This is a genomic window from uncultured Pedobacter sp. (assembly GCF_913776295.1).
Lineage (GTDB): Bacteria > Bacteroidota > Bacteroidia > Sphingobacteriales > Sphingobacteriaceae > Pedobacter.
Map to the genome: position 1 here is coordinate 1 of NZ_CAJYOJ010000087.1, position 115,343 is coordinate 115,343.

Genomic DNA, 115,343 nt, shown 5'->3' on the forward strand with positions numbered 1-115,343 from the left:
AAAATTTGTTAGGCCGGATTTAAGCGAAACGGAGATACGGTGCTACGGCCTAGCTACGCGGAAATGCATAGGTTCCGCAAGTCGCTCATTAATAAATAATTGCAAAATAACGTCAATGGTAGCGCAGTGAAAAATCTTCAAAAAATAAAAAAGCCGAACGCTCCTTAAGGATCCTTCATTTTATTCAGGATGACAATTATTAATATAATTTTTCGACTTTTTAAAATATATTTGAGTAAACCAAATATCATGAAATTTCATTGTACCCTTTTATTACTCTTTATACTAAGCACTTCAGCATTTGCCCAAAAAAGCCTTTTTAACGGCAAAGACTTAAATGGCTGGCACGTAGACGTGCCCGCGATGGACAGCAACCCCAACGCCATTAATCCATTTATCGTGCGCAATGGTATGTTAGTTAGTTTAGGCACACCTGGTGGACATTTGATAACTGATAAAACGTATAAAAACTATCAGTTAACCGTACAATACCGCTTTGCTGGCAAACCAGGTAACTGCGGCGTTTTGGTACATGCTTCAACTCCGCGTGTGCTGTATGGAATGTTCCCTAAATCGATGGAAATCCAGATGCAACACAAAGATGCGGGCGATTTTTGGTGTATTGAGGAAGACATTACCGTACCTGATATGGTAAGCAGACGTGGACCAAAAGAAAACTGGGGTGTAAATGGCGATAAACTGCGCCGCATAAAAAACTTAACAGACGACAGTGAAAAACCTGTTGGCGAGTGGAATACCATGATAATCCAATGTCTGAATGATGAAATAAAGGTTTGGGTTAATGGCACTTTGGTTAATTATGGCACAAATTGTACCGCAAGTAGTGGACAAATCGCTTTACAGGCAGAAGGTAGTGAAGTAGAGTTTAAACAATTGGATTTGAAACCAATCAAAGAGTTGTCTGAATAGCCAATCGTTAGTTGGGCCATTGAACAAATTTATTTTTACTAAACTGTCAATCATATTGATTTTTTAGACATCCTAATTCCTGAGGATCAGATTGGCATCATAAAAATTGAACATAAATCACATTTTTCAGGTGTAAAAAAGAAGTCAAGTTTTTATAGCAGATTAGCTATTAAACTTGACTTCTTTTTAATGTGTAAAGTTCCTGATTGGGGAATTTAGAGATTTAAATACCTAATAGTAATCTGGCCGGATCTTCTAATAGTTGTTTCACCCGAACCAGGAAACCAACTGACTCACGTCCGTCGATAATTCGGTGATCGTAAGATAAAGCAACATACATCATAGGGCGGATCACTACCTCGCCTTTTTCTGCTACCGGACGCTCAACGATATTGTGCATCCCTAAAATAGCCGATTGTGGTGCATTGATAATCGGCGTCGACATCATTGAACCAAACACACCACCATTGGTGATGGTAAATGTTCCACCAGTCATTTCTTCAATGGTTAATTTGCTATCGCGTGCTTTTAAAGCCAGTTCTAACACCGACTTTTCAATCTGAGCTAAAGTCATGCTTTCGGCATTACGGATTACCGGAACCACTAACCCTTTTGGTGCAGAAACAGCGATAGAAATATCAGCAAAATCATTGTACACCAATTCTTCACCTTCAATACGACCATTCACTGCAGGAAAATCTTTTAAAGCTTCAGTAACAGCTTTGGTGAAAAAGCTCATAAAACCTAAACCTACGCCAAATTTCTCTTTAAACTGGTCTTTATATTTTCCGCGTAAATCCATAATGGGCTTCATGTTAACCTCGTTGAAAGTGGTTAACATGGCAGTTTCATTTTTAACGGCAACCAAACGTTTTGCAACTGTTCTACGCAGTGGAGACATTTTCTCACGACGCTCACCACGGCTACCTGCAGAAGCAGCAGCTGCAACCGGCGCACTGGCTTTTGGCGCTTCAGCTTTTTTACCCGCTTCCGCCTTTACCGCATCATCTTTGGTAATGCGTCCGTCAATACCCGTACCTTTTACAGCAGAAGCATCAATACCTTTTTCGGCAAGGATTTTACCTGCAGCAGGTGAAGGCGTACCTGTAGCATAACTCTCGCCTGATTTTTCAGCAACTGGAGCCGCAGTTTTTTCTTCAGCAACAACTGCCTTTTCTTCAACTTTCGGAGCTTCAGCTTTGGCGGGGGCTGCACCCCCATCTTCAATTTTACAAACTACTGCACCGATGGCTAAAGTATCACCTTCGGCTGCTATGGTTTTTAAAGTTCCAGCTTGTTCTGCGGTTAATTCGAATGTTGCTTTATCCGACTCCAATTCGGCTATCACTTCATCCATTTCAACAACATCACCATCGTTTTTTATCCAACGTGATAAAACAACTTCTGTTATCGACTCACCAACCGGTGGAACTTTTATCTCTAAACTCATATTTTTAAAATTGGTAATTTTTGTTCTTATATGTTTAAGATTCAAAGGTTACAGTAGTCCGGACTCTTAACCGGTATCTTTTACTCTCGAATCTTTAATTAAATTAATCCGCTTCAGCTAATTTCTTGTTGGCCTTTTTAGCTTTATCTTTAACTTCTTCTTCCTTGATCGAAACTTCTAAAGCGTTAGCTAAAATATAGGCTTGTTGATTGGCATGTTGTTTAGCAAAACCTGTCGCAGTGCTGCTACTTTCTTTTCTCGATATCACATCAATGCCTTTCAAGCCTGTTTTGTATAATTTACGGAAAAGGTATGGCCATGCACCCATGTTTTCTGGTTCTTCCTGTACCCAGAAAATTTCATTCGCATTTTTATATTTTGCCTTAATGCCTTCCATCTGATCAACAGGTGTTGGGTATAATTGTTCAACACGAACGATAGCAACATGTTTTACCTGATCTGCCTGCTGTTTTTCTAATAGTTCGTAGTAAATTTTACCACTACAGAAAACGATGCGAGTTACCTCTTCTACTTTGACATTTACATCATCAATTACTTCTTTAAATCCACCTTCGGTAAACTCTTCTAATGTAGAAACACAAGCTGGGTGACGTAATAAACTTTTTGGCGTAAATACCACCAAAGGTTTACGGAAATCGCGTTTAAACTGGCGACGTAAAACATGGAAGAAGTTTGCAGGAGTAGTACAATTAGTGACCTGCATGTTGTAATCGGCACAAAGCTCCATAAAACGCTCAATACGTGCTGATGAGTGCTCAGGTCCCTGTCCTTCGTAACCGTGAGGCAATAACATTACCAAACCGTTTTCACGCTGCCATTTAGTTTCAGCACTTGCAATATATTGATCGACAACAATTTGTGCGCCATTAAAGAAATCACCAAACTGTGCTTCCCAGATGGTTAATGCATTCGGATTGGCCATGGCATATCCATATTCGAAACCTAACACACCGTACTCTGACAAGTGCGAATTGTAAATATCAAATGAGGCCTGTTGATCTGAAATATTGGCCAATGGTACATATTCTTCCTCACTATCTTCAAGCGTTAATACCGCATGACGGTGAGAGAAAGTACCGCGCTCCACATCCTGACCACTTAAACGAACGCGCTTACCCTCTGATAACAAAGTACCATAAGCCAGTTGCTCGCCCATTGCCCAATCGAAAACAAGCGTTTCATTAACCATTTTGGTGCGCTCGGCAAATAATTTCTCGATTTTTTTGAAGAACTTTTTATTTGATGGTAAAGTGGTAATGCGTTTGCCAATTTCCAGTAATGTACTTTTTTTAACTGCGGTTACCGGCGAGGCTTCAAAATCTTTAGGTGTCGCCATCCGCAAATCTGCCCATGCGCCACCGAATTTAACTTCGCTGTTGCTGGCTACATATTCTTTAGCTTCATTTAAGCGTTCCTGCAAAATACCGCGGAAATCTTTTTCCATCTCTTTTGCTAAACCGGCTTCCAGCTTGCCTTCCTTGGTCAACTGATCGATATATATTTCCCTTGGGTTAGGGTGTTTTTCGATTGTTTTGTATAATAATGGCTGTGTGAATTTAGGCTCATCAGATTCATTGTGACCAAAACGGCGATAGCAAAGAATGTCAATAAAAACATCATTTTTATATTTCTGACGGTATTCCATCGCCAGATTAATGGCATAAACCAAAGCTTCAGGATCATCACCATTTACGTGGAAAACCGGTGATAAAGTTACTTTAGCAATATCAGTACAGTAAGTACTGGTACGGGCATCTTTATAGTTGGTAGTGAAACCGATCTGATTATTAATTACCAGGTGAATGGTACCCCCTGTTTTGTAACCTTCAAGGCCTGCCATCTGAATAACTTCATAAACAATCCCCTGTCCGGCAACTGATGCATCACCGTGAATCAAAATCGGTGCTAAGCGGCTGTTATCGCCACCATATTTAAAATCAATTTTGGAGCGGCTCATGCCTTCTACTACGCCATCAACCGTTTCTAAATGTGATGGGTTAGGACATAAACTTAAGTGAACGCTTTTGCCCGAACCTGTAGCAACATCTGTAGAATAACCTAAGTGGTATTTTACATCACCACCATATGGGGTATCAGGACTGTAACTCTTACCTTCAAACTCAGCAAAAATATCTTTGTATGTTTTTTGCATGATGTTGGCCAGCACGTTTAAACGACCGCGGTGTGCCATACCAATGACAAATTCTTCGATTCCCAGTTCCGCTCCTTTTTCGATTACCGAATCTAAAGCAGGGATCAAAGCTTCTGCACCTTCTAATGAAAAACGTTTTTGCCCCAGGAATTTTGTTCCCAGGAAATTTTCAAAACTTACTGCTTCGTTTAATTTCCGGAGAATACGTTTTTTCTCGTCGATAGAGAAGTTAGGGGTATTACGTACGCTTTCCATTTTTTGCTGAATCCAGTTCAACACTTCTGGCGTACGTAAAAATTTAAATTCGGCCCCGATAGAACCGGCGTAGGTTTGTTTTAAAAAGGCTACAATATCTTTCAATTTTGCCGCACCAATGCCAATCTCTACACCAGAATTAAAAACAGTTTCCAGATCGGCATCCGATAACCCAAAATTGGCCAGCTCCAATGTCGGTAAATGTTTACGTCTTTCGCGAACGGGATTGGTGTGCGTAAATAAATGCCCGCGGCTACGGTAGCCATCAATCAGGTTTAAAACATTAACTTCTTTTAAAAAATGTTCGGGTGTTTCTGCTGTTGCTGCAGGCGCTTCAGATCCCCTTCCAAAATCAAAACCTTCGAAAAATTTCTGCCACCCAAACTCAACAGACGCCGGATCTTGTTGATAGGATTGATATAAAGACTCTATATATTCGGCGTTTGCGCCATTGAGATAAGATAATTTATCCATTATTAACTGTTTACTATAAGCATTACAAAATTAGAATTTTACCTTATATAAATGGCAAAAATCTCGATTAAATTAAATGAGCGGGCTTTAAATTTATGATTGGTTAAATGAGTTGGCCTTGTAAACAAAAAATGAGCAAAACCTGTTAAAATTTGATTACCCGAATGCACTCATTCAACCCGCAGTATTTTTAAAATTCAATCTTCACAACTATGATGCCCAAGTTATGGCATAATTGCCTTTCGGGTCAAGATTTTTGATATTTTTATCCAGATCGAAAACACTTTTTGATTTTTGATCATTACCTACACCGGCTACATTGGCCCAATTGCCCCAATTACTGGCAGGATTGTAATCAATCAGTTTTTCTTCAAAATAGGCTGCTCCCAAAACCCAGCTTACCTCTAAATTATTGATTAGATAAAGGGCCGCCGTTTGTCGGGCAATATTCGAAATGAAACCGGTTTGGTTCAACTCCGTCATCACCGCATCAACTACCGCAAAACCAGTTTGCGCATGGCGCCATTTATTAAAGTTCTCCTGCTCATTCGCTACATCAACCAGGCCCTGGCTGCCAAATCCATCCGGACTAAAAAACGTATTACCGTATTTTTTGAACATGAAACGGAAATAATCTCTCCACAGCAGGCCTAATAAGATATGATTGAACATGGCTTTTGTATTGGGCACACTTTCCATCTTTTTAATTTCCCAGTACACTTTACGTGGAGATAAACTGCCCATGGCCAACCAGGCAGAAAGTTTGGAAGCAAGAATTAAATTTTTGGTGGTTGCAGCTTGTTGCATAGCCATAATCACCTTTTGAAGATGAACCAAACCTTCTGCTTCTCCACCGGTGAATTCAAAATCTGCACGCTGGTCTTTTTGCTGGGGAAAAAGATTAAGAGCTTCTAACGAAGGTAAGGTTCCCCAGTCAATTACTTCTGCTACGTTGATCCGGTCTGGCGCTGCAAAACAAGGCTTGATCATCGAATCGCGTTCAATTTTCTTTTTAAACTGATTAAAAGCATCGGGAATATCCTTAATGGGAAATGGCAGATCTTCCTTATTGTATAAAGTATGACCAATAAAATGTTTCAGGTTGACACGTAATTTCCAAAGTGCATTTTCCACCAGTGTTGAGATATGCGTTTCCTCACGCGCCACTTCCCGGTGATGATAAACTTCGGTAATTTCATATTCCTGAACAAGCTGAGGAATAATATCTTCAGGCTTACCCTCAGCAATCAGCAAATTACCGCCAATCTGTTTTAAAGCGTTTCGTAAGCCTGAAACACTTTCTAAAATAAACTGCGCTCTGATATTGCCTGTTTTTAAAGTGCCATATCTGGTTTCGCCAAAAGAACGGCGATCCAGAATGTATACAGGCAAAATCGCATCAGATTTAGCAATCGCTTCCACCAGCATTTCGTTATCATGCAAGCGAAGATCATTTCTAAACCAGACTAAAATTTTTTTGGACATCTTTTATCGAAAAGGGTATAAGAACGCTTTACAAATTTATCTTATTTTTCTTCTTCATCCAACCGCTAAGTAATTCTTTACAAATAGGAAACAAAAGAATTAGAACCGGATTAATGCATTTTTAAGATCTCTCCAACAAACCCTTTTGCTTCTTCGGTGTTTAAAAAAGATGGCAAAAAAGATTCTGATTACCGGTGCTACAGGACTTGTGGGTACTGAACTGAAAAAGCACTTGCTGAACAAGGGTTATGAGGTGAATACACTTTCGAGAAAGAAAGATAACGATACAAATAATTTTGTATGGGATGTTTATAAGGGCACGATTGAGGCTGACTGTTTAAATGGTGTGGATGCCATCATCCATTTAGCGGGCGAGCCAGTTGCTGATCAAAAATGGACGGACGAACGCAAAATGCAGATTATTGACAGCCGCGTAAAGTCGACCGAACTGCTCTTTAAAACAATCAGATCGAAGCCCGGACTTCAGCTAAAATCGTTCATATCGGCTTCCGCAGTTGGTTTTTATGGCGATTGCGGCGATGAGATTTTAACAGAGGAAAGTCCAAAAGGTTATGGTTTTTTAGCAGATTGCTGTAAACTTTGGGAAGATGCGGTGGATGAGGGCAAAAAACTAAGCCTTCGGATTGTAAAGCTCCGTACCGGGATTGTGTTGAGCAATGATGGAGGTGCATTGCCGCAACTGGATAAACCGGTAAAACTGTTTGTCGGAGCCGGCTTAGGAACGGGAAAACAATGGACGCCCTGGATACACATCGACGATATGGTTGGCATGTATACTGAAGCCATCGAAAACCTGAAAATGGAGGGCAGCTATAATGCCTGCGCACCATTTCCGGTAACCAATACAACCTTAACCAAAGCCATTGCCAAACAACTCCACCGCCCATTCTGGCCCATTAAAGTACCTATAAAGGCATTGGAACTATTATTGGGTGAACGTGTAGATGCCGTTTTAATGAGCAATAATACCTCGGCACAAAAGATTTTGGATGCAGGTTTTAAATTTAAATTTACACATTTGGATGATGCCTTGAACGCATTGTACAATTAGGTTAGTTGACTATGACTGTTCAAATTGATTAATTGTTAACTGTAAACCGCCAATTGAAAACTATAATATTGGTTAATCCGTTAATACGCTAAACGCCCATCTCTAAACGCTTAAACATCCAGATTCTAATAATAGCCTATAATAAATGACTCCAATATCCATTTTTTGGTTCCGCCGCGATTTACGTTTAGCAGATAATGCTGCCTTATATCACGCCCTGAAAAGCGACTATCCGGTTTTGCCACTTTTTATTTTTGATCAAAATATACTGAAAAAACTATCAAAAGATGATGCACGCGTAACCTTCATCTATCAAACTATTGAATCATTGAAAAAAGAACTTCAGCAGCAAAGATCGGATTTGCTGGTAAAATATGGCACACCTGAGAAAGTTTGGCCCGAAATTTTAAAGGAGTACCAGGTTAAAGAAGTGTACACTAATCATGATTATGAACCCTATGCCCGCGAGCGTGATGATAATATGGCAGAGTTTTTAACCAGCGAAGAAATTGTGTTTAAAACCTATAAAGACCAGGTTATTTTTGAAAAAGATGAAATCTTAAAAGCAGACAAAACACCTTATACCGTTTTTACCCCTTTTTATAAACAGTGGCATGCCAAACTGAACGATTTTTATGTGAAGCCTTATCCAACCAAAAAGTATTTTAAAAACCTGCTAAAAACCAGGCATCTGCATAGCCCGGGTTTAAAAGAAATGGGCTTTGAAAAGAGCAAGCTGGATTTTCCGAAAATAAATTACAAAAACAAGCTTGATGATTATGCAAAAGAACGCGATTTCCCTGCGCTTGATGGCACCACACATATTGGTTTGCATTTGCGTTTTGGAACCTTGAGCATCCGCAAAGCTGTTAGAGACGCATTAGACGCAAAATCGAATGTCTGGCTTTCGGAACTGGCCTGGCGGGAATTTTACATGACGATACTTTGGCATTTCCCTTACGCTGCTTTCGATTCGTTTAAAAAACAATACGATAAAATTAAATGGCACAACAATGAAAAAGAGTTTAAGGCCTGGCGTGAGGGCAATACCGGCTATCCGATTGTTGATGCAGGCATGCGCCAGCTGAACCAAACTGGCTGGATGCACAATCGCGTACGAATGATTGTGGGCAGTTTTTTGAGCAAACATTTACTGATTGACTGGCGCTGGGGAGAAGCCTACTTTGCCGAGAAATTATTGGATTACGAAATGGCGAGTAATGTTGGCGGCTGGCAATGGGCCGCAGGATCTGGAAACGACGCCGCACCTTATTTCAGGGTTTTCAACCCTGAACTGCAGACCAAAAGATTTGACCCCAAACTGGAATATATTAAAAAATGGGTACCAGAATTTGGTACAAAAAAGTATGCCCAACCAATAGTTGAGCATACTTTTGCAAGGGAAAGGGTTTTAAAAGTTTTTAAAGAGGCTTTATCTAATTCGTAACCTTTACAATTTCAATATCAAAGTCTAAAGGCATTCCATTAGCCAAGTCAGAAGGTAATATGAGGCGAAGCTTACCGCCAGCGGTTACTTTTCCTGGTATGATTAACTGCCAACCTTTAAATAAATTACTTAAAACATCCGTTATTTGAGCGGGTTGGGGTACGATAACACCATCTAAAGTTCTTAACGTATAATTTGCAACTATTGTAGAATTTAAATTAATAGCATCAGTTCCCGTACCGGGTGTAATAATTGAGTACCGTGCCCTTGACGGATCCTTAGTTACTGTTAAATTATTATTGGCGATTAACTTATTAATTTCTAATTCGTCAATTTCATGTCTCTTGGATTCAACATATAAACCTAAATCAACAATAATATTCTCATTTGAAGCAATGTTAAGAGCACTCAGCCCATTTTTACCAAAAGCCATATACGAAGGTATAATCAACGTGGCTTTCCCTCCTCTATTTAATTTCGATAGTACTTCTCTGACTGGAGTTAAAAGAAATTGTTGTTGATTAAAAGTAAACCTATCTGTATAGCCTAAATAATTACCTGGTATCATTAAATCTTTAGATTGAAAAAAAACTTGCCCAGATAATGTTTTAAATGTGTAAGAATAATAGACCGAATCTTGATTTGCAACGGCACTGCCCGTACCCTGTGCTGTAATTTTATAATAATATCCCTTTGTTTGATCCTTAGTGAAGCTAAGATTATTCTGCTTCAAATATGTTTGAATAGCTGCATCATCTATACTTTGAATAGACTCATACTCTTTTTTACACGAGCTGAAAATGATAGTAGCCAGTAAAATTCCGAATAGGCCAAGTTTAGTAAATTTGTTCATTTATTGTTGTACGTCTGTAAGTGTTATCGTAAAATCGAGTACTGAATTAGCAGGAACTGAACCTGATGCACGAGTTCCATAAGCATAATATGATGGAATAATTAACCGGATCTTTCCGCCCTTTTGTATTTTTTGAATCCCAAATTGCCATCCTAAAATAACATTTCCGAGTTTAAAGGTGGCTGGGTTTCCTTTGGTACTGTCGAAAATAGTACCGTTTAACAATCTCCCTTCATAATCTGCAGAGATCACTGTAGAAGTTAAATAACTTACGCTTCCTGATCCTGGAGCGATAATCTGATAGAAAATACCGCTCGCATCTTTTGTTCCCGAAATATTATTTGCTTTCACAAAAGCAGCTATAGCGGTCGTATCTGCTTTAAATTGTGGAGTAGGGTCGTAGGTATCATCAATCGGCACATTTTTCTTACAGGCTGCTAAGCACCCTGCCAGGCAGATCACTAGTAAAAAATATTTAAACTTAACCATTATCCGCAAAAATAAGCTTTTAATGTGGTTGCAACAATTTTTAACCTATTTTAACAATTTTAAAGCGTTTAGAGAACCAGCCTTAATGTGAAAATATATAAAACAGTTTTATACTTTAGGCTTTATGCCTATTGGACGTTTAAAAGCTGAATATTAAAATCCAACACAGAATTTCCAGGAATGGAACCTACAGAACTACTACCATAACCTAAAGCCGGTGGCACAATTAGCCTGATTTCGCCGCCTTTCTGGATTTTAGGAATACCGATGCGCCAGCCTTGAATCAGTTCTGCAAGGTTAAAGGTTTGTTCTTTGCCACCTCCATTATCAAATACATTTCCATTTAACAACCTTCCTTCATATTTGATGGTAATTTTGGTATTGCTTGGATAAGTAAATGAACCCGATCCAGGTTTAATGATCTGGTAATATAAACCTGAGTTATCCCGAACGGCATTGATATTATTTTTTTTAATAAAATCTGTGATCTGTTTTTCGGGGTCCTCGTCTTTTTTACAAGATGAAATAACAGCTACACTTAAAAAAAGTATGGTAAGGAATCTAAATTTAATCATGCGCGAAAATATGATTTTAATAGCATAAAGCTATTTTTATGTTTTTGTTTTCTTTTAAGCTTCATTTTTACGAAAGAGACATTCTAATAGAGAGATCGTCATTGCGAGGAGGCTTCTTTAGCCGACGAAGCCTGCCGGCAACAGGCTGGCAATCTTTAAGAAAGGATCATTAATTAGCATGATAGATTGCTTCGTCGTACTTCCTCGCAATGACGATTTTTTTGGAGTCTGTGAAAATGTTGGGATAGGTATTTGCACCCAAACAGAATAGATGTTTCTTGCCAAAGCATATTATGGATCGCTGCAAAATAATAAAAGGTTTAGCGTTTGAGTTAATGCACCCAAACCCTAAACCTTAAGCCCTATACCCTAAACCTGCCTTAAAAAATATATTTATTTGCTTCGATCAATTGTTGTGCAACTCTTTGACGGGCGTCTTTCACATTAAACGGTTCTACTTTTGTAAAGCGGCGTAAGCCTACCTGCATCATACGCAGTTCATCACCCTCTGCAAAAGCCCAAAGTGCTTCTTTACCTGCTTTAGCTATACCGTCTACAGCTTCTACCATGTAAATCCGCAATAAATCCAGCTGGCCTGCACATGCTTCTTCACCACGTGTATGCACTAATTTCTCTGTCCTCAGTAAAGCCGACTCAAGCACATAAACATAACTGGCCATATCAGCAATGTTCATTAAAATTTCCTGTTCTTTGCTCAAGGTCATCATTAATTTTTGAACCGCAGCACCAGCCACCATTAATGTTGCTTTTTTCAGATTGGAAAGTACTTTTTTCTCTGCCGCAAATAGGGTAGTATCCTCTTCACCAAAATCAGGTATACTCATCAGCTCGGCGGCAACTGCTGTAGCAGGGGTCATTAAATCCAGCTCACCTTTCATGGCACGTTTCAGCATCATATCAACCGTTAACAATCGGTTAATTTCGTTTGTACCTTCAAAAATCCGGTTGATACGAGCATCGCGGTAGGCCCTGTCCATAGGCGCATCGGCACTAAAACCCATACCACCATAAATCTGCACACCTTCGTCTACCGTGTAATCTAAGGCTTCAGAGCCCCACACTTTTAATATGGCACATTCCACCGCAAATTGCTCTACAGACTTTAACCTGGCTTTGCCAGATTCCATTCCACCAGCCACCAATTGATCGTAAGTATCATCAATATTTTGTCCTGCACGATAGTTTGCGGCATCAACTGCATAAAGCTTCGATGCAATTTCTGCAATTTTAAAACGGATAGCGCCGTATTTCGAAATCGGACGACCAAACTGGATCCGCTCGTTCGAATAATTGATGGCTGTATTTAAAGTTGCCTTTGATGCTCCTATCGCCGCTGCTGATAATTTGATGCGGCCAATGTTTAAAATATTTACTGCGATTTTAAAACCGTTTTCACGTTCGCTTAACATATTCTCAACAGGCACCGGGCAATCGTTAAAGAAAACCTGACGTGTTGATGAACCCTTGATACCCATTTTGTGCTCTTCGGGATTCATCGTAATGCCCCCAAAACCTTTCTCCACAATAAACGCAGTTAAGTTCTTATCATCATCAATTTTTGCAAAAACGATAAAAATATCGGCAAAACCACCATTGGTTATCCACATTTTCTGACCATTGATGATATAGTGCTTCCCGTCATCACTCAATTTAGCTTTGGTTTTTCCGGAGTTTGCATCAGAACCCGAGTTTGGTTCGGTTAAGCAATAAGCAGCTTTCCATTCGCCTGAACCGAGTTTAGGAATGTACTTCGCTTTTTGCTCTTCGTTACCATAATATAAAATCGGTAATGTCCCGATTCCGGTATGAGCAGAAAGTGCAACGGCAAACGAGTGGCCTGCACCTACCACATCTGCAACCAACATGGACGTATTGAAATTTTTGCCAAAACCGCCATATTCTTCCGGTACGGAAACACCTAGAATGCCCAGTTCGCCAGCCTTAGTTAACAGTGTCGGCATCAGTTCGGGATCTTCCTGCTTATCGATTTTTTCTAAATTAGGATAAACCTCGGCCGCCAGAAAATCGCGACAAGTTTGTGCAATCATCTGCTGCTCTTCGTCAAATTCTTCAGGGATAAATACTTCCTGATAAGTGGTATCCTTGATTAAAAATTCACCACCCTTAATTGTCTTTTTTTCAGTTGTTTCCATTGTTATGAGATTTGAGAAATGAGATTTGAGATTTGAGACCTGCCCAAATTCAAACTCAAATCATTTTGTATGAGTTTTGAGACATTAGATGTGAGATTTGAGTTTTTGATAGAATCGCATTATCTCAAATCTCATATCTAGCTTCTCACGTCTATAAAAGTTCAAAAATCCCTGCAGCACCTTGCCCTGTTCCTACGCACATGGTTACCATTCCGTATTTTTTGTTCTGTCTTTTCAGTTCGTTCATGATCTGTACGGTCAGTTTTGCCCCGGTACAACCCAGTGGATGGCCCAAAGCAATTGCACCACCATTTACATTAATCACATCAGGATTTAAATCCAATGTTCTGATTACCGCCAACGATTGCGATGCAAAGGCTTCATTCAGTTCGATCAAATCGATATCTTCTTTTTTCAAGCCGGCTTGTTTTAATGCTTTTGGGATCGCCTCAATCGGACCAATGCCCATAATACGTGGTGGAACGCCTGCAATGCCGTAACTGACCAACCTGGCAATCGGTTCGGCATTTAATTCTTTCATTTTCTTTTCAGACACCACCAACACAAATGCAGCTCCGTCTGATGTTTGCGATGAATTACCTGCCGTTACACTTCCAACTGCATCGAATACAGGTTTCAGTTTCGCCAACTTTTCCAGCGTGGTATCTGCCCGTGGTCCTTCATCGGTATCAACCACATAAGAACGCGTTTTCTTTTTCAGGTTATCATCCAGATAGTTTTCATTTACCGTTATCGGCAGGATTCCATCTTTCAGATGACCGTTTTTTATGGCATGAATTGCTTTTTCATGAGATTTTAAAGAAAAGGCATCCTGATCTTCACGGCTCACATTATATTCTTTGGCTACGGCTTCAGCCGTTAAGCCCATGCCCCAATACCAATCCGGATTGTTTTTTGCCACCTCTGCATTCGGCACCAGTTTCCAGCCACCAAAAGGCATGCCGCTCATTACCTCTACACCACCAGCGATGATACAATCGGCCATACCTGCTTTGATTTTGGCAACTGCAGTAGCAATGGTATCTAAACCTGATGCACAATACCGGTTTACCGTAACACCCGGTACCTTATCAGTATCCAGGCCCATTAGCGAAATCATACGGCCAATATTTAGCCCTTGTTCAGCCTCCGGGGTAGCATTACCCACCATTACATCATCAATTTGTTCTTTATCTAAATTTGGAACTGATGCTACCAAAGCCCTGATTACTTCTGCGGCTAAATCATCAGCTCTTGTAAAACGGAATACGCCACGGGGTGCTTTACCCACTGCTGTACGATATCCGGCTATAATATATGCTTCCATTCTTTTAGATTTGAGACTTGAGATATTAGATTTGAGACCTGCCCAAACCAATAACCCAAATCGATTATTATTTTTTGTGATACTAGATGTGAGACATTAGATTTGAGACAGGTATCTTCTAAAATCTAGTGTCTCAGATCTCATGTCTTTTTATTAATTTTCTTCTCCAGCATTTGCTGAAAACCGTAAGTCATTTTTTGTAATTCGTCTATTTGGGCAATTGCAGGATCTAAAATTTCAGATTCAAGGATTGCAAGTTTATTAGCAATTACCAATTGAGTTCGCAATTCGTAAGAAGAACCGTTGGCTATGCCTAAAAAATTATTAAATTCTTTGACTGAATTTCTTCCGGCACCTTCGGCAATGTTAGATGGAATTGAGATAGCCGCCCTTCGAGATTGACTGATTAAACCAAAGCGCTCATCAGTTGGAAAAGTCGATGTAGCTTTGTAAACATCAACTGCTAAATCAATAGCCTTATTCCAAATTTTTAACTCTTTTAAATTATTCATGTTCTATAATCTTAATTGCAAATTGCTGTGAACGGTTGCAACCTGTCTCAAATCTAACCTCTCCTATCTCACATCTAATTCCTCAACGGTTTACCTTTTGTAATGATGCTCTGAATCCGCTCTAACGACTTCCGCTCACCTGCAAGGGATAAAAACGCTTCTCTTTCCAGATCCAATAAGTATTGTTCGGTTACCTCTGTTGGCGCAGATAAATCGCCCCCACACATGACGTAGCCTAATTTTTCAGAGATTTTTTTATCATGTTCGGAAATGAAATGCCCGGCATACATACTATTTGCACCGGCATAAACAATTCCCAATCCTTGCTTTCCTAAAACTTTAATATCGTTTCGTTGTACCGGCTTTGTATAGCCAGCATCAGCTAGTTCAATCGCCTTCGCTTTTGCATCGGCCAGTAAACGGTTGCGGTTCATGGAGATCGAGAATTTATCTTTTTGGAGATAGCCCAGTTCATAAGCTTCATAACCGGAGGTAGAAACTTTGGCCATCCCAATCGTTAAGAAACGATCTTTTAGTGCATTCTGCACAATCTGATCATCTTTAAACTCATCCGAAGCACGTAAAGCAAACTCTTTGGTACCACCGCCACCAGGAATTACCCCTACTCCAAACTCAACCAGCCCCATATAGGTTTCCGCAGAAAGCTGAACATGATCGGCATGTAAACTGAATTCGCAACCACCACCCAAGGTTAAATTATGTGGGGCTACCACAACCGGAATTGATGAATAACGGATGCGCATAGACGTATTCTGGAACATTTTGATCGCCATGTTTAATTCGTCCCATTCCTGCTCTACCGCCATCATAAAAATCATCCCTACGTTTGCACCAGCTGAGAAATTTGCTCCGTCATTACCGATAACCAAACCACGGTAATCCTTTTCTGCGAGATCAATAGCCTTGTTAATTCCCGAAATCACGTCACCGCCGATGGTATTCATTTTGGTATGGAATTCTACATTCAGAATGCCATCGCCCAGATCAATAATGGAGACACCTGAGTTTTTCCAAATGGTTTTATTTTCGCGAAGGTTATCCAGGATGATAAACTCATCTGTTCCAGGTAAAGCTTTATAACTTTTGGAAGGGATGTCGTAATATTTCTTAATACCATTCTCCACCTTGTAGAACGAAGTATGTCCGGCATCCAGCATCTCCTGTACCCAGACCGCAGCTTTATGGCCATATTGCTCCATTCCGTCCAGACCTTCTTTTACGCCAACGGCATCCCACAATTCGAAAGGACCAAGTTCCCAGCCAAAACCTGCCCGCATTGCATCATCAATACGGTACAGTTCATCAGAAATTTCTGGAATCCTGTCTGATACATATTCAAATAAACCAAATGAAGAATGTCGGAACAATTCGCCTGCCTTATCTTTTCCTTTGGCAAAAATCTTCATTCGCTCACGAAGGTTTTCTACCGGCTTGGTCATTTCCAAAGTCGTTGACTTAACCTTTTGCTGGGGCTTATATTCTAATGTTTTTAAGTCAAGTGCAAGAATTTCAGTTTTGCCATCAGCAGTTTTGGTCTTTTTATAGAAGCCCTGTTTGGTTTTATCCCCAAGCCACTTATTTTCTTCCATTTTTTGCACGTATGCCGGAAGTTTGAACAAATCGTGTGCTTTATCATCAGGGCAGTTATCGTAAAGTCCTTTAGCCACCTTGATCATGGTATCCAGACCTACCACGTCAGACGTACGGAAGGTAGCTGATTTAGGTCTGCCCAATGCCGGCCCTGTAAATTTATCAACCTCTTCTACCGTTAAATCGAGTTTTTCGACTAAATGCAGGAGCGCCATAATCGAATAAACGCCTACCCTGTTGGCAATAAATGCCGGGGTATCTTTACACAAGACGGTTGTTTTCCCTAAAAATTTATCACCATACTGCATCAGGAAATCAACTATTTCTGGCTGTGTATATGGCGTAGGGATAATTTCCAGTAATTTTAAATAACGTGGTGGATTGAAGAAGTGTGTACCACAGAAATGCGATTTAAAATCTTCACTTCTTCCTTCAGCCATTAAATGGATAGGAATACCAGAAGTATTGGAGGTGATTAAAGTGCCTGGTTTGCGGAATTGCGCTACCTGCTCGAAGACTTTTTTCTTGATATCAAGATTTTCAACTACAACTTCAATCACCCAATCATAACCGGCAATTTTCGGCATATCATCATCGAAGTTCCCGGTTTTGATCTTATTTAATGCTTTTTTAGTGTAAATTGGCGATGGATTTGTTTTTACCGCCGTTTGCAGAGCTGTATTTACAATCCGGTTTTTTACAGCCGGGTTATCTAATGCTAATCCTTTCGACTGTTCCTCAGGGCTGAGCTCTTTTGGGGCGATATCCAATAACAATACCTCAACTCCTATATTGGCGAAATGGCATGCAATACGCGAACCCATAATACCCGAACCTAAAACAGCAACTTTATTAATGCTTCGTTTCATTACTATTTGCTTTTCGTTAGCCTGATAGAAACATGTTATGAATTTACCAGACAGGTTTGATTACTATATTTATTAATCTACAGTATAGGCTACTGTAATATCATTTAATTTGATCAGCAGGTTAATGAAAGTCTCTTTTTCCTTTTTTGAGAAATGTTCATCGAGATATTCATTAAATTTTCGGACAACTCCCTTTGCCAACTGTTTTTTCTCTTTACCAAAATCAGTCAGAAAAACCTTTACCGAGCGTTTATCACCTACTGATGTTTCCCGGAAAATAAGGTTAGCCTCTTCCATGTTATTTAACATGCGCGATAAACTGGTAGCCTTAACCCCAAGCAAGCCAGCTAAATTTGAAACCGCAGTCCCCTCCACATCATCTATATTAATAAGCATGTAACCAATGGCCTGGGTAATCCCAAAACCGGATGCCATTTGGTTGTACTTATTAAACATATTTTGCCAGGCAAACTTAACATGGTAATCTATGGTTTGTTGTTGTTTCATTTTCACTAATTTATTATGCTTGCATAACAAAGCTAATGAATGTATTTTGTTAATGCAATAGAAAAATTCAAAATATTTGTCAAATTTTTCTTATCATAGCCATACACCAAATGAAAACGCAGAATATGTTTAAAAGAAAACAAATACTATTGTTTAGTTTTTTTATTTTATGGGCAGCCATTGGCCAAAGCCAGGTTGCCTATTTCGGAAAATCCCTTTTCAACAGCCAGAAAGCAAAGGTTTTCCGAAACACCACCACCTTGTTTACCTTACAGTATACTGATTATGCCGAGCTGGAAAAATTTGATCAGGCCATCAAAAAAAACTGGACGATTACACCCTATAAAATTATTAAACCTGAGGAGTTGGCACGTTATGATACGCTTGCCAATTATTCTATTTTTTATTTTGATGCCTACACTGAGAAGTCAGACAGCACCAGCAATACAAATATTATTTATGCATTGAAGTTGCTTAGCCAGTCTAAAAAACCTAAGGTTAAAGAAGAAAGCTTATTAGCGGCAGTAACGCTTTTTGCTGATCCGAACACCAATCTTCTGGTTGAAACGCGAGATCAGCAGTATGGCACCAAAAGACGTATAAAAAACAATATTTTATCTTATTTTTATAATAAAGCCAGTTTCTTTAATTGGTCGCCAGGCTTTTTAACGGGTTATTTAAAACAAATTAATGACGGATTGCTCGCCAATGAAAACTGTAATATAGATTACCAATTTTACAATAAAGTGCGCTTACCGGAGCTGCAAAAGGAAACACTTTATGTACCTGAATACATTAAGGAAGTTTTTTCTTCGAGATTAACACTGTTACCCCCTTCAGGTACTATTGCCGAGCCTTATAACTACAAACTCGAATTCGTATCGTATCAAACGCTGGATAGCTTAATTCTGGATAAAACCGCTGCTGTAAAATATGTAGTTTACACGCAACGGTCTAACGATAAAATAATAAGCGTGTATGATAGCAAGGATGATAAAATTATTTATCAACGCTTTTACCCGCAATCGCCAAATTTTGAGATGAATGATTTGAGTGAGATTAAAAAGGTGATTGTATTACTTAAATAAAAAAATCGTCATCTCGACCGAAACGCAGTGGAGCGCCTGCCCGTACAGGCGGGGAGGGATCTACCTCAAAATAGATTTCTCGACTTCGTTGCACTCCGCTCGAAATGACGATAATTCGAAACACGAAGCAAACTTAAAGTGCACGCAATATAGCGATCGTTGTAAGATTGCTTCATCGGATGAAAAAGCCTTCTTCGCAATGACGAATCTTGGCGTATTATCATTTCTAGAAATGAGTTTCGCTTTAAATAAAAATTTCTCGAAAACCTACAAAACCAAAAAGTCCCGATTTTCATCGGGACTTCTTATTAATATGATTAAAACAGACTAATAAAGTGTGAACTCTACACGACGGTTTTGTTGACGACCGGCTGCTGTTTTATTAGAAGCAATTGGTTGACCCATACCGTAACCTGTAGCTTCGATACGTGATGCATTGGCACCTTGTGATACCAGATAAGCTTTAACAGATTCTGCTCTTTCTTTTGATAAACGTAAGTTTAACTCTTTTGAACCTGTATTATCGGTGTGACCAGCTAATTTTAAGCTAAAGTTTTTCTGGATCAATAACGCTGCAACTCTGTTTAATGAAGCATAAGATTTAGAACGGATGGTGGCTTTACCTAAATCGAACTCTAAATTTTTGATCGCTTCGTTAACAACTTTACGATCTTCTTCTGTTACGATTACCTTTTCTACAACCTTTTCCGGTGTTTTTAACGGACAACCAGCACCGTCAACAACTGTACCTGCTGGAGTATCAGGGCATTTATCTAATTTATCTGCAACACCATCACCATCTGTATCTTTTAACACATCATTCAATTCTGAACGTAATTTTGCGTTATCAGCTTTTTGGGCATTTAATTCAGATCTCAAACCTTCTGCGGTTTGTTTTGCTTTCAGGGCTTCATCATAGGTTAAGGCTACCGGGTTGTGGAAAGCCAATTGTTTTCCGCTACCCAAAGCGAACTCTAAACCAGCGTAAGCATAGTTGTATTTATCATTTCCATTTCTGTAATAACCGTCTAAGTTATCGCCATCAACAAAATTGATTGTCCAACCTAAATCAAAATTAACCGCGTCAGAAATTTTAAATTTCGCACCTAACCCCACCGGGATGATCAATTCGTGGATGTTATCGCCACCACCAAATACTGAAGTCCCTGCTGCAGTAGTAATGGTTGGTTTGTAAGCTGCAATACCCGCTCCGGCCGATGCGTAAAGCTGTAAAGTATTTTCTTTTTTAAACATGTCGATATTGAACATGTTCACTACAGCATTTAAACTTCCTGAATAAGATAAGTCTGTATCGAAAGATCTTACCGGAGAGTTGTTTACCGCACCGCTTTCATAAGGCTCGGTATTATCACCTTTTAATTTACCGCGAACTCCGTCTAAACGAAGAGAGAAATAAGGTGTAAACTGTTTTTTGATGTAAAGGCCATAACCTAAACTCGATTTGTTATTACTGAAATCATTTTTTCCGCCTAATGGTGACAGTGGCGTAAGTACACCAGCGTTTACACCAATAGACCATGTTCTTAACATTGTAGTTGAAGTTGCCGGACTTTCCTGAGCTGAAGCAACCGACCCGATTAATAAACCAGCAAGTGCAACTGGTAGGGCTTTAGATAATTGTAGTTTCATAATTTTCTGTTTAACGTTGAATAGCGTTTCTCAACCTTTACAATAGCCATACCAAAAATACACACACGTAAAAATACTTATCAACTTTTCAACAGCATATCCAAACATTTCTATTTACAGCCTCTAATCTACTTATGCTTAGCATATTATATTATCACCCCACTATTTAATATCACCGGCAAACTTCCAGCGGGTGCTAAAATTTTCGGGTAATTGCTGCCGGGTTAATAAGGCCCTTACCATTTCTACAGGCATATTATTTTCATGGAGGATGCTGTTATGAAAGTCGATATTGGTCATTTTACCACTTTGTACCAGTTCTTTGTGTAATGCCCTAAACTGTAATCCACCTAACATGTACCCAATTTGATACAATGGCCCGTACCCACCGGTAAACGATCTGCGTACTTCTGCCGCTGCATTAGCGGGCTCAAAACCTACACGATCTACCAAAAAATCGATACACTGCTGAGGCGTCCATTTACCCAAGTGATAATTCATCGAAAAAATGATACGCGCACAACGGTGCATGCGCCAGAATAGCATTCCTATTTTATCTTCAGGAGATTTTGCAAAATTCTTGTCCCACAGTAACATCTCCCAGTACAGCGACCAGCCTTCTGTCCAGAAAGGCGTACCAAATACTCTGCGGTATGGTTTGTAACGGCTTTGCATAAAATATTGAAGGTTGTGTCCGGGAATAAGCTCGTGAAAAACTACCGCTCTGGAAAAATGCCGGTTGTTGCCACGAAGGGTCATCATTTTAGCTTCTTCACTCATATCTGCCGTTGGATAAGCAATCAGTACCGATTCGCCGCCCAAAAAAAACGGTGCATACAACTGTTCGCTTGGACTTAACATACGCATGCGCCAGCCTTCTTTGGCCAGGGCAGGAATAGCGATGAGTTTATTTTTCTCTACAAAATCTATGGCTTCATTAGCCAGTTGATAAACCAGCTCAGGCTGTTTCCCCAATTCAGGATAATCGGTTTTAACCTTTTCCAATGCTTTTTTCCAATCGTTACCAAATCCCATTTCCTGCGAGGCCTTAAGCATTTCCACGTCGCACCAGGCAAATTCCCGCATGGCAATTGCCTCAATCTGTTCAGGCGTATAAGCAATCATTTCATCTTTCAAATTACTCAGCAAGGCTGTTCTTCCGATCGGATGACCAATAATGCCACTTCCATCGTCTTTGATTTTGGAAGGTTTAGCTATTCTACCCAGCACATCAGCATAATCCTTCATCGCATCAACTACATCTGGATAAACTGCTTTGGTAGCTTCGGTAAACCGAGGGTCGTAACCATCATAAAATTTATAGGCTTCCATAAATACAGCCTGGTATTGATTAACCGTTTGCTGCGCCCACGATGCCTGTAACGATGTAACTGGTAAATCTTTGTTTTCTACTGCTTTTGCGGTTTTCTGAATGGCCGCTTTTAATTGTTCGAAATGTTGCCGGGTAACTTTACCATCCTGTTGTGTACCAATTCTTCGTTTTGCTTCAAAATCTAATAATGTTTTGGCAAAAGGCAAAGTAAAAATGTTGCTTTTAAATTCGGAATAACTTTGCTGCAAGCTGGCCGAATCAGCTCGGATATCACGTTTTAGTAAAATATAATCTACTCTTTCGTTTACAGTTAGCTTGTTAAAAGGCAATGATTTTAGTTGTTTACGCCATTCAGCATAAAAGCGTTCCATTCGCTTAAAGTATTCTTCTGATTGCTTCAGCGTATATTTACGGTTTAGCATCGTCCCATCTGAGTGATATTGATTAATCAGCGGACCTAGCAGGCTGGCCTCATTGGTTTGAGCCTGCAATTGTAGGGCGACTGTTAGAAGGAAAAACAGAAAAAATAGTTTACGCATGGCGATATGGGATATTTTGAATAGACCCACGCAATATAACTAAACCGCTACGCAATTGCCGCAGGGTATCTATGTAACATGTTAAGGATAGTAGATAAAAGGCAATTCGGGCCAATCATGTTCCTGTAATCCAGATACCTACCAGCCAACAGCTTTATCATCCCCTCTGGGGTCGGCTCCACCCTGATAATTGCCCCATTTTGTTCTTAAAATAGCATCAACCCTGCCAATTGGACCTCGTTGCAAGATTTTATAACCTTTTGCTTTTAATTTCTCGGTTGATAAACTATCCATGGCATCTTTTTCTACATATACCTCATCTGGCAACCATTGGTGATGAAACTTTTTAGCTGCAACGGCCGACTGCATAGACATATCAAAATCGATCACATTGATGATGGTTTGGAATACAGAGGTAATGATGGTTGAGCCACCAGGTGTACCTACCACCATAAATAATTTCCCATCTTTTTCTACAATGCTTGGGGTCATGGAGCTTAGCATTCTTTTATTAGGTGCTATGGCATTGGCTTCTCCACCAACTAAGCCATACATATTGGGTGCTCCGGGTTTAACAGAAAAGTCGTCCATTTCATTGTTCAATAAAAAACCTGCTCCTTTTACGGCCACTAACGACCCATAAGAACCATTTAAAGTGGTGGTGATGGAAACGGCATTTCCATCGCGATCTACGATAGAGAAGTGTGTGGTTTCTTCGTGTTCTGCTCCTTTTAATTCGCCAGCTAAAACCGCACTGCTTGGGGTTGCAGCTGCCCAGTTAAAGTTTGCCATCCGGTTTTTATTGTAGGCCGCATTTAATAATTGTTGTTGAGGAACGTTATAAAAATCAGGATCGCCCAGGTGCGTTGCGCGATCGGCATACACCCTTCTCTCAGCTTCGACGATTACCTGCACAGTTGAATCGGTATTATGTCCCCATTTTTTTAAGGGATAAGGCTCTACAGATTGAAGCAACTGGATGAGGGCAATACCTCCGCTTGAAGGAGGTGGCATGGTAATAATTTTGTAGTCCCTGTATTTACCGGTTATAGGTTTGCGCCAGATGGCATGGTAATTTTTTAAATCTTCTTTGGTAATCAGCCCTTTCCCGCGTTGCATTTCGGCCACAAGCGAATCGGCCACGGCTCCTTCGTAAAAGCCCGACCTGCCTTTCTCCTGAATAAGCTTTAAAGTATTGGCCAGTTCCTTTTGCACCAACACATCATTTTCCTGCCAGGTACTTTCTAAATTAACGAAAGCCGTCCCGTTTGGATTAAATGCCATAAACTTCCGGTGCAAAGCATTCAGTTCGCCAGCCTGCCGTTTGGTAATTTTAAAACCAAGCTTTGCCAGGTCTATTGCAGGCTGTAATACCTGCGCCCAGGAAAGCTTTCCATATTTTTGATGTGCCTCTACCATACCATCTACTGATCCGGGTACACCCACAGCTAAATGGCCATAAAGGCTTTTATCAACAACTGGATGACCAGCAGTATCCAGGTACATATCTCTACTGGCTGCCGAAGCTGCTTTTTCTCTAAAATCCAAGGCATTTATCTCGCCGTTTGCACCCCGGTATACCATAAAACCGCCGCCACCGATATTTCCTGCATTAGGATAAACCACAGCCAGCGCAAACTGAACCGCCACGGCAGCATCAACCGCATTCCCACCTTTTTTTAAAATATCAATACCTACCTGCGATGCTTCCGGATGGGCCGAAACCACCATACCGTTTTTATATTCGCCACTGTTGTTTTTACCCAATTGCCCGGTTACACAACCAGCCAATAACAGCACAACACATAAGTATATTAACGATTTTTTAAAATTATTGAGGGGCTTTATAGTTTTCCGCATCTTTATATATTTTTTCGATTACTTCATTATTTTTTTCTGTAATCACTTTTCTTTTCAGACTTAATTTTGGGGTAAGTTCACCACCATCTATACTCCATTCTTTAGGCAAGAGTGCAAATCTTTTTACCTGTTCCCATTTACCAAAACCCACATTAGCAGCTTCGATAACCTCATTATACTTACTGAGTACCTGCTCGTTTTTAATGATCTCTTCGTTTGAGTTAAAAATAATGCCCTTTCTGCCCGCCCAGGTTTTCAAGGTTTCGAAATTTGGTACGATCAGGGCGGAAGGGAATTTTCTATTTTCGCCCAACACCATAATCTGTTCAATAAAAATAGATTCTTTATATTTATTCTCCAACATTTGCGGGGCAACATATTTTCCGCCCGCTGTTTTAAACATTTCTTTTTTACGGTCGGTGATTCTTAGAAAACGGCCATCAACCAATTCACCGATATCTCCGGTATGAAACCACCCTTCCTGATCTACTGCTTCCTGTGTAAGATCTGGCCGGTTATAATAACCTTTCATCACCTGATGTCCGCGGGTTAATACTTCACCATCAGGCGCAATTTTGACTTCCACACCTTTAATTACTTCCCCAACGGTACCGAACATGGTTCCTCCAAAATGGTTGACCGTAATTACTGGTGAAGTTTCAGTTAGTCCGTAGCCTTCAAAAACAGGCATACCAGCTGCCCAGAAAATTCTTGCCAATCGTGGATTTAGCGCTGCTCCGCCAGATACGATCACCACAATCTCTCCTCCCAAAGCCTCTTTCCATTTTTTGAAAACCAGTTTACGGGCAATCCCCAGTTTGAAGTTGTACCAGGCACCTGCATTGGTAGTATATTTCTCAGCCAAAGCTACCGACCAGAAGAAAATTCCTTTTTTAACCCCGGTTAGTGCTTTCCCTTTCTCCATGATCTTATCGTACACTTTTTCAAGCAGCCTTGGAACTGTGGAAAATGCGTTAGGTTTTACATGCTGAATATCGGCTACAATAGTTTCCATACTTTCGGCATAATAAATTCCCGTATAATTAAACAGGTACAGATAAATGATCATCCGCTCGAAAATGTGCGATAAGGGCAAAAAACTTAAACTTTTTTTTACACCTTCGGGCATCACTACAGCGGAGTTTACAAAATTTGCGACTAAATTATTGTGCGTTAACATTACGCCTTTAGGCGTGCCTGTTGTTCCAGAGGTATAAATTAAGGTTAAAACATCCTCAGGCGCTACTTTCGACCGATATTCTTCCAGATCAATATCGGTGCTTGCTTTACCGAGTTCAATTAAGGTATCCCAGTTTTCGGTTGCTGTAATTTCATTAAAGCTATAAATTTTAATAGCCGGATTTATAGCATCGGCGCATGGCTTAACTTTTTTATACAACTCTTCGTCGGCTACAAAAATGATGGTTACTTCTGCGTCTTTTAAGATAAATTGGATATCGTGCTCTGCTAATGTTGGATACAAGGGAATCTGGTAAGCCCCGATCTGGTTGGCAGCAAAATCGGCAATATTCCATTCAGGCCGGTTGTGCGACATCACGGCGACTCTACCGCCTTTACCAATACCTTGTCTAATTAATCCACGGCTTAGGCTATCTACCGCGTTACAAAAATCTACTGTACTATAATTTATCCATTTTCCGTTGACTTTTCCACTGATAAATTCCTGCTTAGGATTTTTGAGGCTGTATTTTAAAAGATCAAAAACCCGTTTAATTTCTGCCGCCATATGAATTATATATTATTTGGTTAAGTTAAAAAATCAAACATAAAGATTGCCACCTGTTATGCTTTTTAAATGAAAAGAATACCTTAAATTAAGTAAAATCCGGTATTTAATTTCCCTTAAAAATATTTTAATAAACTTAGTGATTACAAAATTACTATGCAAGCATTGTTTTTTATCTGATGAAAATTTTTACCAAAGAAATATAAACGGCATTAAAGTTGCTAGGCTGATAACAATTAGAAAAACATTATAAATATTAATTATGAAAAAATTATTTACCATTCTATGTTGTACAGCAATGTTCGCTCTTGCGACAACATCTTTAAAAGCACAAAGCTACAAAAATGCACTTGGTGGCCGTTTTGGTAACTACAATGGTGTTTCGTTCAAGACAGGCCTTAACAAAAATGCCATGTTAGAGTTAATAGGAAACTTTAGAAGTAATAGAGGTGTAAGCTGGGTACAATTAACCGGTCTTTATGAGGTTTATAACCCAATTGGTGGAGCTCCAGGATTAAACTGGTATTATGGAGGCGGTGCCAGTATAGGTTCTGTAAAGGTTAAGGGATTTGATGGTGATGTTTACTTAGGTGCAAACGGTGTTCTTGGATTAGATTATAAATTTAAAGGTGCTCCAATCAACCTATCTTTAGATTGGATTCCGACTTTAAGAATTACTCCTGATACTGATTTTTATGGTGGTGATATTGGTTTAGGTGTTAGGTTTACTTTCTAAGTAAAGCGTTTTGCGCTAAGCGCATGGCGTTAGGCGTTTATATAGCAAAGCATTTAACGTAAAAATCCCGTAAGAAATTCATCTTACGGGATTTTTTTTGCCTGAACCAATAGACTCAAGACTGAGGACTTAAGACTCCCGACTTAAACGCCCGTCCATTTTTTCAGCACTGCTTTTTGAGCAGGTGTGGCATTTTCGTTAATAGTTGCTTTTAAGCGTACATTTGGATTTTCTTTCAGGGTAAGAGAAATTTCTTTCTCCAATCCATCACGTCTAACCTTCAGTTTCAGCACATCACCGATATTCTTTTTAGCTACCAATGGGATTACCTCTAAAGAAATCATCGGGCTTTTTAACCTAACGGTTGCTAATGCCTCACTTAGCGTGGTATCATCTAAGGTAAGCACTACATCGTTTACATTTAATCCGCTAATCCAGGCTGCAGAATTTCTTGTCGTTGAAGTAATCATCAAACCATCATTGGTCAATTGTCCGGTAGCACCGGTTACCGGTTTACCAGGAGTTGCATTCTCTGCAGAAACATCTACACCTGCATATCCGAAATACTTCTCATATTCTACATCATCAACCCCGTTTACATATTTTGCCCAGAAATTGGTAAAACTGATTCCGGATATTTTTTCCACCATAGCTTTAAACTCGGCATCGGTATAACCGCGTTTTAAAGTTTTACATTGCAGGTACATGGCTTTCATTACATCATCAAGGCTTTTGGCACCTTTGGTAGCATTAATAATTTCGAGATCCATTAGCACACCAATCACTTCGCCCTTATTGTAATAGGAGATGGAATTATTTTTTGAGTTTTCATTTGGGCGGTAGCCGATAATCCAGGCGTCGTAGCTAGACGAAGCTGCCGACTGGTATTTGGCACCCGGAGTATTTAAAACCGTACCTACGCCACCTGCTAAATCTTTCAGAAATTCGTCCACATCAGTAAAACCGGCGCGGTGCAGATATTTATTTTCATAATAAGAGGTAAAACCTTCGGCCACCCAGAGGTTGGTGGTGTAATTTTCGTTATCGTAATCGAATGGGCCTAATGCAATAGGGCGCAAACGTTTCACATTCCACAAATGATGATACTCATGTGCAACCAAACTTAGAAAGCCTTTATAACCTTCGGCTGTGTTATAAGCATTTCTTGTAGCACCCAAAGTAGTGGAATTTAAGTGTTCCAGACCACCGCCTCCTCTTAAAAAATTATGAACAATAAAAAGGTAATATTTATTAGGGTTTTCGCCATAAACGGCAGTTTCTTTCTCTACAATTTTGGCCATATCAACTTTTAGCTTCTCTTTATCGTAATTACCGCCACCATACATGGCCACTTCATGGCGAACACCTGCTGCTGTAAATTCAAAGGTATCCTGATTGCCCACTTCAATAGGGCTATCATAAAGAATATCAAAATCGTTGGCCATGTAGGTAAACTGCTCACCTGCAACAGGTGTTAAGCCGGTAGAAACCTTACTCCAGGTATTAAAAGGAATAATTTTTACTGTACTCGGCGATTTGATCATGCCATCAGGGTGCATAAAAATCCCTGTTGGCGATAAGAAAGCATGAGATTCATCGATAAATGGTGTCCGCACCGAAATTTCAAATGCATAAACACGGTAGTTAATCTGGATTTTAGCGGCCTTCGCCGAGAAAATTCTCCAGGTATTCTTCCTTACCTTTTCAACTTTTACAGCCTTACCTGCTGCAGTGGCGTTAAATTCTTCCACACTTTTTTCAAACTCGCGAACTAAATAAGAACCTGGAGTCCAGACAGGCATTTTTACATCTACATAATCTTTGGTCAATCCAGAAATATTCATCTGTACCTCTGCATAATGCGCTTGCGGTTCTTTAAAAGATACCTCAAAGCCTATTTTTACCTGCGCCTTCGCTGCCATAATACATGTTAGTAGTAAAACTAAACTTAAAATTGATTTTTTATTAAACATATTCACTTGTTTTGCTGCAAATTTAAATTTATTGGTGAGGTTTTAATATAGAATAGCTAAATGTAGTGTAAAATAGTTGCTTTTGTTCAACTTGCGTCTGGTGTTTGGCAATTTGTGAAAAACTCCGGGCGCTTCGGCACCACATGGCATCAGGCATTAATTGCCTGATTTCTGAAGGATAACGATTTAGGATGAACGATTATTTTGCACTCAAATCCTGGACTTTCCGACTACAGACTTCGGACTGAGATGGTAACATCCTTAATACAACAAAATTAGGACTAAACTATTTGAATATTTTTACGCTCTAATGCTAAAACATTAACCTCATTTTAATGTTGGAATACGCACTACACAAATCATAACAATGAAGAAAAGGTATATTATCTATGCTGTTTTAGCTATAGGCCTGGCTTATCTGGTATATTACAGAATTAATGCAAATAAAAAACTGGAGGGGAAAGGGGGTGCATCTGCCGGAGCTGGCAAAGGCAATGGTAAAGGCGGCACATCAGCTCCGTTGGTAGTGGATGGAATTATAGTAAAACCGGTATCTTTTGACAATGACCTGGAAATAACCGGTGCTATTGATGCAAACGAATCGGTAGTACTTAAAAGTGAAGTATCAGGCCTGGTTACCGGAATTTATTTTCAGGAAGGCACTATGGTATCAAAAGGAAGTGTGCTGGTAAAAGTAAACGATAGAGACATACAAGCGCAATTGCAGGATGCGCTTACCAAACAAAAACTATCCGGCACCAATGAGAACCGGGCAAAACAATTGCTGGCAAAAGGAGCAATCAGTCAGGAAGAATATGATACTGCCCTGGCCGATTTAAAATCATTGCAGGCACAGGCACAATTAGTTAGGGCACAACTGGCCAAAACCATAATCCGCGCACCTTTTACAGGGCGTATAGGCTTACGCAACATTTCTACCGGTACTTATTTAACCCCCACTATGGTAATTGCCAACCTGGTGAGTACCAATCCGGTTAAAGTTACTTTCTCTGTTCCGGAGAAATATGCAGGACAGATTAAAGTGAATTCAGAAATCGTATTTACAACCGATGGCTCTTCAAAAGAAAACAAAGGAAAAGTTTATGCGATAGAACCGGGAATTAATGCCGCTACGAGAACCTTACAAATCAGGGCATTGGCGCCAAATGCTGATAATGCCTTGTTACCAGGCTCCTTTGCTAAAATTAAACTGGCCTTAAACACCCTTCAAAATGCTATCCTGATTCCTAACGAGGCCGTTGTACCGGTTTTGAAAGGTAAGATCGTGTATATCCAGAAAGATGGCAAGGCACAGGAAGTTAAAGTAGAAGCAGGTACGCGTACGGATGAAAACATTGTGATTACATCAGGATTAAAAGCTGGCGACACGGTATTAACCACCGGATCAATGGCTTTAAAGAAAGATGCGCCGGTTAAAGTTCATTTGGTTAAAGAATAATTATGAGTATCTCTACTACGAGTATTAAACGGCCGGTGCTGGCTATTGTAATGAACCTGTTAATTGTTCTTTTTGGGATTATAGGTTATACTTTTTTGGGCGTCAGGGAGTATCCGTCTATTGATCCTACCGTAGTTTCGGTCAGAACGTCTTATCCGGGGGCCAACGCTGATATTATCGAATCGCAAATTACCGAACCTTTAGAAAAATCGATCAATTCTATTGACGGGATCAGAAACATCTCCTCATCCAGTAACCAGGGGGCAAGTAATATTACCATAGAGTTTAACCTTGATAAAAACATTGAAGAGGCCGCAAATGATGTACGTGATAAAGTATCGCAAGCGGCCAGAACTTTACCGAAGGATATCGACGGTTTACCCGTAGTGAGTAAAGCTGATGCGAACTCCGATCCGATTTTATCGATGACGATTCAGAGCGATAAACGAAACACCCTTGAATTAAGTGATTTTGCTGAAAACGTAATTGCAGACCGGATTCAAACCATCCCCGGGGTTAGCAGTGTTCAAATCCAGGGGCAAAGGAAATATGCCATGCGCATCTGGATGGATCCAAATAAGCTCAGTGCTTACGGTTTAACCTCGCAGGATATCGTTACGGCCTTAGATAATGAAAACGTAGAACTCCCATCCGGAAAAATTACCGGGGCTACTACTGAACTAACCGTTAAAACCTTAGGAAAACTTACCAACGAAAGTCAGTTTAACAACTTAATCTTAAAAGCTGATAGTAACCAGGTAGTTAAACTCAAAGATGTAGGTTTTGCAGTTTTAGGACCGGAAAACGAAGAGACTATTCTGCGCGAATCAGGCAAACCCATGGTGGCCATCGCCATTATTCCCCAGCCGGGCGCTAATTACCTCAACATCAGTAAAGAATTTTATAAACGGTTTGATAAATTAAAAGCCGATATTCCCCAGGATATTAAATTAAAAGTGGCATTGGATAATACCCTTTTCATTAAACGTTCTGTAACAGAGGTGGCCGAAACGATTGGCCTATCGCTGGTATTGGTAATTCTAATCATCTACCTCTTTTTTAGGGATTGGGCCATCGCCTTCAGGCCATTGATCGATATCCCGGTATCTTTGATTTTCACCTTCTTTATCATGTATGCCTTTGGCTTTTCCATAAACGTGTTGAGTTTACTGGCCATTGTACTGGCTACGGGTTTGGTGGTGGATGATGGTATTGTGGTTACCGAAAATATCTTTAAAAAGGTGGAAGAAGGGATGTCGCCCTTTGAGGCAGCCATTAAAGGGTCTAATGAAATCTTTTTCGCGGTAATTTCGATTTCCATTACCCTTGCAGCTGTGTTCTTACCTGTAATTTTTTTACAGGGCTTCGTTGGTCGCTTATTTAGAGAGTTCGGTGTCGTAATTGGTGCTGCAGTATTGGTATCAGCCTTTGTATCACTTACCCTAACACCCATGTTAAATGCCTACCTGATGAAAAAGGGTGGCCATAAACCATCCCGATTTTACAACTGGACCGAACCTTACTTTGTAAAATTAAATGATGCTTACGGATCTAACCTGAATAAATTTTTGGCCAAAAGATGGCTTTCGGTCCCGATTATCTTAGTTTGTATGGGCCTTATTTTTCTTTTCTGGAAGATATTACCAAAAGAAACCGCTCCTTATGATGACAGAAGTGCCATCAACATCAACGTATCTACCCCGGAGGGTGCTTCATTTGCCTACACGGATAAGTTTATCATGAAGCTAAATCAGCTGGTGATTGATTCTGTTCCGGAAAAAAACGTGAACATTACCATTACTTCACCAAGTTTTGGCGGCTCAGGTGCGGTAAACTCCGGTTTTGTGCGGATGGGATTAACCGATCCGGAAACCCGTGAGCGTTCGCAAAAAGAAATTGCCGATATGCTTACCCGCATAACTAAGAAATACACAGAGGGTAAAACCATTGTGAACCAGCAACCCACCATTTCTGTGGGGCGCCGTGGCGGATTACCCATCAGTTACATCATCCAGGCTCAAAATTTTGAAAAACTACGCGAGAAAATTCCATTATTTATGGATGCTGTTGCGAAAGATCCAACATTTACGGTCTCGGATGTAAACCTGAAATTTAATAAGCCAGAAATTAACCTGACAATCGATCGGGATAAAGCCAAAAATTTAGGTGTTTCTATATCCGCTATTGCCCAAACCCTGAATTTGGGTTTAAGCGGACAAAGGTTCTCATACTTTTTTATGAATGGAAAACAATATCAGGTAATTGGTCAGTTTGACCGTGGCGACAGAAAAGATCCGTTAGATTTAAGTTCCGTTTATGTACGTAACGATAAAGGGCAATTGGTGCAGCTTGATAACCTGGTAACCGCTAAAGAAGAAAGCAGTCCGCCACAATTATACCGCAACAACCGCTTTATTGCCGCTACCGTTTCGGCGGGTTTAGCACCGGGCAAAAGTATTGGCGAAGGTATTGACGCCATGGATGCCATTTCAAAAAAGGTATTGGACGAGACTTTTTCTACAGACTTAAGTGGAGAATCGCGCGATTTTAAGGAAAGTTCTTCTAACACCTTTTTCGCGTTCGGTTTAGCCCTGCTCCTGGTTTATTTAATTCTTTCAGCGCAGTTCGAGAGCTTTAAAGATCCGGTTATCATTATTTTAACCGTCCCAATGGCCGTTGCAGGTGCATTTTTGTCACTCTGGTTATGCGGGCAAAGCTGGAATATCTTCAGCCAGATCGGTACCATTATGCTGATAGGCCTGGTAACCAAAAACGGAATCTTAATTGTTGAGTTTGCCAACCAGCTTAAGGAAAAAGGCATTCCCATTCCAGAGGCGATCAGGGAAGCTGCGGTTTCGCGGTTACGTCCGATATTAATGACCAGTTTGGCCATTGCCATTGGCGCGCTGCCTATTGCGCTTGCACTGGGTGCTGCGGCAAAAAGCAGAATGAGTATGGGAACCGTAATTGTAGGCGGAACCTTGTTCTCACTGGTACTCACTTTATTTGTAATACCAGCTATTTATTCCTATTGGGCCAAACCTTACCAACCGAATCAAGAATTAAAAGAAGCCCGTCGTTTTGAACAGGAAGCTTTACATACAGAAGAATAAGATGAGCAAGAAATTAAAAATATCTATCCTGCTGATAAGCTTATCGCTTTCGGGTTTTGCACAAGAAAAATTAAGCCTGAAAGAAGCCATTGCCATTGCTTTAGCCCATAATTACGACATCAAAATCAGTAAAAACCAAATCGATATCGCAAAAAACAATGCCAATATTGGCAATGCGGGCATGTTACCTAGCGTAACCGGAAATTATACCAATGGCGGAAGTATCCAAAATACCCGGCAAAGCCCTGTAACAGGTCCGGACCGGGTAATTACCGGGGCAAAGAGTACCAATAACAGTTATGGTGCAGAATTAAACTGGACTGTTTTTGATGGCTTTCGCATGTTTGCTAATTATGATCGTTTAAAGGAATTGCAAAAACAAGGCGAATTAAATTCCCGCTTAACCATTTTAACCACTGTATCAGATGTGATTACTGCTTATTATGATATTGTAAGACAGCAACAATTGGTTAGGGCTGCTGATAGCGCCATGGACGTTTCGGTATTGCGTACCAGTATTGCCAAAACAAAATTACAGCTTGGGCGTGGCTCTAAACTGGATGTATTAACTGCACAGGTTGATTACAATACGGATACGTCAAATTACCTGCAAACTAAAAATGCGCTACAGATCGCAAAGGTTCGTTTAAACCAATTACTGGTGCGGGATATTGGAACCACTTTTTCTGTTGCAGACAGCATTGATGTGGATAAAGGCATCTTGTTTAGCAAGATGTCCGAGATGGCCGAAAAGCAGAACCCTGATGTACAGAATGCCTTTATCAATCAACGCATTGCTTCCTTAAATTTAAAATCCATCCGTGGGGCACGTTATCCCGCAGTTAGCCTGAACTCGGGTTACAGCAGGGCAAACAGTACCAGCCCAACAGGCTTTAACCAAAAATTTGCGGCCAATGGATTTACCTATGGCGTTACCGCGAGCATCAATTTATTTAATGGCTTTTTACAGCGCCAGCAAGAGCGCAATGCCAAAATAGAGATTGATAATTCGATCCTTAATCTGAACAAAACCAAGTTGGATGTGAATGCGCAGCTACTTACTGCCTACGAAAATTATAGTACCTATTTAGATCTGATTAAATTAGAGCAGCGAAATGTAGATATTGCAAAGGAGAATCTAGATATCACCTTGGCAAAATACCGTTTGGGCAGCATAGCTCCGTTAGAACTGAGAGAGGCACAGCGTAATGCCATTGATGCACAGAACCGTTTCATCGAAATGCAATATCAGGCCAAAATAGCGGAAAACACTTTAAAAACAATTAGCGGGAGTATTGATTTAGTTAACTAACCAATGGCCCGTAAGTTATCAGGTAGATGAAGCATAGAGTAAACCATTTGTTATTGCCGGAAAAGCTAATTTTTTAAATTAAAATCGTATAAATCCCCGGTTAATTGTTGAACTGTACAAGCAATTGGCGAAAAGCACTGCTCAAATAGGTGCCGCGTATTAAAACACTACCAATAAGCTTTAAAAGAGGTAACGAAATTATTTCAATATAAAATGCTGTAATTAATTTTTATATTTAGTGCCATGATACTTGTTGCAGATAGTGGCTCATCAAAAACCGATTGGATGGGTTATCATAATGGCGAAACCATTAAATTTAGTACCCCCGGAATAAATCCTTATTTCTTAAGTGAACAGGAAATCACCAAGTTGATTTCTAAAAATGAACCCTTATTACAATATGCCAATGAGGTAAAAGAGATCTACTTTTTTGGAGCTGGCTGTTCCTCTCCAGACAAACATGAAGTTGTTTCAAATGGTTTATCAGCTGTTTTTGGCCATGCTTTTATTTCCGTAGATCACGATCTTTTAGGCTCTGTATATGCTACTTGTGGAAACACTGAAGGTTTAAACTGCATTTTGGGTACGGGATCTAATATCTGTTACTTTGATGGTAAAAAAATCCATGATGGCCACCATGGCCTGGGCTATGTTTTAGGCGATGAAGGTTCCGGAACTTTCTTTGGTAAAAAAGTGCTTTTAAGCTATCTGTATGGTAAAATGCCATCATCGTTAGCAGCAGAATTTAAGAAATCCTTCCCTGCAGAAAAAGAGGAGATTATCACCAATGTTTATCAGAAACCTTTTCCCAACATCTACCTGGCAAGCTTTAGCCGGTTCATGGCCAGCCATAAAGACCACCCTTTTATCCAGGAAATATTAAGAAAAGGCTTTCAGGAATTTGTAGATACAAACGTTAAAGACTACCCCAAACACCAGAACGTACCGTGCCATTTTGTAGGCTCCATCGCCTATTATTATCAGGATGCACTTATTTCGGTATTGCGTGAAAACAACATCGAGCCCGGCAAAATTTTACAAAAGCCCATAGATGAATTGTTTAATTTCATTTTACACAAAGAAGGCATTGTACAGCAGGCCAGCTAAATCAAAACATACTTTACCTTATAATTTGTTAAAATATGCTTAAGATTGTAAACATATCCGCGCAAACTTTTGTTATACCCTTAACAGCATATAATTGCACACACATATGAAGAGAATATTGGTAGTAGATGATGATATTGAGGTTTTAGAAACCATACAATTAATCCTTGAAATTGGAGGTTTTAAAGTTTCGGCACTAAATGACGGTGAGGAAATCTTTAACAGAATCGAAAAGTTTAATCCTGATTTAATCTTACTTGACATTTCTCTCGGGCATATCGATGGTCGGGTATTGTGTGAACAGTTAAAATCTATTGAAAGTACTTCCAAAATTCCTATTCTGCTTATTTCTGGCTTGTACGATCAAAAAGATTTTACGACCCTAAATTATGGTCAGGATGATTTCCTGTCGAAGCCGTTCCAAATGGATGTATTGCTTAAAAAGATTACTAAAATCCTTTCACTGGAAGAGGATAAACCAAGCTTTCTTTTAAATTAAATTCAATCTCCTATTAAAATATTTAGCCAAGAAACCATAGTTTTCTTGGCTTCTTTGTTTTGAAAAACTCATCTCTCAAACGAATCTGTCTAATCAATGATACCAAGCAATGAATGGTTAAAAACCTGGAACGAGAAACGCGCATTATTAAACTGCCCCAACAACCTGAACGATTATTTTGAAGAAACAGTTGTTGCCGGCAAAAAAATCGATCACCTCGAACTGGGAGGTGTTTCCATCCCTACAGGAGAAATTTTGGTTAGGGACCCATTGGTCTATATTCAACGAGATGCTGAACCTTATCTGATTAAAGTGCCTACAGGCGAATTCCCGGTAACTGCTGCTGTGATTGTGCCTGAAGATGAAGATTGCGCACGTTATGCTGCCGTTAAAGTGCAGTTTACCGCTTATGATGCCGTACGCTTTGAAGAGGCATTAATTGGAATGGAAGATCTTATTAATTTTAATGAAGGAGAATTTTTCGGTTTCAATGTAGATGCAGGCTTAGCTTGCGTACTGGATAGAGAAACTTTAAAACATTTTTGTGCATTCCAGGAAACATTTCACAAAGAGAATCCGGGCAAAAATTTATATGATGATTATTTTGCTAAACTTTTTGCTGATAATTATGTCGAAAACCCCGATTATCAACGTAAAGAAGGCGATTGGATTAACTGGAAAATACCGGGAACTGATTACCACATTCCATTTTTTCAAAGTGGTTTTGGCGATGGTGTGTACCCTGTTTATTATGGTTTTGATGTAGAAGGCCAGGTATGTTCACTGATTATCCAATTTATTGATATTGAACTCGCCTATGGTGAAGAAGAATTATGATCACTGTGTAGTCTGTTATACACAAGCGACAGAATCATGCATACCTTTTACATCTTTTCTCTTCATTCTACATCGCTCCATCCCCCTTTCTGCCTGCATCTGTCATTTTGGCAAACAATTTCTTTTGGAACAACCCTTGATGTGCAGGATGTAGATTAAACAATTTATTTACATATGAGCATACAGGAAAAAGGAAATATTTCTATCCATACTGAAAATATTTTCCCGATAATTAAGAAATTTTTATACTCTGATAACGAAATTTTTCTTCGTGAGTTGGTTTCTAACGCAGTTGATGCCGTTCAGAAAATTAAAAGACTAGCTTCATTAGGCCAGTTTAATGGCGAAGTTGGCGCACCGTTGGTACAGGTTGCGGTTGATAAGGATGCAAAAACCATTACCATTAGCGATAACGGTTTGGGAATGACAGCCGAAGAGATTAAAAAGTATATCAACCAGGTTGCTTTTTCTGGCGCAAGTGAATTTGTAGAGAAATTTAAAGATGCAAAAGATGCCAACGAAATCATCGGTAAATTCGGCTTAGGCTTCTATTCGGCCTTTATGGTTGCTGATTTAGTGGAAATTCAGACTTTATCTTACCAGGATGGCGCTGAGCCTGCCCGTTGGGTATGCGATGGAAGTACAGAATTTGAAATTACAGCAGGTACTAAAACTACTCGCGGTACAGATATTATCCTCCATGTAAACAAAGATTCGGAAGAGTTTTTAGAAGAAAGTAAACTACAGGAAATCCTGAATAAATATGCTAAATTTTTACCTGTTCCCATTAAATTTGGCACCAAAAATGAATCGGTAGAAGATGGCGTAGATGAAGAAGGTAAAACGAAGTATAAGGATGTGGAAGTTGATAACATCATCAACACCACCAACCCGATCTGGACAAAGGCACCTGCAGATTTGTCAGACGAGGATTATTTAAGCTTTTACCGTGAGTTATATCCTTTTAGTGAAGAACCATTATTCTGGATCCACCTGAATGTTGATTATCCATTTAATTTGACAGGTGTACTGTATTTCCCTAAGTTGAAAAACGATTTCGAAATGCAGCGCAACAAAATTAAATTGTACTCGCGCCAGGTGTTTATTACCGACGAGGTTAAAGATATTGTTCCAGAATTTTTAATGTTATTGCATGGAGTAATTGATTCTCCGGATATTCCACTAAATGTATCGCGCAGTTTCCTGCAGGCCGATAGCAATGTTAAAAAGATCAACAACTACATTACTAAAAAGGTGGCGGATAAACTAGCTGAGCTGTTTGCCAAAGACCGTAAAGCTTACGAAGATAAATGGAAAGACATTGGTCTTTTTGTGAAATATGGTATGATCAGCGAGGAAAAGTTTTACGATAAGGCAAAAGATTTCGCTTTAGTTGGCAACACTAAAAATGAGCTTTATACCCTTCCTGAATATAAAGAAAAAATAAGCGCATTACAAACGGATAAAAATGGCACTGTAGTATATTTATATACAAATGATGCCGCAAAACAAGATGCGTTTATACAATCAGCCAATAAAAAAGATTATGATGTTTTGGTATTAGATTCGCCGATCGACAATCACTTTATCAATCAACTGGAGCAAAAATTAGAGAAAACATCAATTAAACGTGTCGACTCTAGCGTTGTAGATAAATTAATTGAGAAAGATGAGCAGAATGAACATGTTTTAAATGAAGATCAGGTAAAAGAAGTAACGGCTATTTTTGAAAAAGCCATTACTAAACCAGGCATGCATGTAGAAGTTGTAGCTCTGCACCCGGATGAGCTTCCTGTTACGATTACCATGGATGAATTTATGCGCCGGATGAAGGACATGGCTGCAATGGGTGGCGGTATGAATTTTTATGGCCAAATGCCAGACAATTATAAAGTTGCTATTAACGGAAACCATAAATTGGTAGGCAAAATTTTAAATGCCGAAGGAGAAGAACAGCAAAACCTGGCTAAACAAGCGGTAGACTTAGCGCTTTTAGCACAAGGAATGTTAACCGGAGCAGAGTTAACTGCTTTTGTAAGCAGAAGCGTAGCATTAATTTAGCCAGGAAAGGCTGATATAATTAAAAAGGCTATATCATAAATAACATTTAGATATAGCCTTTTTTATTTTAGATAAGGGTACAAAAAAAGTCCTGACAAGCAAGACTTTTACCGCGTTTTGGCAACGCGTATATTAACGATAAAAGCTCTAGTTAGCTTTCTGATCTACATTGAAATAATCTTTATGATCTTCGATCATTTTTGCTATGATTGCCGCTTTGGTATCAGTTATTTTAAATTCGAACAAAGGCTCTTGATTTTTCTTTGATCTTACCATCTTCTCTGTATAAAAACGGTATACTAAACCATTGGTTAATAAACCATATTTAGCTTTTGTTTTGCGAAAATATTTAGATAAACGCGAATCGTGGATATCCAGATTATCATTGTGATGTTTACACTCAACCAGGATTGTGGGCTCGCCATCTTTCATAATGGTGTAATCAACTTTTTTGCTTTTTTTAACTCCGAAGTCTAAAACAGCGTCAGATTGAACCTCAGAAGGATCAAATCCTAAGATTTGGATAAAAGGCATAACCAACGCGTTCCTTGTTAAATCCTCAGATTGAACTTGTGGAAGCATTTTTTTAATTCTTACGGCAAATTGCCCGATTTCGTCTTTCAATTCCATATTGTTATCTATTATAGGTAGTTAATTTTTTAAATGATATTGGTTAAATATCGAATTTGCAGTAGCTATAATCTGATCCAAGCTCTGTTTATCAAAAAAGTTCCTGTTCAACATATCAACCATATAAGTTAATTTATTGATGTCGTTTGCCTGCATGGTAAACTGAAAACTTTTCATGCCATCTTTTATAGCCTGTTGAACATAATTACGTACAACCAAAAAAGATTTCCTAAATGCGTATTCGCCATCTAACTGTCCCTTAACAGGCTGCCTTCCATTAAGATTGCTATATTCATTTTGCATTCTCTGGTAAATATCTGAGTTGATTCCTTGATGTTCCAGAATGCCCTTGTAGTAGATTTTGTTAAGTAAATATTCGTATTCGTTGTTTTTCATGTGGATGACTGGTGGATGTAGGGGAATATTTCTTTGCTTTTCGGTATTTCTTTTTTTAAGTTTTCGCAATCTAACCCAGTATTGTATGGCCTGTTTTTAATATTATTATCTACAGGCTACACAAGATTGGGCAGGCAGATGTTTTACAATTAGCAATTTCTAACTACTAATTATTTGTTTTTGGCAAACAGTATAAAGATTATAAAAAGAAGGGGTGCACGTAATTTTTTTACATCAACCACCCAGAATATTACACGAAACCCAGGTTTTTTATAGGCAAAACCGGGAGATAAGTTTTTTTGAGGTGCAATTGTTAATTCAACTCAATTTTTATTTAACTTGCATACAAATCATGTAAACCAATTTTACTCATGAATCTAAAATGCGTTGTTATAGACGACGAGCAACATGCGATTGAAGTATTAACTGACCACATTGCAGAAATGCCTGGTTTAAGCGTTTTTAAAACTTTTACCAGCCCTGTCCAGGCACTTACCGAAATAAGTATCGAAGACGAGATTGATTTATTATTTATGGACATTGATATGCCAGGAATAAATGGATTAGAACTGGCAAAAAATATCAGGGAAAAAGCAAAGTATTTGATTTTTACAACTGCGCATCCTGATTATGCCCTGCAAGCATTTGACGTACAATCAGATCAGTATTTATTAAAACCTATTTCTTTTGCAAAATTTGCATTAGGTATTGATAGGATCTTGAAAAAGGAATCGAGCAATAATAGCAAGGCTACCGCAAAAGAAGCTGAACAGGTTGCTGCACTTTATATTAAAGGCGACCATAAGTATGCTTTTTCCAATATTGCTATCGATGAAATACTTTACATCAAGGCGCTGCAGAATTATATACAGATTATTACAAAATCTGAGATCCACACGACATACCTGACACTCAAGGAAATTGAAAAGGCTTTGGAAAACCACGCATTTATCCGTGTCAATAAATCAAACATTGTTGCCAAGGCAGCAATCAAAAAAGTGGATGGCAATATAATCCGCCTCGTCAATAATGAGATGATACAAATTGGAGAAGGTTATAAAGAAGCTTTCTTTGCCTATGTACAGAGCAGTTTATTAAAATCAAACCGGAACCATTAATCAATAGCATCGTTGCTATTTTTTATTATCCGGTGTTGTAATGAATTCAAAAACTACCTTCAAAAAATGAAACTTGTCATTACCGTGTGACTCTGATCTCCTGTTGGGTTAGTGGAGAAGTTGTTTTGGGCTTTAATGTTTTTATAAACAAAAACAGTTTTTTTAGCAAGTTTTGCAGATGGGTTTGTATGTTGAACTTTCATGTTAATAATGCTTAAATATGATGATATTTCGTTAAAAATTGAGGATAAGATTAAAGTGCTACAATAAAGCTTGTCATTACCGTGTGACTTTGATCTCCTGTTGGGTTAGTATTAAAGTTGTTTTGGGCTTTAATGTTTTTATAAACGAAAACAGTTTTTTTAGCAAGTTTCGCAGAAGGATTTGTGTGTTGAGCTTTCATAATATATAGTATTTAATTTTTTGTTATTGTCGTTGTGATTAATTTCTGTAAAGATGCACCTCAAAGTTAGACACGACCACTTTTTTACACAAACCCCTGCTTTTGGGAGATAAAAACCCCATTTTAATAGATTAAAGAGAAAAAAATGAGCTTTTTGCATTTAAAAAAATTCTACGAAAAGTATAAATTTCACTTGTTGGTATGGAGTCTATATATCATTTATGAGGTATTTATTCTAGGTTTGGCCACCAACAGATTCAGAGAACCGGGAGCTTATCTGCTGGTTTATATTGTTAATATCCTCACCTTTTACCTATATGGTTTTTTTCTTAAGAAAATAATCAAAAGCGGATCTATCCCCATAAAAATCTTAAAGATCGCCGCACTCATTATCTTAATAATCTTTGCATACGTAGTTTCTACATTTCTCCTGATTATCCTGTTCGAGCAGCTTAGGTTAATTGAGGTAAATCCATCCAGATCCTTAAATCGGGAATTCATATTACCTTGTATCTATCGCTCCATATTATATATCGGTTACTCTACCGGCTACATATATGTAGTTAAATCCTTTCAGGATCAGAAAAAAGTGGAAGCACTGGAGCGACAGAATTTGGTTACCCAAATAGAGAAACAGGCCTTAGAAAACGATCTTGTTCAGTCGCAAAATAACTATCTGCGCAGTCAGATCAATCCGCACTTTCTATTTAATACCTTGAACTTCATTTATAATGATGCCCGTAAAAAGGCGCCGATGGCAGCTGATGCGATCATGAACCTGGCAGAAATGATGCGTTATGCATTAAAGCGCCCGGAAGCATCAGAAATGGTGTCACTAAGTGAGGAAATTGAGCAGATTGAACACCTGATCAACCTGCATAAACTCCGTACAGCCAATACAATTAATCTGGAACTTAAAGTAACAGGCGATCTGTTTGGATTAAGATTTCCACCGCTCATTTTACTAACGCTGGTTGAAAATATATTTAAGCATGGAAATGTTTCACATTCTACCCAGCCAGCGATTATTAAAATTGCTTACGAAAACGATAGGCTGAACATCGGCACCATAAATATGATTAACGACAATAAAGGTAAACAGACAGAAAGCCATCATGTAGGGATTGATAATATTTGTAAACGCCTGAGCAGCTTTTACGGTGACGATTATATATTTAACTATTATCAGGACCCACTTAACCGCTATATTACTGAAATAGAGGTAACAGTAGTTAATCCATTGGCCAGGCTAAACCGTTAAATTTTAGTCGCGTTCTGACGCTGGATATCTTTTAGCAGAAAATAATACATCACCATTTCATGTGTTCGCTGATCTTTGCTGAAAAGCCTGTTTACGTGCATATGCATTAAATCAGTCAGTAGCTTTAATGCATTTTCTTGAGCACATTGTTCAAGAGTTTTGATAAACGAAACAGAAAACAGGCTAAACTTCTGCTCCTGCTCTGCAGTTAAAATTGTCCATTCTGTTTTCCGAAATTCCTGATAATGTATATTGAGTTGTTTAAAATCGGCTGCATCTAACCTATGCTCCTCATTAAAGTTATCAGACATCAATTTCACGATCTTATTAATGGTTAACTTATCCAAAATGTTAGATTCGATAATCCTGGAAAACAAAATGCTACACCATCTATATTTATTGAAATCATCGGTCTGCGTCTCCAAAAGCGACAATACAAATTCACTATCTATAGCAAAGTGCTGTTCTACCTCTTCGATCATATTACTGCCATAACGTTCTAATTCACGCTTGTAGGTTTTGATCTGTACATCGGATATCAAACCTGAGTTTAAAAATAGTTCGAGATCATCCATCAATTTTGATATTAACAGCTGTCCATCCTTTGGATTGTTAAGCTGCACCCTAAACCTGATGTGGTTTCCATTTTCATTGTAACGGATAAAAAACCATGATTTTACCTGATCTGTATAATGGCTTAGGAAAGGTGTTATTACTTCTGTTAAAATCTGATCACTACGTTGCTGGTGGCAATAAATTTCGAAATACAACCATTCTTTACCTGGGAGAAAATAACGCGTAATGCCACTATTTCCAGGAGTTTCAATCAAACCACGGTAAACTTGTTCGCTATGGCCTATGCTTAAAACAAATTGCGCCAAATAGGGCTTAGCCGCTTCATCAACTACGATGTTATTTCGGGGCATTACCATTTCTTCCACATATGTATCGCCATGTTTTTGCACATATTGCAGAAAAGCATAGATATCTTCATCGTTTTGCAGGGCAAAGCATAAAGTCTGGTCGGACATACCGGTCTTAAAATATTCGCTAACGCCTAAGCTATTGAGGTATGATCTGCACTCTGAGATGGATATCAATCCTCGATCAGCGCTTAACAGTGCTTCTTTTTTAATTTTCCATTTGTTGCTGCTTAAAACTATATTTTGATATTGCAACCTTGGATAATAATCCAGATCAGGGATAATGGCATCCAGCGGAAAGGAAAGATTGGTTTGTAAGCCCTGATGCTGCAGATCGCACAATAGCCTAAATACAGAGAGATCTGAACGGATGTAATTGTAGGCCGAGGCCATTCTTGGCACCAACCGTTTATTTAACTGCCTGGAACGAAGAACAATTTCGGTACCCTTAACCGAAATCTGTATATCATTCAATGCAAGTGGCGCCGCTGAGGTATCGAAATTTAAAATTGACAATTGATGCCCATAGATTAATTTCCTCCGGTTTATATTATCTACGTTAGCTTCTACCATATAGGCCACATCAAAAAACAAAACATCGGGATTTGCCTCTTGTTCTGCGGTTGCAATGGCCTTTGCGTAGTTGGTTACACCTTCATCGGCCATGGTAAATCTTCCGCTTAACGCGTTTGAGGTTACTCCACCAATCTGCTCTACAAAAATCAGGTCGTCGTGAACTGACATGACCATACTGAATGAATTGGGTAAGGATGTTTTTTTCTGATTCTGCGTCAAGGCGAGTTTATTCAGATAAATAGTTTTACCTTTTTCAAATTGCTGTTCAGTAAGATAGCTTTTTAATGCTGTTTTAATATTTTCTGTTTCGGCTTTTTTTGACGGCTTATTAATGAACCGTGTGATAAAATCGCTGTGTTGACCGGATTGCTCCAACTCATCGTAGCCCACGCCAATTTCAGGGTCTAGTGCCCATAATAATGGTACTTCCTGGTCTTCGAATTTCTTCTTAAACCTCACCTGAAACTGACCAAGGGCATCACGACCTTTTACAGGCATGATGTTTTGGAGCATAGTGATCAAACCTGGAACGGCCTGAAGCGAACGTTCATTTAGACATCCAGACACGGCTTGACGTTGTGCAATAAGATATTTCGGCAAATCGGCGGTAGTGCTTAAGCCTAAACGTTCAAAATAATCATCTCCTATAATGTTAGGATCATAATTGGTAAAAACAAGCTGCAAATCGTGCATATCCTGCAGCAAAGCAAAAAGATTCTGGATTTCAGTATCATCTAAATTTAATTGCTTTATCAGATCGTTAATCCGGACCGGCTTTAAGCAGGCAGCTAATATTTGTTGTACAAAGTCGTTTTGATCTAACTCAGCCAGTTCGAAAACACCATCGCTACAAGCTATGTAACGGATACTATTTGGCGTCAAGTAATAGCTGCTGTTACTAAATAGCAAGCAGTTCTTTAGCAACAGATCTGCCAATGGCAATGGAATATTATTCTTGTAAGGCCAGTCAACAAGCTCGCGTACTTTTTGAGCCTCTTCAATCACTATGCAGCTTTCAGCAGGTTTAATGGCATCGTTTAGCAAGGTAAAACCAGCGAAAGTACCATAAGGAGTCGACCGGAATTTCGCACGGTTAAAATATTTCCAGATGGTATAGTAAACCTTTTGCGGGAGATTTTGGAGTTCGTTTGCCTTTACTTCTTTTATGGTCTCATAAAAAGCTGCTGAAGATATGGAAATGGCTGCCTTTAATTCTTCCCAACAATCTACCAGTTCGGATTGATAAGAAAATTTAGGTGTTCTGAAAATTACGGTTGGCTGGATATTGATCTTCATTGCGTTAAAAGATAAGCCGAAAATTACAAAGATTAATTCAATTATCAGTTTTCAGTTCGCAATTGTTGGTTATCAGTTTATGATTAATCTCAAAATATAAAATTTGCATGAATAAACTGGTACAAAAGGCTTCTACGTTTTCAGGCCATTGAATACACCTCGCTCAGATAATAAGATGGTTAGCACAGATTAATTAGCATATGTAATCCCATCTGAATGAACGAATTAAACTCACAACACAACAAAGATTGGAATTACGAACCCAACAAAAAAGCCATCTTCAAAAAGAAGATGGCTCAACGGGATGATCATATATCTTATTTTTTGGTTACCTTAAATTCTGTTCTCCTGTTTTTTGCTCTTCCTTCAGGGTTATCCTTTTTCTTGCGCCTTACGATAATTTCATTCGGTGCAACCGGCATTGATTCTCCGTATCCTTTAGCAGTCATTCTAGCCGCAGCAATTCCTTTACTTTCCAGATAATCTGTACAAGATTTTGCCCTTCTGTTGGATAAGTCCAGGTTATATTCTTCCGTTCCTATATTGTCGGTATGAGAGCCAAGTTCGATCTCCATTTCAGGATTATCTTCCATAATTGGGATGAGAAAGTCTAACACTTTTTTAGAAGCTTCGGTAAGTTCAGCACTATTAAATTCATAATAAACATTTTCCAATGTTATTGGTATACCTAATTTAAAAGGGCTTAAGCAATAATCTTTATCAATCAGGGTATCTGCTTTTGCAAGTTCTTCATAAAGATAGTTTTTAGTAATCGAGAAATAATTATCCTTTGCAAAAAGCAATTTGACTGGTCTTTTCGAATCCACTTTAAACCTGTAAATACCATCCGTACCCGTAATTATCTTCTGTACCCCTTCTGCACTGGTTAAAGTTACATTGGCACCTGCTAAAGGTAATTTTGTTTTACAATCGGTTAAATGACCATCTATAGAAAGGTATTCTTTTTTTACTTCAAACACTTCCAAACAGCAAGATGATTCGCGGTCAGAACTGATATAGCCTTTTGTTCCTTTATCATCCGTTGCGGTAAAATAAAGATCATCTTTCGATGAATTGAACGGATAACCCATGTTTTTAGGGTTAGACCAATTTACCAGATCGCCCTCCGATTCAAAGAAATCAAGGCCACCAAAACCCACACGTCCGTCGGTACTAAACAATAACTTTTTGGTTAAGGGATTGTAGTATGGCGCCCGCTCGTCATCCTCGGTGTTAATGGTTGGGCCTAAATTTACTGCCTGACCTAATGAACCATCATCACGCAAGGTACAATACCAAAGATCGAATTTACCATAACCACCGCTTCTATCTGAAGAAAAAAGCAGGAACTTACCATCGCTGGTAACAAAAGGTTGTGAAGAATTAAAATCTTTACTGTTTACCTGTAAACCAACTGGCTGCGGATCTGCCCATTTATCGCCAGTTTTTTTTGAAGAATAGATGGCATATTTCTCTTTGTCTTTCCATGCGGTAAAATACATCGTGTTTCCATCAGGCGTAAAAGTAGGCGCAGCAATTTCTATATCTTTAGGAAAACTAATATCGACTTTCTTTACGGCAATATCAGTTGAAGTTAATTCGCTTTTAGCGGTATAAATATTATTAATGAACGGATTGGCTTTAGTTGATACCTGAACTTCTCCTGTAGCTGTTTTAACCATATCCCTTTTACTCCCAACAGCAACCGGACGGGATGATGTGAAATAGAACTCGTTACTGATTCTGACAGGCGCATAATTAGATCCTAAACCATTTACATTAGCTGGTACTTTTTTAACCTGTACCATACGCGGAAAACGCATTTCTTCGATCGCAAACTTACACGACTCAATTTCCTTTTTAGCCTCCTTAGCTAAAACATCGCCAGGGTTCTTCTGAATAAATTGTTGAAAAGCATCAATTGCCTGGTTAAACTTTTTATTTGCCCTTAAGCTTTCAGCATAATAAAATAAGGCCTTTCTGAAACGTGTATTGGTAAAGGTTATGGCTATGGCATAATATTTTTCAGCCTCATAAAATTCCCGGTAAAGCCTGCTGGATTCTGCAAGGTTATAAATCGATCCTTCATAATCTTCTATCGCTTTATCGTCACCCGATGATTTTCTTTCTTTACCGTATGGTAAAATAGCCTGTGTACTATCGCCGGTAATTTTTAGGGCCTTTTTATAAAAAGTTGATGCTGCGTAATAATCCTTATTTTCGAAGTAAGTATCTGCAACCTTTTTATAGTTTACCACATACTGTGCGTTTGCAAAAGTGCCAAATGCCACTAACAAAAAGAGTAATATTTTTTTCATCTGTTAAACTTTTTTCAAATGGTGATGAAGCCATCATGATCTGAAAATCATCATGGCTTCATTTAATTAATTATAAACGTGGGCAGAAGAAGTTTGGACCAATGATACCGTTACGGCCGATAAGTGATATGGAGAGCTCCAACCCACCGTTACTGTTTGATGCACGATTAAAGGAAGAGGTATTTACATCATAGCTTAAGCCGAAAACCATATTCTTTAACTGTAAACCTACAAAAGCAATTGCAGCATCTTTATTGCGATAGTTACCGCCAAACAGAATATTAGCTGATGGATTAACGTTAAGCTGGGCATAAGCGCCTAGCAAAACTTCGTCTGTATTGCCCTGATACATGAACATGGCATTGGGTACGATATCCAATAATTCTGAAGCCCTGATCCGTGCACCGCCATGCGCAGTGAAACGAATAGGAATGCGTGAATTTGTACCGGAGAAACGATCCATAGGCCTGGTTAAATGTGCCGCACTTGCACCCAAGAAAACGTTAATGTTCTTGTTGGGATCGCCATCAAAGAACATGATACCTGCATTTACATCAGGAACCAAAGATGACTGAGATGAAAGTGTTTCGCCGCTCATCATGCCACCATCATAACCGGTAATCGGATTAAATTGGTTACCGAACCTGGCTTGCGAAAAATCGAAACTACGGTTGATGATACCAGCCTGTAAACCAAAGCTAAACATCTGTAACCCTTCCGTACCAAACCTCAAACGGTACGAGCCTGATACCAGAGCAGATAGGTAATTAAAATCCAGTTCCCCGGCCCTTTGGTTTAAAATGGTGGCACCAAACGCGAAGTTCTTTTTTGGAGCCATATCAAACGACGCGCCACCGGTTAAAAATGAACTGTTTAGTGCACTCCATTGTTGTTTAAAATTTACAGTTGCACGGTAGTCGCCATCTATTACCCCGGTTAATGCCGGGTTAAGGTATAGTGGATTTGCGTAATATTGTGAAAAATGCGGATCAGTTTGTGCAAAGGACTTCGCCGTAAACAGCAGCGATACCAGCACTGCAACATATATTTTTAAAGCCGATAGTATTTTCATGGTCTTTGGTTTTATCTGTTTATTATTAATCCTCTTCTTATCTAATCAGCGTTACTGTACCTTTTCTCATTGATGTTGTTCCATTGGTGAAGGTAATATCAACCATATACACATAAACTCCATTCGGTTGATTTACCCCTTTGAAAGTTCCGTCCCATCCGTTTGCAACGTTGTCTGACTGGAATATCAACTGACCCCATTGCGTGTAAATACTCATTTTAGCACTTAATATGGTATTACCGTAGATTAGGAATACATCATTCTTACCGTCATTATTTGGTGTAAATGCATTTGGTATATAAACCTGATCTCCAAAAGGATTAGCTGCTTTGCCGGTTGCTGAACCATTTTGACTGGTCTGGCATTCGGTCTGACCTTTAGCCCTCACCAGGATGCTCACATTTTGATCTGGTTTCAGTCCTGCTACCAGGTAAGTTGTTCCGCTTGATCCGCTTGTTGGGTTAAGCCAGGTTAAACCATTGTTTAATGAAACCTCGTATGCCGTAGCGCCTGTAACCGCAGCCCATGCAAAGGTTACACTGTTTGATGTAGTCGTTTGCACAACTACTACCGGTTTCTCTAATACCGGCAGTACAGTTACCGTAACAGCTGTTCTCGTTGCACTTGCGCAGCCACCTGCTGCGATTGCCTCTACATAATAGATGGTGGTCGCATTTAAGTTCGGCGTGGTAAAAGTGATACCTTCTGCCAACATTGTTCCGCCTGAGCTTGCAGCATACCATCTGTATACTAATCCGGCTACAGGATTATTTACCGTTAATATGGTTGAGTTACCTGCGCAAAGTGTTCCATTTGCTGCTGTTACCGATGCCGGAGCAACTGGTACTGGCAGTGCAATTACATTCACAGGTGTTCTGGATGATGATACACATGTTCCGTTTGCACCTTCAACATAGTAAGTAGTGTTTGCATTAACCACCGGTGTTGTAAAGTTTATGCCTGTTCCAACCAGCGTTCCCCCGGCTGATGCGGTATACCAATTGTATGTTACACCTGTCTGAGGATTCGTAACCGTTAATATTGCCGGACTTCCTGTACAAACACTAACCGATGTTGAAGCGACCGTTGGTATTGTTGGTTTTGTGTTGACAGTAACTGTTACTTTAACACGGCCGCCATTGTTCTTACAACCTCCTGTTCCAATGGCCAAAACATAGTAATCTGTTGTTGCTGCTAAGCTTGTTACATTGAATGTGGTACCAGTGAATAATAAATTACCACCTACCGCTGCGTTGTACCACTCGTAAGTAACACCTGCCTGAGCATTGGTTACGATAAGTGTGGCTCCATCACCTGCGCATATACCTCCGTTTGGTGCAGATACTACCGGATTGTTTGGCAACGCATTTACAGTTATGGTTACTAACCTTGCTGTTGCAGCAGTATTTTCACATTTGTTGTCACCTTTAACCTTTACATAATAGGTTGCATTTGCTGTTAGTACCGGTGTAGTGAATACCGCCCCGGTAAATACCACTGTATTCAAGTTAGCGTCGCTATACCAGGTAAATACCGGATTAGTAACTGTTGTGCTTGTTGCAGTTAATGTTGCTGCTGTATTGGCACAAACTGATGTGGAACCGTTTAGGGCAATATCTGCTGCAGTGGCAACCTGATTAACTTTAATGGTTACCGCTACTGCATTGGCAGCTGTGTTTTCACATTTATTTGTTCCTTTAACGGTTACATAATAAGTAGTGGTAGCGGTTAATACCGGTGTGGTAAATATTGGTCCGGTGAAGGCCACACTGGTTAAAGAAGCGTCATTGTACCAGGTAAATACCGGGTTGGTTACTGTTGTTGAACTGGCATTGATTACTGCTGTACCTGATCCACATACCGAACCTGGTGTAGACAAAGTAATATCAGCAGCTGTTGCCGCCTGGTTCACATTAACCGTAACTACTTTAGCCGTAATACCTGAATTTTCACACTTGTTATCGCCTTTAACCGTAACATAATATTTAGTGGTTGCGGTTAATGTTGGCGTCACAAAAGAGGCTCCCACATAAGCTACCGAAGTTAAAGCTGCGTCGTTATACCAGGTAAATATTGGATTGGTTACGGTTGTTGTACTTGCTACCAAAGTAGTACCTGATCCAGCGCATATTGATGCATCAGCAGCCGTAATATCAGCAGCGGTAGCTACCGGACTAACGTTAATGGTAATTACCCTTGCAGTACCAGGTGCATTCTCACATTTATTGTCACCTTTTACCGTTACATAATAGGTAGTGGTAGCATTTAATGTCGGTGTAGTGAATGTTGCGCCAATAAAACTTACATTGGTTAAGGCAGCATCACTATACCAGGTAAATACCGGATTGGTTACGGTTGCCGAAGTTGCACTTAATACTGCCGACGAACCTGCGCAAGCTGTTGTGCTTCCGTTCAGTATAATATCAGTAGTGTTAGCCAATGGATTAACCGTTACGGTTACTGCTTTGGCATCAGCTGCAGCATTTTCACATTTATTGGTTCCTTTAACACTTACATAATAAGTTGTAGTAGTGGTTAAGCCGGTTATCGTAAAGGTTGGACCAGTAAATACTGCGCTGGTTAACGAAGCATCACTATACCAGGTAAATACTGGTTGAGTTACCGTAGTACTCGAGGCCATTAACATTACAGTAGAACCTGAACAGATCCGGGCATTGCTCACTGCAATGTCGGCAGCGGTAGCAAAATCCTTAACGGTTACGGTAATTACCTTAGCGTTGGCAGGTGAATTTTCACATTTGTTATCACCCTTAACAGTTACATAATAAGTAGTGCTTGCATTAAGCGCTGGCGTAACAAAGCTAGCTCCGGTAAATGCTACCGTCGTCAAAGCCGCATCACTGTACCAGGTAAACACCGGATTAATTACTGTGGTTGTTGAGGCAGATAACGCTGCAGTTGATCCTTTACAGATTGAAGTAATTCCGCTTGCAGTAATATCAGCATCTGTAGCAGCAGGATTAACCGTTATGGTAACAGATTTTGCAGTTGCCGCTGTGTTTTCGCATTTGTTATCACCTTTAACCGTTACATAATAAGTGGTTGTTGCATTGAGCGCTGGCGTAACAAAGTTAGCTCCGGTAAATGCTACCGTTGTCAAAGCAGCATCACTATACCAGGTAAATACCGGACTGGTTACCGTGGTACTTGTTGCATTTAAGGTAACTGAAGCACCACCACAAACGGTACTTGTTCCAGCCAGATTAATATCTGCCGGGGTAGCCACAGGATTTACCGTTATCGTAACCTCTTTTGCATTACCTGCTGTGTTAGCACATTTATTTGTTCCACTTACTGTAACATAGTATCTGGTTGTTGCGGTTATGGCTGGAGTAGTAAATACTGCGCCTACAAAAGCGACCTGCGTTAAGGCCGCATCCGTGTACCAGGTAAATACCGGACTGGTTACAGTGGTACTGGCTGCTGTAAGCACTGCTGTACCAGAAGCACATATTGATGTAGTTCCGGTCACAGTTACATCGGTAGGTAATGCAGATGGATTAACCGTAATGGAAACTTTTGTACGCGTGGAGTTTGAACAACCTGTTCCACTTACCGCTTCAACATAATAATCATATGTTCCTGCTGCAAGCGACGTAGAGGTAGTAAAACTACTGTTGTTGGTTACCAGCATGTTTCCGGCTACCGCAGCATCGTACCAGTTATAAGTTACACCCGCAACGGACTGAACGCTTAACGTAGCAGATGAGCCAACACAGGTTGTAGTAGGGTTGTTGGTTGATGGGACCGGTGGTAATGGTGGCGTTAAAATGGTTACAGTTACTTTAGCTGCAGGAGTTTCACAGCCATTTGCCGTAGCCGTTACTGAATAAGTATAAGTTCCAGCAGCTAAAGCAGGGTCTGTTGTGAAAATTGCTCCGTCTTTCCCTGCCTGGTAAGTTGCTCCTAAGTACCATTTGTACACTACACCTGCTTGTGGGTTTTGCACACTTAAGGTAGCAGGAGAACCTTGACAAGCACTTACAGTACTTGTTGTAACGGTTGGCGTAGTGATTACCCTTTGGGCATAATCCAGATTAACAGAGGTTAATGCACCAAGAAGCCCTGAGTTTAACCTCAATTCCACACCGTCAAATCTGCTGGTTGGCACAAAAGTTAATATGGCCGACGTTCCACCTGATAATAATTGTAGGTTGATTAACGGATTGGATATAGAAACTGCATCATTATTGCTGGTGGTGCCCTGGAATGTAGTTACCGTTAAGTTATTTAATACCCCTACCGAAAGCAATGCTCCCGGAGTGGTAATTTTCACCCTCAAGGTATCACCTATATTTGATAAGCCTGTAAAACCAACCTGGTGATAAACCGATGCACCTAATGAGCCCACAGGAATAACCAGGCTAGATCCGGTATTGATATCGTTATCAACCGCGAATGTTGGGTTGTAAACCCCAGCCAGTAATGCCACTCCCGTTACACCGCTTGCCACTGTTGTAGTCGCTGCGCCGCAAGGGGTAACTACCGGATTACCGTTAGGCACTACCGTAACTGTTACAGTTGCTCTGCTTGTTGCAGTACAGCCACCTGGAATAGTTGCCTCAACGTAATAAGTTGTTGTGCTGCTTAACTGCGGTGTTACATAAGTTTCGCCGGTATATACCGGAACTGTTCCGTTTGCAGTAGTATACCAGTTAATGGTTGCTCCTGCTGTACCCGAAGTTGCTTTTAATACCGCAACCGAACCTTCACTAATGGTGATCGCTGGCGGCGTAATCACCGGAACATCAATGGTTCCAAGCACAATTTTACCTTCAGTTCTGGTTGATGAATTACCGCAACTGTTCACTGCAGCTACAAAGTAACTTCTATCTGCTGTAATTAATGGTGTGGTAAAGTTATCACCGGTAAATAATACAGTGGTTGAGGTTGCAGTATCGTACCAGTTATAAGTACTACCTGCAACCGGGTTTTTAATCTGGAAGGCAACCGATGTATTAGGGCAGGTATTAACCAATGCCGAAAGCAGATCAGGCGTTACCGGAGCAGGGTTGGTAGTAACGTTTACTACAGTTTTGTAGCTTACACAACCCGTTGCTGAAACTGCAGCTACATAGAATTTAGTATCGCCTGTAAGAACAGGAGTAGTAAATATAACGCCGTCTTTACCACTTAAGTAAGTGCCGGTAGCATCGTACCACCTGTATGTCAAACCTGATGATGGATTATTCACCTGCAATTGAGCAGTTGATCCTACACAAGCAGTAACATTAGCCGAGGTTACTGTTGGCGCAACCAAAATGCGTTGTGCGTAATTGAAGTTGATCGAGGTTAATGCACCCAATACACCTGAATTCAATCTTACTTCTACTCCATCAAAAACATTGGTTGGAACAAAAGTGATTAAAGCCTGTGTATTACCGCTCAGCAACTGAACATTCAACAAGTTATTATTTAACAATTGCGAATCACCATTGCTATTCGTTCCAACATAAGTGGAGATGGCCGCATTACCTAATAGTGAAAGCGACAATAGTTTTCCTGGCGATGATACCAATACACGTACGGTATCGCCCACTGTGGATAGTGATCCAAAACCTACTCTCTGATAAACTGACGCACCTAGCGCTCCAACCGGCATTACCAATGAAGATGCGGTTTGTGTATCGTTATCAATAGCTAAAGCCGGGTTAAACACACCTGATAACAAGGCTACACCGGTAACACCGTTAACCTGCGTGATTGCTGCCTCGCAGGGAACCGGATTTGGCGATCCGTTACCGTCAACGGTAATAGTCACCTGAACGCGGCTTGCGGAAGCACAACCATTTGTAGAAACCGATTCTACATAATAAGTGGTAGTAGCTAATAGTGGAGGTGTAACATATGTTGCTCCTACATAAACTGGTGTGGTTGAAGTATTGGAAGTATACCAATTGAAAGTATTGGTTGGATCAGCAGATGTTGCTGTTAAAATTGCGGTCTGACCCGCGCTTACGGTTGATGAACTAGCAGTTACAACAGGTAAAGCAGGACGGGGATTTACCGATACAGCGGCAGCGGCACGTGTAGCACTTGTACAGTTTCCCTGAGAAGCCTCTACATAATAAGTAGTTGCTGCTGTTAATGATGGCGTTGAAAATACTGCACCCGTGAAAACAAGGTTTCCTCCTGTCGCAGCATCATACCATTTATAGGTGACCGCAGCATCTGGGTTCGCAACAGATAAAGTTGCTGATGATCCCTCACAAACATTTGCAATGGTTGCCAATACCGGTGTTGGTAATGCTGGTGTTACCGTTACCGTAACCGGGATTCGGGTTATATTAGGGCAACCGGCTTTGCTTACCTGGATATAATAAGTTGTAGTAGCTGATAAGGCTGGCGTGGTAAATGTTTCGCCTGTGCCTAGTTGTGTACCACCTGTTGCCGCATCGTACCAGGCCAATGTTGTACCACCGTTAGCCGTTGCAGTTAATGTGGCTATGCTTCCTGCACAAATAGTTTGAGCACCCGCAGTTACTGTTGGTCCAGGATAAATTACAGTTGCCCCATAAACGTCCAAGCTGGTTAAAACGGTAGCTAATGCACCAAAACTAACCTGTACCCTATCGTATACGCCGCCTGCCAGTACAGTTGCTGCAAAACGATTACCTGATAAAAGCCGGAGATTCAATAATCCACCATTTAATTGTGTCGTTTTTACAACCGTAGTACCATTTAATACGGTAACAGTTATGTTGTTTAACAAACCTACGTCTGCCAAACCAGTAGGCAAGGCTAAATCTAAACGAATACTATCTGTAGCTGCTCCAACCGTTGGGAAAATTAATTGCTGGTATCCCGATCCACCTACTCCTACCGCTAGCGATATCCTGGTAAAGTTATTAGAATCTGCATCGGTAGAATTTCCCGCACCAGTTATACCGCAGAGTAAACAGATTCCGTTAATTCCGGAGTTTTGTGCATTGGCTGCATTACACGCAGTTCCGCCGCCGTTATTTAATACGGTAACGGTTACCGGTACACGGTTCGCACTTTTACAACCGTTGGTATTTGTAGTTTCTACATAATATGTGGTGGTGGCAGACAGGGCCGGCGTGGTAAATGAAGTACCTGCACCTACCTGTGTTCCTCCTGTGGCAGTATCATACCATTCAATGGTATTTCCAGCATCTGCCGTAGCCGATAAAGTGGTAGACTGACCGGCATTAATTACCTGGTTATTAGTGGTTACCGTAGCTGCAGTTGCCGGTGGGTTAACTGAAACATTAACCGAAGTTCTCGAACTTACTACAGTTCCGGATACTGCCTCAACGTAAAATACCGTTTGAGCGTTTATTGCAGGAGTTACAAAAACACCTGTATTATTAGTCACCAATGGTGTACTCCCGGTAGAAGCATACCAGTTATAAGTTACACCAGCCTGTAAATTGCTAACGCTCAAAGTGGCTGAGCTTCCGGCACAAACTGTTGCTGCGGCTACTACAGGAGCATCAACTGTTACAGTTAAGCTGTAAGCAGTTGTTGCCTTGTTTCCGTTCGCATCTGTTGCAGTTAAAGAAATGGTAAAATTTCCACCTAAAGTCGGCGTTCCTGTTATTTCTCTAGTTGCCGTATTAAAGCTTAATCCAGGAGGAAGATTTGAGGCTAAATAAGTATATGGTGCTGTTCCACCTGTTACTGCTGGTAAAGTTTGCGTTGGATAAGGTGTCCCTACAATACCATTAGGTAAAGTCGCTCCAGGCAACGATAATATCCCTATTATCTGAAGTGCATAATTATTACTTGCTGTTCTGCCTTCACTATCTGTAGCGGTAACACCGATTGAATAATTTCCTGCTTGCGTAGGCGTTCCTGAAATTGCTCTTGTTGTCGGATCAAAAGTTAATCCTGCCGGCAGATTGCTTCCTGCATAAGTGTAGGGTCCAACACCACCAGTTGCAGCAGGTAAGGTTTGCGTAGCATAAACTGTTCCTTCTGTTCCATCAGGCAAAGTTGCTGCAGGTAACAATAGCGGATCAACTACTACGATTGCATAATTATTGGTTACTGTTTTTCCATCAGCATCGGTTACTGTTACCGGTACGGTAAAAGTTCCGGACTGTGTAGGTGTACCCGTAATTTCTCTTGTAGAAGGGTTAAAAGTCAATCCTAGAGGAAGACCGGTTGCCGCATAAGTATAAGGACCTGTTCCACCTGTTGCAGAAGGAATAGTCTGAGTAGGATAAACGATACCGGTAGTTCCATTGGCTAAAGTTGCCGCAGGTAAAACCAATGGATCAGTTACTTTAAGTGTATAACTCGCCGTAATTGTATTACCATTGGCATCAGTTACCGTAACCGGAATGATGAAAGTTCCGGTCTGAGTTGGCGTACCTGTAATTTCTCTTGTAGCAGGGTTAAAAGTCAAACCTGGAGGAACACCTGTAGCGGAATAAGTGTAGGGACCTGTTCCTCCGGTTGCAGCTGGAATTCCATTAGTGGTATAAGCTGTACCTGTTACTCCATCAGGCAATGCTCCCGGAGCCAATGTCAACGCTGGTGTTACCGTTAAAGTAAATGTTGCTGTTGTATTACAACCTTTTGTATCGGTTACTACAACATCGAATGTTGGATTACCTGTTGCAGTCGGTATTCCGCTTAACAGACCACTTGTTGATAAGGTTAAACCCGCAGGCAGAGAACTACCCGTTGCTAAGGCATAAGTATAACCTGGTGTTCCACCAGTAGCTACCGGAAGTTGCTTACTGTAAGGCGAGGCAATTGTTGCATTGGTTAACGTAGTACCTGTAAATACAATTACCGGATTAACGGTAATAACCACCGGTACCCTTGTGGCATTTGAACAATTTCCTTTACTTACCTGAACATAATAAGTAGTTGTTGCAGCTAACACAGGAGTAGTGAAGTTTGCACCTGTCCCCACCTGGTTTCCACCTGTTGGCGCATCGAACCAAGCTAAAGTAGTGCCGCCATTTGCTGTTGCACTCAATGTGGCCGTGCTTCCTGCACAGATAGACTGCGCACCGGCTATAAATGTCGGATTGGGATAAACTACTGTTGCGCCATAAATGTCGAGGCTGGTTAACGCAGAAGCCAGGGCACCAAAGCTCACCTGAACCCTATCGTAAGTGCCACCTGCTAAAACAGTTGCTGCAAAACGGTTGCCTGACAAAAGTTGAAGACTTAATAATGCACCGTTTAATTGAACGGTTTTTACAACTGTAGTCCCGTTTAATACCGTAAGGGTTACATTATTTAAAAGGCCAGCATCAGCTAAACCGGTTGGTAAAGCCAGGTCTAAACGGATACTATCTGTAGCTACACCTGTAGATGGGAAAATCAATTGTTGATAGCCGGTTGCTGTAACTCCCACAGCGAGAGAAATCCTGGTGAAGTTATTTGCATCGGCATCAGTAGAATTACCGGCACCATTTACAGCACATAATAAACAGATGCCATTAATTCCTGTATTTTGACTATTTGCAGCATTACAGGCCGTTGCGCCACCACCATTAATTACGGTAACCGTAACCGGAACACGGCTTGCACTTTTACAGCCATTACTGCTTGTGGTTTCTATGTAATAAGTTTTTGTTGTTGTTAAGGCTGGCGTGGTGAATGAAGTTCCCGCTCCAACCTGTGTACCTGCTGATGGAGCATCAAACCAGGCGATGGTATTTCCGGCATCAGCGGTAGCAGTTAACGTGGTAGTTTGTCCGGAGTTGATAACCTGGTTATTTGTAGTTACGGTTGCTAAAGTTGCCGGTGGATTAACGGAAACTGTAACCGATGTTCTAGAACTTGTTGCAGCTCCAGAAACAGCTTCTACATAAAACACAGTAGCTGAATTTACGGCCGGCGTTACATAAGTACCGTTATTACCAGTTACCAACGGTGTACTTCCTGTTGATGCATACCAGTTGTAAGTTACACCCGCCTGCAGGTTACTGACTGTTAAAGTAGCCGTGCTACCGGTACATACTGTAGCTGAAGCTACAACCGGTGCATTCACGGTTACGGTTAAGGTATAACTGGTGGTAGCCCTATTATTGTTAGCATCTGTAGCAGTTAATGAAATATTATAGGTACCACCCTGCGTTGGTGTCCCGGTGATTTCTCTGGTAGTGGGATTAAATGATAATCCCGGAGGAAGATTTGTTGCTGCATAGGTATACGGAGACGTTCCACCTGTTACAGCCGGTAAAGTTTGTGGTAGATAAGACGTACCTACAACCCCGTTAGGTAAAGTTTGCGTTGGTAAAGTTAAAGTACCATTTACTTTAACAGGATAATTGTTACTTGCTGTTTTACCTTGACTATCGGTAACGGTAACGCCAATTACATAATTACCTGCCTGTGTTGGTGTACCGGTAATCTCTCTTGTGGTTGCATTAAACGATAATCCAGCAGGAAGATTGGTACCGACATAAGTATAAGGACCAACGCCACCGGTGGCAGCAGGTAAAGTTTGCGTAGCATAAACTGCTCCTTCGGTTCCATCTGGCAGGGTTGCAGCAGGCAATAACAAAGGATTGTTAATGTTGATGGTATAATTGGTAATTACTGTTTTTCCATCAGCATCAGTTACCGTAACGGGTATAGTATAAGAACCAACCGTTGTTGGCGTACCGGTAATGGCTCTGGTTGATGGATTAAAAGTTAAGCCTGGAGGAAGACCGGTTGCCACATAAGTATATGGTGTAGTCCCCCCTGTTGCGCTTGGTATAATCTGTGTGGTATAAATTGTCCCGGTAGTACCATCAGCTAAAGTTGCTGCCGGTAATAACAAAGGGTCTGTTACTTTTATGGTATAATTAGCAATTAGGGTATTACCGTTTGCGTCAACAACGGTAACTGGTATCGAATAGATTCCAGGCTGGGTTGGTGTTCCGGTAATTTCCCTTGTTGTTGGATTGAAAGTTAAGCCCGGAGGAACACCTGTTGCAGTATAAGTGTATGGCCCTGTTCCACCTGTTGCAGCAGGAATGGTCTGTGTTGGATAAACAGTTCCTGTTAAACCATTAGGTAATGTACCCGGCGTAAGAACCAATGCAGCAGTGACCGTTAAGTTATAAGTTGCAGTTGCTTTACAGCCTTTAGTATCAGTTGCAACCACAGAAAAAGTGTAGGTATTGGCCACCGTTGGTGTTCCGGTAATAGCACCTGCGGATGATAAACTTAAACCTGCAGGTAATGTACTACCTGCAGCCAAAGCATAGGTATACCCCGCGGTTCCGCCTGTAGCTGCATCCAATTGTTTAGCATAGGCAAAACCTGGTGTGGCATTTGTTAGTGTAGTGCCGTTAAAAACAATTTGTGGATTTACGGTAATTTCAACGGGGATCCTTGCCGATTCGGTTGTACATCCTACCCGTCTTGCAGCCACGTAATAAGTTTTGTTAGCTGTTAATGCCGGGGTAGTAAAAACACCATTAAAAGCAACTGTTTGTAGTGCGGCGCCGCCTTCTACCGCTTCATACCATCTCAATTCGTTAGTATTCGGCGTAGTAGCATTTAATGGCACCGTGCTATTGTAACAGGTAGCAATTACCGTACTTGCCGGGGTTGGCCGGCCGGCAGAGCGGATTACACCATATAAATTAATAGTTTGTGTAAGGTTTAGGGCAACTACTGAACCCAGTGTAACCTTCACCCGATCGTATACTACATTGGCACCTGGAGAAAAAGGTATCGATACCGGCTGCCCGCTGTTGAGTAAGCCTAACAAGTCCAGGTTTAATAAACTTGCTGCCGAACCCGTGTATACCTGTGTACCGCCATTATAGGCCGTTATAGAAATGTTCTGTAAAAGTCCTGCCGTTAGCAATGCAGGTGAAGCGCTGATCCTTAGATTAATATCATCGCCAGGATTTGACGGTGTTGCAAAATAGAAATTCTGGCTAATGGATGACCCCACGCCAAGTACCCCTAAACTCAGTTGAGAAAAATTATTTGGATCGGAATCAATTGCCCTTTCGCTGTTGGTTACGCCAGAACTGCCCAGCTGTAAAGCATCAAGTGTAATTCCCGTTCCTTCGAATCCTGTAGAAAATGCCTGTGCACAAGGATCGGTGCCTGAAGTATAAAAAGCGTAATAAACCTTTGTATTATTGGCCACCGAAACCAGCAGTGCGTTGGTTACATCTCTAACAAATACCCTGTCATAAGCCTGTGTAGGCGTTATCGCTATATAAAAGAAACCATTTGCATCTTTTACTAACCGCAGATTATCTGAAGAAAACCCGTCGACACTGTTACCGCCGGTTGGGGGAACTGCCGAAGCACCATTTCTGGCCCCTACCTGAAATGAATGGTTTCCAAGAACTACCGTTCCCCCAACATTAGCCAGTAAAGTACCTAAACTGCCACCTAACAACCTGTTCAGCACATCTGCATCAAAATCTATCCTGATATAAGATGTTGTTCCTGCAGCAACAGCAGCCGGATATTTTAATTCCAGCTCTCCATTATACGCCCCTACTCCAACAGCAATGCCACCGTAAGAATTAACTGTAGCAAAATTGTTATTATCTAAAGTTGCATTGGTTGCATTATCCACCCTGCTTTGAGCAGATACCGTGTTTGCAAAAATTTTAGTTTGCGTATACGATTTGGAAGAGAAGAGCGTTAGTAGGATGATAACTGCAATACTAGAATTGCGGATGATCCATTTGCGGGATGATAAAGTAAGGGTTTTCATCATATCAGGCGTTATTTTAGGAGACATACTATGTGCTAATGCTACTGCATGGTTAGTGTTCTTTCAGGGGCATTATATAACCATGACAAATCTAAATTTGAAATAGCTACCTATCTTATCCATTCCTATTCATTTTTATTCCGCCCCATTCATTCATTTTATTCATACCGGGCTTTCTTAGTGAATAGATTTCCTCAATTGTTAAATTATGATGACATTAGCGTTAGTCATCCCATCTGTTAATTCATGAATGCTAACGATCTCCTTATCGAACTCCGGAAGTTTGTCCTCATAAAATCTGGTTTGAGAAATATCGACCCGGCTCATTGTAAGATTATTTCTGAATACGTATATCAGGAAACTAAAAACTATGTAAGCGAAACAACGATCAAACGTTTTTTTGGCTTTGCAAACACCTTACATAAATTTTCGCTATTTACATTAAATAGCCTTTCGCAATACATAGGTTATAACGATTGGGAATCATTCTGTAAGGACAAGGAAAATCAAACAAGCTCTGCTCAAAGCATCTGGCAGGATTTAAAGCTTAAGGCACATGCCATTACAGAAGTATCATTAATTGCCAAAAAAAATAATTCTGGTGTTCCGTTTAATGCCACCGCTAACAGAAGTTTTTTTTATCCGGACTTTGATTATTTCTTAAAAAACAACTACCAGTTTACAACGGTAAGTGCGCAGCCTGGACAGGGAAAATCGATACTGCTAGCACATATGGTCGAGTATTTTTTCCTCTCAGAGAATGCCCTTTACAAAAATGACATTGTGTTATTGATCAACTCTACCAGTCTTAATACCATCATCCAAAGCAGCGATACTTTAAAAGATTGGTTTTTAAAAGAATTCAAATTCGGAAGCCTTAGTGAGCTGATCAGTTTCTTTAAAAAAAATCCTGAAAAGCGGGAGGGCCGCTTTATTATCATTGTTGATGGTATTGATGAACATTTAGCCAAAAGCCATTATTTTAAAATATTTATCGACTTTTTATACAGCATAGAAGAAAATAGTTTTGTTAAACTCATATTTGGCCTGCGAACAGATACCTGGATCAATCTTCAGCCGGCCATTTATGGTTCTGCATCTTTAACTAAAGCCTGGTATACGGGCTTATTTTATGATGAGGAAACCTTAAGTAACGTACCACCATTAAATATTGATGAGATACTTTACACTTTAAGCCATTTAGAAAATAAAATTATCAACCGGGCAGATGTGAGTTCGCCCCTTTTAACCCAATTTAAAACGCCTTTCTGGCTACAGGTTTTTTTCAAGCTCAAAGATGAAAACCACCAACTTGAGCTGAACAATCCTTTATTATGTTATGAATTGATTAATTACTTTCTAGAAAAACGCGTATTCCTGGCAAAAAAAAGTACCGAAAAGATATTTTTGCTTAAAAAAATAAGTGACTGCATTTCAGAAGGTAACAGAAAGTTAAGGGTTTCTAAAGAAAAAATACTCAGCTACATCAATTGTTATCCCGATGCGTACGAAGAACTTCTGAACGCGGGCATTATCATTGAAGAAAAAAGGTTAAGCACAAGCATTCCTACAGAGATCGTCCGCTTTTTAAATAATGACATTTACACCTACTTTCTATTCATACAAATTACTGATAAATTTGACTATAAGCCTGATAAACAATTTTTTGAACACATTCTAAAAAGTTTCTCTGATCAAAGTCCCCAAAGAGACCATATCCTGAACTGGTCTATCAGATTTTGTATCAACCGCAACGAAATTGCTGCTTTAAAAAATATTTTCAAACTGCCATTTTCCAACCGCGAAAAAAACGGGGCATTCGATTTCATCTGTTATGTATCGAAATACGAGCTTAGCAAACCCAACGGCAATTTTAATAAGTTGAGTATTGGTGTAGATTTTATCGATATTATGGCTACAGGAAGAACCATGAGCAACCTGTACAGAGAAGCCATCCGGACCATTTCGGAGAACGTACTGAATGAAGACATTCAGATTATGCTGCATGTAATAGAATGCAATGTAAATCTTATCGATGTAGACAAAGTGGCATTAGCCAACACTATGCAACTGCTTAAAAGAAATTATAAAAGATTAAACGAACTGTTCCCGATCAACCCCTATGATTTAATTCTCTACTTCCATAACAGTCTGAATAACAAACCTAACGAAAGTAAAAGCCTCGAAGATAAAATCATAAAACTTTGCAAGGAGATCGATCAGAGTAAGCCAAAGAAAAATGAAGAAATTACTTCTGCCGAAATACTTTCTTACCGATTGGTCCTAATCGCTTTATTTTCTCAAAAAAGTTATGCAGAATGCCACCGTTTTATCATGGCTATCCTGCATAAGTATCCGAATATTTTTTATGTCAGACATTCGGTATTCTCTCCATTTTTATTGCTTCACCTAGGGCAAACCTATATTAAACTCAATTATTTTAAAAAAGCGCAGCGCATTATACAGTTCGTAAATAAAATTATCAGCAGCAACTATACCTACTATACCAATTTTATATTAGCCAGCTTTAATATTTTTAAGGCGAACTTTTATAATGCCACCCATCATTACGAACAAGCGCTTATAGAAACAAATATAGGTTTGGACATTACGAAAAAGAATAATTTTAAGATGTTCGAAATCGCGTTATTATTGAGCAAGATCGATATATTAAAACATACCGAAGAATCAGAGGAAGTATCTAACGTAATTAAAGAACTGCTCAACTTTTTAACAGCCCATAAACTCTCTATGCCCGATTATTCCAACCTCAGCAGCCAGGAATTCGAGCATACCTTTAAGATTTTAAAATCTTATCGCCGGCATCAAAACCTGTAATAAAGGTTGGATTCATTCAGATCGTATGTTTTTATATGGTAGCGCAAGGCCTGTAATAAACACCAAACTCCCTCCTGTTTTTCGCTTTTACGCTTCGCTGCCTCGTACCTCGTTGCTGCAGGGTAATCGCTTCAACCGGGGCTAGTTGGCCAATGCAGCCTTTCATTTGTAGCGTTACCAGGTGCAGAAGACTTTGTTTCCAAACGCGATTGAGCGAACACGGAGTGCAACGGAGTAAAGCGCAAAGCGGGACCGAAGTCCGCCAAGAACCACAGCGCGATAATTTCCTTATTCTAAAATAAATTACTTTTTTATGGAGCGCAAGGCTTGTACTCAACACTAAATTCCATTCCGTTTTTCGCTTTTACGCTTCGCTGCCTCGTACCTTGTTGCTGCAGGGTAACCGCTCCAACCAGGGCTAGTTGGCCAATGCAGCCTTTCATTTGTAGCGTTACCAGGTGCAGAAGACTTTGTTTCTAAACGCGATTGAAGCGAACACGGAGTGCAACGGAGTAAAGCGCAAAGCGGGACTAAAGGCCGCCAAAAACCACTAACCGATCATTTTCAAATAATTTTTATTTCTCCATTACCGATATATCAAACTTACTTATTTGAAGTGCAAAGCCTGTATACATTGTAGATGCATCTGCATTTCTCCAGTATGGCTATTTTATCAGATTATAAAGCTCATCCAGCTTAGGGGAAAGCACAATTTCTATCCTTCTGTTTTTACTTCTTCCATCTGCATTTGCGTTAGAGCCTAACGGCTGAAATTCTCCTTTACCTGTAGCTGTCATCCTTACACTTTCTACCTTCTCGTTCTCAGTTAAATAACGCACCACAGAAGTAGCTCTCAATACACTTAAATCCCAGTTATCTTTAATTTGTCCCAGGTTATTTATTTTCTGATTGTCGGTATGGCCCTCTACTGCTATATTAATTTCCGGCTGCTGTTTTAATACATTGGCCAATTGTGTTAAAGCCTGTTTGCCTTTTTCATCAATAATGATACTTCCCGACGGGAATAAAAGTTTATCGGTTAGCGAAACGTAAACCTTGCCGTTTTTGATTTCGACCGTTAAACCGCTTTTGGTAAATCCCAACAGGGCCTGCTGAAGTTTTTCTTTAAGTGAGTTGGTGGCTTCATCGCGTTTGCGCAGCACCTCTTCCACTTCTTTTAAACGTTTCTCACGGGCAGCCAGATCTCCTGATAACTTGGTAATTTCAGTTGAAGAATTGTTTTTAAGTTTTTTGTAGTTTGCATCAATGGTATTGTAATTATCCTGTAGATCGCGAAGCTCTTCAGCCATCAATGTGGTATCTTTTTTCAATTGTGAAACCTCTTTTTCAAGGTTTTCGATCTTGATTAAACTTTCATTAAACGCGGTATAAAGCGAGTCTTTACTTCCCAATAAGGCTTTATACTTTTTAGGAGATAATACTACGCAGGAAGTTAATGAAGAAAAAAAGAGGAGAATAGCAAAGGCAAGGAAGGTATTTTTCATGTTTAAAATTTCAAGGGTTGGTATGTAGTAGCAGACATCTAGTAGCAAGTATTTAGTAGCAAGTATTTAGTATCAAGTATCAGGATTGAGGCTTGTAAATTAATTCTGATAATTGGTTTTATTTATTGTAAACTGACAACCGTTAACTGTCTACTGCTCTATCGCATTCCGTAAAAATGCAACTAAAGGTTGTACAGTTTTAAAAGAACTTATCAACTTATTAACGAGGTTTGGTGTTAAAAATTCTTCGTCATCAATTTTTTGAGTGGCTTCGAAACTTTTCAGCTTTAAAAACTCGATGTTCGGATCTGCAGGATCATAGCCTTTCGGCGCATTTTTTAGGGCATTATCAAAGCCCAGTTTAAAGTTTTTCTTAAAATCTTTTCCATTAACAATCTCTTTAAAATCGTCTATATTGTAATCAATTTCTTGTCTGATCAATTTTAAATGCGGTGCCTCAGGCATCCAGTATCCGCCGGCAAGAAAACTTTTCCCAGGCTGGATATGCAGATAATAACCCGGCTCGTTGCCTCCTCTGCTTTTTGCCGAAAACCAGATACCGAAGTTATTTTTATAGGGATCTTTATTTTTACTGAAACGCACATCGCGATAAATGCGCAACAGGCTTTTTTTAGGATCTCCCTCTGCTGAAAGCAATGGATCTACCTTAGCCAGCTCGGGAATGAGTATGGTCACCAATGCCAAAACATCAGCTTTTGCAGCCTCATACAACTGTTTATTAGCGGCAAACCATTCGCGGTTGTTATTTTCCGCTACGTTTTTTATAAACTGGAGAGTTTCTTTTTTTAGCATCATTTAGGGTGCATTTGATCATTAGTTCAGTAGCCATTGGTTTAATAGCCAAATTATTGTTTTGTTTAACCGTCGCCAAACGCTTATCGCTAACCACCAAACCAACAGTTAACCGATTTAAACAGTTAACCTATTTATCGTAATAGGGCTTATACTTAATATTTGGCGATAAAACATGAAGCAATATGATCCTCGAATAACGGTAATTGAAGGGATACAGTACAAAACAACCTGTAAAAATTACAATCAGGTAAGGCCAGAAAGTTTCATCAGTAAGCGGGCCAAAAATTAAATAGGTTAGAAAACTTGCCAAAAGCATTTCAATCACATTCATGGCATAGCTTACATACATGGCTGCATAAAAGTAACCGGGTTCAATTTCTATCCGCTGTGCGCAATGTCCGCAGATTTCTTTGGTGTGCTGAATGTTCCAACCGTACATACTGCCCGTAAAAATATCTCCCCTGCGGCAATGCGGGCATTTACAATGTACAATGGCATAGAGTTTTGAGGTCGTTTGATCAGACATACTTTTAATTTAAATTAAAAGGTTCTTTTTTCATATTGAGCTGAATATTCTTTTTACGGTATTTTTTATACCACACCACGCCAACAATAACAGCCATTAAATAAGGAAGGGATAAAAGATACAACACACCTGTATTTAAACCCGCAGTTTGTGTATTGCCATTTTTTACACCCTGTTCGGCATTAATGGTACACATGGAACATTGTGCATTAACATTGGGGGTTATAGCAAAGGTAAATACCAATACAAACAGGATATAAATTGCTTTCTTCTTCATGGTTTACAAATATAAGCATAAACGCCTGGAGGGGTTTAAAAATTATGTCATAAAAAAGCCTCGCTTTTTAGGGCGAGGTTTTGAAGATATGGCAATTTCAGTTTATATTGATTCGATTGTATATGCAGCGATGCTTACCCCATCAACAATTCTATAAATAATAAAACCAGAAGTATTATTACCAATAGAATAATAACCATCTGGCACAAATGTGGTATAACTACTATCTGCGTAATATTTATTATTTGCAGAGTTTTGAAAAATAGTAGTGTCTAACCAAAGATCATTTACGGTATCTAAAACAGCTTCCGGACTTGTACAATATAATTGTACCGGATTAAGTGGCAATGGTAATAGATAAGAATCTAATTGCTTAGCAACTAGCTGTCTTGGGATCCCTTCATCTGAATTAACACATTCTATGAACTCATCAACAGCGACAGCAAGAGCAATGTATCCTAAATATTTCACACCAACAAATTTCAATGCTTGAAGTGCTGTTGTAGCTGTCATTCCTGTAGTAAATGCACTCACAAACAAGTAAAAAACGAATAATATGTTAGACGGAGATGCTGTCATTCCTGTAGTAAATGCACTCGCAAACAAGGTATAGGCTTGGTTAAAGCCAAGTGCAGCCAATGCACAATGCACCCATTTAGGAGTACCTCCTGTTGCTGCAGAATTATTTGCTGCTTCGTATAATATGGCCAACATTGCTTTTTGCTGTGGAGTAAAATTTAGAATATAAGTTTGCTCTTCATAAGTAAGCGTAATCCACTCTTGAGTTCCAACAATCTGATCAATCAAATTATTATATAGTGTAGTTCCTGATTCAACTGTGGACTGTATTAACTGGCTCGCTTGTAGTTCGTCTAAATTCTGAACATCAGTTGGAGTTAAATCATCGAAAGGTTGCAGATTCAAACTTAAATTTGATAGAGCTAAAGTAATCCTTGTATTATCTTTAATTGATAAATCATTATTGTGTGCAGACGTTTTATTATTAATGATTTGTTATTTTTTACAACCATTAATAATTATTAAAGTAAATAAAAGCGTTAGATAGATTAGTTTTTTGATTTTTAGATAGTGAAATAATAGTTTAATTTATGTCATACCAATTACAATTATTACTAATTATTTTGATTTTTAATTATTGTTAATATTTATGCCAAATAAAGCTCATCATTTCAAATGACCTTTATTAGTTTTATACTATCATTTTAATATTCTTCTCAATTTAACCCCTTGCCTTTAAGGCAAGGGATTTGGGAGAGATAGATTAAACTTAAGAAGTTATTGCTTTACAAAGTACCATACATAAATGAACTCACATCAGCTGTGCGGTAAAGGCCACCAATTAATCCAACATTGGTATTAGTACTTGTTACCCAGTCAATTTTAAATGGCCCTGATAAAAAGAAATTTTTAATACCGTCATATTCAGTCCCGCGCGCAGTCCAGTTACCGTCATAAACAGGATTTGTTAAAGTAATTACTCCGTCAGTTATAGAATAATTAAATGTTGCATTTGCACTAAAAGTTGTGGTACCATTATTCGGGCTGATATTCACTACCGCAGTACTGTTGCTTGTTAAAGCAAAGCTGAGTCCTACTATTGTTCTGGCTTGAGGCAAGCCAGCCAACCTATTTACCAACGCCTGATAAATCGCATTAAATTGAGAAGTAACTCCACTTGGTAACATGGCTCCTCCAGCTATTGGAGATGTGCCACCAATACTAATTTTCCTATAAGCATAGCTAGTTGGGTATCCAAATAACAGTGGTAGTGGAGTTAATGGTATAGGGCTTGATTTGATAATGTACTCTTTTCCTGTAGTATCATACATGGCAAGCGTATTTGCATCCTTCCAGGCAACCTTAACCAGCGTAACACCTTGAAAAACCAATCCTCCAGAAGTCATTGAAATCCCGTCAGTTGTTAACGCTATTTTATTGGTAGCAGAAACCACTGTTTTACCATCGGCCAATATACCAGTTAAGGTAGTTCTTTTGCCGCTCGCCAAAACATTGGTAAAATTAACACTTAATCCGGCCTTAACCATTGAACTTCCAGTACCCACTTCAATATAAGGATTTTGCGTAGTGGCAAAAAATGACTTAAGCTTATCTGAAGATGTTTTCAGACCTTCGGCAGTATATGCTGCTTTTTGAGCAACAGTAGCTTTCACCATAGCCAGGGTTTGGCGATAAGCCTTACCGATAAAAAATATACTATCGGGCGTAGAGCGGACATATGTAAACTCGACATCGCTTTTGAAACCAGTATTACCAGCTCCACCAAAAACACTATTGTTAGGATCGGCCAGCATTGAAATATAATTATAAGTATCGAATATTAATTCGGTACCTAAAACAGACTTCACCCTAAATGTAGACTTCCCAAGTGTTTTTGCCGTATTATCATTTAAATCAGCATACATCGTAACATTTTGATTTTCATCAAATGCCATATAAAATCCGTAAGCACCACCTGCATTTGTGGGTAAAGTTGCTATCCAGCCATTAGGCGCAGAAGTTAATGTATTGGTAACTGAAGCAATGGATTCAGCCATTCTCTCCTCTGGCTTCTGATCAAAATCAGAAACAAAAGAATCTTTTTTACAACTTGCCATAGCCAGGCAAATCATAAATAAATATAATATTCTTTTCATCATTATAATGTTTGACCTAGTGAACCGAAAAAGTAATTAGTAGGTGCTCCGTTTACGTACATACCACCAAAATTGTTAAAATTTGTATTATCTATTGTTTTAGGCATCCAGTCTGCTATAAAAGTTTTCCCTGTTAAATAGGCTTGTATAGAACTTGTAAAGCCAGCCGTAAACAGAGCCGCATTCGCGTAACTACCCGTAGTGCCAGCCTGTGCAACTTTAGTGAATGTTACAGCGCCGGTAGTAGCATTTATAGTATATGAAAATGTATAATCGGCGAAAAACTGTGTACCACCGGCAGCTGCAGTAAATGCACCTCTTACCGTTAATGCTGTAGTAGACTCAAAGCGAAATTGCACATAATCCAAGTGGTATTTACTGGTACTACTGTAGGCCAAAATAGCAGCTTTAAAATTATTATATGCTGTGGTAAATTCTGTGGACATTGGATTCGCAGTATAAAGCGGATCTTCTAAATTTATGGTCATTGTTTTAAATAAATTTTGACCCATCCAATAAGGGAAACCTGCCGAAGGTAGCTTATAAGTATTTCTAACCACATTCTGAATTTCCCTTTGTAATGCTCTAAAATCAACTCCTAAATTGATAGTAAAATATTGAACTACACTCGCTTCTTTAGCTTTTAATGCCGCTTTACCTATCGCAGTAGAAGCGTTTGCCCTTGCATCGAACCAGGCTTGCCCCAGTACTAATAAATGTGATGTAGTTTCTGCAAAATCTTCTCCTGGCTGGCTTGAGGCATAAGGACTTACGTAACCATTATCTCTCGCTGTTGCATCTGCTACAGTTGTCCAGGTTGCATTATAAGTCGACTTCGTAATCGTTTGAAAATCTGTCGGCATTGCAACCAGTTGATTTAAAATATGCGTAAATTCGTGATGAATAGTTCTTAACTTTCTGGTTACAGCATCTGCATTACTTGCATCAAAATTATTTAGATCATAGATGGTAACACGCTTTCCTGCGGATGCAGTAGCCAAAATCATCGATCCATCAGTTTGGTAAGCTCCTGAACCATATAGTACCCATTCTTTTGGCAGCATTTTTTTAATAAATGGAATACCTGCTACTTTTTTATATGGATCAATAAAACCTTCCAATACAGTTTGCATCTGCGGCTGCACTTTTGCAGGATTTGCTGGACTAACCACTTTATCGTTATCTTTATAAAAATCGCTATAACGGTAAATCACGTCCATATTGTAAGGATCCAGGAAAGTGGTTTTCAACCAGCTATCCAATGTGGCATTGGCTACCGGATTATCAACATACTTTGTTAGATCAATGCTAGCTGAATCTTCTTTCTTACAGGATTGTATTGTTATAAACAACAGAAACAATCCTAATATTCTTATTAAATATCTTTTCATAATATTCTTATTAATTATCTAGGATTTAATGGTACACCAGAAAGTTTTGCTTCTTCAGGAATTTGAAATACTCTTTTGTTATCATCAGCCTTTAGTTCGATAAATGTTTCGTTACCCTGAGCGTCAATAATGTTATGCTTAACTGTCATTCTGGTGCGGAGAATATCAAACCATCTTATACCTTCCTGCAGAAATTGAGCTTTCTTGGTATCTAAGATCAATTTTATTAAACCATCTTTAGGATCAGCAATTCCGTAATAAGTTGCAATTTTAGCTAAAGTAGCAGCATCACTAGGTGTATATCCTCTAACGTAAGCCGCAAGAGCTGTATTGATATCAGTTAGCGATTTATCAAATTGACCTAATCGGGCATAGGCCTCTGCTCTGTTCATTAAAGCTTCATCAGTTGTAAGTGCAGGGGACATTAAATAAGTAATACCAATGTTTGAAACCTGATTTGTTACATAGAAGTATTCTTTATACTTATAGGTAGTATAACTTGGCTTTGTGTAGAAAAGAATCTTATTTGCAAATGCCTTACCTGTGATATTGGTACCGGTACCAAACATTTTGACTAAAGTTTCGCCATAACCATATCTTGGTGAAGTTAAACGCTGATAGCTGGAGTATAAATTGATTAATAATAGATTATATTTCTGATCTGAACGGGTAAAAGCAGCCCGAAAATCCTCCGAGCTCATATCATATAAAGCTCCATTAATAGGCCTGATGATATTGGCGAAGTTTTCAGTTGAAATTAAAGAAGCATGATCTACTACTTTTTGCCATTCACCTTTAAATAAATAAAAACGGGAGGCAAATGCATGTGCTGCAGCAGGAGTAAAATGATATTTTGGAACTTTATATGCAGAAGCAGAAAGTAACGCTAAACCATCTGTTAAATCTTTTTCAATTTTTTCGTAAGTGGAAGCAACTGTTCCCCTGTCATACTTTTTAATTACAACAGTTTCAGGACTTGTTACGTAAGGAACACCCGGAGAATCATTTGCTCCACCAACCACATATGCTTTTGCATAAAATGTTACTAACATAAAGTGTGCATAGGCTCTTGCTACTAAAGCCTCACCTTTATAAGGTTGTGCTGGTGAGCCAAAGTTATTGGCTTCAATAGCTTCAAGTGCCTGATTTGCAGCCGAAATAGCCTGATAGCAGGTGTTCCAGTAATTAGATGGCGAACCTCTGTCTGCACCTAAAACGTCGTCCCAGTAATAAGGCTTGCTTGAAACATCAGATAAAGTCCCAACTCCAGAGCCTTTATCTTCAGCATTATCAGAAGCAGCCTCTGCAAAAGTATAATAATCTCCTTCAGGATATGCTGTAGCTACTAGTTGTGCCACTTTATCAACCGAATTAATTTCAGTTCTATTGTCAGGTGCTGTATCTAAATATTTGTTACATGAGACTAAAGTAACAATCCCAAAAAGAGCAGCGTATTTTAATTTATTAAATTTCATAATAAAATATCTTTTAAAATCCAACCTTTAATGATAATGTATATTGTTTTGGTATTGGCAAGGCTACACCACCGTTTCCAAAAAACTCAGGATCTTGTCCATTTAATCTTTTATCAGAATATAATAAGGCTATGTTGTTCCCTACAAAAGATACAGATGCATTAGACATGTTTAGTTTGGATGTAATTTTTTTAGGCAAATCATATGTTAACGATATTTGCTTAAACCTGATGAAATCACCTTTTGCTACCCTTTCTGTTGAAAAATTATAAATATTGTATGGATAAACAGCTGAGGTAGTTGCCCCTGTAGCGTCAGTAACTAGTCTTGCAGCAGTATATGGATCCAATATTGAGGGAACGTTCGTAAAGGCTTCATCACCAGGCTGTATCCATCTGTTTAGCATTGATTTAGTCATAGAATAAATATCTGGATAACTAGAAGAAAACTCTTGAGCCAAACGCACATAATTTCCTGCTGCAAAAGTGAATAAAGCAGATAAACTGAATTGTTTATACCTGAATTGATTATAAAAACCTCCTGTTAATTTTGGATCAATTGGCCCTTCATATTTTAAATTTGACACTTTAGTACTTTGCAGATATACATAAGTGTTTTTTCTACCACTTTCATCAATGAAATATGGATAACCGAAATTATGATCTAAACCTGCAAATTGAATTGAGAATAAGCCACCTTGCGAATAGCCAACCACTGAACCTCCGTTGTCACTAACCAAATCAAGGATTCTTGGTGTATTCTGTAATTCTGTGATCTCATTTTTGTTGTAAGCGGTATTAAATTGAGTTCTCCATTTAAAATCACCATTGGTAATTACATTACCGCCTAAAGTAAACTCAATACCTTTAGCTTTCATTTTACCATAATTAGCATCTTTTGTATATTCTCCACCAATACCCGATGTTTTAATCTGTCCGATTAAATCATAAATATTTCTCTGATATAAATCAACGGTTAAATTAACCCTGTCTTTAAAAAATGTTAAATCAAAACCTAAATTAGCTTCTTTTAACTTCTCCCAGGTTAATTCGGTATTGGCCAGACTTGAAATATAGGTAAGGGTTTCTTTCTCATTTTCATAAGGTCTTCTACTTAGCCTATTATAAAAAAGTGCACCCGAATTATTTGCATTACCAATATTTGCAACCAAACCATAGGTACCTCTGATTCTAGCTGAAGACAATACAGGGTTTTCGACCCAGAAACTTTCCTGATCTACATTCCAAGCACCTGAAATGTTCCATGTTGGCAACCATCTGGCTGTTCGGCTTTTGCCCATTAAATTCGAACCATCATACCTTGTTGTAGCATTGAAGCTATATTTATCTTTATATGAATATGCTGCTCTTAAAGCAAACGCTGCAAAACGATCTGCACCATATCCCATACTATAATAAGGTGCATTAGATTCCTGAGCTTTTTTGAAATACAGATAGTTAGCATTAACAATTCCACCGTTGTCATATTGATAGCCTACCCCATCAAATTTAGAATTCTGGCGATCTATGTATCTGACCTCCATTGATCCAAAAACGTTTAAGTGATGATTTTCATTAAATTTCCTATCAAACTCTAGATTCTGTCTGAAGTAATAATTTTTTAAATCATCATAAGTAACATTATAAAATCCCCCTTCCGGTAACGTTACCACCGGTAACTTAGTTAAGTCTTCTGGATTAGTATATAAAAATGGATTATCACCTACAGTTGTAGCATCCTGAGCTGCTCTAAATGCCAAAGCCATATTGGAGTTTTCTTTAATATAATGCTTACGGTCGGTTTTGGCATATCTATAAGCACCATCAATAGAATAAGTTAAAGAAGGAATAATTTTATACTTCAATCCCCCCTGTATTTTGAGATCAATCTGCCCTAATTCTAAATAGTTATTATCCAGTTCATTTAAGATGTTAAAAGGAGCATAGTTTCTGTTAAAATATTCAAGGCTCCCATCTTCGTTATAAGCAGTCATTGCCCTGCTCGTATTTAAGGCATAAGAATAGGGATTGATATCAAAATTTCTTGAAAAAGTGCCATATACAGGATCCGAATTACGGGTTAATGTTCCCGGTGCTTTTTGATCGCGGATAGACCCATTAATGATGAATTCACCACTCAGCTTATTACTCATTTTAAAGGTTGATCTTAAGTTACCCGTAAAACGATCTACACTATTTCCAATAGTCTGGCCATTATCGTGCAAATAAGAAGTTGAAGCATAGGTTTGAAATTTCTCTGTACCTGAAGAAAAGCTCATGGAATGTTCTTGTAACAGCGAGTTTTTAAATAATATATCAAACCAATTGGTATTGGCGTTAGCATATCTGTTTAAAAATTGGGCACGATCTGTAGCCGTGTTTTTTAACGCATAGGTATCCGTTGCGGCATTATAATCATATAAGGCATTGTACATTTTGTAAAAAGGCCCCCCGTCTGCACCTCTTGAAGCTGACGTATGCTGAAAATACCCCTTATTCAGCATCTCCATCATTACCGACATTTGATCAGCTGAGTTCAACACATCAAATTGATTATAATTAGGCTTTAAGTAGGTAGTAAAATTACCTGAATAGCTAATTCTTGGGGCACCTTCTGTTTGACGTCCTTTTTTTGTAGTCACTACAATTACGCCGTTCATTGCACGCGCACCATACATTGCTGTAGCGGCCGCGTCTTTTAGAATATTGAAACTTTCAATGTCATCCGGATTTAAACCAGCAACAGAAGATCCGATTAAAGTATTGGCATCACCAGTTGATAATGCATCATTGGAAATATTCACCACATCTTCCAGAATAATCCCATCCACTACCCAAAGCGGTTTGTTATCACCAGAGATTGAAGTAGCGCCACGTACACGGATTTTAGGAGCAGCTCCAAAAGTACCTGATACATTCTGTACCGAAACTCCAGCAACCTGTCCTTCTAGCATACGGCTTATATCTGGAACTCCGTTACGCTGTGCATCTGCTGCCTTTACCTGTGTAGCAGATCCAGTAAATAATTTTCTATCTAACTGCTGATAACCCGTAGAAACGACATTCACTTCTTTCAAATCCGCTGCATCTTCCTCCAAAGTAACATTGATAACGGTTCTGGTACCAATAGGAACTTCCAGTGTTTTATATCCGATATAACTGAATGTTAAAACTGCCCCCTCTTTTACAGAGATGGTATAATCACCAGAATTACTTGTGGATACCGCGTTGGCCACTCCTTTTTCCCTTACACTAACCCCAGGCAATGCCGCGCCATTTTTATCTCTTACTTTACCTGAAACTTTTACGGCTACGAAATAGCCTATTACTTTATCTAAAATAGATTTCCCGGCTGGTTTGATCAAAATAGTTTTATCCTCAATAGTATAGGTTAGATCCCTTCCGGAAATAATTTTATTCATTACCTCCTCTATGGTTGCATTACTAAAATTTGCATTTAAAATAGTACTAGTTTTAATAGTATTGGTCGATAATAATACATCATAACCAGACTGCTGTCTGATTTCCCTGAACATTTTCTCTAATGTTACATTCTTCTCCTTTAATGTAACCAATTGTCCGAATGAAGCTGCACTTACCTGCATTAACGAGGCCAGCAGAACAACCGTAATTAACTTCATCATGAGTAGCAATTTAGGTATGTAGCGTCGGTGCGTACATAAAATTTCAATATAAATTTTGTACATTTAATAGTCTGTTTTTTTGTGCGAAGCGCAATGAAGTTTGGACGCATAATTGCGTTTCGCGGGTTATCCAAGAAATAATTGATTTTTAATCGATTCCGGTTTACGGAATAGCTGAACAGATATGAAAAGGGGTGTTACAAGCACTCCTTTTTTATGCGTTCAACTTTTGGATCGTCAGGAGTTTTGTCGAAGTTTATTCATGGTTGTTAGGTTATGGTTGATTAATTAGTTGCTTCTTATTTTATAGATAAAGGTTAGTTACTTCTTCATCTTTTTACTCGTTATTCTTTATAGACAATCACTTTATTGTCTTTAATATCAAAGCGAACCTGGCCGGTCTGTTCAAATTTTCTAAGTACTTTAGATATTTTTTCGAAGCGGCTTACTGTTCCGTAATACATTACTTCTTTGGCCTCAGGATCGGCATATTCTATTTCTACATTATACCATCGGGCCACCTTGCGTAAAATGCTTTCCTGTTTTTCGTTGTTGAACATGAAATAACCCTTTTTCCAGGCAATCGCTTCATCCACATCTACTTCTTTTACATCTATGCCCGAATTGGTTACCAGCGATTGTTCTCCAGGCTTCAGCACTTCGCTTTCATTGTTATTTTTGTGAGAAACCCGCACACTACCTTCCAATAGCGTAGTTCTTGTTACCTTTTCATCCTTATAGCTATTAATATTAAAGTGAGTACCCAACACTTCAACAACCTGTTTATCGGTTTCCACAATAAAGGGGTGTACAGTATCTTTAGCTACCTCAAAATAAGCTTCCCCATCTAATTTAACCACACGCTGTTTTGTAGCACCAATGTTTAATGCATATTGAATGGAGGAGGCTGCATTTAACCAAACAGTAGAACCATCTGGCAACTTAATTTGCCATTCGCCACCGTTTGGGGTCGAAATGGTATTTAACCGATCATCGTTTACATTTTCAGATCCGGCAATATGGTAAACCAACTGGCCGTCGTCAGTTTTTGTGATCGAGAAACCGGCTTCTTTTGCTATATCGCCTTTCATCGCGTCGGAAAGCGAGATTTTCCTCCCATCAGACAAGGTAAGCACAGCTTTATTTTTTCCAGGTGCTACATCGGTAGTAAAAACATGTTCTTTCTTCTTCTGCAGAGAAAGGTAGGCCGTGAAAGAAAACACAACAAACACCACGGCCGCGGCAGCCCATTTTAAGCTGTTCATTAAAATCCGCCTCGGCGATCGCGCTGGTTTATCTACCGTGAGAATTTTATGCAGAACAGGATTCCATTTTTCTTCATTCACATTAACTGCGTGTTCTTCTTCCGACATAATCATTTTCACAATTTCATCAGAAAGTAACGACGTGCTGTTTTCTACCAAAACCAAAAGCTCTTCTTTTTCAGACTGACTTAAGTTTTTAGCGGTAAACTGTTCTAACAGATAATGTATACGTTCTTCCATAAAGATTCTGATACTAAGAAGCAACAAAAGAAAATTAGGACTATCGGAATATGACTTTTTTTTATTTTATTTTCAAAAAAACAAAAACAATTGGAAAAAAGAATACTATCCCATGCTGATCAAGGTGGGTACGGATGGATTTTAAAGCAATTACGAGCGAATTTTTTACGGTGCTGGGCGAAATATGGAGTATTTCTGCAATTTCCGGGATAGTTTTACCATCACGCCTGCTTAACTGGTAGATATTTTTTCTTTGTTCGGGCAATTTATCGATAGCAACAGCAATAATTCTTGTTACTTCATTCAAATTAATGGTTTCTATCGTATTGTTATGACTATCAGGCTGTTTGGCCATAAATGCATCAACAACCCGCTCCTCTTTTAACTTTTTTCGCAGATAGCTTAAACTTTCGTTAGCAACATATTTATACAGATAGGCTTTTACATTCTCTACTTCTGCCAGTTTATCGCGATTTAGCCATACCCTTAAAAAGGCGTCCTGAATGATCTCTTCTGCGGCATCGTCAGATTTTGTAAATTTTGAGGCAAAAATGTGGAGCACAGGAAGGTATTTGAAGAACAAAACAGAAAATGCTTGTTCGTCTCCCTCCACAATTTTATGAATCAGGGTACGCTCTTTATCCACATTACTTACCGCCATAAAATAGTTTGTTAACCACCCTGTAATTATTTTGAAAGGGCTTATGATAGATTAAAAGATACGGAAAACTAAAACTATTTAGCTTAACTACAATACAACTTTATAATCAAATATACAGATTAGTAAATTTGTGAACTAAAAATGTATTAAAAAAATAAAGCCTTAATTTTTAAGTTAAGGCTTTATTTATATTTCGACGGTCTTTTATTTAATTAGTATTGATAATATGGCGAAATCATCAAATAAACCACTACACCGGTTATGGCAACGTAAAGCCAAAGCGGAAATGTAATCCGTGCAATTTTTCTGTGACGATCGAAACGCTCGGCCAGTGCTCTTACATAAGTAACCAAAACCAAAGGAATAATGGCAATTGACAATAAGATATGCGTCAATAAAATAAAAAAGTAGGCATATTTTATTGCTCCATCTCCTCCAAATTTAGTTGAAGGTGTGGTCATATGATAGGCGATGTACATCACCAAAAATAATAAAGAGCAACCTATGGCTGTTTTCATCAAATTTTGGTGTAATTGTATCTTACCATTCTTTATTGCCCAAACCGCAACAACCAGCAATACGGCAGTAATTCCGTTGATGGTGGCATATATTGGCGGTAAGAACGGCAGAGCAGGCGCATTGATCCCCAGATCTTTTAGCTTTACCACAAATAAAAAAGCTACAGCTACCGGTATAAAAATGGAAAGAATAATGATCCACTTGCTATATTTTTTCTCTATCGGACTATTTTCCATGAGTATTAAATCTTTTTATAGTTATTATGTTATTTTAAAACCGACTATAGACTTGGGACTCCCGACTTAAGACTACCTACCATCTTTAACATTCCTCAAATACTCGGCAATAAGCACTTTTATTTCATCCTCTAACCTGGCATTCGCCTCAGCATTATCGGCGTCGTAAATACCCCTTATGCGATGTAAATTATCTATAAGCACTATTTTATGACTAAATATAAAGCTGCTTTTTTCTTTGCCCTCATCAGATACCACATCGAGTAATAAACCTTGCCTGATTAACGGATAAGTTTGCGCAGTATCTCCTGCCAAAAAATCCCATTTCCCTTCCCTGGCCTTAAAATCAGCAGCAATGTTCTTGAGCCTATCTATATCGGCCGGATCAACAGACAGGCTTACAAATTTAACCAAAGGTTTCTGTTCATAGCTATCGGAAAGTTGCTTGATGTATTGATTAGCCTGTTGGTTTCTGGCTCCGGCGTAGAATAAGTTCAGGACTACAATCTTATTCTCAAATGATTTCCAGCTGACGGTATCGTTGTGCTGGTTGATCAGTTTAAAATCAGGAACAACATGATAAATGGTATCCGGGATTTTCTTTCCCTTTACGCTGTGGAAGGTAGTGGCCACTATTTTTTTCCCAAAGATGGGTAAACTCTTATACCGGTTTTTGGCAAAATGTGGCAATAAGTAAAAAAACAAAAATCCCGGTATAGCTAAAATGCTTACCAGGATTAGTACCTTTTTTATCGGGTTTCTTTTCATTAATGGTTCATCATGTGGATGTTTAAAAACCCACCTTCTATCAGCATTAAGACAATAAAGTAAATAATGAAAATGAACGACACGGTTAGGGCTAACTGTAAGCCTAATTTTTCAAACTTCAAGTGCATGAAATAGGCTACAATATAAAATGCCTTTACCAAAGTTAATGCGATATAGATATAGTTACCCACATGTTGTGGAATATGTCCGCCAGGAATAGCCCATAATGCTATGATAAATTCGATTGCGGTGATTAAAGTTAAAATACCTGCTACTTTCCAGATTTTTGCTTTATCCATTCCGGCATGTTCACCATGCTCGTGTCCTTCTTCTAAATGCGAATGTTGTGACATATTAAATATTTTTATAAATTGAAAATTAAACCAAATAGAAGAATGTAAATACAAACACCCATACCAAGTCTACAAAGTGCCAGTATAAACCTACTTTTTCAACCATTAAATAATGGCCTCTTTTTTCGAAAGTGCCATTAATCGTCATGATTAAAATAATCACATTAATCATCACACCACTAAATACGTGGAAGCCGTGAAAACCAGTGATGGTAAAGAATAAGTTTGCAAACTGTTGTGCAGCAACCAAAGAAACTGGCCCGTCAAATAAGTGTTTCAATTCTTCAGCCGAAGGAATAGTTCCCCACCAGAAACCTTCATGGTGCAGGTGAGTCCATTCTAAAGCCTGGCAACCCAAGAACATAAAACCAAAGATAATAGTAGCTACCAGCCAGCCTATCACTTCTTTTTTTGCACGACGATGTCCGGCCTCAACTGCCATAACCATGGTTACAGAACTTAAGATCAGGATAAAGGTCATGATACCCACAAATACTAATGGTGCGCCTGTATCTTTAATACCAGGAATAGACTGGAAAACCAAATCCGGATCTGGCCATGTTAATTTAGAAAAACGCTGAGCGCCATAGTAGATCAATAAAGATGAAAAAGTAAAAGCATCTGATAAAAGGAAAAACCACATCATGATTTTACCATATTCTACCGACCACGGAGAACGGCCACCATTCCATGGCCCGGTTTTAACTTGATCTAATTGTGATACTGCATTCATTTGGAAATAGTATAATAGTTTGTTAACAAATTTAACGGTTCAAAAGTAAAAAAACATAAAGATATATCCATAATATATCTATAAAATGCCAAAAAATAGAAGCGATTTCCATTCTATACTGAACTTTGGCAACAGGCAGGCTTTTGTAGCTACCCGCTAAAGCACTAATAATTAGGCCAACACCCGCGATAATGTGCAAAAGGTGCATACCTGATACCACGTAAATAAACGATATTGCGGCATTATTTCCTACCAAGGTAGCCCCGGTTCTTACCATACTTCCCCAGGCATTAAACTGCATTACCCCAAAGGCCACGGCCAAAATAACGGTAATCCAAAGCATGTTGCGCTGCAAGCTAAAATTAAGTTTCTTTAAAGCCCTGGAAGCTAGCACCAAAGTGATGCTACTGGCCACAATAACCAAACTGGAGTAAATAAAGGCGTCAGGTAATACTAAACCATGTCCCTTACCTTTTGAAGCGGCAAATACCAGGTAATAACTGGTAAAACCACCAAACATAATTGTTGATGATACGACAAATAACCAAACGATAAATTTTCTTGGTTTTGGGTCAAACGTATCCTGCATCTTTTCCATTGTTAGCACCATAAATTATTTTGCTATAAAATTTAATAATAAGCCCAGCTGCACTGCCGGGATGTAAAAAAACGAACAGAACATTACTTTTTTGGCATCTGCCAGTTCTCTGCTCATTAAAAGTTTAAAAGCCAGCCAGCTAAAAATAATTCCAGCGATTAAAGATAAACCTGCAATGTAATAACCGCCGAAACCATAAATGGTTGGCAATAAACTTACCGGAATTAAAATCAGTGTACTTAAAAAAGTTAAAAGTGCTGATATCCGATCTCTTTTCTTAGTAGGCAATAACCTGAAACCTGCTTTTTTGTAATCATCATCCAAAACCCAGGCAATTGCCCAAAAGTGAGGAAACTGCCATACAAATTGAATAAGGAACAAAATCACAGCAATGTAATAATCAATTTCATGAAACATTTCGGCTTTTAAGCTTCCAAAAGCGGCCAGATAACCGATAAGTGGTGGCAAAGCCCCTGGTATTGCGCCTACAAAAACGGCAATCGGCGATTTTCTCTTTAACGGTGTATAGGCGAAAGCATATAACAAAATGGAAAAAACTGATAACAAACCGGTCTCCAGATTTAACTGTCCCAATAGCCACGTACCTGAAAATGCCATAAAAACGCCCAAAATCAATCCCTGCCCGGTAGTCATTCTACCTGCGGGCATCGGGCGGTCTTTGGTTCTAGACATTAATTTATCCAGATCTTTTTCGATAATTTCGTTAAAGCAGTTTGCAGCAGCGGTTACTAAAAAACCACCAGCAATTAATATTAACCAATTATTCCAATTAATAGCCGGAATAAGATTTCTACCAACCTGCATTTTCTGCCCGATCAAAAAGGAGATCGATGCCGAAAATACTACCGTAAACGATAGCCTGAATTTGATAAGTTTAGAAAAATCTGAAAGATATTGTTTCAATTTTCTTAAATATTATTGTTTATATGTACTCGTTCTGTAAACCAGTAAGTACAGGTAAAACTGTAAACTAAATAACAGCGTAGAAAACAAAATATGCAGTGCCTGCGCTGCTGGTGGAAAAGCGATGTATGCTAAAGCTAACCCACTTAATAACTGTACAAAGAGCGTAACTAAAATAAACTTAGCGGTTAATAAAGGAGCAGCTTTACCACTAAAACGATCAATAACCATCTTGTAAACCACACCGTTGCTGACTACTACCAATATGGCCAGATCACGGTGATAAGAGAAAATACTTCCCACCCTCGAAATCCATGTTGCTTTACCACTATAAGCCAAAGATTTTGCAATTACATCAATGGCTTCCCTTACTTCGGTACCCAAAATAATCTGAGCAATACTTACCACTAGTGTAAAGAACAAAAACCCTTTTAGCCATAATATTTTATACATAATTACTGAAGGCACTTTATTAAGCTGCTTTGCGTAATGATAAGTATAAATAGAAATAGCCAAAATAACCAATGCTAAAAGCATGTGTACGGTGACCACCCACTGTGCCAGATTAGTTGACACCACTATGGATCCCAACCAGGCCTGATAGCCCACAACGAAAATATTAAGTATGCTTAATACAATAATTCGTTTAGCCGTTTTCCGATAGGTGAAAGAATAAATTGCGGTTAGCAATAAAAAGATACCGGCAGCTACCCCGGCTAAGCGGTTCAGGTATTCTGTCCAGGTTTTGCCTGGATTGAATTCTTCGGGTATAGTAATGCTTTTATCATACCTGATACTATCGGCAAGGGCTACTTTACCCATACTTTCCAGATACCTGGCAAACTTTTCATTCTTCTTTAACCTTCCTGCTACATACTTCTCTTTATAATTGGCTGGAAGTTGAGATACATCAGTTGGCGGAATGTAACGGTCGAAACATTTTGGCCAATCCGGGCATCCCATGCCTGATCCGGTACTGCGAACAATACCTCCGGCGAGTACAACCAATAGCGTAACTATGATGGTTATAAGATTAATGCTAATGAAACGCTGTTCTGATCTGCTGACCATATATCTATTAAGATGAAAAGGGTATCCGGATAAGCAGAAACTTAATCAGATACCCCTTTAAAATTTTATGCTAGGCTTAAACTAGCCTTTGTTTTCTGTAACAGGATTAGCTAATTCCCATTCTTGCTGGATTTTCTCTGCTTCCTCATTTCCTTCAAAATCGTGAGGTAAATTAGAACTCATGGTTTGAGAGAAAGGAACGGTTTGAGGAATGAAATCCGCATCATGTCCCGGCTTGCTGTAATCATAAGGCCATCTGTAAACTGTTGGAATTTCACCAGGCCAGTTACCGTGTAAATGTTCAACAGGCGCAGTCCATTCTAACGTATTAGATTCCCATGGATTCTGAGGAGCTACTTTTCCTTTAAAGATGGAATAAAAGAAGTTAAACAAGAACGCTACCTGAGCCAGAGCTGCCATGATAGCTGCCCATGTTACAAATACGTTAACGGTTAACCATTTCTTCATAAATTCAAACTCGGTAAATGCATAGTAACGACGTGGTACACCATCCAAACCTAAGAAGTGAAGCGGGAAGAATACCAGGTAAGCTGCAATGAATGTTAACCAGAAGTGTAAGTATCCTAATTTAGCATTCATCATTCTACCGAACATTCTAGGAAACCAGTGATAAACCCCTGCAAGCATACCAAAAATTGCTGCAGATCCCATTACCAGGTGGAAGTGGGCAACAACAAAGTATGTATCGTGTAAGTTAATATCTAATGATGCATTTCCTAAGAAAATACCGGTTAAACCACCTGAGATAAAGAATGAAACCAAACCGATAGCAAACAACATCGCCGGAGTGAAACGGATATTTCCCCTCCATAATGTAGCCAAATAGTTAAATGTTTTTACTGCAGATGGTACCGCGATAATCAAGGTGGTAATCATAAATACACCGCCCAATAATGGGTTCATACCTGTTACAAACATATGGTGACCCCAAACGATAAACGATAATACAGTAATCCCGATTAGCGAGTAAACCATTGCATGATAACCAAAGATCGGTTTACGTGCATTAACTGAAATCACTTCAGATGAGATACCCAATGCTGGCATAATTACGATATAAACCTCAGGGTGACCTAAGAACCAGAATAAGTGTTGCCATAAGATCGGCGAACCACCTTCATTTGGTAAAATATCAGTACCCATTACAATATCAGATAGATAGAAACTGGTACCAAAACTACGGTCAAATACCATTAATACCACACCAGCTACAAGAACCGGGAAAGATAAAATACCTAAAATCGCAGTTAAAAAGAAAGCCCAAATGGTTAATGGCATTTTCCAAAGGTCCATCCCTTTGGTACGCATGTTTAAAATTGTACTTACGTAGTTGATACCACCCATTAAAGATGACGCTACGAAAAGTACCATACTGATTAACCACAACGTCATACCTAAACCTGAACCCGGCATCGCTTTAGCAACTACAGATAATGGAGGATAAACCGTCCAACCACCTGATGCTGGTCCTGTTTGGATGAAGAATGACGACATCATGATCACACAAGCCATAAAGAAGAACCAGTATGAAAGCATGTTTAAAAATGGAGACGCCATATCTCTTGCCCCTACCTGAAGTGGGATCAATAAGTTACTAAAGGTACCACTTAATCCGGCGGTTAGTACAAAGAATACCATAATGGTACCGTGAATGGTTACTAAAGCCAGATAAAAGTCAGGCTTAATACGACCTCCTTCGGCCCATTTACCCAGGAATGTTTCTAAGAAAGGGAAGTTCTGATCTGGCCATGCCAATTGAATACGGAATAAGATGGACAAGCCCATTGCAATTACCGCCATAATGATACCGGTAATCAAAAATTGCTTGGCAATCATTTTATGATCCATACTAAAGATGTACTTTGAAATCAAAGTCTCCTTATGATGCCCATGATCAGCGTGATCGTGATTGTGTTCGTCGTGTAATGCTATTGTTGACATAATTCGTTCGCTCCTGCTTAATATTATTTATTTAAAGCCATTTGGTTAGTTTTTACAGCTGATGAATCTTTAGCTGCTGAGTCTGCTTCTGATTTTACAGGCGCAGGTGCCACTGGCAAATTAAATTGTTTCCTTAAATCGTCGTTTAAGTATGTTTTTTGTTCTGCAATCCAGGTTTTGTATTCAGCCTCTGATACTACACGAACAACTTTTTGCATGTTATAGTGACCTGATCCGCAGATTTTAGCACATAAAAAAAGATAATTAAAGTTAGGATCGTTAGTTTCCTGCTGCATTTCTGCAGTTGTTTTTGTAGGTGTGAATTCAAATATCGTTCTCATACCTGGTACGGTATTTAACTGCACCCTAAAGTGTGGCATATAAAAACTGTGAATTACATCTTTACTGGTCAGGATAAGTTTAACTGGTTTGCCCACAGGAAGCACCATCTCATCTGCCATTTCATCATCACGGGAATTAACATCTTTAAAGTCAATACCCAATGTATTGGTAGCCGTAGTCAGCTTATAATTTTTGTTACCTACTATTCCATCAGCTCCAGGATAACGGATAGACCATTTAAACTGCTCTGAAGTAACTTCGATCTGTAATGGCTTGTTATTTGGATCTTCCACTTTGAAGAAGATAGATCTCCAGGTTAAGAAACCCATTAAAACCAAAACCGTTAATACTAAAGCCGGAACGATTGTCCAGATTTTTTCGATGGTATTATTATGTGGATAGTAGTAAGCTTTTCTTTTAGCAGAGTACTTATAGATGTAAGAAAATCCGAATAACAGGATGTGTGTTACCACAAATACGATTGTGGTAATGATTAATGTTAGATTAAACATTCTATCAATTTTCTTTCCGTGCTCAGATGCAGCATCAGGAAGTAACATTGATCCGTGTACTGTATATTCCCAATATACTCCATATAAACCGATCACCAGAAACAATGCAAACAAACTTGCATGTACCCTGTTCCAGTTGATACCAACAGGTTTACCCTGTGCTTCGCGGCTTAACTCATATACTTTTATTGCTTTACCAATAATGGCAATGAATAAGCATACTGCAAGGAAAACCAGAATATAAAATATTACCGATTTATAAACCTCGCCCATATCAACCTTCGGTGCCGCGGCAGCACCTGCTGCTGCATCTTGCGCAAATACGCTAGTGTTTGCAAAAACAGTAGTCAATACTGCTAAAGCTGCGGTCGTTTTATTCGTTATAAACTTTCTTAAACTCATTTTCTTAAAAGTAGTACGCTGTACTGCTAATTATAATAATAATTAAATATTTGCTCTATCCTATCACCACTATAGCTGATGATGCAAACTTTCTTGTAATAATGGGTGATTCTTTGCAATTAAAGGCTTTTTGCTCAACGATGATAAAACCGTAAAGGTAAACAATCCTACGAAACCTAATGCAATACCGATTTCTACAATTCCAAAACCATTATGACCATCCTCAACCGCACCTGGCATAATCATCTGGTAATAATCTACCCAGTGACCTAATAATACCACGATAGAAACGAATAATAATTTGGCATCGGTTCTTTTGTTATCTCTGTCCATTAATAATAATACTGGGGCTAAGAAATTCATGGCCAGGTTTAAGAAAAACCAGAACTTATAATATTCAAAACGTTTGTAGAAATATACAGTCTCCTCAGGCATATTCGCATAGTAGATCAATAAGAATTGAGCAAACCATACATAAGTCCAGAAGATGGAGAAACCAAAAATAAACTGGCCTAAATTGTGTAAGTGGCTATTGTTAACCCATTGCATATAACCTGCTCTTCTTAATAAGATCAGGATAACAGCAATTGTAGCTAAGCTGCTTACCCACATTGCGGCGAAGTTATACCAGCCAAACATGGTAGAGAACCAGTGTGCCTCTAAAGACATGATGGTATCAAAAGCAAATACAGGTGTAGTGAAACCATAAATTACCAGGAAGATACAGGCATTTTTAAAGCTTTTTCTATATGAATTTAAACCACCTGCCAAATCTTCGTTATAAGAAAACTTGACAAACATGATCGAAAATATACTATAAACACCCAAGAATACCACTTGGCGACCTAAGAAAAAAGGTACATTTAGGAACACTGATTTACCTGCAATAATAGCATCATAATTAGGACTATTTTGATCAGTTAATCCCTCTGCATGCCAGTGGTGATATAAGTTGTGTGAGTATAATCCTGCTGAAATAACCACTACAAGTATTACAGCGGCTATAGGCAAGGTTTTCGCCATAGCCTGTGGTACACGTAAAATTGATGCAGACCATCCTGCCTGCGCTACATATTGAACAGCCAGGAAAAATGTACCAGACATACAAACGCATGCAAAGTAATATGCCATAAGCAACAGGTTAGCAAAAGTCCGTTCGTGCATTACTTTATCGCCAGCCAAAAAACCGAACAATACAGCTGCAATACCGATAACGATACCAACAATGCTTAACGTTTTTACTTTACCTGTAAACTCAAACTGTTCACTAAAATTAATATTGTGAGTTCCCATTTATATTTGCTTTACTATTGTCCTTTTTGTAATTGTTGAACATACATCACCACTTTCCAACGATCTGTTGGTGAGATTTGCGAAGCATGCGAGCCCATGTTATTTACACCATATGTAATGGTATGATAGATTTTACCCGCGGTAAGATCAACCATATTACCGCCTCTGGATGATGAACCGGTTTGGTAAGCAGGTACACCACTAAATTTCTCAATTTTAACCAGGTGTCCCTGTCCGTCTCCTTTATCTCCGTGGCAAGGGCTACAGAAAACGGTAAATAAGTGTTTACCCTGAGCCAGATTAACCGTATCAACCGGTAACGGATTTACCATACTCACTCCTGCTGCTTCATATCCTTCTTTAGTATTAGGATATTCGTCGTATTCAGTAAAACCTACCGGTTTAGTATGTGCAGGAGGTAACTGAGCCGTTTTACCATCGTTAAAATTTTTGTTTGGCTGATCCGGATTATAAGCAATCGGATCATACATGTTTCTGGCATATTCTAAGCCAGTACTGCGTTTATCTTTACAAGCAGAAAAGGTAGCTGCAAAAGCGATAGCTAAAAACGCTGTGTAAACAAATTTATTCTTATTCATAGCTAATGTACTTCCTTTCATTATACTTTATTTCTAAAGCACCTGCTTCTTTTAATAATCCATCAATTACAGTATGTGCTGCATTGTCTTTCGCATCTACTGCAATCACAAAGCGATCATCAGTAGCACGTAGATCCATCACTCTTGGTGCTCTTCCCGGAAATAAGTGAGTAGATGCATAATAAGTTAACACCATACCGAAAGCACAGAATAATACGGTAAGCTCGAACATTATCGGAATAAAATCCGGCAATGCAAATGATGGTTTACCCCCTATGTTTACCCTCCAATCGATTACTGCGCAGAAATAAATCAAAGCGAATGCACAGCAAGTACCGGTAATACCAAAGCAAAATGCTGCGATATCGATTCTGGATCTCTTAATTCCTAATTTGGCTTCTATTCCGTGTATAGGCATCGGTGTATATACATCATAAATACTGATGTTATTTTCCTGAAGCTTTTCGATGCCGTGCATCATTTCATCAGGATCGCCAAAGCTGCCTAAAATATATTTGATATCACTCATTGTTATATTTTTGCGTAATCTTCTTGTTTAACACTATCAAATTTTTCTAAAGACTCTATGTATTCAGCTACATATTCTTTATTCTCATGCCCCTCTTTAATCTGTTTCATTTTAGCCTGCTCACTTGCAGTTTTTAATAATAATTTAACCTCTGCAATAGCAATTGATGGCAATACCCTTAGGAACAATAAGAATAAGGTGAAGAATAATCCAATCGAACCTACGAATACACTGATATCAACCCAGGTTGGATAGAACATAGCCCAGCTTGATGGAATATAATCGCGGTGCAGTGAAGTAACGATAATTACGAAACGCTCAAACCACATACCTACGTTTACCACGATTGATAAAATCCAGGTAGCTTTAATACTTAAACGGATCTTTTTGAACCATAATAACTGTGGAGAGATTACGTTGCAAGTCATCATCATCCAGTAAGACCACCAGTAAGGACCAGTAGACCTATTGATAAATGCATACTGCTCATACTCTGAACCTGAATACCATGCGATAAAAAACTCAGTTAAATAAGCAACACCTACGATTGATCCGGTTAAGATGATGATTTTATTCATCGACTCAATGTGGAACATGGTGATGTAATTTTCTAAGCCCAATACTTTACGTGCAACCAACAATAAAGTTAATACCATCGCAAATCCTGAGAAAATCGCACCTGCCACGAAGTATGGCGGGAAGATGGTGGTATGCCATCCCGGAATTACCGATGTTGCAAAGTCCATGGATACGATGGTGTGTACCGAAAGTACAAGCGGTGTAGAAATACCAGCTAAGATTAATGACACCGCTTCGAAACGTTGCCAGGTTTTCACACTTCCACTCCATCCAAAAGAGAAGATAGAATAGATTTTTCTACGGGTACCCACCGCACGGTCGCGGATCGTTGCAATATCTGGTAGTAAACCAGTGTACCAGAATAATAATGACACCGAGAAATAAGTGGAGATCGCAAACATATCCCATACCAATGGTGAGTTAAAGTTTACCCAAAGTGATCCAAACTGATTTGGTAAAGGTAAAACCCAATAGGCTAACCAAGGACGGCCCATGTGAGATACCACATACGTTGCGGCACAGATTACGGCGAAAATAGTCATCGCCTCTGCCGAGCGGTTGATGGAGTTACGCCAGTTCTGACGGAAGAGTAACAGTACTGCCGAAATAAGTGTTCCCGCGTGACCGATACCTACCCACCATACGAAACCGGTGATATCCCATGCCCAACCTACTGTTTTATTTAAGCCCCATGCACCGATACCATTCCAAAAAGTGTAACTAACAGCTACTACCCAAAGTAAAGCACCTAATGCTGAAACGATGAAACCAATCCACCAGGCCTTGTTCGGCTTGTTTTCTACCGGCATTAAAATATCATCCGTAATTTTGGCATACGTGATATTATCGCCGGTAATTAATGGTTCTCTAAGTATTGATTCGTTATGTCCTGACATAATTTGTATTTTCTTTATACTAAGCTTACGCTTGTACTGTTGTATCTGTATTTCTAATTTTTGTCATGTAGCCGATACCCGGTTTCACATTGATCTCTTCCAATACGTAGTAGATACGCTCAGAACGTAATGCTTTTGAAACCTCTGAATTTGGATCGTTTGCATCTCCAAATACAATCGCATTTGCTGAACAAGCTTCCTGACAAGCCATTTTAATATCGCCATCTTTTAATGGACGTTTCTCCAGTTTGGCTTGCAATTTGCCACCTTGTATACGTTGAATACACATTGAGCATTTTTCCATTACCCCTCTTGAACGTGTAGTTACATCAGGGTTTAAAACCAATTGGGTAAACTCGTTATTTAAATAGTTATCGAAACGTGAATCGTTCCAGTAGTTAAACCAGTTGAAACGACGTACTTTGTACGGACAGTTATTTGCACAGTAACGTGTACCTACGCAACGGTTGTAAGCCATGTGGTTTAAACCATCACTGGAGTGTACAGTTGCCAATACCGGACAAACCGTTTCGCAAGGTGCATGGTCACAGTGTTGACACAACATCGGTTGGTGAACTACAGAAACGTGATCCAGGTCTTCTAACTTGGCAATTTCTTTCTCTTTGGTTACATCACCATTCTTAGTTTCGTAGCTGTAATAACGGTCGATACGGATCCAGTGCATTTCACGGCGACGGCGAACCTCATCGCGGCCTACAACAGGGATATTGTTTTCTACGTTACAGGCAACAATACAAGAACCACAACCTGTACAGGCATTCAAATCGATCGCCATTACCCAGTTGTTACCAGGTTTTTCATATTGATCCCACAGATCGTAATTTTTATGCTCACCTTTTTCGTTACCTGCACCAGCATTTTTTAAATACTCTGCAAATGTAGCTTCTTTAATTACGGCACGGCCTTCAAAAGAGTGGTGAGTTTGTGTTTGTGCAAGCTCATAGTAACCGCCTGTTGGGCTGATGGTTACGTTTGTAGCATATTGCATGGTTCCGTTTACAAAAGAAACAAACGGGAAAGCATTTTTACCAACCTCATTACCAGCTTTACCAGCTTTGGTACGGCCGTAACCTAATGCGATAGATGCCGTTCCCTGTGCTTGTCCTGGCTGGATTAATACCGGAAGATCTACCGAATATCCGTTGCTTCCTTTAACAGAAACCACATCAAACTCTTTAACCTTTAATTTTTCTGCAGTTTTAGGTGCAAGGGCAACGAAGTTATCCCAGGTTACTTTCGATACCGGATCTGGTAACTCCTGTAAAAATGCGTTATTGGCATTTTTACCATCACGCATCGGTACGTTTTCGTAAACCTGTAACTCAATCTGGTCACCGCCTTTAAAAGCTTTGCTGCTATTGGCAATTGAAGTAGCAACCTGCGCCAATGATTGTGTGAATGAATAAGCACCAGCAGTTTTTGCAGTTGCCGTAACCACACCTTTTTCCAAAACCTCTTCCCATTTCAAACCAACCGCTGGTAACATTTTAGCTTCCCAGTTGCTACGAACAAACTGATAGTAGTCTTTAACAGGCGCATCAGCCCATGTTAATAAACTTTCTTCAGCCTGGCGACTGTTAAAAACAGGGTTAATTGTTGGCTGAACGATAGAATAATACCCTTCGTAAGCGTTTGCATCACCCCATGATTCCAAATAATTATGGTTAATGGCAATTGCATCACAAGCCGTAGCGGTTTCATCTGCACGATCAGCGAATGAAATCTTCGCAGGAACCTTTGCCAAAGCATCGGTAAATGCTTTAGTATTCGGAGCATCATAAACCGGGTTGGTGTTTAAGAATAAAACTGCACCAACTTCGCCACGGTTCATTTCAGCAACTAAGCCATTAAATTCGGCATCGTTACCGGCATATAAATAACAAGGGTTATCTAAATCAATGGTGGTACCATAACTTCCGATAGCGGCGTTAATGGCATTTACTAAAATCTGGGTAGACACATCGTTCGAACCACAAACTACCAGGCCTTTACCTTTAGCTTGTACTAATTCTTTAGCTACCAGTTTAATTACCTTATCAGCGGTAGCATTGTTGCCCAATGTTCCGCCAGGTAAAGCATTACCAGTAATTGCATTATACAAGGCAATTAAAGCAGGTCCTTCTTCCGATAATTTAACCGGAACACGGGTATCTGCATTGGTACCTGTTAAGCTCATTCCACTTTCGAACTGAATGTGGCGGCTCATTTTTTTATTTTCTAACGATTTGTAGTTACGGTTAGCAGTATATTGAGCAGTAAACTCTTCTCCGCTAATCCACGTACCTAAGAAATCGGCCCCGAAACTTACAATTAAATCAGCCTTATCAAAGTTGTATTTAGGTAATACTGCTTTACCGAAACTATTTTGGTTGGCCTGGATCATACCGGTATAAGACACGGCATCATACTGCACCAGTTTAGTTGCAGGGTATTTTGCAATAAATTGTGCAATAACCGCATTGGTTGACGGACTGTTTACCGTTGATGATACCAAACGGATTTTTTTGCCACCAGCCTGTGCTTTTGCTAATTCGCCCTTTACAAAGCTGTCGATTTTTGCCCAGGTAGTTTCTTCAACTTTTCCATCTTTTACTAAAGCTGGTGCTTTTAGTTTAGATACATCATACAAATCTAAAACCGACGCCTGCGCTCTCGCATCTGTACCACGGAAAAACTGACCTGCGTTTGGATTCGGCTCAATTTTAATCGGGCGGCCCTCTCTGGTTTTAACTAAAATACTCTGGCCATTAAAACTCGAAGTATAATAGTTAGGAATACCCGGGGTAACCTCTTCAGGTTTTACCAGGTAAGGAATAGATTTATGAACAGGAGCAGTTTGACACGCTGCTAAAGTTACTGCACCCAAACCAAAACCTAACGCCTTTAAAAAGTCGCGGCGTGGGGTAACGGTACTTAACCCTGCTTCATTTAAAACATCTTCTATTGGAAGTGGCTCGGCGAATTCGTTTTTGTTATTTTTAACAAAATCGGGTGTATTGTTGTACTCCTCTAAGCCTTTCCAGTATTTTTTGTTGCTTTCCATTTAAGCTATATTACTGTTTATTCGAACGTTCTTACTAAACTCTATCTATTAATAGTGGCATTTACCACACTCTAAACCACCCAACAACGCTGGTGTAATTTTCTCGCCTTTTTTAATCTTTTCATGCGCTTCGATTACCTTAGCGTAGAAAGCATTGTTTTTCTGACCAGAAATATCTGTTTCCTTATGGCAGTTAATACACCATTTCATGGTTAACGGAGAATATTGGTAAATTTCTTCCATGGTATTAACCGGACCGTGACAAGCGAAACATACCGGCTCTGTTGGTTGTAATCCTTTTGCTTTGCGGATCGCATCTTCTGCAACAACTACGTGTTGAGAGTGGTTGAAGTAAGCAAAATCAGGAAGATTGTGTACACGTACCCACTCCATTGGTTTAGCTTTACTCTCGTCATATTTCTGTGTTTCAGGATCGTAACCTAAAGCATTGTAGATTTTTTTGATCTCAGGAGAAACTTCACCATCATATTTATCTCTTGCCTGTACTGCTTTATGGCAATTCATACAAACATTTAATGATGGTATAGATGCATTCTTTGATTTAAATGCACCAGAGTGGCAATACTGGCAATCGATCTGATTGACACCTGCATGCAGCTCGTGCGAGAATTTAATTGGCTGAACCGGCTGATAACCAGTATGAACACCGGTGTTCCACATGCCCATCCAACCGAATGAACCTAAACAGATGATTAAACACAAGATAAAGAACATCACAAATTTCTTGTTTTTGAACATCTTGCGCACACCAACCTTTAACGGCACATCTTCCTCGATTTCGATACCTTGTTTCTGTAGAATCAAACGCTCCAATAACTTGGAAGCACGACCTAAGATTACCAAAATAACAATGGCTAATACAACAATGGCAACAATACCTGCGATTGATAAACCTGAAGTACCCTGATCTTTAGCTAAGGTAGAAGAAGCTACGGTTGCATCACCTGCTGGTTTAGGTTCACCTTCTTTAATGTAAGCTAAGATATCTTTTACCTTGGTTTCATCTAACTCAGGAAAAGAGGTCATTGGTACTTTTCCATTCTCGTTAAAAAGTTTAACAGCCTCAGGGTTACCAGAAGCTACGAGACCCTGCGAATTTGGAATCCATTTTAAAAGGAACTCTTCCGAGTGGCGATCACTTACACCCTTTAAGGCCGGACCAACTAATTTAGCATCTAATGCGTGGCACGAAGAACATTTAGCTTTGAAAAGCGTTCTTCCTTCTTTAGCATCCTGCGCATTTACGGTAGAAACCGCTATTACGGAAATTGCTGAAAACACGAATAACGACTTCCAAACGCTTTTTAAAATCATCGAGATATCTCTCATAATGAACACTTTATACTTATTTAATTTACTTTTTGTTGTGAAATTGATGCTGAACTAGGGGTAGCCCCACCAAAACTTGAACAAAAGTATAACTTATTAATAAATCCCATGACATAATAGTGACTTGAAATACAATTTATAATCATTCTAAACAAATGCCATTTCAAGCCATTCCGGCAATAAAAATGCCCATTTTTAAGATGTTATCTCCAATGGGCATACTAGAAACCGATTTGGTCTATTTATTTTTCTGATTATTGTTTTAATATCCAGGCAAACATTAACGGCGCTACAATTGTGGCATCACTTTCCACAATAAATTTTGGAGTGTGGATATCCAGTTTACCCCAGGTAATCTTTTCGTTTGGTACAGCTCCGGAATAAGAACCATAAGAAGTTGTTGAATCAGAAATCTGGCAGAAATAACTCCAGAAAGGAATATTTTCCATTTCCATATCCTGATAAAGCATTGGCACTACACAAATCGGGAAATCGCCGGCAATACCGCCCCCAATCTGAAAGAAACCAATTCCTTTACCCTCCGAGTTTTTAACATACCAGTCGGCAAGCCAGCCCATATACTCAATCCCACTTTTCATGGTGGTCGCTTTGAATTCGTTTTTGATTACATAGGAAGCAAAAATGTTACCCATGGTTGAGTCTTCCCATCCCGGTACCACGATTGGTAAATTCTTTTCTGCCGCAGCCAGCATCCACGAGTTTTTAGGATCAATCTCATAATATTGTTCCAAAACACCACTTAGCAGCATTTTATACATAAACTCATGTGGGAAATATCTTTCACCGGCATCATCTGCATCTTTCCAGATTTTGTGGATGTGTTTTTGTAAACGGCGGAAAGCTTCTTCTTCCGGAATACAGGTATCGGTAACACGGTTGTAATGGTTCTCTAGAAGATCCCATTCATCCTGCGGACTTAAATCGCGATAGTTTGGCACGCGTTTATAATGAGAATGTGCCACCAGATTCATAATATCTTCTTCAAGGTTTGCACCTGTACAAGAAATAATGGCCACTTTATCCTGGCGAATCATCTCTGCAAGTGAAATTCCCAATTCTGCAGTACTCATTGCACCAGCAAGTGTGATCATCATTTTACCACCTTCATCTAAATGCGTTTCGTATCCTTTAGCCGCATCCATCATTGCAGCAGCATTAAAATGGAGGTAATTACGCTCCATAAACTTAGATATCGGTCCTCTTGTATTGCTCATTTCGTTTTGTATTGTTTGCCGCAAAAATAGGTATTTAGGCCGAAAGCTGAAAACTTAAAAGTGTATAGCGGTTGGAGTGTGGCGTTTGGTGTTGAATTAGTCCTGAGTCCAGAGTCTACAGTCCGTAGTCGATTAACCGATTCCCCTCATAATTGTCATCCTGAGGGATAATTTATTGTATAAAAATCAATATGATTGACGTACAATTGTTTTCTTGTAGTCCTACGGCGCAATCTTACCTCGGCTCACCGCCGCCGAATGGCTCTTACTTTTTGGCATCAAAAAGTAACAAAAATGCCGGCTGAAAATTTTTCTTTCAAAGCCAGTAATAGGGCTTGGTCGGTGGAGTCCGAAAAATTTGTTAGGCCGGACTTAAGTAGAACGGAGACCCAATGCGAAGGCCTTGTTGGATGGAAATGCATATTTCATAAGTGACTAATTATCAAATAATTAAAAATTAACGTCAATGGTAGTCTGTCGAAGGACGTTCCTTTACACTTTTTGAAGCGTTTCGACAGGCTCGATGTGACAAATTCTAATGTAATCAGGTTTATGATACAACCCTTTTTTTGGATGCTAATTCCCTGTTAGCTCATAATTTTCGAAATCTGTTGAGATCGTAATGGCTTTCCAGTTGTTAAACTCTTTTGTTAATGACTCGATTTTGCTGTTGGCTCTTTGAAAAGCATCTTTTCCCAGGAGTAAATGAACCGGAGGATTAGGCATACCGGCCAATGAGATCATAGCTGCTGCAGCTTTTTCAGGGTCGCCAATTTGCTGACCATCCATTTTTAAGTATTTGTTGTGTATTGTCCGTACCTCTTCATACTCGGCAATTGGGTTGGCAGCCAAAACCAATGAGTCGGCAGTTAAGAAACTGGTTCTGAAGGCACCAGGCGCTACCACTGTTACCTTAACACCAAATTCTTTAAGGTCTTCTGCCGATACCTCCGACAACGCAATTACTGCCGATTTCGCTGCCGAATATATCGCCCAGCCAGTTGCACCGGCTATGCCCGCAATTGATGCGATGTTGATGATGTGGCCAGCTCGTTGCGCCCTTAAATGAGGTGAAACCTTTCTGATGACGTTTATTGTTCCAAAAACATTTACGTCAAAACTGTTGCGCGTTTCCGCATCAGTCAATTCTTCTATGCTTCCACCAATGCCATAACCTGCATTATTGATTACAACATCTATTCTGTCGAATTTTGCAATAGTTGCTTGTATTGCATCCTCTACACTTTTTTCGTCAGCAAGATTAACGGCCAGAGGAAGAAATTTTCCCGTTTCATCATTTACTGCTTTTTTAAGCTCATCTATATTTCTTGAGGTAGCTGCCACAGCTTGGCCAGCCCTTAATAACTGATGAACTAAACTTAATCCTAAGCCCTTTGAAGCTCCGGTAATAAACCAAACTTTTTTCATGCCCATAGTTTTATCCTTTTTTGTTAAGACAAAATTACAGTGCAAGTGAATTTAGGCTATTACGAGAATCAAACTGATTGTTACGAAATTCAAACAATCCGGTAAGAAGTAGGCGTGTGGTTGGTTAATCTTTTGAAAAAGTTGTTGAAATGGGTTGGCTCTTCAAATCCGAGGCAATAACCTATTTCTGAAATATTCCAGTCCGTATGCTTCAATAGTGCTTTGGCTTCTCTTAATAAACGTTCTGTAATATAATGGGTAGTTGTTTTGCCAGTAGTTTCTTTTATCGCACGGTTTAAATGGTTTACGTGTACCGAAAGCTGCGACGCATAATCTTTGGCTGAGCGCATGGTAAACCTTTGGGTGGTGGTTTCAATGGGAAACTGACGCTCTAGTAATTCTGTAAAAACAGCGGTAATCCTGGCATTGGCGTCCGTATGCCTTAATAAATTTCCGGAAGGCTCTGTTTTCAAAGCAAAATGGGTAATTTCGGTAATGTAGTTACGGAGCAGATCATATTTATAGAGATAATCAGAATTAATTTCCTCAAACATCTTCGCAAAAATAGCTTCGATATGCTTGTCCTGTTGTTCATTTAAAATGTATGCGGGTTTTCCTCCATGGGTAAACATCGGTAAATCGCCAATGTTTCCACGAATCTTTTCGGTGAAAAAAGCCTCGGTAAAAATGCAAAAATAACCGGTTACCTCACTTTGTTTGCCGCTGCCCAGTTCCCAGGTGTAAGGTACAAGCGGATTAAAAAAAATTAAAGCTGTACCATTAATTTCGATACTCCTGTCTGCATAGTGGTAAACGTTATGACCACGCGTGAGGCAGATTTTGTAATAATCCCTTCGGTTATAACTCATCGGCTTGCGATCATCCCTTAAACAATCTTCCAGTTTGAAAACGTTAAAATGACCTACGCCATTCCGGAGGTTATCAGGCAGAAACCTGAATTTGTTCTGATAAAAATCTTCTATCGTTTCTGGTTTGTTCATAAAGCAAAGTTACAAAATTCAAACCTAACTTACGTTTTTTAGGTTGATGGTGAATAGGATTGGACTAAATATCGGTCAGCGTGTATTATTTTAACATTTTAATACCAACATAGAAGACTCTACTGCTTCTGCTGAACATTAAAATGGTATAGAGAGGATGCGAATAAAATGTTGTTTCCATTTAGATGACGGTTTTCAATATGGGAATTGTTACTTTCGCGGCATGAAGTGTAATCCTGGTTTTATATCAACTTTAGTAAAACGATTGGGCTGTATTAGCCCTTTGTATACATTAAATGTTGATTTTATCCAGAAGAATTGATTAAAAAAATTAAAATGAAAAGAGTAGTAGTAACTGGTTTAGGTGCGATAACTCCGCTTGGTAATAGCGTTGAGCAATTTTGGCAACAGATATTAGCTGGAGAAAGTGGCATTGGTCCCATTACAAAATTTGATCCGGGTAAATTTAAAACGCAATTTGCGGGCGAAGTAAAGGATTTTAATCCTGAAGAATACCTGGAGAAAAAAGAGATCAAAAAATACGACCTTTTTACGCAGTACGCCATTGCTTCGAGTGATCAGGCCATAGAAGATGCCAGATTGGATTTCAGGACCATGAATGATTGGGAATTGGCAGAAGTTGGCGTAATCTGGGCAACCGGAAACGGTGGTATAGGTACTTTCGAAGCGCAATTAGAAGAATTTCATGCCGGGGATGGCACGCCAAGATTTAACCCCTATTTTATACCAAAAATGATTGTTGATATCGCTGCCGGGGCCATTTCCATCCGCCATAAATTACGTGGACCAAATTATTGCACGGTTTCGGCATGTGCATCCTCCAATACTGCCATCGTAAATGCTTTTGATACGATCCGTTTGGGTAAAGCTAACGTGATGGTTGCCGGGGGCTCTGAAGCCGCTATCACCAAATCCTCTATGGGTGGATTCAGTGCCGCTCAGGCCTTATCAAAAAATAACAATGATCCTCAGGGTGCATCTAAACCTTTTGATAAAGACAGGGATGGCTTTGTGATGAGTGAAGGCGCGGGGGCTTTGGTGTTGGAAGAGCTGGAACATGCTTTGGCGCGTGGCGCAAATATTTATGCTGAGATCGTGGGTGGAGGAATGGCTGCAGATGCCTATCACCTTACCGGAACACCTCCGGATGGGATTGGCGCTGCTTTAGGTATGACAAAAGCGTTAAAAGATGCCGGGATTACTGCAGATAAAATTGATTATATTAATGCACATGCTACCTCAACCGGACTGGGTGATTTGAGTGAATTACGGGGTATTAGTGCTGTTTTTAGTGGTTTACCCGTAGTTATTGGTGCAACCAAATCCATGACAGGTCATTTGTTGGGTGCTGCCGGTGCAGTGGAAAGTTTGATCAGTATTTTATCAATAAGGGATAATATCATTCCACCTACCATCAATACTAAAAATCTCGACGAAAATATTCCAAAGGGATTAAATATTGTATTGGGCGAGCCTATTAGAAAGGAAATCAATTATGTGCTGAATAACACTTTTGGTTTCGGTGGTCACACAGCAAGTACTATTTTTAAAAAGTACGAAGCTTAATGGTCTCAAAAAATCCCACCCTGTCATTCTGAACGCAGTGAAGAATATTTTCACTACAGGAAAGTTTAATGTAATAGTGCTTTGCTGCTACACGATTAGGGAAGGGGTTCTTATTGCAGTTTCCTTGCTAGGACTCATTCAGGTGGTCGTCATTCCAGCGAATGCGGACAATCTTAAGCAAGCGCTTTAAGATTCCCAATCGAGTTGGGAATGACGATTTTTTGCTGGATTATCTGCTTAAATTTATCTTTCACTTAGTACTGGTCTTAGCATTTCGCTAAGACCTCATTCTTGTCACGGAGACACAAAAACATGGAAAATTAACTAGCAAAGTCTAACTACGCTCAAACTAACGAACACCTTAATTAAAGTTATTACTAAAAAAACTTTGAACTAATGACGAATAGACTAGCTAACCTACTTATTCATCAACAAATTTACCAGTTCTTTAAGCTCTTCCACTTCCAATTCAAGTTTCTCAATGCGGTTTTCTAAAGCAGTAGTATCAATTTGAGTTGAGATATGTACTTCCGTTTCGGTTGTGATTTCAGCTTGTTCGCCCAATAGATGAATAAAACGGGCTTCTTTCTGGCCAGCTCTTTTTGGTAATTGTTTTACAAAAGCTGGTTCTTCATCCGAAAGTTTTTGAAGCTGTTCCAAAACCTCTTCTATACTTTCAAATTCGTACAACCTGCCCGAATTGCTATTGATTTCTCCTGGCGTTAAAGGCCCGCGTAGAAGCAAAAGGCAGATGATGGCCAATTCTGACGGTAATAAAGGATAAACGATGGCCAAATTATGTTTGTATTTGGTAACGCGACTCGATCCTCCTGTAGCTGTGGAGATTAAACCTTTAATTTTAAGTTGGTTTAGCGTTAAGGTTATGGTTTCCTCATCATAATTTACCACCGGGTTTCTTGAACTTTTTTGGTTGCAGGCTGCAGTTAAGCCATTTAAAGTCAGCGGGTAATAATCAGGTGTGGTGCGGCTTTTTTCTATTAGAGCGCCTAAAACACGTTGTTCTTCTACTGATAAATCGGGAAGGGGTTTTACGTTATCCATATGATAAAAGTATATATTGGCTGAGCATTTTGGAAATTATTTTGTAATAAACTGTATTGAAGATAAATACCCTATATTTTGGTAATCACAAAGGAGGTTCTTCTGTTGTTTTTTCTCCCGGCTTCCGTTTTATTATCTGCAACAGGTTTATTGGCTCCAAAGCCCTTAAAAGTAAGCCTCTTTGTATCAATACCATTTTTAATCAGATATTCGTAAACGGCATTTGCCCGGTTATAAGATAATTTTTCATTTAATTTATCATCGCCAACATTATCCGTATGCCCTTGAATTTCAATTTGTAAGTTTTCATTTTGGTGTAAGAAATCGATCAGCAGATCTAACTCGCGGATAGAAGCAGGTAAAAGATTAAACTTGTTGGTGTCGAAGAAAATATTTTTTAAAGTTACATTTCCACCCTGCTTTATTTTTTCGATATAAACTTCAATCTGGTAAGGTTTGTTAATGTCGACACTTTTAAGCTCGAAATTTTCGGAGTAAAACAGGTAACCTTCGGCATTTACATTAAACAAATAGTTACTCCCGATGGGCATTACTGCTAGAAATTGGCCAGTTTCGGGATCGGTATAATCTTCAAAAACAGTTTTATTGGTTTTCAGATCTATTACCTGCACATTGCTTTCTATTGTTTTTTTGGTATCACGATCTCTTACAATCCCTTTCACATAAGAAATCTTTAGCGGCTTGGCTGTTTCCGGAATGCCAAAACTATAAATGTCCTGCAGGCCATAACCACCTTTTAAATTTGATGAAAACAGCCCCGAATTACCATCAGCACTTACTACTAAACCGCTTTCATCTTCAAAAGAATTGATCGGATAGCCAATATTAATCGGTTTTTGCCACTGGCCATCGTCGCCCTGTCTGCTAAAGTAAATATCTTTATTGCCGAAACCTGGCCAGCCATTTGAAGAAAAATACAATGTTTTACCGTCTGCATGCAGGAAAGGGGTATTCTCATCAAAAGCAGTGTTGATCCCTGGTCCCAGATTAATGGCTGGTCCCCATTTTGCATCATCGGTAATGGTACTCTTCCAGATATCATATCCTCCAAATCCGCCAGGTCTGTTGCTGATAAAATATAAGGTACGCCCGTCAGGACTTATGGCCGGCTGTGATTCCCAGAATTCTGAATTAACGGGCTGGCCAACATTATAAGGTTCACCCCAATCTTTTCCCTCACGGTGGGAAACATAAATATCACATCTGCCCAAACCATCAGGCCGGTTGCAGCCGGTAAAAAACAGATACTTCCCGTCAGGAGAAATGGTTTGCGCACCTTCATTATATCTGGTTGTATTTATTTTGGTCGATAATGGCGTGGCAAGGCCCCATGTATTGTTTTTAAACTGAGCGGTCCAGAAGTCTTCATTACCGTTTACCTGCCGGGTAAAAACCAATGTTTCGCCATCAGCAGTTATCGCCGGAAAATACTCGGCATCAACTGTATTTACGCCGCCACCTAAATTTAATGGACTATATTTTACAGGCTTTTTTATTGCAATGTTGGCAAAATCACAATCTGAAAGGTATTTTTTTGCTCTTTTGGCTTTTTCAGATGAGGAATCCAGTGCTAAAAAATCATTAAAATGCCGCTTTGCGTTTGGATAATCCTGCGTAGCAAATGCTACTTCTGCAAGACTGTAAATTATTTCCGGAGCAACCGTTTTATTAATTAATATCGCCTTTTCGTAAGCTATTCTGGCGTCCTGATACTTCTTTTGAGCTTTATAAACTCCTGCAAGTAAGATATAGGCATTCTGAAATAACGGATCTGCTTCTACAGCATTCTTTAATAATTGTTCAGCAGCGGTGTAATCAAATTGATCAACAAACGGACCTGCTTTTTCAAAATAAGCCTGTGCCTTTTTATTCGGGGAACTTTGTCCAAAACAATAAAAGCTTAGTATGCTAAAGGAGAGGATTAGGCAAAATTTCATTACATTAACATTTGGTATCAAAGCTAATGTAAACTAATTTAAGGAATATTTAAAAATTTGTGTGTTTGCAAAGAAATCTCCCATTTCGGATTGGCCATTACATAATCAATAATTAATGGTGTAATTTCTTTTGATTTAGACCACTCTGGTTGAAGATATAGTTTGCAGTCTGAAGATACCATAGCCGCATATTCCTCTGCCCATTTGAAATCACTTTTATTGAAAACAATTACCTTTAGTTCGTTGGCAAACGGTGTGATGTCTGGCCTTGGTGCTTTAAATTTTTTGGGCGATAAGCAAATCCAATCCCAGTTGCCCGAAAGTGGGTAGGCACCTGATGTCTCGATAAAAGTAAGGATTCCCCTTTCTTTAAGTTTATTGGTGAGGTAATCGAGATTATAAATTAACGGTTCGCCACCGGTTATTACCACTGCCTTGCCGGGAAATTGACTCGCATTTTCTACAATAACATCCGAAGCAGTAAGCGGGTGCATTTCTGCATCCCAGCTTTCTTTTACATCGCACCAGTGGCAACCCACATCGCAACCGCCCAAACGGATAAAATAGGCTGCTTTACCTGTATTAAATCCTTCGCCCTGTATAGTGTAAAATTCTTCCATTAAAGGAAGTAATGTGCCGTCTTCTGGTATTGCTTGTTTCATTTTTGAGGATGCAAATATCCTAAAAAAATATGGTGATGTAGTTTCTCTTTCAAAATTTAATGGAAAGATGAAATAATAGTGATATTTATTTGCCGTATTTTAGCAGTATGAAGTGGTTCAAAGCGCTAAATAACAATCAGATTCCTCGTCCGGATACCATTAAAACAATCGAGGTGGCAGGAAAACAGCTTTGCCTGATCAATCATGAGGATAAAATTATGGTAACCCAATCTCATTGTCCGCATGCCGGAGGCCATTTTAGTGGCGGATGGTGTAAAAACGGAAAACTGGTTTGTCCAATTCACCGCTACGAGTATAGCCTTGAAACAGGAAGAGGAGCAGAGGGGCAGGGCGATTATATCAAAATCTATCCGACAGAATTGCGTAAAGATGGCTTGTATATCGGCTTTGAGGAAAGCTGGTGGAGTAAATTGTGGGGTTAATGATATATCAACCGGTTAATGGTATTGTGATAATTGTTGAGTTAGCTACTGTAAACTGTAAATTAAAAACTGTTAACTGAAAACCGGTTAATTAAGCAAATATCTGTTAAAAAACTCCTTACAATTTAAAACTTCAATCTCCGAAAAATAAAAATCCTCCGCATTTTCGGTGATGATACATTTACAACTGGCAGATTTGGCTGCGTAGTATTTCAGACCATCTTCAAAGTCGTGTATTCTCTTATTAAACAATGTATCCAATACACCTTTTGATGAATTGCCGGCGATTTTTAGATATTGGCAAAGCAAATCGATTTTTTGTTTGGCTAACTGTGTTTTATGTTTTTTCTCCGCAAAATAAAATGCGATAGCCAAACAAAGGGGAGAGGTATAAATTTCAAAATTTGGATGCGATGCTAAACTTAAGATTCTTGATGAGTAAGTGTAAAGCGGGTATTCCTTATTTAATACCGAAACTAAGACATTAGCATCTAAAAATATCTTCATCAATTACTTTTTAGAAAAAAAGAATTCATCTTTTGAATTTTTACGGCTTGCCTTTGGCGTTTTTTTATACTCTATTTCACCTTCAGCAACCATGCTCACCCAGTCTGAAATGGGAAAATCTTCTAAAGATTTGTATTCATTAGCAGTTACCTGAGTTAAAAGGTGTTCTATTAATCGCGATAAGCTGATATTGTTTTCAGCGGCATATTTTTTTGCCCTTGCTACAACATCTTGATTAAAACTTAAAGTTAACTTGGTATCCATGTGATTAAATTTTAATTCAAATATAATAATTATACGTAAAGATTAAAAATATTACACGTAAAAAAAAACAGCTCAAACTGAGCTGTTTTTTTAATATCTATGACTATTGGTTTTTAACCTTTTAACTAGGAATAAATTTCTTTCCTTGCCGAAGCCAGTGTATTTTTCAATAAGCCAACAATCGTCATTAAACCCACGCCACCTGGTACAGGTGTGATATAAGAGGCTATAGGCGCAACATTTTCGAAATCTACATCGCCATAAAGTTTAAAACCCGATTTGGTTTCTGCAGAGTTTTCACGGTTAATGCCTACATCAATAATAATGGCACCAGGTTTAACCATATCGGCAGTAACAAAGTTCTTTTTACCAATGGCTGCGATAACAATATCGGCCTGCAAAACCTGCTCTTTTAAATCTTTAGTTCGTGAGTGGGTAAGTGTTACCGTACAGTTACCAGGATTGGCATTACGTGCCATTAAGATACTCATCGGGCTGCCTACGATATTACTGCGGCCTACCACTACACAGTGTTTTCCCGTGGTATCAATATTATATTCCTGTAACATCAATAAAATACCATAAGGTGTTGCAGGGATAAAGCAAGGTAGGTTACGCATCATCCTTCCCAGATTTACCGGGTGGAAACCGTCTACATCCTTGCGATAATCAATCTTTTCGGTCACTTTTTCAGGATCGATGTGTTTAGGTAACGGCAATTGTACGATTAAGCCATCCACATCAGCATCCTGATTAATTTCTTCAATTTTAGCTAATAATTCCGCTTCTGTGACCGAGTTGTCGTAACGGTGTAGAGAAGATTTAAAACCAACTTTTTCACAGTTTTTCATCTTACTGGCTACATAAGTCTCGCTACCCCCATCGTTACCAACTAAAATGGCAACGAGGTGTGGTTTGCGACCTGTTTTATTTAAAAACTCAGCCGCCTCTTCAGCAATCTGAACTTTAACTTTTTCTGATACGTATTTACCGTCTAATAGTTTCATATTTATGAGATGTGAGATACGAGATGTTAGATTTGAGATTGATGGTACTTTCTCAAATCTCAAATCTAACATCTCAAATCTAATTAATCTAATTTCAAAACCGCCATAAATGCAGATTGCGGAATTTCTACGTTACCCACCTGGCGCATGCGTTTTTTACCTTTTTTCTGCTTCTCTAACAACTTGCGTTTACGGGAAATATCACCGCCATAACATTTTGCGGTTACATCCTTACGTAGCGCACTCAATGTTTCGCGGGCAATAACTTTAGCGCCGATCGAAGCCTGGATTTTTATTTCAAATTGCTGGCGTGGGATCAGTTCTTTTAATTTCTCGCAAATTTTCTTGCCAAAATCGTAAGCGTTACTGCGGTGAATCAACGAAGACAATGCATCAACGGGTTCTTCATTAATCAGCATATCCAAACGAACTAAATCCGATTTACGGTAGCCAACCTGATGGTAATCGAATGAGGCATAACCTTTAGAAATGGTTTTCAATTTATCATAAAAATCAAAAACAATTTCGCCCATTGGCATTTCAAAAACCAATTCAACACGATCAGAGGTCAGGTAGGATTGATTAACAATGATACCACGTTTTTGAATACAAAGTGACATTACCGGACCAACAAATTCTGCCTTGGTAATGATATTTGCTTTGATAAAAGGCTCTTCAACAGAATCCAGCTTGCTTGGATCTGGTAAATCAGATGGATTGTTTACCGTGATTTCGATACCTTTGGTAGTGTGCGCAACATATGATACGTTGGGTACGGTTGTGATCACCGTCATATCGAATTCGCGTTCTAAACGTTCCTGAATAATTTCCATATGCAACATACCCAGGAAACCGCAACGGAAACCAAAGCCTAAAGCAGCAGAACTTTCAGGTTCGAAAACGATAGAAGCATCATTTAACTGCAACTTATGCATCGCTTCGCGTAATTCTTCAAAATCCTCTGTATCAACAGGATAAATACCGGCAAATACCATCGGCTTAACCTCTTCAAAACCTTGAATGGCACCATCTGCAGGCCGGCTAACGGTTGTAATGGTATCTCCAACTTTTACCTCACGTGCTTCTTTGATTCCGGAAATAATATAGCCTACATCGCCAGTTTTAACTACATTGCGCGGAGCCATATCCAGTTTCAGAATACCCACCTCATCAGCCAGGTATTCTTTGCCCGTATTAATAAATTTTACTTTGTCGCCCTTTTTAATTTCGCCGTTTACCACTTTATAATAAGCGATAATCCCCCGGAATGAATTAAATACAGAGTCGAAAATTAATGCCTGTAATGGTGCCTCGGTATCACCCACCGGCGCCGGAACCCGATCTACAATGGCTTGTAAAATTTCAGGAATTCCCATTCCCGTTTTACCTGAAGCAGGAATAATATCCTCCCGATCACAGCCAATTAGATCAATAATCTGATCTTTTACCTCTTCTGGCATAGCGCCTGGTAAGTCCATTTTATTTAGGATCGGGATAATCTCAAGATCATGCTCCAAAGCCAGGTATAAATTCGAAATGGTTTGTGCCTGTATACCCTGCGAGGCATCTACAATCAGCAAGGCACCCTCGCAGGCGGCAATTGATCGCGAAACCTCGTACGAGAAATCTACGTGTCCAGGGGTGTCAATTAAGTTAAAAACATACTCCTCACCGCCAACTTTATAGTTCATTTGTATGGCATGACTTTTTATCGTAATGCCGCGCTCGCGCTCCAAATCCATGTTGTCGAGCAATTGCGCCTGCGCTTCACGCTGCGAAATCGTCGCTGTATATTCTAATAACCTATCAGCCAGGGTACTTTTACCATGGTCGATATGTGCAATAATGCAAAAATTACGTATATGCTTCATCTTTGCGCAAAGATATGTTTTTTAATGGAAATTGTAAGCTGTTCGCTAAAGTGATATTCCTGAATTTTTATGCAGCTTAAAGTGGGATATTTCAGGTTGATATGAAAAGCAAAGTCAGTTGCATTTCGCATCAGGTAGCCCTTTCTTTCACTATATCTTTTTGGCCATAATGGTATTCAAACCATCAAATTATTTAGCTAAAAAGCATACTGTTACAGCCAGGTTTATTAAGCCGATGCACTGGTGTCTAGGTCAGTATCTCCAGGTTTGAAGCTTAAGCGTAACAATTGATCAATTGTTCGCTCTAATGCCTAACCAAATCCAATATTATGCTCAACTTAACCCATATCCATAAAAAATACGGCAATTATGAAGTGCTAAATTTCGGTCAATGGAAAATCGGTACAGGAGTATACTGGTTAAAGGGAGGTAACGGTACTGGTAAATCAACCTTATTCCGCCTTATTTCCGGTCAAACACCTTTTAAAGGCGAAGTTGAACTCAATGGAGTTAATCTTAAAAAAGAACCTATGAAATTTCGCAGTATGATCAGCTTTGCCGAGGCCGAACCTCAGTATCCTTTATTCATCCGTGGACAGGAATTGATTGATTTTTACCTTGAAATCCGTAAAGTAGATATTAGCCAAGCCACCTATTTGGCTGATTATTTTGAAATGTCGGCTTTTTTAAGTCAAAAGGTTGGGGGGTACTCCAGTGGTATGCTTAAAAAGTTATCATTAATATGTGCGTTTATTGGTAATCCGGATTTGTATATTTTAGATGAACCTCTCATCACCATCGATGTGGTTTCGGCCGATAAGTTATACAAGCTTATTCAGGAAAAGGCAACACATGGAAAGTCCTTCCTATTATCTTCCCATCAGGAAATTAGTGCAGATAAATTGCATTTAAATGGTGTATTTAAAATTATTGATAAACAAGTAACTGAACTGTAGATGTTAAGGCTCTTTATCAATACATTAGTCAGATCTTTTTTTCAGCAGCATGCTGGTTTGTTTTTGGTGGGTATGTATGTTTTGTATGGTGTGGTAGAGCCTTCGCAGTTAATTGGTTACCAAAAAGCATTGTTGCTAATTGGTGTAACTTCTCCCATGGGTATGGTAATTGTTTTTGGCGCCTGGGTTTTATATAGCCTTAAGGTATTGTTTTTCGTGAGGCAAAAATTTGCAGAATCACAATATGGTTTTTTAAGGCAAACCGCTGCGCTAAATATGGGTACTCAATTTATGCTTTGGCTTAAATTGTTCTTGATCATCCTTTTGCCTATAGGTATTTATGTTATTTTATTAATTGCCTTAAGTTTTAGCTATCATCTTTGGTGGAGCATTGTAAGTATTGTATTGATGTTTACAACACTTTGTTTCGCTTTATCATGGTTTACCCTGAGGTTAATAACTTTTGGGTTTTTAAAGCAGGAACGCAACTCGTTAAATTTCGGTATAAGGGCGAAAAGACCATTTTTCAGTTGGCCTGTCTTTCACGTGTTAAACGGGCATCCTTTAATGCTGTTGGTTTGCAAATGTTTATCGTTTATTTTTTTCAGGGGGATAATATGGATGTTCGCAGATGTTGAAAATGATGGTAGGGTGGTGCTGATTGGCTTATTGGCGTCAGTTTTATGTCATGCAGTTTTGATTTACAGCCTACTTACATTTGAAATATCCTATTTGAATTTCGTAAAAAGCATGCCTGTGTCCGTATTAAAGCGTATTGCTAATTGGATGTTAATATTTGCCGTCATTTTAATACCCGAATGGCTATCTGCAGGTGTTTTTTTACCAGGCAAAGCTGTTACGTTTTTCAGCGCATTATTATTTAGCCTGGCAAGCTTTCTGTTAATGATAACAATTTTATATTTCGTAAGATTAAATATGGATCGTTACCTCAAATGCTTACTCTTTTTCTTTTTTGTAGCCATTTGGGCAATACTTTCACATCATACTCTTCCATTCTGTTTATTTTTATTGGTTGGCTGCAGTTCTTGTTACCTGAAATTTTTTAATAAAACCGATTTAAAAGCACTTAAAGATTAGCTGGCGAATAGAAGCTTTTTTTGAGAAAAATAAACTTATAGGGTGCATACGGCTTAAAAGTGGTGTCATTTCGGATGAAGCCGAGAAATTGGTATAGATAGTTTTCCCTGTTTCGCCAATAGAGAAACTGCCCGGCTCCATTCGATAGGACGATTTTTTATAATCTTACACCACCGTTTTCTTCCACTTACCTTTTTTAAACAGAATAAATGCCGCTATTGCAATCCCTGCTTCTGCCGTCGGAATCGCAATAAAAACGCCCGTTGGACCCATTTCTAAATATCTGGCTAAAAAGTACGCCAATGGAATTTGGAAGAGCCAGAAGGCAAATACATTAATTTTAGTCGGTGTCCAGGTATCGCCGGCACCATTAAAAGCGCTATTAAATACCATAGCGGCACCATAAATTACAAAACCAATGCTTAAAATTTTTAAAGCTTTGCCAGCAACTGCAATGACATTTTCATCGGTTGTAAAAAATGCCGCGAACAAATGTCCACAGGTTAAAAACAATACACTTACTATGGCCATGAAAATGATGATGTATCTCAAGGTCTGAAATACCGATTTTTCTGCGCGGTCTATATGCCCCGCACCCAAATTCTGGCCAACTAGCGTAGCTGCTGCGTTGCTTAAGCCCCATGCCGGTAGCATGAAAAACATCATCAGGCGCAATGCAGTTTGATAACCTGCCGAGCCGGTATCGCCACCTGTGGTAGCCACCAGTTCGGCCAGAAATACCCAGCTGCAGCTGGCAATAACAAATTGGAAAATAGCTGGCGCAGCAATTTTTATAATGGCTTTAATCTGATCCCAATCGGGGATGAAGTGCCTGATCCGGATTTTTAAGGCGTTTTTACCACTAAATAAATTATATCCCTGATAGATCACGCCCAACCCACGACCAATGGTAGTGGCAATGGCAGCACCCGTTAAACCTAATGCAGGTATTGGGCCTAAACCGTTGATCAAAATAGGGCAAAGGATGATGTTGGCAATGTTGGCGATCCACAAACTACGCATAGCTATTGCCGCATTACCTGCGCCACGAAAGATCCCGTTAATTAAGAAGAGCAGGACAATAATGATACTTCCGCCCATCATAATGCGGACGAATGCAACACCTTGCTCAGCTGTTTCTCTTGAAGCACCCATGAGCAACAGAATGTCTTTGGCGTAAATTAAACCAAGGATACTAATAACAATGTTAACGAAAACAGCTATTAAAATGGTCTGAATGCCAGCTTTTGCTGCTGCTTCCGGATTTTTCTCTCCAATTCGGCGTGCAACCACAGCAGTTGCAGCCATACTTAAACCTATGGCTAATGAATATATAATGGTTAAAACCGATTCTGTTAATCCTACGGTTTGGATCGCATGACTACTATTTTCCAGGTGGCCAACAAAATAGAGATCAACTAAAGCAAAAACCGATTCCATAGCCATTTCCAGCATCATCGGAATGGCCAATAAAATAATAGCACGTTTAATGCTGATTGAAGTAAGGTCAACCTCATGACCTTTTAAAGACTGAACGAGGATATCAAAAAATGTCGATAGCTTGCCCTGTGCCTTTGTAGACTGTGACATATAATTATAATAAAGAGTAGTGTATAAACCAATGATACGCCCTTAAGCGTAGATACCTAAATTAAAATGGGAGGGAATCCTCGGTTATTTAGAACCTCAAACGGATTGCAGATACTATCATGGCTCTGGTCTTTTTGATAGATCAAAGATACAGAAAAAATCTAAACGTCAAATTTTATGACAGATTTTTAGTGCTTATTGTTTTTTGCCACAGAAACACAGAACGCACGGAATTAAATTGTTGAGTTTAAAAAGGTGTAATTCGATTCCGGTAATGAGGGCAAGAACGATGCGAAGTATAGGCTGGTAGCGAGCCGTCGACTGAAGCGCAGCAAAATGCCCGCCTGTTAGGGCAGGCCCGCCTGTACTGGCGGTGAGAAATCTTTGAACGTTGAATTAAACAGTTTTGGGGATTTCTCGACTTCGTTCGAAATGACGGTTCAATCAGGTACTACTAAATACTATATGCTACAATCATTTCCTCGCTAACTTTTATTCCACGACCAGTTTTTAAATCGATCAATACATAGTCGAAAATCCCATCAGAAGCTATCTTACCTGTTTTTTTATTAATGATTTCGAACTGAACAGAACAGCCTTTGTCGTTCATGGCTAAAATACCTGTCCGGATCAACATCAAATCATTCATCAATAACGGGCGTTTGAAATGGATATCCACATGGCTTACCACCCAGCCTAAACCTTGTTGGGTAAAATGTTCCCAGGGCATACCATAAAATTTTTCCATTTGTTCATAACGGGCAGCCAATACATAATCAAGGTATTTACTATTATGCACATGGTTAAACATATCGATATCATCCGGACGGACGCGTAATTCGCTTTCAAAGATGCTGTATTGATTTTTTTCCAAGGGTAAATGTTTCGTGCAAAAGTAAGCTTTTGATATCTGTATATAAAGATATATCGACATAAAGATATCTCGTCTTTTTTTATTTTTGATATGAAATGGGAAAACTCAAATTATATGATCTCAATACTCCACGCGAAACAATTGTTAAGGAACGTGATGCTATTTATTTGAGCCATACCCCTGAACAGTGTTTTTTTAGGGTTCTGCAACTCAACCATATTTCTGTTGTGATGAATGGTGGCCAACCATTAAAATCTCCCCAAGGCAAAGGGCTTGTCATTCGTAAACCAGCCATATAATTTTGTTATATGTCTTTTCATAAAGAAAATCCGGAGATGCTTTTGTTACTGGAAACATTTGAGCTCTTTAACGTCAATTATCTTATTGTAGGCGGTTTTGCTTTTAACCGATATGGTTATAACTTTACCACCGGAGATTTGGATATTTATTTAAAAGAGAATAAACAGAATAGACAATACCTCAGGGTTCCAATCTACTGATCCGAAATTAAAATATGAGTACATCCATCCAGAAGTTTTAAAATATCGCAGTAAGGGCGGGAGTGGGGCAACTGATTAAACAGAAACTTGTATCTGCAAAACATCTGGGATAAACTTTTTTGATCGTTTAATAAACTCTTGCTAATAAATAAAATTAGCCTTATCTTTGCGCCACAATTAATTAATTTTTATTGCTTTAATATTATTCAAGAAATGTATTTAAGTCCAGAAAAGAAAGCCGAAATCTTTAAACAACACGGCGATGTAGAAACCAACACGGGTTCTGCAGAAGGTCAGGTAGCGCTATTTACATACCGTATTGCGCACTTAACAGAACACTTAAAGAAAAATCGTAAAGATTTCTCTACCCAGTTGTCACTTCAAAAATTGGTAGGTAAACGCCGCGGTATTTTGGCTTACCTATACAAAAAAGATATTGAGCGCTATCGTGCTATCATCAAAGCTTTATCGCTTCGTGATATCATTAAACAAAAATAAGCGAATTTTATCAGCGAAAGCCATTCTTTAAGGAATGGCTTTTTTTCGTTCTTACGTTATTTGAAAATGATCATAAACAGATTACTTAAAATTATTGCAATAATTTTATTTTTACCAGCGATTTTATTTCTTGTATTATATCTGTCTATTCCATTTACAGGTATTCACATTAACGATGGGGCAGCTACATTTTTTGGACTTTGCGCAATCGCCGGGGCTATTTTACTAAGAAATAATAAATAAATTCGAATATATAAACCCGATCTGTTCGAAAGAGGAAAAACAGATCACAATAATTTTTAAATGAATGTAATAAAAAAATCGTTCGATTTGGGCGATGGCAGAATTGTAGAAATTGAAACAGGTAAACTGGCTAAACAGGCTGATGGTTCGGTTGTCGTAAAAATGGGCGATACGATGTTGCTGGCAACTGTCGTATCTACTGTTGGTGCTAAACCGGGTACTGATTTTTTACCTTTATCGGTTGATTATCAGGAAAAATATGCGGCTACAGGCCGTATTCCAGGTGGTTTTTTACGTCGTGAGGCCAGATTATCTGATT

84 protein-coding genes (1 of these 84 running past the window's edge) are annotated in these 115,343 nt (G+C 39.2%); 23 read left to right on the forward strand and 61 right to left on the reverse strand.

What is annotated here, in order from left to right:
* The first annotated feature begins 249 nt into the window (after positions 1 to 249).
* Positions 250 to 930: a DUF1080 domain-containing protein gene (locus QZ738_RS20345; RefSeq protein ID WP_293790101.1), complete on the forward strand. Its 681-nt coding sequence runs from the start codon at positions 250 to 252 to the stop codon at positions 928 to 930.
* Positions 931 to 1,153: 223 nt separating this feature from the next.
* Here QZ738_RS20345 and odhB read toward each other — a convergent pair whose 3' ends face one another.
* From odhB to QZ738_RS20360, 3 genes are all read right to left on the reverse strand, one after another.
* Entirely contained in the window at positions 1,154 to 2,380 is a 1,227-nt protein-coding gene (gene odhB / locus QZ738_RS20350) for a 2-oxoglutarate dehydrogenase complex dihydrolipoyllysine-residue succinyltransferase (RefSeq protein ID WP_293790104.1), read from the reverse strand.
* 103 nt (positions 2,381 to 2,483) lie between these two features.
* Positions 2,484 to 5,282 (reverse strand): 2-oxoglutarate dehydrogenase E1 component, encoded by a 2,799-nt coding sequence (locus QZ738_RS20355; protein ID WP_293790107.1) that lies wholly within the window; start codon positions 5,280 to 5,282, stop codon positions 2,484 to 2,486.
* Between the two features lie 210 nt (positions 5,283 to 5,492).
* Positions 5,493 to 6,767 (reverse strand): DASH family cryptochrome, encoded by a 1,275-nt coding sequence (locus QZ738_RS20360; RefSeq protein ID WP_293790110.1) that lies wholly within the window; start codon positions 6,765 to 6,767, stop codon positions 5,493 to 5,495.
* A gap of 169 nt (positions 6,768 to 6,936) precedes the next feature.
* Here QZ738_RS20360 and QZ738_RS20365 point away from each other — a divergent pair, with 169 nt between their 5' ends.
* Together QZ738_RS20365 and QZ738_RS20370 are read left to right on the forward strand one after the other, a co-directional pair.
* The gene (locus QZ738_RS20365; protein ID WP_293790112.1) at positions 6,937 to 7,839 is read left to right on the forward strand and encodes a TIGR01777 family oxidoreductase; all 903 of its coding nucleotides are present in this window, start codon (positions 6,937 to 6,939) and stop codon (positions 7,837 to 7,839) included.
* A gap of 145 nt (positions 7,840 to 7,984) precedes the next feature.
* Entirely contained in the window at positions 7,985 to 9,286 is a 1,302-nt protein-coding gene (locus QZ738_RS20370; RefSeq protein WP_293790115.1) for a deoxyribodipyrimidine photo-lyase, read from the forward strand.
* Here QZ738_RS20370 and QZ738_RS20375 read toward each other — a convergent pair.
* The 8 genes from QZ738_RS20375 to QZ738_RS20410 all read right to left on the reverse strand — a co-directional run bounded on the left by QZ738_RS20375 (position 9,276) and on the right by QZ738_RS20410 (position 18,203).
* Entirely contained in the window at positions 9,276 to 10,139 is an 864-nt protein-coding gene (locus QZ738_RS20375) for an FKBP-type peptidyl-prolyl cis-trans isomerase (RefSeq protein ID WP_293790118.1), read from the reverse strand. The genes QZ738_RS20370 and QZ738_RS20375 overlap by 11 nt on opposite strands.
* Entirely contained in the window at positions 10,140 to 10,628 is a 489-nt protein-coding gene (locus QZ738_RS20380; protein ID WP_293790120.1) for an FKBP-type peptidyl-prolyl cis-trans isomerase, read from the reverse strand.
* Between the two features lie 128 nt (positions 10,629 to 10,756).
* On the reverse strand, positions 10,757 to 11,203 hold the full coding sequence (locus QZ738_RS20385; RefSeq protein ID WP_293790123.1) for an FKBP-type peptidyl-prolyl cis-trans isomerase: 447 nt from the start codon (positions 11,201 to 11,203) through the stop codon (positions 10,757 to 10,759).
* Between the two features lie 380 nt (positions 11,204 to 11,583).
* Complete coding sequence (locus QZ738_RS20390; RefSeq protein ID WP_293790125.1) at positions 11,584 to 13,377, reverse strand: acyl-CoA dehydrogenase family protein; 1,794 nt, start codon at positions 13,375 to 13,377, stop codon at positions 11,584 to 11,586.
* A gap of 151 nt (positions 13,378 to 13,528) precedes the next feature.
* A complete protein-coding gene (locus QZ738_RS20395; protein ID WP_293790128.1) occupies positions 13,529 to 14,704 on the reverse strand; it encodes an acetyl-CoA C-acyltransferase in 1,176 nt (391 codons plus the stop codon).
* 140 nt (positions 14,705 to 14,844) lie between these two features.
* Positions 14,845 to 15,216: a four helix bundle protein gene (locus QZ738_RS20400; RefSeq protein ID WP_293790131.1), complete on the reverse strand. Its 372-nt coding sequence runs from the start codon at positions 15,214 to 15,216 to the stop codon at positions 14,845 to 14,847.
* Between the two features lie 74 nt (positions 15,217 to 15,290).
* The gene (locus tag QZ738_RS20405; protein ID WP_293790133.1) at positions 15,291 to 17,696 is read right to left on the reverse strand and encodes a 3-hydroxyacyl-CoA dehydrogenase/enoyl-CoA hydratase family protein; all 2,406 of its coding nucleotides are present in this window, start codon (positions 17,694 to 17,696) and stop codon (positions 15,291 to 15,293) included.
* Positions 17,697 to 17,768: 72 nt separating this feature from the next.
* The gene (locus QZ738_RS20410; protein WP_205058158.1) at positions 17,769 to 18,203 is read right to left on the reverse strand and encodes a MarR family transcriptional regulator; all 435 of its coding nucleotides are present in this window, start codon (positions 18,201 to 18,203) and stop codon (positions 17,769 to 17,771) included.
* 125 nt (positions 18,204 to 18,328) lie between these two features.
* Here QZ738_RS20410 and QZ738_RS20415 point away from each other — a divergent pair, with 125 nt between their 5' ends.
* Positions 18,329 to 19,291, forward strand: a complete 963-nt coding sequence (locus QZ738_RS20415) for a hypothetical protein (RefSeq protein ID WP_293790136.1) — start codon at positions 18,329 to 18,331, stop codon at positions 19,289 to 19,291.
* Positions 19,292 to 19,618: 327 nt separating this feature from the next.
* Here the strand turns inward: QZ738_RS20415 and QZ738_RS20420 are convergent, their stop codons facing one another.
* From QZ738_RS20420 to QZ738_RS20435, 4 genes are all read right to left on the reverse strand, one after another.
* Entirely contained in the window at positions 19,619 to 20,941 is a 1,323-nt protein-coding gene (locus tag QZ738_RS20420; RefSeq protein WP_293790139.1) for an OmpA family protein, read from the reverse strand.
* Between the two features lie 162 nt (positions 20,942 to 21,103).
* Entirely contained in the window at positions 21,104 to 22,813 is a 1,710-nt protein-coding gene (locus QZ738_RS20425) for a DUF885 family protein (RefSeq protein WP_293790142.1), read from the reverse strand.
* Between the two features lie 138 nt (positions 22,814 to 22,951).
* Positions 22,952 to 24,673: a gamma-glutamyltransferase gene (gene ggt, locus QZ738_RS20430; RefSeq protein ID WP_293790145.1), complete on the reverse strand. Its 1,722-nt coding sequence runs from the start codon at positions 24,671 to 24,673 to the stop codon at positions 22,952 to 22,954.
* On the reverse strand, positions 24,645 to 26,420 hold the full coding sequence (locus QZ738_RS20435; protein ID WP_293790148.1) for a long-chain fatty acid--CoA ligase: 1,776 nt from the start codon (positions 26,418 to 26,420) through the stop codon (positions 24,645 to 24,647). Before QZ738_RS20435 ends, ggt begins: the two co-directional genes overlap by 29 nt.
* 262 nt (positions 26,421 to 26,682) lie before the next feature.
* Between QZ738_RS20435 and QZ738_RS20440 the strand changes: the two genes are divergently transcribed.
* Positions 26,683 to 27,156, forward strand: a complete 474-nt coding sequence (locus QZ738_RS20440) for a hypothetical protein (protein ID WP_293790149.1) — start codon at positions 26,683 to 26,685, stop codon at positions 27,154 to 27,156.
* A gap of 143 nt (positions 27,157 to 27,299) precedes the next feature.
* On the opposite strand, the gene QZ738_RS20445 is transcribed toward QZ738_RS20440, so the two are convergent.
* Entirely contained in the window at positions 27,300 to 29,078 is a 1,779-nt protein-coding gene (locus QZ738_RS20445) for a peptidase M61 (protein WP_293790151.1), read from the reverse strand.
* Positions 29,079 to 29,496: 418 nt separating this feature from the next.
* On the opposite strand from QZ738_RS20445, the gene QZ738_RS20450 reads away from it, so the two are divergent.
* The 7 genes from QZ738_RS20450 to htpG all read left to right on the forward strand — a co-directional run bounded on the left by QZ738_RS20450 (position 29,497) and on the right by htpG (position 39,517).
* Positions 29,497 to 30,588 (forward strand): efflux RND transporter periplasmic adaptor subunit, encoded by a 1,092-nt coding sequence (locus tag QZ738_RS20450; RefSeq protein ID WP_293790154.1) that lies wholly within the window; start codon positions 29,497 to 29,499, stop codon positions 30,586 to 30,588.
* 2 nt (positions 30,589 to 30,590) lie between these two features.
* A complete protein-coding gene (locus QZ738_RS20455) occupies positions 30,591 to 33,701 on the forward strand; it encodes an efflux RND transporter permease subunit (protein WP_293790157.1) in 3,111 nt (1,036 codons plus the stop codon).
* Between the two features lies 1 nt (position 33,702).
* Positions 33,703 to 35,013 carry a TolC family protein gene (locus QZ738_RS20460; RefSeq protein ID WP_293790160.1) on the forward strand — a complete coding sequence of 437 codons (1,311 nt, stop codon included), beginning with the start codon at positions 33,703 to 33,705 and terminating at the stop codon, positions 35,011 to 35,013.
* Positions 35,014 to 35,256: 243 nt separating this feature from the next.
* Complete coding sequence (locus QZ738_RS20465; RefSeq protein WP_293790163.1) at positions 35,257 to 36,120, forward strand: N-acetylglucosamine kinase; 864 nt, start codon at positions 35,257 to 35,259, stop codon at positions 36,118 to 36,120.
* A 106-nt stretch (positions 36,121 to 36,226) separates the two neighbouring features.
* Positions 36,227 to 36,619, forward strand: coding sequence for a response regulator (locus QZ738_RS20470; protein ID WP_293790165.1), 393 nt, complete (start codon positions 36,227 to 36,229; stop codon positions 36,617 to 36,619).
* A 96-nt stretch (positions 36,620 to 36,715) separates the two neighbouring features.
* A complete protein-coding gene (locus QZ738_RS20475) occupies positions 36,716 to 37,456 on the forward strand; it encodes a DUF4241 domain-containing protein (RefSeq protein WP_293790168.1) in 741 nt (246 codons plus the stop codon).
* Positions 37,457 to 37,630: 174 nt separating this feature from the next.
* Complete coding sequence (gene htpG / locus QZ738_RS20480) at positions 37,631 to 39,517, forward strand: molecular chaperone HtpG (protein WP_367268615.1); 1,887 nt, start codon at positions 37,631 to 37,633, stop codon at positions 39,515 to 39,517.
* A 147-nt stretch (positions 39,518 to 39,664) separates the two neighbouring features.
* Here htpG and QZ738_RS20485 read toward each other — a convergent pair whose 3' ends face one another.
* Positions 39,665 to 40,147 carry a type I restriction enzyme HsdR N-terminal domain-containing protein gene (locus QZ738_RS20485; protein WP_293790171.1) on the reverse strand — a complete coding sequence of 161 codons (483 nt, stop codon included), beginning with the start codon at positions 40,145 to 40,147 and terminating at the stop codon, positions 39,665 to 39,667.
* Positions 40,148 to 40,168: 21 nt separating this feature from the next.
* Entirely contained in the window at positions 40,169 to 40,543 is a 375-nt protein-coding gene (locus QZ738_RS20490; RefSeq protein WP_293790173.1) for a hypothetical protein, read from the reverse strand.
* 371 nt (positions 40,544 to 40,914) lie between these two features.
* Between QZ738_RS20490 and QZ738_RS20495 the strand changes: the two genes are divergently transcribed.
* Positions 40,915 to 41,661 (forward strand): LytTR family DNA-binding domain-containing protein, encoded by a 747-nt coding sequence (locus tag QZ738_RS20495; RefSeq protein WP_293790175.1) that lies wholly within the window; start codon positions 40,915 to 40,917, stop codon positions 41,659 to 41,661.
* Positions 41,662 to 41,914: 253 nt separating this feature from the next.
* On the opposite strand, the gene QZ738_RS20500 is transcribed toward QZ738_RS20495, so the two are convergent.
* Positions 41,915 to 42,064, reverse strand: coding sequence for a hypothetical protein (locus tag QZ738_RS20500; RefSeq protein ID WP_293790178.1), 150 nt, complete (start codon positions 42,062 to 42,064; stop codon positions 41,915 to 41,917).
* A gap of 145 nt (positions 42,065 to 42,209) precedes the next feature.
* Between QZ738_RS20500 and QZ738_RS20505 the strand changes: the two genes are divergently transcribed.
* Positions 42,210 to 43,325 carry a sensor histidine kinase gene (locus QZ738_RS20505; RefSeq protein WP_293790181.1) on the forward strand — a complete coding sequence of 372 codons (1,116 nt, stop codon included), beginning with the start codon at positions 42,210 to 42,212 and terminating at the stop codon, positions 43,323 to 43,325.
* Here the strand turns inward: QZ738_RS20505 and QZ738_RS20510 are convergent.
* From QZ738_RS20510 to QZ738_RS20525, 4 genes are all read right to left on the reverse strand, one after another.
* Complete coding sequence (locus tag QZ738_RS20510; protein ID WP_293790184.1) at positions 43,322 to 46,120, reverse strand: lantibiotic dehydratase; 2,799 nt, start codon at positions 46,118 to 46,120, stop codon at positions 43,322 to 43,324. The genes QZ738_RS20505 and QZ738_RS20510 overlap by 4 nt on opposite strands.
* 317 nt (positions 46,121 to 46,437) lie before the next feature.
* The gene (locus QZ738_RS20515; protein ID WP_293790187.1) at positions 46,438 to 48,438 is read right to left on the reverse strand and encodes an OmpA family protein; all 2,001 of its coding nucleotides are present in this window, start codon (positions 48,436 to 48,438) and stop codon (positions 46,438 to 46,440) included.
* A gap of 70 nt (positions 48,439 to 48,508) precedes the next feature.
* Positions 48,509 to 49,510, reverse strand: coding sequence for a PorP/SprF family type IX secretion system membrane protein (locus QZ738_RS20520; RefSeq protein WP_293790190.1), 1,002 nt, complete (start codon positions 49,508 to 49,510; stop codon positions 48,509 to 48,511).
* A gap of 37 nt (positions 49,511 to 49,547) precedes the next feature.
* A complete protein-coding gene (locus QZ738_RS20525) occupies positions 49,548 to 62,201 on the reverse strand; it encodes a putative Ig domain-containing protein (RefSeq protein WP_293790193.1) in 12,654 nt (4,217 codons plus the stop codon).
* Positions 62,202 to 62,444: 243 nt separating this feature from the next.
* Here QZ738_RS20525 and QZ738_RS20530 point away from each other — a divergent pair, with 243 nt between their 5' ends.
* Positions 62,445 to 65,036: a hypothetical protein gene (locus QZ738_RS20530; RefSeq protein WP_293790196.1), complete on the forward strand. Its 2,592-nt coding sequence runs from the start codon at positions 62,445 to 62,447 to the stop codon at positions 65,034 to 65,036.
* Between the two features lie 665 nt (positions 65,037 to 65,701).
* Here QZ738_RS20530 and QZ738_RS20535 read toward each other — a convergent pair.
* From QZ738_RS20535 to QZ738_RS20675, 29 genes are all read right to left on the reverse strand, one after another.
* Positions 65,702 to 66,541, reverse strand: a complete 840-nt coding sequence (locus QZ738_RS20535; protein ID WP_293790199.1) for an OmpA family protein — start codon at positions 66,539 to 66,541, stop codon at positions 65,702 to 65,704.
* Between the two features lie 150 nt (positions 66,542 to 66,691).
* Positions 66,692 to 67,357 (reverse strand): DUF2461 domain-containing protein, encoded by a 666-nt coding sequence (locus tag QZ738_RS20540; protein ID WP_293790202.1) that lies wholly within the window; start codon positions 67,355 to 67,357, stop codon positions 66,692 to 66,694.
* A 127-nt stretch (positions 67,358 to 67,484) separates the two neighbouring features.
* Positions 67,485 to 67,883: a DUF983 domain-containing protein gene (locus tag QZ738_RS20545; RefSeq protein ID WP_293790205.1), complete on the reverse strand. Its 399-nt coding sequence runs from the start codon at positions 67,881 to 67,883 to the stop codon at positions 67,485 to 67,487.
* Positions 67,884 to 67,887: 4 nt separating this feature from the next.
* Positions 67,888 to 68,160, reverse strand: a complete 273-nt coding sequence (locus QZ738_RS20550) for a hypothetical protein (RefSeq protein ID WP_293790208.1) — start codon at positions 68,158 to 68,160, stop codon at positions 67,888 to 67,890.
* 102 nt (positions 68,161 to 68,262) lie between these two features.
* Positions 68,263 to 69,084: a hypothetical protein gene (locus tag QZ738_RS20555; protein WP_293790211.1), complete on the reverse strand. Its 822-nt coding sequence runs from the start codon at positions 69,082 to 69,084 to the stop codon at positions 68,263 to 68,265.
* Between the two features lie 380 nt (positions 69,085 to 69,464).
* The gene (locus QZ738_RS20560; protein ID WP_293790214.1) at positions 69,465 to 70,835 is read right to left on the reverse strand and encodes a DUF4302 domain-containing protein; all 1,371 of its coding nucleotides are present in this window, start codon (positions 70,833 to 70,835) and stop codon (positions 69,465 to 69,467) included.
* A gap of 2 nt (positions 70,836 to 70,837) precedes the next feature.
* Complete coding sequence (locus tag QZ738_RS20565) at positions 70,838 to 72,226, reverse strand: substrate import-associated zinc metallohydrolase lipoprotein (RefSeq protein WP_293790217.1); 1,389 nt, start codon at positions 72,224 to 72,226, stop codon at positions 70,838 to 70,840.
* Positions 72,227 to 72,240: 14 nt separating this feature from the next.
* Positions 72,241 to 73,701, reverse strand: coding sequence for a RagB/SusD family nutrient uptake outer membrane protein (locus QZ738_RS20570; RefSeq protein ID WP_293790220.1), 1,461 nt, complete (start codon positions 73,699 to 73,701; stop codon positions 72,241 to 72,243).
* Positions 73,702 to 73,714: 13 nt separating this feature from the next.
* Positions 73,715 to 77,344 carry a SusC/RagA family TonB-linked outer membrane protein gene (locus QZ738_RS20575; RefSeq protein WP_293790223.1) on the reverse strand — a complete coding sequence of 1,210 codons (3,630 nt, stop codon included), beginning with the start codon at positions 77,342 to 77,344 and terminating at the stop codon, positions 73,715 to 73,717.
* A 344-nt stretch (positions 77,345 to 77,688) separates the two neighbouring features.
* Positions 77,689 to 78,849, reverse strand: coding sequence for a FecR family protein (locus QZ738_RS20580; RefSeq protein ID WP_293790226.1), 1,161 nt, complete (start codon positions 78,847 to 78,849; stop codon positions 77,689 to 77,691).
* 61 nt (positions 78,850 to 78,910) lie between these two features.
* Positions 78,911 to 79,510, reverse strand: coding sequence for an RNA polymerase sigma-70 factor (locus tag QZ738_RS20585; RefSeq protein WP_293790229.1), 600 nt, complete (start codon positions 79,508 to 79,510; stop codon positions 78,911 to 78,913).
* Between the two features lie 212 nt (positions 79,511 to 79,722).
* A complete protein-coding gene (locus QZ738_RS20590) occupies positions 79,723 to 80,265 on the reverse strand; it encodes a DUF420 domain-containing protein (RefSeq protein ID WP_293790232.1) in 543 nt (180 codons plus the stop codon).
* Between the two features lie 72 nt (positions 80,266 to 80,337).
* Positions 80,338 to 81,033 (reverse strand): SCO family protein, encoded by a 696-nt coding sequence (locus tag QZ738_RS20595; RefSeq protein WP_293790235.1) that lies wholly within the window; start codon positions 81,031 to 81,033, stop codon positions 80,338 to 80,340.
* The gene (locus QZ738_RS20600) at positions 81,033 to 81,386 is read right to left on the reverse strand and encodes a cytochrome C oxidase subunit IV family protein (RefSeq protein WP_090498434.1); all 354 of its coding nucleotides are present in this window, start codon (positions 81,384 to 81,386) and stop codon (positions 81,033 to 81,035) included. Before QZ738_RS20600 ends, QZ738_RS20595 begins: the two co-directional genes overlap by 1 nt.
* A gap of 25 nt (positions 81,387 to 81,411) precedes the next feature.
* A complete protein-coding gene (locus QZ738_RS20605) occupies positions 81,412 to 82,119 on the reverse strand; it encodes a cytochrome c oxidase subunit 3 (protein WP_293790239.1) in 708 nt (235 codons plus the stop codon).
* 31 nt (positions 82,120 to 82,150) lie between these two features.
* Positions 82,151 to 82,717, reverse strand: coding sequence for a cytochrome c oxidase subunit 3 (locus QZ738_RS20610; protein WP_293790242.1), 567 nt, complete (start codon positions 82,715 to 82,717; stop codon positions 82,151 to 82,153).
* Between the two features lie 15 nt (positions 82,718 to 82,732).
* A complete protein-coding gene (cyoE, locus tag QZ738_RS20615; protein WP_293790245.1) occupies positions 82,733 to 83,641 on the reverse strand; it encodes a heme o synthase in 909 nt (302 codons plus the stop codon).
* A 12-nt stretch (positions 83,642 to 83,653) separates the two neighbouring features.
* Positions 83,654 to 84,712 carry a heme A synthase gene (locus QZ738_RS20620; protein WP_293790248.1) on the reverse strand — a complete coding sequence of 353 codons (1,059 nt, stop codon included), beginning with the start codon at positions 84,710 to 84,712 and terminating at the stop codon, positions 83,654 to 83,656.
* Positions 84,713 to 84,793: 81 nt separating this feature from the next.
* On the reverse strand, positions 84,794 to 86,674 hold the full coding sequence (locus QZ738_RS20625) for a cbb3-type cytochrome c oxidase subunit I (protein WP_293790251.1): 1,881 nt from the start codon (positions 86,672 to 86,674) through the stop codon (positions 84,794 to 84,796).
* Between the two features lie 23 nt (positions 86,675 to 86,697).
* Positions 86,698 to 87,930 (reverse strand): cytochrome c oxidase subunit II, encoded by a 1,233-nt coding sequence (locus QZ738_RS20630; protein ID WP_293790253.1) that lies wholly within the window; start codon positions 87,928 to 87,930, stop codon positions 86,698 to 86,700.
* A 69-nt stretch (positions 87,931 to 87,999) separates the two neighbouring features.
* On the reverse strand, positions 88,000 to 89,223 hold the full coding sequence (locus tag QZ738_RS20635) for a quinol:cytochrome C oxidoreductase (RefSeq protein WP_090986760.1): 1,224 nt from the start codon (positions 89,221 to 89,223) through the stop codon (positions 88,000 to 88,002).
* Positions 89,224 to 89,237: 14 nt separating this feature from the next.
* Positions 89,238 to 89,843 (reverse strand): cytochrome c, encoded by a 606-nt coding sequence (locus tag QZ738_RS20640; RefSeq protein ID WP_293790255.1) that lies wholly within the window; start codon positions 89,841 to 89,843, stop codon positions 89,238 to 89,240.
* A complete protein-coding gene (locus QZ738_RS20645; RefSeq protein WP_293790258.1) occupies positions 89,815 to 90,351 on the reverse strand; it encodes a DUF3341 domain-containing protein in 537 nt (178 codons plus the stop codon). The genes QZ738_RS20640 and QZ738_RS20645 overlap by 29 nt, the downstream gene beginning before the upstream one ends.
* Positions 90,352 to 90,353: 2 nt before the next feature.
* On the reverse strand, positions 90,354 to 91,826 hold the full coding sequence (nrfD, locus tag QZ738_RS20650; RefSeq protein ID WP_293790261.1) for an NrfD/PsrC family molybdoenzyme membrane anchor subunit: 1,473 nt from the start codon (positions 91,824 to 91,826) through the stop codon (positions 90,354 to 90,356).
* A 25-nt stretch (positions 91,827 to 91,851) separates the two neighbouring features.
* Positions 91,852 to 94,890 carry a TAT-variant-translocated molybdopterin oxidoreductase gene (locus QZ738_RS20655; protein ID WP_293790264.1) on the reverse strand — a complete coding sequence of 1,013 codons (3,039 nt, stop codon included), beginning with the start codon at positions 94,888 to 94,890 and terminating at the stop codon, positions 91,852 to 91,854.
* A gap of 48 nt (positions 94,891 to 94,938) precedes the next feature.
* Entirely contained in the window at positions 94,939 to 96,240 is a 1,302-nt protein-coding gene (locus QZ738_RS20660; RefSeq protein WP_293790266.1) for a c-type cytochrome, read from the reverse strand.
* 254 nt (positions 96,241 to 96,494) lie between these two features.
* Positions 96,495 to 97,475 carry a deoxyhypusine synthase family protein gene (locus QZ738_RS20665; protein ID WP_293790269.1) on the reverse strand — a complete coding sequence of 327 codons (981 nt, stop codon included), beginning with the start codon at positions 97,473 to 97,475 and terminating at the stop codon, positions 96,495 to 96,497.
* A gap of 576 nt (positions 97,476 to 98,051) precedes the next feature.
* Complete coding sequence (locus QZ738_RS20670) at positions 98,052 to 98,903, reverse strand: SDR family NAD(P)-dependent oxidoreductase (protein WP_367268616.1); 852 nt, start codon at positions 98,901 to 98,903, stop codon at positions 98,052 to 98,054.
* An 89-nt stretch (positions 98,904 to 98,992) separates the two neighbouring features.
* Positions 98,993 to 99,904, reverse strand: a complete 912-nt coding sequence (locus tag QZ738_RS20675) for an AraC family transcriptional regulator (RefSeq protein ID WP_293790273.1) — start codon at positions 99,902 to 99,904, stop codon at positions 98,993 to 98,995.
* Positions 99,905 to 100,240: 336 nt separating this feature from the next.
* On the opposite strand from QZ738_RS20675, the gene fabF reads away from it, so the two are divergent.
* Positions 100,241 to 101,491, forward strand: a complete 1,251-nt coding sequence (gene fabF / locus QZ738_RS20680; RefSeq protein ID WP_293790276.1) for a beta-ketoacyl-ACP synthase II — start codon at positions 100,241 to 100,243, stop codon at positions 101,489 to 101,491.
* Positions 101,492 to 101,908: 417 nt separating this feature from the next.
* Here fabF and QZ738_RS20685 read toward each other — a convergent pair whose 3' ends face one another.
* The 3 genes from QZ738_RS20685 to QZ738_RS20695 all read right to left on the reverse strand — a co-directional run bounded on the left by QZ738_RS20685 (position 101,909) and on the right by QZ738_RS20695 (position 105,173).
* Positions 101,909 to 102,553, reverse strand: coding sequence for a YceH family protein (locus tag QZ738_RS20685; protein WP_293790279.1), 645 nt, complete (start codon positions 102,551 to 102,553; stop codon positions 101,909 to 101,911).
* Positions 102,554 to 102,624: 71 nt separating this feature from the next.
* The gene (locus QZ738_RS20690; RefSeq protein WP_293790282.1) at positions 102,625 to 104,511 is read right to left on the reverse strand and encodes an OmpA family protein; all 1,887 of its coding nucleotides are present in this window, start codon (positions 104,509 to 104,511) and stop codon (positions 102,625 to 102,627) included.
* Positions 104,512 to 104,549: 38 nt separating this feature from the next.
* Complete coding sequence (locus tag QZ738_RS20695) at positions 104,550 to 105,173, reverse strand: 7-carboxy-7-deazaguanine synthase QueE (protein WP_293790284.1); 624 nt, start codon at positions 105,171 to 105,173, stop codon at positions 104,550 to 104,552.
* A gap of 107 nt (positions 105,174 to 105,280) precedes the next feature.
* Here QZ738_RS20695 and QZ738_RS20700 point away from each other — a divergent pair, with 107 nt between their 5' ends.
* Positions 105,281 to 105,616 (forward strand): Rieske 2Fe-2S domain-containing protein, encoded by a 336-nt coding sequence (locus QZ738_RS20700; RefSeq protein ID WP_293790287.1) that lies wholly within the window; start codon positions 105,281 to 105,283, stop codon positions 105,614 to 105,616.
* Positions 105,617 to 105,703: 87 nt separating this feature from the next.
* Here the strand turns inward: QZ738_RS20700 and QZ738_RS20705 are convergent, their stop codons facing one another.
* The 4 genes from QZ738_RS20705 to lepA form a co-directional block, all read right to left on the reverse strand.
* Complete coding sequence (locus tag QZ738_RS20705; protein ID WP_293790290.1) at positions 105,704 to 106,123, reverse strand: PIN domain-containing protein; 420 nt, start codon at positions 106,121 to 106,123, stop codon at positions 105,704 to 105,706.
* Between the two features lie 3 nt (positions 106,124 to 106,126).
* On the reverse strand, positions 106,127 to 106,387 hold the full coding sequence (locus QZ738_RS20710) for a DUF6364 family protein (RefSeq protein ID WP_293790293.1): 261 nt from the start codon (positions 106,385 to 106,387) through the stop codon (positions 106,127 to 106,129).
* A 125-nt stretch (positions 106,388 to 106,512) separates the two neighbouring features.
* Positions 106,513 to 107,394 (reverse strand): bifunctional 5,10-methylenetetrahydrofolate dehydrogenase/5,10-methenyltetrahydrofolate cyclohydrolase, encoded by an 882-nt coding sequence (locus QZ738_RS20715; protein ID WP_293790296.1) that lies wholly within the window; start codon positions 107,392 to 107,394, stop codon positions 106,513 to 106,515.
* Between the two features lie 83 nt (positions 107,395 to 107,477).
* Entirely contained in the window at positions 107,478 to 109,265 is a 1,788-nt protein-coding gene (gene lepA / locus QZ738_RS20720) for a translation elongation factor 4 (protein WP_293790298.1), read from the reverse strand.
* A 329-nt stretch (positions 109,266 to 109,594) separates the two neighbouring features.
* Here lepA and QZ738_RS20725 point away from each other — a divergent pair, with 329 nt between their 5' ends.
* Complete coding sequence (locus QZ738_RS20725; RefSeq protein WP_293790301.1) at positions 109,595 to 110,221, forward strand: ABC transporter ATP-binding protein; 627 nt, start codon at positions 109,595 to 109,597, stop codon at positions 110,219 to 110,221.
* The gene (locus QZ738_RS20730) at positions 110,222 to 111,319 is read left to right on the forward strand and encodes a hypothetical protein (protein ID WP_293790304.1); all 1,098 of its coding nucleotides are present in this window, start codon (positions 110,222 to 110,224) and stop codon (positions 111,317 to 111,319) included.
* Positions 111,320 to 111,484: 165 nt separating this feature from the next.
* On the opposite strand, the gene QZ738_RS20735 is transcribed toward QZ738_RS20730, so the two are convergent.
* Both QZ738_RS20735 and QZ738_RS20740 read right to left on the reverse strand, forming a co-directional pair.
* The gene (locus QZ738_RS20735) at positions 111,485 to 112,909 is read right to left on the reverse strand and encodes an MATE family efflux transporter (RefSeq protein WP_293790307.1); all 1,425 of its coding nucleotides are present in this window, start codon (positions 112,907 to 112,909) and stop codon (positions 111,485 to 111,487) included.
* A gap of 454 nt (positions 112,910 to 113,363) precedes the next feature.
* Positions 113,364 to 113,783 (reverse strand): thioesterase family protein, encoded by a 420-nt coding sequence (locus tag QZ738_RS20740; RefSeq protein ID WP_293790310.1) that lies wholly within the window; start codon positions 113,781 to 113,783, stop codon positions 113,364 to 113,366.
* A 95-nt stretch (positions 113,784 to 113,878) separates the two neighbouring features.
* Between QZ738_RS20740 and QZ738_RS20745 the strand changes: the two genes are divergently transcribed.
* From QZ738_RS20745 to pnp, 4 genes are all read left to right on the forward strand, one after another.
* Positions 113,879 to 114,082, forward strand: a complete 204-nt coding sequence (locus QZ738_RS20745; protein ID WP_293790313.1) for a hypothetical protein — start codon at positions 113,879 to 113,881, stop codon at positions 114,080 to 114,082.
* A gap of 9 nt (positions 114,083 to 114,091) precedes the next feature.
* Positions 114,092 to 114,283: a hypothetical protein gene (locus QZ738_RS20750; RefSeq protein ID WP_293790316.1), complete on the forward strand. Its 192-nt coding sequence runs from the start codon at positions 114,092 to 114,094 to the stop codon at positions 114,281 to 114,283.
* A gap of 213 nt (positions 114,284 to 114,496) precedes the next feature.
* Positions 114,497 to 114,781, forward strand: a complete 285-nt coding sequence (rpsO, locus tag QZ738_RS20755) for a 30S ribosomal protein S15 (RefSeq protein ID WP_293790319.1) — start codon at positions 114,497 to 114,499, stop codon at positions 114,779 to 114,781.
* Positions 114,782 to 115,084: 303 nt separating this feature from the next.
* Positions 115,085 to 115,343 carry the beginning of a polyribonucleotide nucleotidyltransferase gene (gene pnp, locus QZ738_RS20760; protein ID WP_293790322.1) on the forward strand. The gene runs 1,877 nt beyond the window's last position, so only the first 259 of its 2,136 coding nucleotides appear in the window; its start codon is at positions 115,085 to 115,087; its stop codon lies off the right edge, out of view.

Excerpts from the sequence above, each read along its gene's own strand:
- QZ738_RS20345 (WP_293790101.1), top strand. The coding sequence starts at position 250 with ATGAAATTTCATTGTACCCTTTTATTACTCTTTATACTAAGCACTTCA.
- odhB (WP_293790104.1), bottom strand. The coding sequence starts at position 2,380 with ATGAGTTTAGAGATAAAAGTTCCACCGGTTGGTGAGTCGATAACAGAA.
- QZ738_RS20355 (WP_293790107.1), bottom strand. The coding sequence starts at position 5,282 with ATGGATAAATTATCTTATCTCAATGGCGCAAACGCCGAATATATAGAG.
- QZ738_RS20360 (WP_293790110.1), bottom strand. The coding sequence starts at position 6,767 with ATGTCCAAAAAAATTTTAGTCTGGTTTAGAAATGATCTTCGCTTGCAT.
- QZ738_RS20365 (WP_293790112.1), top strand. The coding sequence starts at position 6,937 with ATGGCAAAAAAGATTCTGATTACCGGTGCTACAGGACTTGTGGGTACT.
- QZ738_RS20370 (WP_293790115.1), top strand. The coding sequence starts at position 7,985 with ATGACTCCAATATCCATTTTTTGGTTCCGCCGCGATTTACGTTTAGCA.
- QZ738_RS20375 (WP_293790118.1), bottom strand. The coding sequence starts at position 10,139 with ATGAACAAATTTACTAAACTTGGCCTATTCGGAATTTTACTGGCTACT.
- QZ738_RS20380 (WP_293790120.1), bottom strand. The coding sequence starts at position 10,628 with ATGGTTAAGTTTAAATATTTTTTACTAGTGATCTGCCTGGCAGGGTGC.
- QZ738_RS20385 (WP_293790123.1), bottom strand. The coding sequence starts at position 11,203 with ATGATTAAATTTAGATTCCTTACCATACTTTTTTTAAGTGTAGCTGTT.
- QZ738_RS20390 (WP_293790125.1), bottom strand. The coding sequence starts at position 13,377 with ATGGAAACAACTGAAAAAAAGACAATTAAGGGTGGTGAATTTTTAATC.
- QZ738_RS20395 (WP_293790128.1), bottom strand. The coding sequence starts at position 14,704 with ATGGAAGCATATATTATAGCCGGATATCGTACAGCAGTGGGTAAAGCA.
- QZ738_RS20400 (WP_293790131.1), bottom strand. The coding sequence starts at position 15,216 with ATGAATAATTTAAAAGAGTTAAAAATTTGGAATAAGGCTATTGATTTA.
- QZ738_RS20405 (WP_293790133.1), bottom strand. The coding sequence starts at position 17,696 with ATGAAACGAAGCATTAATAAAGTTGCTGTTTTAGGTTCGGGTATTATG.
- QZ738_RS20410 (WP_205058158.1), bottom strand. The coding sequence starts at position 18,203 with ATGAAACAACAACAAACCATAGATTACCATGTTAAGTTTGCCTGGCAA.
- QZ738_RS20415 (WP_293790136.1), top strand. The coding sequence starts at position 18,329 with ATGTTTAAAAGAAAACAAATACTATTGTTTAGTTTTTTTATTTTATGG.
- QZ738_RS20420 (WP_293790139.1), bottom strand. The coding sequence starts at position 20,941 with ATGAAACTACAATTATCTAAAGCCCTACCAGTTGCACTTGCTGGTTTA.
- QZ738_RS20425 (WP_293790142.1), bottom strand. The coding sequence starts at position 22,813 with ATGCGTAAACTATTTTTTCTGTTTTTCCTTCTAACAGTCGCCCTACAA.
- ggt (WP_293790145.1), bottom strand. The coding sequence starts at position 24,673 with ATGCGGAAAACTATAAAGCCCCTCAATAATTTTAAAAAATCGTTAATA.
- QZ738_RS20435 (WP_293790148.1), bottom strand. The coding sequence starts at position 26,420 with ATGGCGGCAGAAATTAAACGGGTTTTTGATCTTTTAAAATACAGCCTC.
- QZ738_RS20440 (WP_293790149.1), top strand. The coding sequence starts at position 26,683 with ATGAAAAAATTATTTACCATTCTATGTTGTACAGCAATGTTCGCTCTT.
- QZ738_RS20445 (WP_293790151.1), bottom strand. The coding sequence starts at position 29,078 with ATGGCAGCGAAGGCGCAGGTAAAAATAGGCTTTGAGGTATCTTTTAAA.
- QZ738_RS20450 (WP_293790154.1), top strand. The coding sequence starts at position 29,497 with ATGAAGAAAAGGTATATTATCTATGCTGTTTTAGCTATAGGCCTGGCT.
- QZ738_RS20455 (WP_293790157.1), top strand. The coding sequence starts at position 30,591 with ATGAGTATCTCTACTACGAGTATTAAACGGCCGGTGCTGGCTATTGTA.
- QZ738_RS20460 (WP_293790160.1), top strand. The coding sequence starts at position 33,703 with ATGAGCAAGAAATTAAAAATATCTATCCTGCTGATAAGCTTATCGCTT.
- QZ738_RS20465 (WP_293790163.1), top strand. The coding sequence starts at position 35,257 with ATGATACTTGTTGCAGATAGTGGCTCATCAAAAACCGATTGGATGGGT.
- QZ738_RS20470 (WP_293790165.1), top strand. The coding sequence starts at position 36,227 with ATGAAGAGAATATTGGTAGTAGATGATGATATTGAGGTTTTAGAAACC.
- QZ738_RS20475 (WP_293790168.1), top strand. The coding sequence starts at position 36,716 with ATGATACCAAGCAATGAATGGTTAAAAACCTGGAACGAGAAACGCGCA.
- htpG (WP_367268615.1), top strand. The coding sequence starts at position 37,631 with ATGAGCATACAGGAAAAAGGAAATATTTCTATCCATACTGAAAATATT.
- QZ738_RS20485 (WP_293790171.1), bottom strand. The coding sequence starts at position 40,147 with ATGGAATTGAAAGACGAAATCGGGCAATTTGCCGTAAGAATTAAAAAA.
- QZ738_RS20490 (WP_293790173.1), bottom strand. The coding sequence starts at position 40,543 with ATGAAAAACAACGAATACGAATATTTACTTAACAAAATCTACTACAAG.
- QZ738_RS20495 (WP_293790175.1), top strand. The coding sequence starts at position 40,915 with ATGAATCTAAAATGCGTTGTTATAGACGACGAGCAACATGCGATTGAA.
- QZ738_RS20500 (WP_293790178.1), bottom strand. The coding sequence starts at position 42,064 with ATGAAAGCTCAACACACAAATCCTTCTGCGAAACTTGCTAAAAAAACT.
- QZ738_RS20505 (WP_293790181.1), top strand. The coding sequence starts at position 42,210 with ATGAGCTTTTTGCATTTAAAAAAATTCTACGAAAAGTATAAATTTCAC.
- QZ738_RS20510 (WP_293790184.1), bottom strand. The coding sequence starts at position 46,120 with ATGAAGATCAATATCCAGCCAACCGTAATTTTCAGAACACCTAAATTT.
- QZ738_RS20515 (WP_293790187.1), bottom strand. The coding sequence starts at position 48,438 with ATGAAAAAAATATTACTCTTTTTGTTAGTGGCATTTGGCACTTTTGCA.
- QZ738_RS20520 (WP_293790190.1), bottom strand. The coding sequence starts at position 49,510 with ATGAAAATACTATCGGCTTTAAAAATATATGTTGCAGTGCTGGTATCG.
- QZ738_RS20525 (WP_293790193.1), bottom strand. The coding sequence starts at position 62,201 with ATGATGAAAACCCTTACTTTATCATCCCGCAAATGGATCATCCGCAAT.
- QZ738_RS20530 (WP_293790196.1), top strand. The coding sequence starts at position 62,445 with ATGAATGCTAACGATCTCCTTATCGAACTCCGGAAGTTTGTCCTCATA.
- QZ738_RS20535 (WP_293790199.1), bottom strand. The coding sequence starts at position 66,541 with ATGAAAAATACCTTCCTTGCCTTTGCTATTCTCCTCTTTTTTTCTTCA.
- QZ738_RS20540 (WP_293790202.1), bottom strand. The coding sequence starts at position 67,357 with ATGATGCTAAAAAAAGAAACTCTCCAGTTTATAAAAAACGTAGCGGAA.
- QZ738_RS20545 (WP_293790205.1), bottom strand. The coding sequence starts at position 67,883 with ATGTCTGATCAAACGACCTCAAAACTCTATGCCATTGTACATTGTAAA.
- QZ738_RS20550 (WP_293790208.1), bottom strand. The coding sequence starts at position 68,160 with ATGAAGAAGAAAGCAATTTATATCCTGTTTGTATTGGTATTTACCTTT.
- QZ738_RS20560 (WP_293790214.1), bottom strand. The coding sequence starts at position 70,835 with ATGAAAAGAATATTATATTTATTTATGATTTGCCTGGCTATGGCAAGT.
- QZ738_RS20565 (WP_293790217.1), bottom strand. The coding sequence starts at position 72,226 with ATGAAAAGATATTTAATAAGAATATTAGGATTGTTTCTGTTGTTTATA.
- QZ738_RS20570 (WP_293790220.1), bottom strand. The coding sequence starts at position 73,701 with ATGAAATTTAATAAATTAAAATACGCTGCTCTTTTTGGGATTGTTACT.
- QZ738_RS20575 (WP_293790223.1), bottom strand. The coding sequence starts at position 77,344 with ATGATGAAGTTAATTACGGTTGTTCTGCTGGCCTCGTTAATGCAGGTA.
- QZ738_RS20580 (WP_293790226.1), bottom strand. The coding sequence starts at position 78,849 with ATGGAAGAACGTATACATTATCTGTTAGAACAGTTTACCGCTAAAAAC.
- QZ738_RS20585 (WP_293790229.1), bottom strand. The coding sequence starts at position 79,510 with ATGGCGGTAAGTAATGTGGATAAAGAGCGTACCCTGATTCATAAAATT.
- QZ738_RS20590 (WP_293790232.1), bottom strand. The coding sequence starts at position 80,265 with ATGGAAAATAGTCCGATAGAGAAAAAATATAGCAAGTGGATCATTATT.
- QZ738_RS20595 (WP_293790235.1), bottom strand. The coding sequence starts at position 81,033 with ATGAAAAGAAACCCGATAAAAAAGGTACTAATCCTGGTAAGCATTTTA.
- QZ738_RS20600 (WP_090498434.1), bottom strand. The coding sequence starts at position 81,386 with ATGTCACAACATTCGCATTTAGAAGAAGGACACGAGCATGGTGAACAT.
- QZ738_RS20605 (WP_293790239.1), bottom strand. The coding sequence starts at position 82,119 with ATGAATGCAGTATCACAATTAGATCAAGTTAAAACCGGGCCATGGAAT.
- QZ738_RS20610 (WP_293790242.1), bottom strand. The coding sequence starts at position 82,717 with ATGGAAAAGATGCAGGATACGTTTGACCCAAAACCAAGAAAATTTATC.
- QZ738_RS20620 (WP_293790248.1), bottom strand. The coding sequence starts at position 84,712 with ATGGTCAGCAGATCAGAACAGCGTTTCATTAGCATTAATCTTATAACC.
- QZ738_RS20625 (WP_293790251.1), bottom strand. The coding sequence starts at position 86,674 with ATGTCAACAATAGCATTACACGACGAACACAATCACGATCACGCTGAT.
- QZ738_RS20630 (WP_293790253.1), bottom strand. The coding sequence starts at position 87,930 with ATGAGTTTAAGAAAGTTTATAACGAATAAAACGACCGCAGCTTTAGCA.
- QZ738_RS20635 (WP_090986760.1), bottom strand. The coding sequence starts at position 89,223 with ATGGGAACTCACAATATTAATTTTAGTGAACAGTTTGAGTTTACAGGT.
- QZ738_RS20640 (WP_293790255.1), bottom strand. The coding sequence starts at position 89,843 with ATGAAAGGAAGTACATTAGCTATGAATAAGAATAAATTTGTTTACACA.
- QZ738_RS20645 (WP_293790258.1), bottom strand. The coding sequence starts at position 90,351 with ATGAGTGATATCAAATATATTTTAGGCAGCTTTGGCGATCCTGATGAA.
- nrfD (WP_293790261.1), bottom strand. The coding sequence starts at position 91,826 with ATGTCAGGACATAACGAATCAATACTTAGAGAACCATTAATTACCGGC.
- QZ738_RS20655 (WP_293790264.1), bottom strand. The coding sequence starts at position 94,890 with ATGGAAAGCAACAAAAAATACTGGAAAGGCTTAGAGGAGTACAACAAT.
- QZ738_RS20660 (WP_293790266.1), bottom strand. The coding sequence starts at position 96,240 with ATGAGAGATATCTCGATGATTTTAAAAAGCGTTTGGAAGTCGTTATTC.
- QZ738_RS20665 (WP_293790269.1), bottom strand. The coding sequence starts at position 97,475 with ATGAGCAATACAAGAGGACCGATATCTAAGTTTATGGAGCGTAATTAC.
- QZ738_RS20670 (WP_367268616.1), bottom strand. The coding sequence starts at position 98,903 with ATGAAAAAAGTTTGGTTTATTACCGGAGCTTCAAAGGGCTTAGGATTA.
- QZ738_RS20675 (WP_293790273.1), bottom strand. The coding sequence starts at position 99,904 with ATGAACAAACCAGAAACGATAGAAGATTTTTATCAGAACAAATTCAGG.
- fabF (WP_293790276.1), top strand. The coding sequence starts at position 100,241 with ATGAAAAGAGTAGTAGTAACTGGTTTAGGTGCGATAACTCCGCTTGGT.
- QZ738_RS20685 (WP_293790279.1), bottom strand. The coding sequence starts at position 102,553 with ATGGATAACGTAAAACCCCTTCCCGATTTATCAGTAGAAGAACAACGT.
- QZ738_RS20690 (WP_293790282.1), bottom strand. The coding sequence starts at position 104,511 with ATGAAATTTTGCCTAATCCTCTCCTTTAGCATACTAAGCTTTTATTGT.
- QZ738_RS20695 (WP_293790284.1), bottom strand. The coding sequence starts at position 105,173 with ATGAAACAAGCAATACCAGAAGACGGCACATTACTTCCTTTAATGGAA.
- QZ738_RS20700 (WP_293790287.1), top strand. The coding sequence starts at position 105,281 with ATGAAGTGGTTCAAAGCGCTAAATAACAATCAGATTCCTCGTCCGGAT.
- QZ738_RS20705 (WP_293790290.1), bottom strand. The coding sequence starts at position 106,123 with ATGAAGATATTTTTAGATGCTAATGTCTTAGTTTCGGTATTAAATAAG.
- QZ738_RS20710 (WP_293790293.1), bottom strand. The coding sequence starts at position 106,387 with ATGGATACCAAGTTAACTTTAAGTTTTAATCAAGATGTTGTAGCAAGG.
- QZ738_RS20715 (WP_293790296.1), bottom strand. The coding sequence starts at position 107,394 with ATGAAACTATTAGACGGTAAATACGTATCAGAAAAAGTTAAAGTTCAG.
- lepA (WP_293790298.1), bottom strand. The coding sequence starts at position 109,265 with ATGAAGCATATACGTAATTTTTGCATTATTGCACATATCGACCATGGT.
- QZ738_RS20725 (WP_293790301.1), top strand. The coding sequence starts at position 109,595 with ATGCTCAACTTAACCCATATCCATAAAAAATACGGCAATTATGAAGTG.
- QZ738_RS20730 (WP_293790304.1), top strand. The coding sequence starts at position 110,222 with ATGTTAAGGCTCTTTATCAATACATTAGTCAGATCTTTTTTTCAGCAG.
- QZ738_RS20735 (WP_293790307.1), bottom strand. The coding sequence starts at position 112,909 with ATGTCACAGTCTACAAAGGCACAGGGCAAGCTATCGACATTTTTTGAT.
- QZ738_RS20745 (WP_293790313.1), top strand. The coding sequence starts at position 113,879 with ATGGGAAAACTCAAATTATATGATCTCAATACTCCACGCGAAACAATT.
- QZ738_RS20750 (WP_293790316.1), top strand. The coding sequence starts at position 114,092 with ATGTCTTTTCATAAAGAAAATCCGGAGATGCTTTTGTTACTGGAAACA.
- rpsO (WP_293790319.1), top strand. The coding sequence starts at position 114,497 with ATGTATTTAAGTCCAGAAAAGAAAGCCGAAATCTTTAAACAACACGGC.